Annotated in this window: 85 protein-coding genes, 1 tRNA gene, 1 other RNA gene and 2 pseudogenes (1 of these 89 cut by a window edge); 47 read left to right on the top strand and 42 right to left on the bottom strand. The window is 69.5% G+C overall.

Features of this window, described 5'->3' with window-relative positions; genetic code table 11:
• The 6 genes and pseudogenes from kasB to aceE all read right to left on the bottom strand — a co-directional run.
• Nucleotides 1-669: pseudogene (gene kasB, locus JF781_RS12090) on the bottom strand (3-oxoacyl-ACP synthase KasB); the annotation flags it as partial.
• Between the two features lie 137 nt (nucleotides 670-806).
• Entirely contained in the window at nucleotides 807-2,057 is a 1,251-nt protein-coding gene (gene kasA / locus JF781_RS12085) for a 3-oxoacyl-ACP synthase KasA (RefSeq protein ID WP_225329006.1), read from the bottom strand.
• Nucleotides 2,054-2,401, bottom strand: a complete 348-nt coding sequence (gene acpM / locus JF781_RS12080; RefSeq protein ID WP_008255908.1) for a meromycolate extension acyl carrier protein AcpM — start codon at nucleotides 2,399-2,401, stop codon at nucleotides 2,054-2,056. The genes kasA and acpM overlap by 4 nt, the downstream gene beginning before the upstream one ends.
• A 75-nt stretch (nucleotides 2,402-2,476) precedes the next feature.
• Entirely contained in the window at nucleotides 2,477-3,385 is a 909-nt protein-coding gene (locus JF781_RS12075) for an ACP S-malonyltransferase (RefSeq protein WP_225329007.1), read from the bottom strand.
• Between the two features lie 143 nt (nucleotides 3,386-3,528).
• Nucleotides 3,529-4,851, bottom strand: a complete 1,323-nt coding sequence (locus JF781_RS12070; protein ID WP_225329008.1) for a CdaR family transcriptional regulator — start codon at nucleotides 4,849-4,851, stop codon at nucleotides 3,529-3,531.
• 194 nt (nucleotides 4,852-5,045) lie between these two features.
• Nucleotides 5,046-7,835, bottom strand: a complete 2,790-nt coding sequence (gene aceE, locus JF781_RS12065) for a pyruvate dehydrogenase (acetyl-transferring), homodimeric type (RefSeq protein ID WP_225329009.1) — start codon at nucleotides 7,833-7,835, stop codon at nucleotides 5,046-5,048.
• A gap of 171 nt (nucleotides 7,836-8,006) precedes the next feature.
• Here aceE and JF781_RS12060 point away from each other — a divergent pair, with 171 nt between their 5' ends.
• The 4 genes from JF781_RS12060 to JF781_RS12045 all read left to right on the top strand — a co-directional run bounded on the left by JF781_RS12060 (nucleotide 8,007) and on the right by JF781_RS12045 (nucleotide 9,681).
• Nucleotides 8,007-8,594 carry a hypothetical protein gene (locus JF781_RS12060; RefSeq protein ID WP_225329035.1) on the top strand — a complete coding sequence of 196 codons (588 nt, stop codon included), beginning with the start codon at nucleotides 8,007-8,009 and terminating at the stop codon, nucleotides 8,592-8,594.
• 84 nt (nucleotides 8,595-8,678) lie between these two features.
• Nucleotides 8,679-9,101, top strand: coding sequence for a DUF3052 domain-containing protein (locus tag JF781_RS12055; RefSeq protein ID WP_225329010.1), 423 nt, complete (start codon nucleotides 8,679-8,681; stop codon nucleotides 9,099-9,101).
• Nucleotides 9,101-9,562: a peroxiredoxin gene (locus tag JF781_RS12050; protein ID WP_225329011.1), complete on the top strand. Its 462-nt coding sequence runs from the start codon at nucleotides 9,101-9,103 to the stop codon at nucleotides 9,560-9,562. The genes JF781_RS12055 and JF781_RS12050 overlap by 1 nt, the downstream gene beginning before the upstream one ends.
• Before the next feature lie 44 nt (nucleotides 9,563-9,606).
• Nucleotides 9,607-9,681 (top strand) — tRNA-Val (locus tag JF781_RS12045).
• A gap of 60 nt (nucleotides 9,682-9,741) precedes the next feature.
• Here the strand turns inward: JF781_RS12045 and JF781_RS12040 are convergent.
• The gene (locus JF781_RS12040) at nucleotides 9,742-10,464 is read right to left on the bottom strand and encodes an adenosylcobinamide amidohydrolase (protein WP_374109695.1); all 723 of its coding nucleotides are present in this window, start codon (nucleotides 10,462-10,464) and stop codon (nucleotides 9,742-9,744) included.
• A gap of 134 nt (nucleotides 10,465-10,598) precedes the next feature.
• On the opposite strand from JF781_RS12040, the gene JF781_RS12035 reads away from it, so the two are divergent.
• Nucleotides 10,599-11,228, top strand: a complete 630-nt coding sequence (locus JF781_RS12035) for a nitroreductase family protein (protein ID WP_225329013.1) — start codon at nucleotides 10,599-10,601, stop codon at nucleotides 11,226-11,228.
• Nucleotides 11,229-11,285: 57 nt separating this feature from the next.
• Nucleotides 11,286-12,413 carry an epoxide hydrolase family protein gene (locus JF781_RS12030; protein WP_225329014.1) on the top strand — a complete coding sequence of 376 codons (1,128 nt, stop codon included), beginning with the start codon at nucleotides 11,286-11,288 and terminating at the stop codon, nucleotides 12,411-12,413.
• A 106-nt stretch (nucleotides 12,414-12,519) separates the two neighbouring features.
• Here JF781_RS12030 and JF781_RS12025 read toward each other — a convergent pair whose 3' ends face one another.
• On the bottom strand, nucleotides 12,520-12,918 hold the full coding sequence (locus JF781_RS12025) for a VOC family protein (RefSeq protein ID WP_225329015.1): 399 nt from the start codon (nucleotides 12,916-12,918) through the stop codon (nucleotides 12,520-12,522).
• A 139-nt stretch (nucleotides 12,919-13,057) separates the two neighbouring features.
• Here JF781_RS12025 and JF781_RS12020 point away from each other — a divergent pair, with 139 nt between their 5' ends.
• Nucleotides 13,058-14,005 (top strand): cobalamin biosynthesis protein, encoded by a 948-nt coding sequence (locus tag JF781_RS12020; protein ID WP_225329016.1) that lies wholly within the window; start codon nucleotides 13,058-13,060, stop codon nucleotides 14,003-14,005.
• Here JF781_RS12020 and JF781_RS12015 read toward each other — a convergent pair.
• The 3 genes from JF781_RS12015 to JF781_RS12005 are packed head-to-tail and all read right to left on the bottom strand — an operon-like array spanning nucleotide 13,987 to nucleotide 15,975.
• Nucleotides 13,987-14,820: an SURF1 family protein gene (locus JF781_RS12015; RefSeq protein ID WP_225329017.1), complete on the bottom strand. Its 834-nt coding sequence runs from the start codon at nucleotides 14,818-14,820 to the stop codon at nucleotides 13,987-13,989. The genes JF781_RS12020 and JF781_RS12015 overlap by 19 nt on opposite strands.
• Nucleotides 14,820-15,317: a low molecular weight protein-tyrosine-phosphatase gene (locus JF781_RS12010; RefSeq protein WP_225329018.1), complete on the bottom strand. Its 498-nt coding sequence runs from the start codon at nucleotides 15,315-15,317 to the stop codon at nucleotides 14,820-14,822. The genes JF781_RS12015 and JF781_RS12010 overlap by 1 nt, the downstream gene beginning before the upstream one ends.
• On the bottom strand, nucleotides 15,310-15,975 hold the full coding sequence (locus JF781_RS12005; RefSeq protein WP_225329019.1) for an HAD-IA family hydrolase: 666 nt from the start codon (nucleotides 15,973-15,975) through the stop codon (nucleotides 15,310-15,312). The genes JF781_RS12010 and JF781_RS12005 overlap by 8 nt, the downstream gene beginning before the upstream one ends.
• Before the next feature lie 90 nt (nucleotides 15,976-16,065).
• On the opposite strand from JF781_RS12005, the gene cobC reads away from it, so the two are divergent.
• From cobC to JF781_RS11985, 4 genes are read left to right on the top strand one after another with little or no spacing between them, the layout of a single operon-like run.
• Complete coding sequence (gene cobC / locus JF781_RS12000) at nucleotides 16,066-17,094, top strand: Rv2231c family pyridoxal phosphate-dependent protein CobC (RefSeq protein WP_225329020.1); 1,029 nt, start codon at nucleotides 16,066-16,068, stop codon at nucleotides 17,092-17,094.
• Nucleotides 17,091-18,239 carry a Nif3-like dinuclear metal center hexameric protein gene (locus JF781_RS11995; RefSeq protein ID WP_225329021.1) on the top strand — a complete coding sequence of 383 codons (1,149 nt, stop codon included), beginning with the start codon at nucleotides 17,091-17,093 and terminating at the stop codon, nucleotides 18,237-18,239. Before cobC ends, JF781_RS11995 begins: the two co-directional genes overlap by 4 nt.
• Nucleotides 18,236-18,973, top strand: coding sequence for a zinc ribbon domain-containing protein (locus JF781_RS11990; RefSeq protein WP_225329022.1), 738 nt, complete (start codon nucleotides 18,236-18,238; stop codon nucleotides 18,971-18,973). The genes JF781_RS11995 and JF781_RS11990 overlap by 4 nt, the downstream gene beginning before the upstream one ends.
• Nucleotides 18,970-20,133 (top strand): bifunctional RNase H/acid phosphatase, encoded by a 1,164-nt coding sequence (locus JF781_RS11985; RefSeq protein ID WP_225329023.1) that lies wholly within the window; start codon nucleotides 18,970-18,972, stop codon nucleotides 20,131-20,133. Before JF781_RS11990 ends, JF781_RS11985 begins: the two co-directional genes overlap by 4 nt.
• Here JF781_RS11985 and JF781_RS11980 read toward each other — a convergent pair.
• From JF781_RS11980 to JF781_RS11970, 3 genes are all read right to left on the bottom strand, one after another.
• Complete coding sequence (locus JF781_RS11980; RefSeq protein ID WP_225329024.1) at nucleotides 20,122-20,526, bottom strand: VOC family protein; 405 nt, start codon at nucleotides 20,524-20,526, stop codon at nucleotides 20,122-20,124. The two genes, JF781_RS11985 and JF781_RS11980, sit on opposite strands and share 12 nt — an antisense overlap.
• Nucleotides 20,480-21,322 carry an AraC family transcriptional regulator gene (locus tag JF781_RS11975; protein WP_225329036.1) on the bottom strand — a complete coding sequence of 281 codons (843 nt, stop codon included), beginning with the start codon at nucleotides 21,320-21,322 and terminating at the stop codon, nucleotides 20,480-20,482. The genes JF781_RS11980 and JF781_RS11975 overlap by 47 nt, the downstream gene beginning before the upstream one ends.
• Before the next feature lie 84 nt (nucleotides 21,323-21,406).
• Nucleotides 21,407-21,982: a helix-turn-helix domain-containing protein gene (locus JF781_RS11970; RefSeq protein ID WP_225329025.1), complete on the bottom strand. Its 576-nt coding sequence runs from the start codon at nucleotides 21,980-21,982 to the stop codon at nucleotides 21,407-21,409.
• Nucleotides 21,983-22,028: 46 nt separating this feature from the next.
• Between JF781_RS11970 and JF781_RS11965 the strand changes: the two genes are divergently transcribed.
• On the top strand, nucleotides 22,029-22,658 hold the full coding sequence (locus JF781_RS11965; protein WP_225329026.1) for a bifunctional 2-polyprenyl-6-hydroxyphenol methylase/3-demethylubiquinol 3-O-methyltransferase UbiG: 630 nt from the start codon (nucleotides 22,029-22,031) through the stop codon (nucleotides 22,656-22,658).
• A gap of 3 nt (nucleotides 22,659-22,661) precedes the next feature.
• Here the strand turns inward: JF781_RS11965 and JF781_RS11960 are convergent, their stop codons facing one another.
• Nucleotides 22,662-23,372 (bottom strand): 2OG-Fe(II) oxygenase, encoded by a 711-nt coding sequence (locus JF781_RS11960; RefSeq protein WP_225329027.1) that lies wholly within the window; start codon nucleotides 23,370-23,372, stop codon nucleotides 22,662-22,664.
• Nucleotides 23,373-23,459: 87 nt separating this feature from the next.
• Between JF781_RS11960 and rnpB the strand changes: the two genes are divergently transcribed.
• An RNA gene (gene rnpB, locus JF781_RS11955) (RNase P RNA component class A) lies at nucleotides 23,460-23,861 on the top strand.
• 78 nt (nucleotides 23,862-23,939) lie between these two features.
• On the opposite strand, the gene JF781_RS11950 is transcribed toward rnpB, so the two are convergent.
• The 3 genes from JF781_RS11950 to JF781_RS11940 form a co-directional block, all read right to left on the bottom strand.
• Nucleotides 23,940-25,514 carry a CYTH and CHAD domain-containing protein gene (locus tag JF781_RS11950; protein WP_225329028.1) on the bottom strand — a complete coding sequence of 525 codons (1,575 nt, stop codon included), beginning with the start codon at nucleotides 25,512-25,514 and terminating at the stop codon, nucleotides 23,940-23,942.
• 92 nt (nucleotides 25,515-25,606) lie between these two features.
• The gene (locus JF781_RS11945) at nucleotides 25,607-25,861 is read right to left on the bottom strand and encodes a hypothetical protein (protein ID WP_225329029.1); all 255 of its coding nucleotides are present in this window, start codon (nucleotides 25,859-25,861) and stop codon (nucleotides 25,607-25,609) included.
• 98 nt (nucleotides 25,862-25,959) lie between these two features.
• Nucleotides 25,960-27,171 (bottom strand): FAD-dependent oxidoreductase, encoded by a 1,212-nt coding sequence (locus tag JF781_RS11940; protein WP_225329030.1) that lies wholly within the window; start codon nucleotides 27,169-27,171, stop codon nucleotides 25,960-25,962.
• Nucleotides 27,172-27,341: 170 nt separating this feature from the next.
• Between JF781_RS11940 and JF781_RS11935 the strand changes: the two genes are divergently transcribed.
• Nucleotides 27,342-27,677 carry a heme-binding protein gene (locus JF781_RS11935; protein WP_225329037.1) on the top strand — a complete coding sequence of 112 codons (336 nt, stop codon included), beginning with the start codon at nucleotides 27,342-27,344 and terminating at the stop codon, nucleotides 27,675-27,677.
• Nucleotides 27,678-27,687: 10 nt separating this feature from the next.
• Here the strand turns inward: JF781_RS11935 and JF781_RS11930 are convergent, their stop codons facing one another.
• Together JF781_RS11930 and panB are read right to left on the bottom strand one after the other, a co-directional pair.
• Nucleotides 27,688-28,896 (bottom strand): 1,4-beta-xylanase, encoded by a 1,209-nt coding sequence (locus JF781_RS11930; RefSeq protein ID WP_225329038.1) that lies wholly within the window; start codon nucleotides 28,894-28,896, stop codon nucleotides 27,688-27,690.
• Between the two features lie 184 nt (nucleotides 28,897-29,080).
• Nucleotides 29,081-29,926 carry a 3-methyl-2-oxobutanoate hydroxymethyltransferase gene (gene panB / locus JF781_RS11925; protein WP_225329031.1) on the bottom strand — a complete coding sequence of 282 codons (846 nt, stop codon included), beginning with the start codon at nucleotides 29,924-29,926 and terminating at the stop codon, nucleotides 29,081-29,083.
• Between the two features lie 189 nt (nucleotides 29,927-30,115).
• On the opposite strand from panB, the gene JF781_RS11920 reads away from it, so the two are divergent.
• The 6 genes from JF781_RS11920 (at nucleotide 30,116) to JF781_RS11895 (ending at nucleotide 39,355) form a co-directional block, all read left to right on the top strand.
• Nucleotides 30,116-31,672 (top strand): alpha/beta hydrolase, encoded by a 1,557-nt coding sequence (locus JF781_RS11920; protein WP_225329032.1) that lies wholly within the window; start codon nucleotides 30,116-30,118, stop codon nucleotides 31,670-31,672.
• Between the two features lie 137 nt (nucleotides 31,673-31,809).
• On the top strand, nucleotides 31,810-33,378 hold the full coding sequence (locus tag JF781_RS11915; RefSeq protein WP_225341171.1) for an alpha/beta hydrolase: 1,569 nt from the start codon (nucleotides 31,810-31,812) through the stop codon (nucleotides 33,376-33,378).
• A 92-nt stretch (nucleotides 33,379-33,470) separates the two neighbouring features.
• Nucleotides 33,471-34,811 carry a type I glutamate--ammonia ligase gene (glnA, locus tag JF781_RS11910; protein WP_225330047.1) on the top strand — a complete coding sequence of 447 codons (1,341 nt, stop codon included), beginning with the start codon at nucleotides 33,471-33,473 and terminating at the stop codon, nucleotides 34,809-34,811.
• Nucleotides 34,812-34,872: 61 nt separating this feature from the next.
• Entirely contained in the window at nucleotides 34,873-37,857 is a 2,985-nt protein-coding gene (locus tag JF781_RS11905) for a bifunctional [glutamine synthetase] adenylyltransferase/[glutamine synthetase]-adenylyl-L-tyrosine phosphorylase (RefSeq protein ID WP_225330046.1), read from the top strand.
• Nucleotides 37,854-38,498, top strand: coding sequence for a PaaI family thioesterase (locus tag JF781_RS11900; RefSeq protein ID WP_225330045.1), 645 nt, complete (start codon nucleotides 37,854-37,856; stop codon nucleotides 38,496-38,498). Before JF781_RS11905 ends, JF781_RS11900 begins: the two co-directional genes overlap by 4 nt.
• Nucleotides 38,495-39,355 carry a TIGR03619 family F420-dependent LLM class oxidoreductase gene (locus JF781_RS11895; RefSeq protein ID WP_225330044.1) on the top strand — a complete coding sequence of 287 codons (861 nt, stop codon included), beginning with the start codon at nucleotides 38,495-38,497 and terminating at the stop codon, nucleotides 39,353-39,355. The genes JF781_RS11900 and JF781_RS11895 overlap by 4 nt, the downstream gene beginning before the upstream one ends.
• A gap of 14 nt (nucleotides 39,356-39,369) precedes the next feature.
• Here the strand turns inward: JF781_RS11895 and JF781_RS11890 are convergent, their stop codons facing one another.
• Entirely contained in the window at nucleotides 39,370-39,813 is a 444-nt protein-coding gene (locus JF781_RS11890; RefSeq protein ID WP_225330049.1) for a MarR family winged helix-turn-helix transcriptional regulator, read from the bottom strand.
• A gap of 341 nt (nucleotides 39,814-40,154) precedes the next feature.
• Between JF781_RS11890 and JF781_RS11885 the strand changes: the two genes are divergently transcribed.
• Nucleotides 40,155-40,787: an NAD(P)-dependent oxidoreductase gene (locus JF781_RS11885; RefSeq protein ID WP_225330043.1), complete on the top strand. Its 633-nt coding sequence runs from the start codon at nucleotides 40,155-40,157 to the stop codon at nucleotides 40,785-40,787.
• A gap of 106 nt (nucleotides 40,788-40,893) precedes the next feature.
• Here the strand turns inward: JF781_RS11885 and glnA (JF781_RS11880) are convergent, their stop codons facing one another.
• Nucleotides 40,894-42,330, bottom strand: a complete 1,437-nt coding sequence (gene glnA, locus JF781_RS11880) for a type I glutamate--ammonia ligase (RefSeq protein ID WP_008256020.1) — start codon at nucleotides 42,328-42,330, stop codon at nucleotides 40,894-40,896.
• Nucleotides 42,331-42,573: 243 nt separating this feature from the next.
• Here glnA (JF781_RS11880) and JF781_RS11875 point away from each other — a divergent pair, with 243 nt between their 5' ends.
• Nucleotides 42,574-42,996, top strand: coding sequence for an RDD family protein (locus tag JF781_RS11875; RefSeq protein ID WP_225330042.1), 423 nt, complete (start codon nucleotides 42,574-42,576; stop codon nucleotides 42,994-42,996).
• Between the two features lie 12 nt (nucleotides 42,997-43,008).
• Here JF781_RS11875 and JF781_RS11870 read toward each other — a convergent pair whose 3' ends face one another.
• Genes JF781_RS11870 through sucB form a run of 5 tightly spaced genes read right to left on the bottom strand, consistent with a single transcriptional unit; the run spans nucleotide 43,009 to nucleotide 48,219 of the window.
• The gene (locus JF781_RS11870; protein ID WP_225330041.1) at nucleotides 43,009-43,761 is read right to left on the bottom strand and encodes a DUF4191 domain-containing protein; all 753 of its coding nucleotides are present in this window, start codon (nucleotides 43,759-43,761) and stop codon (nucleotides 43,009-43,011) included.
• A 38-nt stretch (nucleotides 43,762-43,799) separates the two neighbouring features.
• A complete protein-coding gene (lipA, locus tag JF781_RS11865; protein WP_225330040.1) occupies nucleotides 43,800-44,741 on the bottom strand; it encodes a lipoyl synthase in 942 nt (313 codons plus the stop codon).
• Nucleotides 44,738-45,439 carry a lipoyl(octanoyl) transferase LipB gene (lipB, locus tag JF781_RS11860; RefSeq protein WP_225330039.1) on the bottom strand — a complete coding sequence of 234 codons (702 nt, stop codon included), beginning with the start codon at nucleotides 45,437-45,439 and terminating at the stop codon, nucleotides 44,738-44,740. The genes lipA and lipB overlap by 4 nt, the downstream gene beginning before the upstream one ends.
• A 49-nt stretch (nucleotides 45,440-45,488) precedes the next feature.
• Nucleotides 45,489-46,406 carry a TIGR01777 family oxidoreductase gene (locus JF781_RS11855; RefSeq protein WP_225330038.1) on the bottom strand — a complete coding sequence of 306 codons (918 nt, stop codon included), beginning with the start codon at nucleotides 46,404-46,406 and terminating at the stop codon, nucleotides 45,489-45,491.
• Between the two features lie 13 nt (nucleotides 46,407-46,419).
• Nucleotides 46,420-48,219 (bottom strand): 2-oxoglutarate dehydrogenase, E2 component, dihydrolipoamide succinyltransferase, encoded by a 1,800-nt coding sequence (gene sucB, locus JF781_RS11850; protein ID WP_225330037.1) that lies wholly within the window; start codon nucleotides 48,217-48,219, stop codon nucleotides 46,420-46,422.
• A gap of 196 nt (nucleotides 48,220-48,415) precedes the next feature.
• On the opposite strand from sucB, the gene JF781_RS11845 reads away from it, so the two are divergent.
• Nucleotides 48,416-50,194, top strand: a complete 1,779-nt coding sequence (locus JF781_RS11845) for an SDR family oxidoreductase (protein ID WP_225330036.1) — start codon at nucleotides 48,416-48,418, stop codon at nucleotides 50,192-50,194.
• 5 nt (nucleotides 50,195-50,199) lie between these two features.
• Here the strand turns inward: JF781_RS11845 and JF781_RS11840 are convergent, their stop codons facing one another.
• Nucleotides 50,200-50,541 carry an aminopeptidase gene (locus JF781_RS11840; protein ID WP_225330035.1) on the bottom strand — a complete coding sequence of 114 codons (342 nt, stop codon included), beginning with the start codon at nucleotides 50,539-50,541 and terminating at the stop codon, nucleotides 50,200-50,202.
• 144 nt (nucleotides 50,542-50,685) lie between these two features.
• Here JF781_RS11840 and JF781_RS11835 point away from each other — a divergent pair, with 144 nt between their 5' ends.
• Nucleotides 50,686-51,135 carry an SRPBCC family protein gene (locus JF781_RS11835; RefSeq protein WP_225330034.1) on the top strand — a complete coding sequence of 150 codons (450 nt, stop codon included), beginning with the start codon at nucleotides 50,686-50,688 and terminating at the stop codon, nucleotides 51,133-51,135.
• Nucleotides 51,132-52,727: an NAD(P)/FAD-dependent oxidoreductase gene (locus tag JF781_RS11830; protein ID WP_225330033.1), complete on the top strand. Its 1,596-nt coding sequence runs from the start codon at nucleotides 51,132-51,134 to the stop codon at nucleotides 52,725-52,727. Before JF781_RS11835 ends, JF781_RS11830 begins: the two co-directional genes overlap by 4 nt.
• Before the next feature lie 13 nt (nucleotides 52,728-52,740).
• Here the strand turns inward: JF781_RS11830 and JF781_RS11825 are convergent, their stop codons facing one another.
• Entirely contained in the window at nucleotides 52,741-54,300 is a 1,560-nt protein-coding gene (locus tag JF781_RS11825; protein WP_225330032.1) for a leucyl aminopeptidase, read from the bottom strand.
• A 50-nt stretch (nucleotides 54,301-54,350) separates the two neighbouring features.
• Here JF781_RS11825 and gcvT point away from each other — a divergent pair, with 50 nt between their 5' ends.
• Complete coding sequence (gene gcvT, locus JF781_RS11820) at nucleotides 54,351-55,454, top strand: glycine cleavage system aminomethyltransferase GcvT (RefSeq protein ID WP_225330031.1); 1,104 nt, start codon at nucleotides 54,351-54,353, stop codon at nucleotides 55,452-55,454.
• 55 nt (nucleotides 55,455-55,509) lie between these two features.
• Complete coding sequence (locus JF781_RS11815) at nucleotides 55,510-56,616, top strand: branched-chain amino acid aminotransferase (RefSeq protein ID WP_225330030.1); 1,107 nt, start codon at nucleotides 55,510-55,512, stop codon at nucleotides 56,614-56,616.
• Nucleotides 56,617-56,691: 75 nt separating this feature from the next.
• Here the strand turns inward: JF781_RS11815 and JF781_RS11810 are convergent, their stop codons facing one another.
• Genes JF781_RS11810 through JF781_RS11795 form a run of 4 tightly spaced genes read right to left on the bottom strand, consistent with a single transcriptional unit; the run spans nucleotide 56,692 to nucleotide 59,698 of the window.
• Nucleotides 56,692-57,453 (bottom strand): adenosylcobinamide-GDP ribazoletransferase, encoded by a 762-nt coding sequence (locus JF781_RS11810; RefSeq protein ID WP_225341170.1) that lies wholly within the window; start codon nucleotides 57,451-57,453, stop codon nucleotides 56,692-56,694.
• A complete protein-coding gene (gene cobT / locus JF781_RS11805; RefSeq protein WP_225330285.1) occupies nucleotides 57,450-58,514 on the bottom strand; it encodes a nicotinate-nucleotide--dimethylbenzimidazole phosphoribosyltransferase in 1,065 nt (354 codons plus the stop codon). Before cobT ends, JF781_RS11810 begins: the two co-directional genes overlap by 4 nt.
• A complete protein-coding gene (locus JF781_RS11800; RefSeq protein WP_225330272.1) occupies nucleotides 58,511-59,047 on the bottom strand; it encodes a bifunctional adenosylcobinamide kinase/adenosylcobinamide-phosphate guanylyltransferase in 537 nt (178 codons plus the stop codon). The genes cobT and JF781_RS11800 overlap by 4 nt, the downstream gene beginning before the upstream one ends.
• Nucleotides 59,048-59,074: 27 nt before the next feature.
• On the bottom strand, nucleotides 59,075-59,698 hold the full coding sequence (locus JF781_RS11795; protein ID WP_225330286.1) for a DUF3043 domain-containing protein: 624 nt from the start codon (nucleotides 59,696-59,698) through the stop codon (nucleotides 59,075-59,077).
• Nucleotides 59,699-59,949: 251 nt separating this feature from the next.
• On the opposite strand from JF781_RS11795, the gene JF781_RS11790 reads away from it, so the two are divergent.
• Both JF781_RS11790 and JF781_RS11785 read left to right on the top strand, forming a co-directional pair.
• The gene (locus JF781_RS11790; protein ID WP_225330287.1) at nucleotides 59,950-61,026 is read left to right on the top strand and encodes a glycerate kinase; all 1,077 of its coding nucleotides are present in this window, start codon (nucleotides 59,950-59,952) and stop codon (nucleotides 61,024-61,026) included.
• Nucleotides 61,027-61,122: 96 nt separating this feature from the next.
• A complete protein-coding gene (locus JF781_RS11785) occupies nucleotides 61,123-61,479 on the top strand; it encodes an iron-sulfur cluster assembly accessory protein (protein WP_225330273.1) in 357 nt (118 codons plus the stop codon).
• Nucleotides 61,480-61,557: 78 nt separating this feature from the next.
• Here JF781_RS11785 and JF781_RS11780 read toward each other — a convergent pair whose 3' ends face one another.
• Nucleotides 61,558-62,250, bottom strand: a complete 693-nt coding sequence (locus JF781_RS11780) for a hypothetical protein (RefSeq protein WP_225330274.1) — start codon at nucleotides 62,248-62,250, stop codon at nucleotides 61,558-61,560.
• 183 nt (nucleotides 62,251-62,433) lie between these two features.
• Between JF781_RS11780 and JF781_RS11775 the strand changes: the two genes are divergently transcribed.
• Nucleotides 62,434-63,408, top strand: coding sequence for a carbohydrate kinase family protein (locus JF781_RS11775; protein WP_225330275.1), 975 nt, complete (start codon nucleotides 62,434-62,436; stop codon nucleotides 63,406-63,408).
• A gap of 141 nt (nucleotides 63,409-63,549) precedes the next feature.
• On the opposite strand, the gene asnB is transcribed toward JF781_RS11775, so the two are convergent.
• A complete protein-coding gene (gene asnB, locus JF781_RS11770; protein ID WP_225330276.1) occupies nucleotides 63,550-65,517 on the bottom strand; it encodes an asparagine synthase (glutamine-hydrolyzing) in 1,968 nt (655 codons plus the stop codon).
• Between the two features lie 145 nt (nucleotides 65,518-65,662).
• Here asnB and JF781_RS11765 point away from each other — a divergent pair, with 145 nt between their 5' ends.
• The 4 genes from JF781_RS11765 to JF781_RS11750 all read left to right on the top strand — a co-directional run bounded on the left by JF781_RS11765 (nucleotide 65,663) and on the right by JF781_RS11750 (nucleotide 68,953).
• On the top strand, nucleotides 65,663-66,757 hold the full coding sequence (locus JF781_RS11765; RefSeq protein ID WP_225330277.1) for a cytochrome c oxidase subunit II: 1,095 nt from the start codon (nucleotides 65,663-65,665) through the stop codon (nucleotides 66,755-66,757).
• Between the two features lie 13 nt (nucleotides 66,758-66,770).
• Entirely contained in the window at nucleotides 66,771-67,190 is a 420-nt protein-coding gene (locus tag JF781_RS11760; RefSeq protein ID WP_067172677.1) for a cytochrome c oxidase subunit 4, read from the top strand.
• 189 nt (nucleotides 67,191-67,379) lie between these two features.
• Nucleotides 67,380-68,309, top strand: coding sequence for an MmpS family transport accessory protein (locus JF781_RS11755; RefSeq protein WP_225330278.1), 930 nt, complete (start codon nucleotides 67,380-67,382; stop codon nucleotides 68,307-68,309).
• On the top strand, nucleotides 68,309-68,953 hold the full coding sequence (locus tag JF781_RS11750; protein WP_225330279.1) for a DUF2561 family protein: 645 nt from the start codon (nucleotides 68,309-68,311) through the stop codon (nucleotides 68,951-68,953). Before JF781_RS11755 ends, JF781_RS11750 begins: the two co-directional genes overlap by 1 nt.
• Before the next feature lie 290 nt (nucleotides 68,954-69,243).
• On the opposite strand, the gene JF781_RS11745 is transcribed toward JF781_RS11750, so the two are convergent.
• The 4 genes from JF781_RS11745 to JF781_RS11730 are packed head-to-tail and all read right to left on the bottom strand — an operon-like array spanning nucleotide 69,244 to nucleotide 73,653.
• Nucleotides 69,244-70,932, bottom strand: coding sequence for a cytochrome bc complex cytochrome b subunit (locus JF781_RS11745; RefSeq protein ID WP_225330280.1), 1,689 nt, complete (start codon nucleotides 70,930-70,932; stop codon nucleotides 69,244-69,246).
• A complete protein-coding gene (locus JF781_RS11740) occupies nucleotides 70,929-72,152 on the bottom strand; it encodes a ubiquinol-cytochrome c reductase iron-sulfur subunit (protein WP_225330281.1) in 1,224 nt (407 codons plus the stop codon). The genes JF781_RS11745 and JF781_RS11740 overlap by 4 nt, the downstream gene beginning before the upstream one ends.
• Entirely contained in the window at nucleotides 72,149-73,012 is an 864-nt protein-coding gene (locus JF781_RS11735) for a cytochrome c (RefSeq protein WP_225330282.1), read from the bottom strand. Before JF781_RS11735 ends, JF781_RS11740 begins: the two co-directional genes overlap by 4 nt.
• A 29-nt stretch (nucleotides 73,013-73,041) precedes the next feature.
• On the bottom strand, nucleotides 73,042-73,653 hold the full coding sequence (locus tag JF781_RS11730) for a heme-copper oxidase subunit III (RefSeq protein ID WP_225330283.1): 612 nt from the start codon (nucleotides 73,651-73,653) through the stop codon (nucleotides 73,042-73,044).
• 140 nt (nucleotides 73,654-73,793) lie between these two features.
• On the opposite strand from JF781_RS11730, the gene trpD reads away from it, so the two are divergent.
• The gene (trpD, locus tag JF781_RS11725; protein WP_225330284.1) at nucleotides 73,794-74,876 is read left to right on the top strand and encodes an anthranilate phosphoribosyltransferase; all 1,083 of its coding nucleotides are present in this window, start codon (nucleotides 73,794-73,796) and stop codon (nucleotides 74,874-74,876) included.
• Here the strand turns inward: trpD and JF781_RS11720 are convergent.
• A pseudogene (locus JF781_RS11720) lies at nucleotides 74,814-76,694 on the bottom strand (DEDD exonuclease domain-containing protein); the annotation flags it as partial. The gene trpD and the pseudogene JF781_RS11720 sit on opposite strands and share 63 nt — an antisense overlap.
• A 107-nt stretch (nucleotides 76,695-76,801) precedes the next feature.
• Between JF781_RS11720 and JF781_RS11715 the strand changes: the two are divergent.
• The 4 genes from JF781_RS11715 to pimB all read left to right on the top strand — a co-directional run bounded on the left by JF781_RS11715 (nucleotide 76,802) and on the right by pimB (nucleotide 80,447).
• On the top strand, nucleotides 76,802-77,056 hold the full coding sequence (locus tag JF781_RS11715; protein WP_225330657.1) for a hypothetical protein: 255 nt from the start codon (nucleotides 76,802-76,804) through the stop codon (nucleotides 77,054-77,056).
• Nucleotides 77,057-77,236: 180 nt separating this feature from the next.
• Entirely contained in the window at nucleotides 77,237-78,379 is a 1,143-nt protein-coding gene (ripC, locus tag JF781_RS11710; RefSeq protein WP_225341169.1) for a peptidoglycan hydrolase RipC, read from the top strand.
• A 43-nt stretch (nucleotides 78,380-78,422) separates the two neighbouring features.
• A complete protein-coding gene (locus JF781_RS11705; protein ID WP_225329798.1) occupies nucleotides 78,423-79,253 on the top strand; it encodes a DUF4157 domain-containing protein in 831 nt (276 codons plus the stop codon).
• Nucleotides 79,254-79,316: 63 nt separating this feature from the next.
• A complete protein-coding gene (pimB, locus tag JF781_RS11700) occupies nucleotides 79,317-80,447 on the top strand; it encodes a GDP-mannose-dependent alpha-(1-6)-phosphatidylinositol monomannoside mannosyltransferase (RefSeq protein ID WP_225329773.1) in 1,131 nt (376 codons plus the stop codon).
• Between the two features lie 8 nt (nucleotides 80,448-80,455).
• On the opposite strand, the gene JF781_RS11695 is transcribed toward pimB, so the two are convergent.
• Complete coding sequence (locus JF781_RS11695) at nucleotides 80,456-82,258, bottom strand: long-chain fatty acid--CoA ligase (RefSeq protein ID WP_225329774.1); 1,803 nt, start codon at nucleotides 82,256-82,258, stop codon at nucleotides 80,456-80,458.
• 177 nt (nucleotides 82,259-82,435) lie between these two features.
• On the opposite strand from JF781_RS11695, the gene JF781_RS11690 reads away from it, so the two are divergent.
• The 5 genes from JF781_RS11690 to JF781_RS11670 all read left to right on the top strand — a co-directional run bounded on the left by JF781_RS11690 (nucleotide 82,436) and on the right by JF781_RS11670 (nucleotide 85,836).
• Nucleotides 82,436-82,825 (top strand): polyketide cyclase / dehydrase and lipid transport, encoded by a 390-nt coding sequence (locus JF781_RS11690; RefSeq protein WP_225329799.1) that lies wholly within the window; start codon nucleotides 82,436-82,438, stop codon nucleotides 82,823-82,825.
• A 116-nt stretch (nucleotides 82,826-82,941) separates the two neighbouring features.
• The gene (locus JF781_RS11685; RefSeq protein WP_225329775.1) at nucleotides 82,942-83,379 is read left to right on the top strand and encodes an SRPBCC family protein; all 438 of its coding nucleotides are present in this window, start codon (nucleotides 82,942-82,944) and stop codon (nucleotides 83,377-83,379) included.
• Nucleotides 83,372-84,631, top strand: a complete 1,260-nt coding sequence (locus tag JF781_RS11680; RefSeq protein WP_225329800.1) for an ArsA family ATPase — start codon at nucleotides 83,372-83,374, stop codon at nucleotides 84,629-84,631. Before JF781_RS11685 ends, JF781_RS11680 begins: the two co-directional genes overlap by 8 nt.
• Nucleotides 84,628-85,020: a hypothetical protein gene (locus JF781_RS11675; protein ID WP_225329776.1), complete on the top strand. Its 393-nt coding sequence runs from the start codon at nucleotides 84,628-84,630 to the stop codon at nucleotides 85,018-85,020. The genes JF781_RS11680 and JF781_RS11675 overlap by 4 nt, the downstream gene beginning before the upstream one ends.
• Nucleotides 85,021-85,107: 87 nt before the next feature.
• Complete coding sequence (locus JF781_RS11670) at nucleotides 85,108-85,836, top strand: 1-acyl-sn-glycerol-3-phosphate acyltransferase (RefSeq protein ID WP_225329777.1); 729 nt, start codon at nucleotides 85,108-85,110, stop codon at nucleotides 85,834-85,836.
• On the opposite strand, the gene JF781_RS11665 is transcribed toward JF781_RS11670, so the two are convergent.
• Entirely contained in the window at nucleotides 85,833-87,125 is a 1,293-nt protein-coding gene (locus tag JF781_RS11665) for a glycosyltransferase 87 family protein (RefSeq protein WP_225329778.1), read from the bottom strand. The two genes, JF781_RS11670 and JF781_RS11665, sit on opposite strands and share 4 nt — an antisense overlap.
• A 93-nt stretch (nucleotides 87,126-87,218) precedes the next feature.
• Here JF781_RS11665 and JF781_RS11660 point away from each other — a divergent pair, with 93 nt between their 5' ends.
• The 3 genes from JF781_RS11660 to JF781_RS11650 all read left to right on the top strand — a co-directional run.
• Nucleotides 87,219-88,103: a hypothetical protein gene (locus JF781_RS11660; protein WP_225329779.1), complete on the top strand. Its 885-nt coding sequence runs from the start codon at nucleotides 87,219-87,221 to the stop codon at nucleotides 88,101-88,103.
• Between the two features lie 9 nt (nucleotides 88,104-88,112).
• Nucleotides 88,113-88,595: a polyadenylate-specific 3'-exoribonuclease AS gene (locus JF781_RS11655; RefSeq protein ID WP_225329780.1), complete on the top strand. Its 483-nt coding sequence runs from the start codon at nucleotides 88,113-88,115 to the stop codon at nucleotides 88,593-88,595.
• A gap of 79 nt (nucleotides 88,596-88,674) precedes the next feature.
• Nucleotides 88,675-89,154: the 5' end (the start) of a class II 3-deoxy-7-phosphoheptulonate synthase gene (locus JF781_RS11650; RefSeq protein WP_225329781.1), read on the top strand. Its footprint extends 909 nt past the window's final position; 480 of the gene's 1,389 nt are visible here — the first part of the coding sequence; its start codon is at nucleotides 88,675-88,677; its stop codon lies beyond the right edge, outside the window.

Below are 89,154 nucleotides of genomic sequence, written 5' to 3'. Positions count from 1 at the left end.
GGGGTCGTCGTTCTTGGTGGACATCACGATCCGCATCTGGGCGAACGCCGCGATCGGCACCGCTTCGATCCGGGTCTCGACGCCACCGCAGATCGCGATGTCGGCCTCCCCGAACACGATGTTGCGCCACGCCTGGGCGATGCCCTCGGAGCCGGACGCGCATGCCGAAATGGGCGTGAGAACCCCGGCTTTCGCGTGCCGTTCCAGGCCCACCGCCGCGGCCGCCCCGTTGGGCATGTACTTCTGCACGCCGAGCGGGGAGACGGCCTTCATGCCACGAGCGCGCATGTCGTCGTAGCTGAAGACCATCTCCTCCGACGAACCCAAACCGGTACCGATCGACACCAGCAGGCGGTCGCTGTCGACCTCGGGCGAGCCGGCGTTCTCCCAGACCCGCCGGCTCAAGATGGTCGACATCCGCTGCAGGTAGCCCGACCGGCGCAGCTCGACGCGGGTCAGCTGGCTATCGAACTCCTCTAACAGATGACCGCCGATGCGCACCGGCAGGTCAAACTCCTCGACGAACGGATCCTCGAGTTTGCGGATACCACTTTGGCTGTCCAGCAACAGCTTCCAGGTGGTCTCGGCGTCAGTCGCCAGTGCGGTCGTCATGGCAACGCCAGTGACGACCACGTTCGGGAGTGTCTTCCCGGTAACCAGCTCTGTCATGGGTCTTGCGAACGTTCCTTTCGTGCTTCGTGGTGATCGCTCTCCCGGCGAGGCCGGGGGAAGCGGGTCACCACCTTCCGTGGTGTCCGGCTCCTCCTCGGGCCCTTTGCGGCCCGCGTCGTCGCCGGACGCCAGCTTTAGTAACGCCCGAAGGCGAGCGCCACGTTGTGGCCACCGAAGCCGAACGAGTTGTTGATCGCGTAACGGAAATCGCCGTAGCGAGGTTCGCCCGCAACAACATCCAGGTCGATCTCGGGATCGGGGGTTTCGTAATTCAGGGTGGGCGGGATGACGCCATCGCGCAGGCTCAGCACCGTGAGCACCGACTCGAGAGCCCCGACCGCACCGATCGAGTGGCCGAGCGCCGACTTCGGCGCGTAGACGGCCGCCTGCTGGCAACCGGCGACCCGGATGGCGTTGGCCTCCGCGGTGTCACCGATCGGCGTGGCGGTCCCGTGGGCGTTGACGTGGTCAACGTCCTTGGGGGACAACCCCGCCAGCTCGAGCGACCGCGTCATCGCCCGACCCGCACGCACACCGTCGGCCGCGGGGGCCACCATGTGGAACGCGTCCGACGTGATGCCGGCGCCCATCAACCGGGCCAGCGGCTTGGCGCCGCGGGCCTTGGCGTGCTCCTCGGTCTCGATGAGCATCAGCGCCCCGGCCTCGCCGAACACGAAGCCGTCGCGGTCCTTGTCGAACGGCCGCGATGCGCGCTCGGGCTCATCGTTGCGAGTCGACATGGCCCGCATCATCGAAAACGCCGCGATCGGCAGCGCCTCGATGGGGCCCTCGACGCCACCGCACACGGCGACGTCGGCGTCACCCATGACGATCTGGCGCCATGCGTGGGCGATCGCCTCCGAGCCCGACGAACACGCCGAAACCGGGGTGATCACGCCGGCGCGGGCGCCGAGCTGCAGACCCACCACGGCGGCGGCGCCGTTGGGCATGATCATCTGCACGGCCAGCGGCGACACCTTGCGGGGGCCGCCCTCGTTCATCAGGTCGTAGCTCTCCACGATCCTTTCGGCGCCACCGAGGCCGGTGCCGACCACGACCGAGAACCGGTCGGGGTCGAGCTCCGGGTTGCCGGCGGTCTCCCACAGCTGGGTGCTGAGCATCTTGGCCAGCCGCTGGACGTACGACATCCGCCGCATGTCGAGCCTGCTCATCTGCTCGTCGATGGGCTCCTTGAGGTGTCCACCGATCTTTACGGGCAGGTCCCATTTGGTGATGTAGTCGTCTTCGAGGACGTGGATGCCGCTTTCGCCGGCCAACAAACCCTTCCACGTGCTCTCGACGTCCGGCGCGATCGACGTCGTCGCCGTGACGGCGGTTACCACAACGCTGGGGTAACCGCCGTTAGCAGTGGAAGGCTTACTCACTTGGTGTCCGCTTCCAGCCTTGCCTTGACGTTGGCGACCGCGTCGGGGTTCTCGGTCTCCAGCTTGGCGCGCAGCGCCTCGGCAGCTTCGGGGTTCTCTTCCTCGAGCTTCTGGATGTAGGAGACGACGTCACCGACGGTGCGCAGACCGGCGAGGTCCTCGTCCGGGATCTTGACGCCGTACTTGTCCTCCGTCTGCACGGCGATCTCGACCATCGACAGCGAGTCGATGTCCAGGTCGTCGACGAACGACTTCTCCGGGGTGACCTCGGAGGGCTCGATACCGGTTACCTCTTCGATGATCTCGGCGATACCGGCGATGATTTCTTCCTGGCTGACAGCCACAGCGTGCTTCCCTTCGTAATGTGTTGTGAGTTAGTCGAACTGACGTGTTATGTGGTTGTACTGGATGCGGCTGACTTACAGCTCAGCCAAAGCCTCCAGGTCTGCGGGCGACTTGACGGCACGAGCCGTAACTCCCCGAAGTTCTCGTTTGGCGATACCGGTGAGCGTGCCCGCAGGCGGGAACTCCACGGCCGCACCAACTTCCAGCTCGCGCAGCGTCGCGGTGCACAGGTCCCAGCGCACCGGCTGGGTCAGCTGGGCGACGAGCGCCTCCATCGCCGCGGCGGCCGAGGTGACGGGCTTGCCGTCGCGGTTCGACAGCAGCGTCGCGGTGGGCTCGGCCGTCTGGATGGCGGCCGCCGCGGCGGCGTAGCCGTCGAGCGCCGACGCCATGTACTTGGTGTGGAACGCGCCGGCCACACCCAGTGCGCGCACCCGGGCCTTGGCCGGGGGGTCTTCGGCGAGCTTCTCCAGCGCGGCCAGCGATCCGGCGGCGACGATCTGCCCGGCGGCGTTGCGGTTGGCGGGGAACAGGTCGAGCTGCTCGAGGCGGGCCAGGACCTCGGCCTCGTCACCGCCGAGCACCGCGGACATGCCGGTGGGCTCGACGGCGCACGCCTTGGCCATCTCGGCGCCCCGCGTGGCGGCCAGGGCGACGGCGTCGTCCGCGGCCATCACGCCGGCGATCGCGTAGGCGGCGATCTCACCGACGGAGTGGCCGGCCACGACCAGGTCCTGACCGGCGAGCAGGCCGCGCTTGGTCAGCTCCTGGTGGGCGAGCAGCGTGGCGGCGACGACCAGCGGCTGGGTGACCGCGGTGTCGGTGATCTCGTCGGTCGATGCGGTGGTGCCCAGGCGCACGAGGTCGAGGCCACTGGCCTTGGACCACAGCGCCAACTGGTCGGCGGCGCCGGCGAGCTCCAGCCATGGCGAGAGCATCCCCTCGGTCTGCGAACCCTGTCCGGGCGCAAGCAATGCAATCACGTGTTTAAGAGAACACTGTGGAAACGGTTTTGGCGGGTGTAACAGATTATGAACCTCGTCTTAGGTTTTTGTGTACACCCTACAAAACGGCTCCGTAAGCTACGGGTTTGATATCGTCCCGCGACCTGTCGCCTGGGTCACTATCACCCGGTTTGACCGGCGACAGCCCCTTTGAGCGGCAGCGGAACCGCGGGCATGGCGTTGTTGGTGGCGCTGGCGGGATTCGTCGGATAGTTGAGTTGGCCCACCGTCGCCGCCACTCGCAGCACATATGCATCACGCGGCTGCATGGGATCGCGGCCGGTGAAGTCGGTGATCCGCTTGAGTCGGTAGCGCACCGTGTTTGGATGAACGAACAACTTTCTGGCACAAGCTTCAATCGCGCCGCCACAATCTAAGTAAGCGTCAAGAGTCTCGATCAGCGTCGGACCGGCGTCGGCCAACGGCCCCATCACGTCGGTGTGCAGCGCCACGATCGCCGACGCGTCGCCCATCAAGGCCCGCTCCGGCAGGAGCTCACGGGCCGGCACGGGGCGCGGCGCCCCGCGCCAACCGCCGACCGCGTTCATCCCGGAGATGGCCTCGCTGGCGCTGTGATAGGCCGCCGTCAGCATGGGCGCCGTCGGCCCGACCACCACGGGGCCGTCGGCGAACGCGACCAGCAGATCGCCGAGAAACTTGTCGGTTGGCGACAATTGCCCGGACACGATGGCGACCAGCCAGGTGCCGTGCACGTCGGTGAGGGCCGCGCGGCCGTGTTGCGCGGCGATGTCGCGGACGCGCTGACTCGCGCGCTCACTGTCGCCCGGGCCGGTCGACCCGTCGCGTCCGGGGGCCGGGGTTCCGACCACCACCGTCGCCGGCGCCGTGGTGTCCCAGTTCAGCGCCGCCGCCCGGGACAGCAGCTCCGGGCCGGTGTCGCCGCGGACCACCGCGTCGACCACGCTGGCCTCCATCCGGCTGTCCCAGGTGCCGCGCGCCTCGGCCGCGTCGGCGTACGCGCCGGCCGCGGTGAACGCCAGGTCGCGGGTGTACTTCAGGATGCCCACGGTCAGCGCGGTCAGCTGCTCCTCGGAGCGGGCCAGCAGCGGGACCACCTCCTCGAAGATGTCCATGGTGACGCGGACCATGTCGACGCTGTGGCGCAACGCGATGCGGCGCTGCAGCTCCTGGGGCACCAGCTCGAAGGCCTGCGCGGTGTAGCTGACGTTGCTGTGCGGATCTTGCATCCACTCGACGAAGTTGACGACGGCCGTCTGCACCACCAGCGCCACGCTGGCCCGCTGGGACGCCTCCAGGTCGGCGAAGAACGGCAACCGATCCTGCATGGCGGCGACCGCCTCGGTGGCCAGCCGCCCGGAGTACTGCTTGAGCCTCCGCAGCACCGATTCGGGCACCGCATCCAGGTTTTCGAGCGGCGACCGGGGGTGCTTGGCGAACGGACCGGCAAAGGGGTTGTCACTCATCCCTAAAAGCTACGCGACTTTTCTGGAAGTTTCCGCCAAAGGCGGCGCGTGGCGCGTGCGGGGTGGGTCCCCTCGGGCGCCGAGCGTGACGCTGGTGTCACGCTCGACGCCCAACGTGACGCTGGCGTCACGCTCGGCGAGGAAGCCCAAGGGGTGAATGGCCCGGGGAACGGCCCGGCGGGCGACCGCCGCCCTTAGGCCACGCCCGGGTCGGACGTCTGCTCCGGGGCGGCCTGGACGTCGTCGATCCGATACTGGCGGGCGGCGGCGACCGGCACCGAGGGGTCGATCTCACCGTCGCGCGCCAGCGCCTCGAGCACGGCCACCACCTGCGACTCGGCGTCGGTGTTGAAGTAGCGCCGCGCCGCGGGCCGGGTGTCGGAGAAGCCGAACCCGTCGGTGCCCAGGGTGACGTAGGTGCCCGGCACCCACGGCCGGATCTGCTCGGGAACCGCACGCATCCAATCCGAGACGGCGACCACCGGGCCGACGGCGTTCGACAGGGCATGGGTGACGTACGGGACGCCGGCCGGCCGGTCCGGATGGCGCAGCCTCGCCCTGTCCATCGCGACGCCGTCGCGGTTCAACTCGCCCCAACTGGTCACCGACCACACGTCGGCGGCGACGTCCCATTCGGCTGCTAGCATCTTCGCGGCGTCCAGGGCGGCCGGCATCGACACCCCCGACGCCAGGATCTGTGCCTTGTTGGCGCGCTGCTCGGTGGCGGCGTGGTAGCGGTACAGGCCCCGCAGCACGCCCTCGGGATCGAAGTTTTCCGGCTCGGGCGGCTGCACGTACGGCTCGTTGTAGATGGTGATGTAGAAGAACACGTTCTCGGGGTCCTGCCCGAACATCCGGGCCAGCCCGCTTTCCACGATGTAGGCGATCTCGTAGGCGAACGCCGGATCGTAGGCGACCACCGCCGGATTGGTGCTCGCCAGCAGCAGCGAATGCCCGTCGGCGTGCTGCAGCCCCTCGCCGGTCAGCGTGGTGCGTCCCGCGGTGGCTCCCAACAAAAAGCCGCGCGTCATCTGGTCGGCGGCCGCCCACAGGCCGTCACCGGTGCGCTGGAACCCGAACATCGAATAGAAGATGTAGATCGGGATCATCGGCTCGTTGTGCGTCGCATACGACGTGCCGGCCGCGATGAACGACGCCACCGACCCGGCCTCGTTGATGCCCTCGTGCAGGATGTGGCCGACTTCGCTTTCCTTGTAGGCCAACATCAGATCGGCGTCCACGGCGGTGTACAGCTGGCCGTTGCGGTTGTAGATCTTCAGCGACGGGAACCACGAGTCCATGCCGAAGGTGCGGGCCTCGTCGGGAATGATCGGGACGATCCGCGGCCCAACCTCCTTGTCCCGCAACACTTCCTTGAAGGTGCGCACCGTCGCCATGGTGGTGGCGACCTCCTGGGTTCCCGATCCCTTCTTCAGCGCGGCGTAGATGTCGCGGCTGGGGAGCCGCAACGCCTTGGCCTTCGTCGGGCGCTCGGGAACGTAGCCGCCGAGCGTGCGCCGGCGGTCGATCATGTAGCGGATCTCCGGGGCGTCGGAGCCGGGGTGGAAGTAGGGCGGCAGGTACGGATCCTCTTCCAGCTGGGCGTCGTTGATCGGTATCCGCATGGCGTCGCGGAAGTCCTTGAGGTCTTGCAGCGCAAGCTTTTTCATCTGATGCGTGGCGTTGCGGCCCTGGAAGTGCGCGCCCAGCGAGTAGCCCTTGATGGTCTTGGCCAAGATCACCGTGGGCTGCCCCTTGTGGTCGACGGCGGCCCGGTAGGCGGCGTAGACCTTGCGGTAGTCGTGGCCGCCGCGCTTGAGATTCCAAATCTCGGAGTCGCTCATGTTCGCGACGAGCGCCTTGGTGCGCGGGTCGCGCCCGAAGAAGTGGTCGCGCACGTAGGCGCCGTCGTTGGCCTTATAGGTCTGGTAGTCGCCGTCGGGCGTGGTGTTCATCAGGTTCACCAGCGCGCCGTCGCGGTCGGCGTGCAGCAGGGCGTCCCACTCGCGTCCCCAGACCACCTTGATGACGTTCCAGCCGGCGCCGCGGAAGAACGACTCGAGTTCCTGAATGATCTTGCCGTTGCCGCGCACCGGGCCGTCGAGGCGCTGCAGGTTGCAGTTGATCACGAACGTCAGGTTGTCCAGGCCCTCGAGCGCGCCGACGTGCAGCAGGCCGCGGCTTTCCGGCTCGTCCATCTCGCCGTCGCCCAAAAAGCACCACACGTGCTGGTCGGAGGTGTCCTTTATGCCGCGGTCGTGCAGGTAGTGGTTGAACCGGGCCTGATAGATCGCGTTCATCGGGCCCAGACCCATCGACACCGTGGGGAATTCCCAGAAGTCGGGCATCAGCCGCGGGTGGGGGTAGGACGGCAGGCCGCCGCCGGGGTGGCTGTGCTCCTGGCGGAAGCCGTCGAGTTGGTCGGTCGTCAGCCGCCCCTCCAGGAACGCCCGCGCGTAGATCCCCGGGGACGCGTGGCCCTGGATGAACACCTGGTCCCCACCGCCGGGATGCGACTTGCCGCGGAAGAAGTGGTTGAAGCCGACCTCGTAGAGCGCCGCGGACGACGCGTAAGTCGAAATGTGGCCTCCCACACCGACTCCCGGGCGCTGGGCGCGGTGCACCATGATGGCGGCGTTCCAGCGGATCCACGCCCGGTAGCGCCGCTCGACGTCCTCGTCGCCGGGGAACCACGGCTCCAGTTCGGTCGGGATGGTGTTGACGTAGTCGGTGGACGTCAGCGAAGGAATGGCAACGCGCTGCTCGCCCGCCCGTTCCAGCAGCCGCAACATCAGGTAGCGCGCCCGCGACGGGCCGGAGCGCTCCAGCAGTTCATCGAAGGACTCCAACCACTCCGAGGTCTCTTCGGGATCGATGTCGGGGAGGTAGGAAGCCACCCCCTCGCGGATCACCCGGACGCGGTCGGGTTCGGTGGCGTTGTTGGGACTTGTGGCCAGGTCGTGGCGCACGAATTCGGTTGTCAACCCACTACTCCTGTAATTGGCGGGATGTGTGACGTGAGGGCGGGTCGCACCCTCTCCACCATCGTGCCGCACCGGTGTTTCGGGCGGGCAGCCGCCATCGAATACCCGATCGGGCACACCAACTCGGCGTGTATGGGGCGGGTGTACAAGCCACCCGGTAACGTCAGGCCCGTGCTCATCCGGTGGCGTGCCGTCCCCCCGAGGCAGGTGGGGGCTTTCCCCCGGCGTGGCGCTTTGGCCCTTGGCTGTGTCGCCGCCGCGCTGATGGGCATCGTGGGATGCACCTCCGTCACCAACGGAACGGCGACCCCGGACACCAAAGTGGCCCCGGCCTACCGCCAGTCGGTGTCCGCGTCGGTGTCGGCCTCGTCGGCCACGTCGAGCGTCCGGGAGTCCCAGCGCCAGCAGTCGCTGACCACCAAGGCGGTGCGCACCGCCTGCGCCTCGCTGATCACCACCAGCAAGAACGCGATCGACAAGACCAACGAATTCGTGCAGGCGTTCAATTCGGGCCGCGGCACCGGCCCCACCGAGGGCCCGGCGATCGACGCCCTCAACGACAGCGCCACCACGGTGGCCAACAGCTTCAGTGACGCGATGTCGCAGCAGATCAAGGACGCGTTCAACGCCTACATCGACGCCGCGCACTCGGTGGCCAACGCCATTGGCACACACGCGGGGACGTCGGAATTCAACAAACGCGTCGATCAGCTCAACGACACGAAAAAGAAGGCGATCAAACTCTGCTTGGCAACGTAATGAGGTGGCAGTGTGAACCGGGTTCGCGCTGTGCGACGATAATCCCGAATCGCACATCGCGAGGGAATTGAAGGAGGCTCCACGGTGGTCGCGGCGGATGACGCCCCGAGCTACGCTCGCAAACTGGGCATCCAACGGGACCAAGTTGTCCAGGAGTGGGGCTGGGACGAAGACACCGACGATGAGATCCGCGCGGCGGTCGAGGAGGCTTGCGGCAGCGAGCTGCTCGACGAGGACACCGACGAGGTAGTCGACGTCGTGCTGCTGTGGTGGCGCGACGGCGACGGCGACCTGGTGGACACGCTGATGGACGCGATCGGGCCGCTCGCCGAGGACGGCGTGATCTGGGTGCTGACCCCCAAGACGGGAAAGCCCGGGCACGTGCTGCCGGCCGAGATCGCCGAGGCGGCCCCGACCGCCGGTCTGATGCCGACCTCGTCGGTCAACCTGGGCGATTGGGCCGCCAGCCGGTTGGTGCAGCCCAAGTCCCGGGCCGGGAAGCGTTGATGTTGCCGGTCGGCACCGCCGCCCCGGACTTCACTCTGCGCGACCAGAACCAACAGCGCGTCACGCTGAGCTCCTACCGCGGCGCCAAGAACGTTCTGCTGGTGTTCTTCCCGCTGGCGTTCACCGGGATCTGCCAGGGCGAGCTGGACCAGCTGCGGGATCACCTGCCCGACTTCGAGAACGACGACAGCGCGACGCTGGCCATCTCGGTGGGTCCGCCGCCCACGCACCGGGTCTGGTCGCTGGACAGCGGCTTCACCTTCCCGGTGCTGTCGGATTTCTGGCCGCACGGCGCGGTCAGCCAGAGCTACGGCGTGTTCAACGACGACGCCGGCTACTCCAATCGCGGGACGTTCGTCATCGACCGGTCCGGGATCATTCGATTCGCCGAGATGAAGCAGCCCGGCGAGTCACGCGATCAGCGGCTGTGGACCGACGCCCTGGCGGCCTTGAGGGCCTGATTTTGGGGACTTGGCCGGCGGGCGGGTAGCCTGCCCGCAGCAACGGGCGCGTAGCTCAGTGGTAGAGCTCTGGTTTTACACACCAGCGGTCGGCGGTTCGATACCGTCCGCGCCCACCAATTTTGGCGGCTCGCGAGTGTAACCTGGCTGCGACTTTTGCCCCGGATTTCGCCGTGCCGTTACGCTCGCGAGCGGCCCTCGGGGTATTCGGGCCCCGATATCCAGGACCGGGCGCCGGCGAGCACCGCGGCGTGTACCGCTCGGGCGATCCGGGCGCCGAACACCGAGCGCGGCCCGCCGTAGATCTCCTCGGCCCCGTCCGTCGGGCAGTGCACGACGACCGCGTCCGACGCCGTTCCGGTGGCGCGCACCCCGGCCTCGTGTAACGCCTGCGTCTTGGCCTCCGTGGCGGTGGCCACGGCGTTGACCAGGGCCGCCCCGGACAGCCGGACCGGCACCGCGACCACGATGTTGATGGTCCCCACCCGGTAGCCGTCGCCGTCGGTGAGCGGCCGGTACTCGACGATCTCGTAGTCGGTGAACGCCGTCGTGCGCAGGCCGGCCGGCACCTCCCGGCGGAAGTGCCGATCGGGCGCGGCCGCCCATGCCGGGCTGGAGAGCCCGACGGTCGCGGTCGCGTGCACGCCGCCGTCGGCGGCGCGGTGGTGGCGGGTCACGTCGACCGCGGTGAGCAGCCCGCAGCCGGTGCCGACAAGCCCGACCGCGGCGCCGATCTCGGTCAGGTGGCGGTCCGGGTCCGTCCGGTCGTAATCCAGGGGGACCGTCGCGTTGACCAACCAGTCGCGGGCGCCGACGCCGCCGCCGAGCGGGCCCGACGAGATGCACAGCCGGGGCTCGCCGAATTCCCAGACGAGCAACGGGATCGGCCGAGAGTGCTCCACCCGCGCCGTCAGCCTGGGATCCATGCTCACATCCTCGCGTGCCGGTGCGCGCCCGGCGCACCGGGGCGCGCGGGCGACCGTCAGTGGCCCGGCCGTGTTGAATCATCGTCATGACCCAACAAGGACCCCTGAACATGCCTCTTGAAGAGGCGATGCGGACCCAGCGCGCGATCCGTCGCCTCAAGTCCGATCCCGTCGACGACTCGCTCGTGTTGCATCTGCTCGAACTGGCGATGAAGGCGCCGACCGGTTCCAACGCGCAGAACTGGGAGTTCATCGTCGTCAAGGACCGTGAGGTGGTCGCGAAGCTCGGTCGCTTGAATCGCACCGCCATGAAGGCCTTCGGTCCCATCTACCGGCGAACCCTGCAGCGCCGCGGGGACGACAAGATGCTGCGGGTATTGAAAGCTGTGCGATGGCAGGCGGACCACTTCGACGACATCCCCGTGGTCGTGGTGGCATGCCTGAAGGGTGTCGTTGCGCCCTGGCCCCCGATCGGTGCGAGTAGCGCCTACGGTTCCATCTACCCCGCGATTCAGAACCTGTTGCTGGCGGCTCGCGCCGCCGGGTTGGGTGCGGCGTTGATCACCATGCCGCTGTGGAGCACGCTATTGGCAAGGCGCGCCTTGGGTTTGCCGCGCAATGTGACTCCGTGCGCGGTGATTCCCTTGGGCTGGCCGATCGGCAAGTACGGTCCCACCACGCGTCGGCCGGTTGGAGAACTCGTTTCGCTGGACCGGTACGGCAACCGGGCGTTTCTGTAGCCGTCGCTGCTGTGTTCGGGCGAGGCCCCTGAACGGCCTGGCGGGCAAGGCGGCACTATGAAATGCGTGAAACCGTTCCGCATCGATGTTTCCGACGAGGTTCTCGACGATCTGCGCGCGCGGCTGGCCCGAACCCGTTGGCCCGAGGCCGAATGCGTCGACGACTGGAGCCAGGGCATGCCGCTGGCCTACACCCGCGAGCTGGCCGACTATTGGGCCAACGACTACGACTGGCGGGCGCGGGAGGCGGGGCTCAATCGCTTCGACCAGTTCATCACCGAGATCGACGGGCTCGACATCCATTTCATCCACCAGCGCTCGCCGCACGCCGACGCCTTCCCGTTGGTGATCACCCATGGCTGGCCGGGCTCGATCGTGGAGTTTCACAAGGTGATCGAGCCGCTGACCAACCCCGCGTCGGGACGCGCCGAGGACGCCTTCCACGTCGTCTGTCCGTCGCTGCCGGGGTACGGGTTCTCCGGGAAACCCACCGGCGCGGGGTGGGGCGTGGAGAAGATCGCCGAGGCGTGGGAAACGCTGATGCTGCGCCTCGGCTACGACCGCTACGGCGCCCAGGGCGGCGACTGGGGCGCCGCGGTCACCACCCAGATCGGCCGCAATCGGGGCCACTGCGCGGCCATTCACCTGAACATGCCGGTCGGTAGACCGACGAAGGAAGCGCTGTCGAATCCGACCGAGGAAGAGCAACGAGCGATGGCCGGGCTGGCCAATCACCGCAAATGGGGCACCGGGTATTCCAAGCAGCAGTCGACTCGGCCGCAAACGCTGGGCTACGGGCTGGCCGATTCGCCGGTGGGCCAGCTGGCGTGGATCGTCGAAAAGTTCTGGGACTGGGCGGATTGCGACGGGCACCCCGAGAACGCGGTGAGCCGCGACGAGCTGCTCGACAACGTGATGGTCTACTGGGTGACCAACACGGCCGCGTCCTCGGCCCGCCTGTACTGGGAGAGCTTCGCGGTCTGGGGCAGGGGCGATCGCGTCGAATTGCCCACGGGCGTCGCGGCTTTCCCCGGCGAACTGCTCAAGGCGCCGCGCAGCTGGTGCGAGCCGGTCTACAACATCACCCACTGGACCGACATGCCGCGCGGCGGGCATTTCGCGGCGTTCGAGGAACCGGACCTGTTCGTCGAGGATCTCCGCGCGTTCTTCGCGACGGTGCGCTGACTTGCCTTTCGCGAGTGTGCATTTCACGACGCGACACGCCGAGAGCGCGTCGTGAAATGCACACTCGGGCGGGCTTAGGTCCGGCGGGGCTTAGGGTCGGCGGGGCTTAGGTCCCGGACGGGGCGAAGAACTCCAGCGCGATGCCGTCGGGGTCGCGGAAACTCAGCCCCGAGCCGTAGGGCGCATCCACGATGCCGCCGTGGTCGATGCCCAGTTCGCCCAGCCGGGCGACCCAGCTCTCCAGCTCGGCGCGGCCGGCGCAGCCGAAGCCGACGTGGTCCAGGCCCACCCGCAGTTCGTCGAATCGTTCGTCGGGCGCCCGGCGAACGTGCTGATGAATGCCGAAGACCGTGTCGCCGTCAAGCATCCACACCAGATGCCGGAAGCCGGCGTCGGTGTGCTCGTCGAGAACCGGGTCGGCGCCGAACAGGTTGCGATACCACGGGCCGCTGACCTCGATATCACGCACCGTGACCGCGACGTGGTTGAGCGCTGGGAAAGCCATGGTGTCGACTCTAGCCCTCGACGGGCCGGCGGCTCCGGCGTTCCCGGGATCGCCTGTCCCACAGGCAAAGCGACACGACCCTCGCTTTCTCGCCGATGCCTCATGGGGCTCGTGAATTCCGGTGTGAGACGCTGCCGGGGTGTTTGCGACGCGCACCCGCCTGGCCGGCGTGCTGGTCGGCTACCTGGCCGACCGCGCGCTGGGCGACCCGCGCCGGGGCCATCCCGTCGCCGCGTTCGGCCGGGCCGCCGCCGCGTGGGAGAACCTGACCTACCGCGAGAGCAGGAGCGCCGGCGCCGTCCACGTGGGCGTGCTGATCGGGTCGCTGGGCCTGCTCGGCGCGGCGGCGCAACGGGCCGCGGGGCGCGGCGGCCGGCCGTGCTCGATCGCGATGACCGCCGCGGCCACCTGGGCCTGCCTAGGGGGAACGTCGTTGGCGCGCACCGGGCTGGCCATGTCGGAGCTGCTGGAGCGCGGCGACATCGAGGGCGCCCGCGCGCTGCTGCCGTCGCTGTGCGGGCGCGACCCCGCGTCGCTGGACGGTGCGGGCCTGACCCGGGCGTCGCTGGAATCGGTCGCCGAGAACACCTCCGACGCCCAGGTGGCGCCGCTGCTCTACGCGGCCGCCGGCGGCGTGCCCGCGGTGCTGGCGTACCGCGGCATCAACACCCTGGACTCCATGGTCGGCTACCGCTCGCCGCGCTACCTCCGATTCGGCTGGGCCGCAGCCAGATTGGACGACGTCGCCAACTACCTGGCCGCGCGGGTGACCGCGTCGCTGGCGGTGGCGTTGGCGCCGCTGGTCGGCGGCTCACCGTCGGGCGCGGCGCGGGTGTGGCGGCGCGACGCCGGCCGCCATCCCAGCCCCAACGCCGGTGTCGTCGAGGCGGCGTTCGCGGGGGCGCTGGGTGTGCGCCTGGGCGGGCCCACCCAATACCGCCACGAGCTGCAGATCCGGCCCACGCTCGGCGACGGCCGGGAGCCCACGGTGGCCGACCTGCGACGGGCGGTCACGCTGTCGTCGCTGGTGCAAGCGGGCGCCACGCTCGTGGCCGGGGTGCTGGCCGGTTACCGGCGGCGGCCGTAACGGTCGGCGAGTTTGTCCTCCACCGTCCGCGGCGCCTGTTCCGCCGGCTCCGCCTCCGATGAGGGGCCCTGCTGCTTTTCCTGGCGGCGGGCCCGGATCTCGGAATACGCGAAGTAGCCCAGCCCGATCGGGGCGAGGATCCCGAACGCGATCCACTGGATGCCGTAGGACAGGAACGGGCCGGCATCCAGCTGCGGCACACCGACCACCCCGAGCCCACCGGGCTGACCGTCGACCAACTGCAGATAGGGCCCGGCCAGCGGGACCTTGGTCAGCACCGCGACCTGACTGGTGTCGATCGAATACACCTGCTGCACACCGCCTCCCACGAACGGATCCTTGCCCGCGGCGGCGGGCTCTGAGTTGCGCAGCCGCGCCGTGATGGTCACCGTCTCGGCCGGCGGGCGGGGGATGGGCGGAACACGAGATCCCTCCAACGGGCGCACGTAACCGCGGTCGACCAGCACCGTGGGTCCGCCGTCGACGACGAAGGGCGCGAGCACCTCGAACGCCGGTTTGGAATCGATCACCCGCAACCGGGCCAGCACCTGGACGTTGGGCAGGTAATGGCCGGTCGCGGTGACCTGACGCCACTGCTGCCCGGGGGCCGCCGAGTTCTGCTGCGGCAGCAGGGATTTCACCGGGACGGGCGCGGTGTTCAGGGAGTGCTCGATCTGGTGGTTCTCCTGCGAGGTCCTGCTGTGCTTTCCCAGCTGCCACGGCGCGAGCACCGTGAAGCACAGATAGGCGAACGCGATGACCACCAGTGCCAGCACGATCCAGCCGGGGCGCAGCACGAACGCCAGCCTGCGCATCACCCCGACCCGTTCTGCGCGAGGCGTTCGTCGACCCAGTCATGCAGGCCGGGCAGCGCGGCCTCGATGACGGCGTAGACGCGTTCGAAGTCGCTTGCGTCGCCGTAGTAGGGGTCATCGACGTCGGGGGTGTGCGCGCCGGTGCGCGGATCGAAAGACCGCAGCATCTTGACGCGGTCCTCGTCGGCGCCCAGGTGCCGCAGCATCCGGGCGTGGTTGCGGTCCAGGGCCACCACGAGATCGGCCGCCAGGTGCTCGGCGTCGACCTGCGCGGCGTGGTGCTCGGTCGGGTAGCCGTGGGCACGCAGCACGCCGGCGGCCCGCTCGTCGGCGCACTCGCCGACGTGCCAGTTGCCGGTTCCGGCGCTGCTCACCCGCACCGCGTCCGCCAGACCCCGGCGGCGCAGTTGGTCGGCGAACATCTTCTCGGCCATCACCGATCGGCAGATGTTGCCGGTGCACACGAACGTGACGTGCAGCGGCTCGCGCTCAGACACCCAGGGCCCTCCGCAGCTCGTCGATGGTCGCGGCGTGCGTCACCCCGCTGAACGTGTCCGCCTTGCCGTAACCCCAGCCGACCACCACGGTGTCGATGCCGTGCGCGGCCGCGCCGTGCACGTCGTGGCTGCGGTCACCGACCATCAGCACCCGTTCGGGCAGCGGCTCCAGCTGCGAAAGCGCATGGGCGAGCACCTCGACCTTGGCTTTGCGGGAGCCGTCGGGGCTCGCCCCGGCGATGACTTCGAAATGCTGGTCGAGCCCGAAGTGGGCGAGGATGCGCCGCGCGGTGGGTTCCAGCTTCGAGGTGGCCACGGCCAGCCGGACGCCGGCGGCGCGCAGATCGACCAGCAGCGCCTCGATGCCGTCGAAGAGCGCGTTCATCGCCCACCCCCGGGCGCCGTACTCGGCGCGGAAGGCCGCGATCGCCTCCTCGGCGTCGTCGCCGAGCTCCATCGACCGGAAGGTGTCGTCCATCGGCGGGCCCACGATCTGGGCGACGAGGTCGCCGGGGGGCACCGGGGCGCCGATGTGGTTGAGCGCATGCAGGAAGCTGGCCACGATGCCCTCCGCGGAGTCAGTCAGCGTGCCGTCGAGATCGAAGATCACCAGCTGCGCCCCTGGGGCTTGGCGATCGGTGGACGTTGTGCCTGTCACCTCACCATTGTCCTCGATGGGCGCGGGCGGGTGCGACGGTGTTGCCGGTGTTCGTCCGGCCCGCCCGCGCGGCGCACTAGTGTTTCACGGATGGCGAGTCTGAACCTGAGCCCGCCTGCGGCGCGCTATCACGGTGATCAGGCCGTCGCGCCCGGGATGCTGGATTTCGCCGTCAACGTCCGTCACGGCCAACCGCCGGAATGGCTGCTGCGACGGCTGGCCGCGCGGCTGCCCGACCTGGCGCGCTACCCCAGCAGCGACGACGTCCACGCGGCGCAGGACGCGGCCGGCGCACGGCACGGCCGGGCCCGCGAGGAGGTGCTGCCGCTGGCCGGGGCGGCCGAGGGGTTCGCCCTGCTGGGCAACCTGCGCCCGACGCGGGCGGCGATCATCGCGCCGGCGTTCACCGAGCCGGCGGCCGCGCTGACCGCCGCCGGGGTTCCGGTGCACCACGTGGTGCTGCGGCCGCCCTTCGGCCTCGCGGGTGCGGCCGTCCCCGAGGACGCTGACCTGGTCGTCGTGGGCAATCCCACCAATCCCACCTCGGTGCTGCATCGCAGCGAGGAGCTACTCGCGTTGCGCCGGCCCGGCCGGATCCTGGTGGTCGACGAGGCCTTCGCCGACTCGATCCCAGGCGAGCCGGAGTCGCTCGCCGGTGACGCGGTGCCCGACGTGCTGGTGCTGCGCAGCCTGACCAAGACGTGGGCGCTGGCCGGACTGCGGGTGGGCTACGCGCTGGGGTCACCGGAGGTGTTGGCGCGCCTGACCGCAGCGCGGGCGCACTGGCCGGTGGGCACGCTGCAACTGACGGCCATCGCGGCGTGTTGCGGTCCGCAGGCCGTTGCCGACGCGGCGGCCGGGGCGGCGCGACTGGGCCAGCTGCGCGCCGAGATGGTGGCCGGGCTGGCGTCGGTGGGCGCCGAGGTGGTCGACGGCCGGGCCCCATTCGTGCTGTTTCGCGCGCAGGAGGCCGTTCGATTGCGAAATCGACTGCACGACAGGGGAATTGCCATCCGTCGCTGTGATACGTTCGTCGGCCTGGACGAGCGGTACCTGCGGGCCGCGGTGCGCCCGGAGTGGCCGCTGCTGGTGCAGGCGATTTCGGAGGTGTGCCGGTGAGCGTGACGCTGGCCGATGTCATCGCGGTGCTCGACGAGGCCTACCCGCCGCGGCTCGCCGAATCGTGGGATTCGGTCGGCCTGGTGTGCGGTGACCCCGGCGACGTGCTGGAGTCGGTGACCGTCGCGGTCGACGCGACGCCCGCGGTCGTCGACGAAGTCCCCGACGCGAGCCTGCTGCTGGCCCACCACCCGCTGCTGTTGCGGGGGGTGGACACCGTGGCGGCCAGCACGCCCAAGGGCGCGCTCGTGCACCGGCTGATCCGGACCGGGCGTTCGCTGTTCACCGCGCACACCAACGCCGACTCGGCTAGCCCGGGTGTGTCCGATGCGCTGGCCGCCGCCCTCGGGCTCCGTGTCGAGGCCCCGCTGGAGCCGGCGACCGGCGCGCCCGGCCTCGACAAGTGGGTCATCTACGTGCCCAAGGAGAACGCAGAAGCGGTGCAGGCGGCGGTGTTTGAGGCAGGGGCCGGTCACATCGGCGACTACTCGCATTGCAGCTGGAGCGTCACCGGTATCGGGCAGTTCCTGCCGCACGACGGCGCCGCGCCCGCCGTCGGCAGCGTCGGCAACGTCGAGCGGGTCCCCGAGGACCGGTTCGAGGTCGTCGCGCCCGCGCGGGCCCGGGGGCCGGTGCTGGCGGCCATGCGCACCGCCCATCCCTACGAGGAGCCCGCGTTCGACATCTTCGCGATGGTCCCGCCGCCCAGCGACGCCGGGCTGGGCCGCATCGGCACGCTGGCCCGCCCGGAACCGTTGCGCGACTTCGTCTCCCGCGTGCGCTCCGCGCTGCCGCGGACATCGTGGGGGGTGCGGGCGGCGGGTGATCCCGAGATGCCGGTGTCGCGGGTCGCCGTCTGCGGCGGCGCCGGCGATTCGCTGCTGGCCGCCGCGGCCGGCGCCGGGGTGCAGGCCTACGTCACCGCCGATCTGCGGCACCACCCGGCCGACGAGCATCGTCGCGCCTCCGATGTCGCCCTGATCGATGTGGCGCATTGGGCAAGTGAATTCCCATGGTGTGAACAGGCCGCCGGCCTGCTGCGGTCACGTTTCGGTGCGGAGCTTCCGGTGCGAGTGAGCTCGATTCGCACCGACCCTTGGAATGTCGAGCACGGTGATAACGAGTCCGGGGGAGAAGGGTCATGAAAGCCGAAGTAGCACAGCAACGTTCGCTGCTCGAGTTGTCGAAACTGGATGCCGAGCTGTCCCGTATCACGCACCGGGCCGCGCATCTGCCGGAGCAAGAGGCGTGCCGGCGGTTGCAGGAGGAATGCGATGCCGCCGGCGACCGGCAGGGCGCGGTGCGGATTGCCCTGGAAGACATCGACGCTCACGTCAAACGTCTCGAATCGGAGATCGATTCGGTGCGCCAGCGCGAGGATCGTGACCGGGCGCTGCTGCAGTCGGGGGCGACTGACGCCAAACAACTCGCGGACCTTCAGCACGAGCTCGAGACCTTGCAGCGTCGCCAGACCAGCCTGGAAGATTCCCTGCTGGAGGTGATGGAACGTCGCGAGGAGCTGCAGTCCCAGCTGGACGCCGAGCAGCGGGCCGTCGAGACTCTGGAGGCCGAAATCGCCGACGCGAAGCAGGCCCTCGACGCCGCGCTCACCGAAATCGCCGAAGCCCGCGAGCTTCATTCGTCGCGACGCGACTCGCTGAACGCCGCACTGGACCCCGCCCTGTCCGCCCTGTACGAACGGCAGCGCGCCGGGGGAGGGCCGGGCGCCGGGCAGCTGCTGGGCAAGCGGTGCGGGGCCTGCCGGATCGAGATCGACCGCGGCGAACTGTCCCGCATCTCGGCGGCCGCCGAGGACGATGTGGTGCGCTGCCCGGAATGCGGCGCGATCCTGCTGCGGGTCAAGGGGTTCGACCAGTGAAGGTTGTCATCGAAGCCGACGGCGGATCACGTGGCAACCCCGGGCCGGCCGGGTACGGCGCCGTGGTGTGGACCGAGGACCGCGCGAGCGTGCTGGCCGAGAACAAGCAGGCCATCGGCCGGGCAACCAACAACGTCGCCGAATACCGTGGCCTGATAGCCGGTTTGGACGACGCCCTGAAGCTCGGCGCCACCGAGGCCGCGGTGTACCTGGATTCCAAGCTGCTGGTGGAACAGATGTCCGGGCGGTGGAAGGTCAAGCACCCCGACCTGATCGAACTCAACGCCCAGGCCCGACGCCTGGCGGCGCGGTTCGACACGATCAGCTACTCGTGGATTCCGCGGGAGCGCAATTCGCACGCCGATCGGTTGGCCAACGAGGCGATGGACGCTGCGGCCGAGGCCAACGGTGCGGCGGCAAAGTCCGAGCCGGCCGGCACACCCGAGCCCCCCGGCGCCGACGCGGCGAAAACCGTTGCGGCACCGGCGCCGACGGCGGCACCGGCGCCGGCTCCGGCGGCGCCCGGCTGGACCGGCGCGCGCGGCACCCCCACCCGGCTGCTGTTGCTGCGCCACGGGCAGACGGAGCTGTCGGTGCAGCGCCGCTATTCGGGCCGCGGCAACCCGGCGCTCACCGAAGTGGGGCGGTGGCAGGCCGACGCGGCGGCGCGGTATCTGGCCCAGCGCGGCGGGATTTCGGCGGTCTTCGCCTCCCCGCTGCAACGGGCGTACGACACCGCGGCGGCGGCCGCCAAGGCCCTGGGACTTGATGTGACCGTCGACGACGACCTGATCGAGACCGATTTCGGGGCCTGGGAGGGGTTGACGTTCGGCGAGGCCGCGGAGCGCGACCCCGAACTGCACCGTCGTTGGCTGCGCGACACCAGCACCGCCCCGCCGGGCGGCGAGAGCTTCGACGCGGTGCTCGACCGGGTGTCGAGCATCCGTGACCGCATCCTCGCCGCACATCAAGGCACGACGGTGCTGGTGGTGTCCCACGTGACGCCGATCAAGATGTTGCTGCGGGAGGCGCTGGACGCCGGGCCAGGCATCTTGTACCGGCTGCACCTCGACCTGGCCTCGCTGAGCATCGCCGAATTCTATTCCGACGGAGCCTCTTCGGTGCGGTTGGTGAACCAGACGGCGTATCTAGCCGGCTGAGGGCGACGCGCCGCCGTAGTCGCCGAAGGACCACAGGTTGCCTTCGGGATCGCGGACGGTGAATTCGCGTGCGCCGTAGTCGGTTTCGGCGAGCGGCCGCACCACCTCGGCCTTATGCTGCAGCACCCGTTCGTAGAGCGCGTCGGGATCGGCGGTGACGACGTAGCCGCCGGCGGTGCCCGGTTCGCGGCACCACTGCGCGTCGGGCTTGTGGGTGCCCAGCATGATCCCTCCGCTGCCGTGCGGCCAGTTCAGTTGCGCGTGATCGATGGTCTCGCCCTGGCCGTAGCGGGCCGCGAGGACGAAGCCGAATGTCTCGACGTAGTAATCGATCAGCTTGGGTGCGTCATGGGCCTGCAATGTCAACCAGACGGTCGGATTCGAAGCGGTCATGGTCCCACTGTGCTCGAAACGAGTGGCCGCCGTCTTGAATGTTTCGGAACTCGTCGGCCAGCCACCGCCGCGGCGGCACACCGACGAACCGGGCGAATTCGCGGGTCAGGTGCGCCTGGTCGCTGTACCCGGTGGCGGCCGCGATCCCCGCGAGGCCGACGCGTCCGTACCGGCGCGCCGACGCCGCGATGCGCGCCGTCGCGTGCTGGAACCGCATCAGCATCGCCACCGTCTTGGGCGAGCGGCCGACCTCCTGGCCGAACAGCGTCGTCAGGTGCCGGGTGGTCACGCCGACCGTCTCCGCCACGGCGGCCACCGGTATCCGGCCCCGGCTGCGCTCCAGCAGGTGCCAGGCATACGCGACCTCGGGACGCACGGTCGCGCTCTCGCGGCGCCGCCGCGCCTCGATGAGGTAGCGGGCCACCACGGCGAACGCGTCCGGCCAGCCGTGCGCCTCGGTCACGCGATCATGCAATTCCAGGCCGCCGCGATCCAGCACGGCGGTCGCGTCGTAGTCGGTCACGGGAAGCTCGGCGCTCGGCACGCCGAACAGCGCGCGTGATGCGAGCGGATGCACCGCCAGCTGCACGCCGGCCTGGCCGCGGCGCTGCCGCACGTGGCTGGCCTGCAGGTGCAGGCCGCTCAGCAGCAGCGGGTTGGGGCGCGCGACGGCCAGTGCGTCGGCGGTGTCGCCGGCTTCCACCCCGTCGTCGAGGCTGACGATGAACGTCAACATCGAGGACGGCATGCCGCGGTGCACGGTCTCGGGAACATCGAAGGTCCGGTATCCGACCATGGACTTCACGCCCGGCGCGCTGTGCGGCGGTGCCACGTGGTATTCCGAGGCCCGGTCCATCGCTCCACGCTAACGCCGTACCGGTCAGCTGTGCAGGTGCAGCCGTTCGCCGTGCGGGCCGAAAATCACGATGGCCTCCACCGGCCCGTCCACCACGCCGAACCAGTGCGGCGTCCACGTCGAGAATTCGACGGCCTGGCCCGGGTCGATGGTGAAGTCGCGGTCGCCGAGGATGAGCCGCATCCGGCCGGAAAGCACGTACATCCAGTCCTGCCCCTCATGCACGGGCAGGTCGGCGGGCGGGTTGCGCCGCCGGGCGCTGACGCGAACCTTGAACGCGTGCAGGCCGCCGGCGGGACCCTGGCGGGTCAGCGGCCAGTAGGTGACGCCGTGGTGGGTGTGCGCCGCGCCGCGCACCCGCGGGTCCGGCGGTGACGAGGTCTGCAGCAGCTCGTCGGTGCTCACCGAGAGAGCCCGGGCCAGCCGCGGCAGATGATCCAGCGCCAGGCGGCGTTTGCCGGACTCGAGCCGGCTGAGCGTCGAGACGTCGATGCCCGCCTTCTCGCCGACCTCCTGCAGCGTCATGCCCCGCTGCACGCGCAGCTCCCGCAGCCTCCGCCGCACCAGGAGGTCGATGTCGGGGCTGGTTTTTGCCTGCATGGCAATTCAGCTTGGCAACTCCGGACGGAATGGGCAAGCTCGCGGTATGGACAGTTCTTGCAAACCCGATGACGCCCAGCAGTTCTGGGAAGAGCGCTACCGGTCACTCGAGCGGGTGTGGAGCGGACGGGTCAACCCCCGGCTCGCCGAGGTGGCCGCCGACCTGCCGCCGGGCCGAGCACTCGACCTCGGCTGCGGAGAGGGAGCCGACGCGCTGTGGCTCGCCGACCGCGGGTGGCAGGTGGTGGCCGTCGACGTCTCGGACACCGCGCTGCAACGCGCCCGCGCGGCCGCATCGGCGCGGAATATGGCCGCCCACATCGACTTTCAGCGGCACAACCTCAACGAGAGCTTCCCGCAAGGGATGTTCGACCTGATCTCTGCCCAGTATTTTCATTCGCCGGCCCGCCTCGACCGGGAAAACGTGTTACGGAACGCCGCCGGCCGCGTGAATCCCGGTGGCGTGCTGTTGATCGTCGACCACGGGGCGGTGCCGCCGTGGGCGCAGCACCACGATCACTCCTTCCTCGGCATCGAGGAGGTGATCGCCTCGTTACGGCTGGATTCGACCGCCTGGACTCGGTTACGGGCCGACTCCGTCGAGCGCGAGATGACCGTCAACGGGGAAACGGCCAGGGTGCCCGACCACGTGATCGCGTTGCGACGAGACGAATGATCCTCACGCCGCGTCGTGAAAGATCAGCCCCATGGCGTAGCGCTGCCCGGTGCGAACCACGGACACACCATGGCGCACCGGCGCCGCGGACCAGCCGCGGGCCGAGGGCACCGGCCGCTCCCGGGTGGTGAAGACGTAGCCGTGCCCCTGCGGCAATTGCGTTGCGGTGCCCCGGGATTGAGCCCGCAGTCGCTGCTCGACCAGCAAAAATTCACCGCCGGTGTAATCGGTGGCCGGGTCGCTGAGGTTGATCACCACCTGCAACGGGAATACCAAGTCCCCGTAGAGGTCCCGGTGCAGCGCATTCCAGTCGCCCGCACCGTATTTCAGCATCAGGGCCGTGGACCGGGTCTGGCCGGCGGCGTGGCAGGCCGCCAGCCAGTCGTCGAGGCGGTCCGGCCAGGGTGCGTCCCGGCCCAGCCTGCCCCACCAGTCGCGGGCGATCGGCAGCAGCCGGGGATACAGCGCCTGTTTGAGATCCTCGATCGGTTCGGGGTAGGGCGCGTGGAAATAGCGGTACTGCCCGGACCCATAGCGCTTGGGCGCCATGTCGATCGTGGAGCGGAACAGGGCGTCGTCGGCGTAGAGCTTGCGCAGCCGCGCCGCCTCGCTGGGCGTGACCAGTCGCGGTAGCAGCGCCCCGCCGTACTCGTCGACCGCGGCGGCGATAGCCTCCCAATCGCCTGAATCGACACGCCTTTTCCACCGGGACATCCGCGTCCTTCCGATTCGTGACCCGGCTCCACGGTAGACGGTTGCTGGCCCCGGCCCCGTGCAGCGGGTACCGTTTATCGTCGCGGACGAGTTGGCCGGGCGGCCGCGGGCCGTCGCAAGGCGGTTCGAGGAAAGTCCGGACTTCACAGAGCAGGGTGATTGCTAACGGCAATCCGAGGTGACTCGCGGGAAAGTGCCACAGAAAACAGACCGCCACCCTCGCGGTGGTAAGGGTGAAACGGTGCGGTAAGAGCGCACCAGCATCCCGGGTGACCGGGGTGGCTCGGCAAACCCCACCCGAAGCAAGGCCAAGAAGGCCGCACCGTTGGTGCGGCCGCGCAGGCGTTCGAGGGTTGCTCGCCCGAGCCTGCGGGTAGGCCGCTCGAGGCACCCGGTGACGGTGTGTCCAGATGGATGGTCGCCGCCGCACCGCCGTTGCTCACGCGCGGCGGTGGGGAACAGAATCCGGCTTACAGGCCAACTCGTCCGCCTTCAGCCTCCGCGAAACTGCAACCAGCGACCCGTTCGCCGAGTGGGGGCGTCGGTGGTTGCAGTCTCGCGACCGGGTTAGTGGCCCGCCTTGCGCACCGCTTTGGCGAGTTTGCGTAGGGTGCCGTCGAGTTCGCGGCGGCACCGCTGCGCCAAGTCGGCCTCCCGCTGATACAGCAGCCCGTAGGTGAAGGTGTCTTCGCCGGCGGCGTGGGCGATCTCCGCCTCCTGGCGCAGGTGTTCACGGCTGACCACGCTGTCTTGATGATCGCCGAGCAGCGACTGCACGGCCTTGGCCCGCTCGGACACCTTCGCCGCGCCGGTGGCGGCTGCGGTGTACCGAAGTCGCTTGGCGCGCTTGCGGATTCGGTGTATCGCTTCGTCGCGGTGGTGGTGGTCGCCGGGCTGCTCCCGCGCGGCCCGGGCGGCGGCCTTCGCGGCCTTGCGGACCTTCTTGTAGGCGGCGTCGATGGCCACCGGGGCCTGTTCCTCGGCCGCGGCGGCGACGGGGGTTTGGGCCGCAATCGTCTCCAGGGAGTCGAGCAACCGGAAGTAGCGCTGCGAGCGCATCGCGATCAACGACCGGCGCAGCCCGGTCTGGTAGCGACGCTGGGCGCCCCCGACCAGGCGTTCGCGCACCGGACCGCGCACCAATTCCGGTGCGAGCCCGTCCAAGTCACGCTCGTATCGCTCGGCGAGCACCTCGGCGTCGCGCGCCATGCCCAGGATCCCGGCGAGCTCACGCAACTCGTCCAGCACCCATCCCTCCTCGGGCAACCCGAACGAATCCTGGTAGTCGCGCAGCAGGCTGCGCAGCTTGCGGGTGGTCACCCGCATCTGGTGGATGGAGTCATAGGCGTCGGCGCGCACCGCGCGATCCCACACCAGCAGCTCGCGGACCTGCTCGGCGATGGCGCGCTGCAACGGATCCTCGGACGGCTGCGCGCCGTCGGGCGGTGGCGGGGTGCCGAGCACCCGCGCCAGCTTGGAGCCGTGCCCGGCCGGCGCGGCACCGGCGTCCAGCAGCCGGTTGCTCAACCGGTTCAGCAGCTCGGTGCCGGCCGCCCCGTGGGATTGACCGCCCGCTTCGAGCAGCTCCAATTCCCATTCCCGCCACTCCAGCTCGGTGGGCGGCGCACCGGTTTCATCGGCGGCTTCGGCGCTGTCATCGGAGCCCCGCGTCGACCAGGCGGTGACGTGGTCGTTGCTGAACTCGGCCAGCGCGACGCCCGCGGCGTCGTACAACACCTGGCTCTCGCGCTCGGTGGTGATGCGCGCGACCGGCTGCAGCGGCCGGTCGCGGACGATCGCCAGCACGACGTCCGCCAACTCGGTGGGCACGGCGTTGTTCCCGTCGGGGCCGGATGCGTCCAGCGGCGCGCGGACCTCGGTGCGCGCGTCGGGCCCGGCCGGCAGCTTGAGGTGCCACCCCGCGTCGGAGCCGCCGGTGCGGCGGCGCAGGGTGATCTTGTTGCGCGCGAGGTCATGTGCGGGCGTGTCGAAGTACGTCGCATCCAGGGTTTGCGTCGGCGACTTCTCGACGTGGGCGACCGCGGCGATCCCTTCGAACGACGGGGACACGGTGGACTCGACGACGTCGAACTTGCGCTCTACCTCCAGGTGACGCGAGGTCTGCGGCGTTTGTGCAGGCATCTTTCGCTCCGTTGACGGCGCGTCGCCGCGGCCTTGAACACGGTGGACGGTGGGGGATGAGACCCATAGCCTGCCACACCGCGGTGACGGCGCTATGGCGGCGGCGGAGGAGGGGGAGGAGCCGACGTGTCGTCCTCCGGCAGCGGCGCATAGGCCGCGGGCGGCGGGGCATAGCGGGCGATGTTGTCAGCGATGTTGGTGCAGCCACTCACCGAGACGCGTCGGCCCGCGCCCACGCACACGGTCGCCTCGACCCGATCGGCGGAGGGCACCGCGGTAAGGATTGCGGGGACGGACACCACGCCCGAGAACACCAGCAGTGCGGCAAGCCCGCGGCGGCGGTTCATCTGCACTCTCCTTCCGACCCCTCAGTGCATTGTGCCGTCACAGCGCGGCGGGCGGGCCGAGAATGTGAATATCGCTGGGGCGGCGGGGCCGGAAAGCGTTAGGCCGTGTGCACGTTCGGGGTGCGGACGTGTTCGGGGCGAAGGCCCCGCCCGAAGGCGATCGGCGGGATGGATCGCAGCGGGCCCCGACCCACGATCGCGGGGATCGGGATGGGTGACAGGTCACCACCGTTCAAATTGGGCGCGATCACCCGATCCTGGGCGAACACCTGAATAGCCTGGATGACCCGGGCGGGCAGCTCCCGCCGGCGCTGCACCTTGGCGAGGTCGGTGTCGCGCAGCCGTCCGTTGCGTAGTGGGGCGCTCAAGATGTTGGCCGCCGCCACCGCGTCGGCGACGGCGAGGTTGATCCCGACGCCGCCGATCGGCGACATGGCGTGGGCGGCGTCGCCGATGCACAGCAGGCCGGTGCGCCACCACGTCTCGAGCCGGTCCACCCGCACGTCGAGCTGACTGGTCTGGTCCCAGGAACGAAGGTCCTCGACGTGTTCGCGCAGCTGTGGCCGCGCCGCCACGATGCGCTCTTTGAACGCCTCCAGCGACCCGTCGCGGGGGTCGGACCCCTTCGGCATCAGATACGCGATCTGCCAATAGTCGCCCCGGTAGATCAACGCCATGGTGAAGCCCCGACGGGCCACCCCGTACAGCTCCTGCGGATCGCCGGGGCGCCAGTTGAGCCGAAACCACAACACGTCCATCGGCGAGTGCGCCGCGGCGGTCTGCAGCCCGGCCGCGGCCCGGACCGCGGATTTGCGCCCGTCCGCGCCGACGACCAGGTCGGCGCGGACCTCCAGGTCGGGCGTGCGCGCCCCGATCACGCGATCGCCGTCGAAGATCAGATCTTTGACTTCGGCGTTGCGGATCAGCGTGAATTCCGGGTAAGCAGAGGCCTTTTCGGCGAGGAAGTCGAGGAAGTCCCACTGCGGCATCAACGCGATATACGGCTGTTTGAAGCCCAACCGTTTGAGCACACCGAAGTTGCCGAAAGTGCGAATCGTCCCGTCGGTGTCGAACGCGACACGGTCGATTTTGGTGTGCGGCAGGCGCAGGAGCTCATCGACGAGCCCAAGCTCGTCCATGATCCGCAGGGTGCTCGGATGCACCGTGTCGCCGCGGAAGTCACGCAGGAAGTCATTGTGCTTCTCCAAGACGACAACCCGGACCCCGGCGCGGGCGAGCAGGAGCGCATGAACCAGGCCGGCGGGGCCCCCACCGGCAACACAAACCTGGGTCTGAAGGACTTCCGCCACGGCCCGACCCTACCGCGGGCCCGCATTTGTTTGCGGCCTGATTCGCGCGTGCGCGGCGCGCAAACCCCTTATGGTTTGCGATACGAATACCGCTCGCCTTGCGCGATGGTCGACGAAGGAGCGTTTGCATGGGGTCTTGTGTTCGCCCGGCAGCCCGGGTTGCCGGCGGAATGGCGGCCTGCGCGGCCAGTGTGGCAATGCTTTTCGCGACGGCCGGCTCGGCCGCGGCGGACGTGCCGATGGATGATCCGGAGCCGGCGCCCACGTCGCAACCCAATTGCACGGCCGCCGATCTGGCCCAGGTCTCGTCGGGCGTCGCCGCGGCCACGTCGGCGTACCTGTTCACGCACCCGGACGTCAACGACTACTTCACCAGCTTGAAGGGCCAACCGCGCAGCGACATGCGCGATCAGTTGAAGCAGTACATGGATGCCAACCCGCAGACCCACGCCGACCTCGAGGGCATCCGCCAGCCGTTGACCGACTTCCAGAATCGGTGCCGCTGACGCCTCCCCGTCAGCCGGCCGGCGGCGCCCGCAGATGCATCGCCAGGTCGCTCAACTCGAGGATCGTCTGAATCTCGGTGTCGCGGAACGGCCGTCCGTCGGGCCCCAGCAAGTCGTGAAACCATTCCTGCGGCATCGCCGGATCCGGGTTCGGGTGGTCCCAGGAGTCCCAGGGAAAGTACGTCTGCGTTTTCCCGGCGACGAATCCCCAGTTGAATGCGCCGACGCCGGCGCGCTTCGCGATCGGCAGGATGTTTTGCACCGTGCTACCCAGCGGCCGGGCCATGTACTCGGTGCACAGGATCGGGCGCCCCAGCGGGACGAGCTCGGCGATGCGCCCCTCGAACGCCGCCGGCTCGCCGTAGCAGTGGAAGGTGATCACGTCGGAGTTGTCGAGCTGGATCCCGGCGATGACGCTGCGGCGCGCCGGGTCGGCCCACTCGCCGTGCCAGACGCCGCTCGTCAGGGGCTGGCGGGGATCGACCGACCGCGCCCACTCGAACACCTGGGGGAGCAGGTTGGCGACCAGGTCGACCTTGTCTTTGCGTTCCACCGAGGCGTAGGTGTCCGCCGGGTTGTCCGGTTCGTTCCACAGGTCCCAGCCCAAAATGCGGTCGTCATTGCGGAATTGGGTCAGGACTCCGGTGACGTAGCCGCGCAGGGTGCGGACGTAGCCGCGGTCATCGAGGCGCGCGGCGCCCGGGCTCTGCACCCAGCCGGAGTTGTGGATGCCGGGCCGGGGCGCGGGCTGCGGGCCCGGCTTGGGGAAGGGATCCCAACACGAATCGAACAGGACGAACAGGGGTTTGATGCCGTGGCGGGCCGCGATGTCGACGAACCGCGCGAGACGGCCCTGGAACCCTCGGTGGTCCTGCGCCCAGAGCAGATCGTGCAAAAAGACCCGCACCGCGTTGAATCCATTGGTTTGGGCCCAACCCAATTCGGTGTCGATGCGCCGGGGATCGAAGGTATCGGCCTGGAACATCTCCAGCTGGTTGATGGCGTTGGACGTGATGTAGTTCGCGCCCACCGGCCAGGCTTGCGCCTGATACCAGCGGTTGGCCCGCTCGGGCGACCACCGGCTTGCCTGCGGCGAGGTGCGAGGCGGCTGCGCGGACGCGTGCGGTGTGCGGGCCAAAACGATGCCTCCTGCCACTAGCAGCGGGAACTTCAGCACCGTTCGACGGTGTACGAAGCCACCACGGTCCCCCCGGTCGATGTGGTCCACCTTTGCTCTTTAGAGTCCGGATCGTCTCCTAAGAGCAATCGTACATGCCTGCCACACAACGTTTTTCGGCGGTTTCGTTGTGACCGGGGTAACGTTGTCAACGAGGCGGGACCCTCAGATCGGCGGTCCGGGCGCGCACCGCGGCGTGCCGGCTATCGTGCGCTGACGCGCGGGGTCAGAAGCAGTGCTCGTCGGCGGGGAAAACCCCTGCGGCGACCTCGTCCGCATATTGCGTTGCGGCCCGGCGCAATTCCCCGCCGATGTCGGCGAACCGTTTGACGAAGCGGGCGGCCTTGCCGCTGCTCATGCCGGCCATGTCCTGCCACACCAGCACCTGCCCGTCGCAGTTCGGTCCGGCGCCGATCCCGATGGTCGGGATGGTCAGCTTGCCGGTGATCTGGGTGGCCAACTCGGCCGGCACCATCTCCATCACCACGGAGAACGCCCCGGCCTCGGCGACGGCGATCGCGTCCGCGACGGTCTGTTCGGCCGCGTCGCCACGGCCCTGGACCCGGAAGCCGCCCAGGCTGTTCACGCTCTGCGGGGTAAACCCGATGTGCGCCATCACCGGGATGCCCGCGGCGGTCAGGCAGGCGATCTGCTCGGCGACCCGTTCACCGCCCTCGAGCTTCACCGCGTGCGCGCCGCCCTCTTTCATGAACCGGGTGGCGGCGGCCAGCGCGGCGGCGGGCCCGGCCTCGTAGCTGCCGAACGGCAGGTCCGCGACGACCATGGCATGCGGGGCGCCGCGCACCACGCCGCGGACCAACGGAATCAGTTCGTCGATCGACACTGGCACGGTGGTGTCGTAGCCGTAGACGACGTTGGCCGCCGAGTCGCCGACCAGCAGGACCGGGATGCCGGCCTCGTCGAAAATGCGGGCGGTCGAATAGTCGTAGGCCGTGAGCATCGCCCACTTGTGCCCTTCGGCCTTCATCTTCTGCAGGTGGTGGGTGCGGATCTTGGTGAGCGGCTGCGCGGGCGCAGACGAGTTGGCACCGTAAACGTTGTGCTCAGACATCATTGTCCCTAGTGGGTGGTCGGGTCGATCCTCGTGGCCCAAAACGGGTCCCCGGGTTCGTCTGACGGTGTCATTCTGCCATTTCTTCGGCGCGGTTGAAACGGCGCGACACTGTGAGACAGGCCATGCTCCGCGCGCGGCGGTGCCGCTGATCAGGATCTCAGGTTTCCTCTGGCAGCATATGTTGGCATGGGTTCGTCTCGCCGCGGCACGAGCGCGCGCACGCTGCTGATGTGGACGTCGATCGCTGCCGTGGCGCTGCTTCTGGCGGGCTGCGAACGCGTGGTGGTGGGACGCGCCGTCATGTCCGAACCCAAGCTGGGCCAGGCGGTGGAGTGGACACCGTGCCGGGCCGCCAACCCGAAGGTCAAGCTCCCGGCCGGCGCGTTATGCGGCAAGCTCGCGGTGCCCGTCGACTACGACAACCTCGACGGCGACGACGCCACGCTGGCGATGATCCGTTTCCCCGCGACCGGGGACAAGATCGGCTCGTTGGTGATCAACCCCGGCGGGCCCGGGGAGTCCGGCATCGAAGCGGCGCTGGGCGTCGTCCAGTCGCTGCCCAAGCGGGTCCGCGAAAGGTTCGACCTGGTGGGCTTCGATCCCCGCGGGGTGGGCGCGTCGCGCCCGGCGGTCTGGTGCAACTCCGACGCCGACAACGACCGGCTGCGCACCGAGCCGAACGTCGACTACAGCCCGGCCGGTGTGGCCCACATCGAGGACGAGACCAAGCAGTTCGTCGGCCGCTGCGTCGACAAGATGGGCAAGGGCTTTCTGGCCAACATCGGGACGGTCAACGTCGCCAGGGACCTCGACGCCATCCGGGCCGCGCTGGGCGACGACAAGCTGACCTACCTCGGCTACTCCTACGGCACCCGGATCGGCTCGGCCTACGCCGAGGCCTACCCGAACAAGGTGCGGGCGATGATCCTCGACGGCGCGGTCGACCCCAACGCCGACCCCATCGAGGCCGATCTGCGGCAGGCCAAGGGATTCCAGGACGCGTTCAACAACTATGCCGCCGACTGCGCGAAACAACCGAACTGCCCGCTGGGCACCGACCCGGCCAAGGCCGTCGACGTCTACCACAGCCTGGTCGACCCGATGGTCGACCCCAACAACCCCATGGTCGGCCGGCCGGTCCCGACCAACGACCCGCGCGGATTGAGCTACAGCGACGCCATCGTGGGCACCATCATGGCGCTGTACTCACCGAACCTGTGGCATCACCTGACCGACGGCCTCTCCGAACTCGTCGACCATCACGGCGACACCCTGCTCGCCCTGGCCGACATGTACATGCGCCGCGACGCGCACGGCCACTACACCAACGCCACCGACGCGCGGGTGGCGGTCAACTGCGTGGACCAGCCGCCGATTACCGACCGGGCCAAGGTGATTGACGAAGACCGCCGCTCCCGGGAGATCGCACCGTTCATGAGCTACGGGCAGTTCACCGGCCACGCGCCGCTGGGCACCTGCGCGTTCTGGCCGGTACCGCCGACGAGCAAGCCGCACACCATCTCCGCGCCCGGCCTGGCGCCCACGGTGGTGGTGTCGACGACCCACGACCCGGCGACTCCCTACAAGGCCGGCGTCGACCTGGCCAACCAGCTGCGCAGCTCGCTGCTGACCTACGACGGAACCCAGCACACGGTCGTCTTCCAGGGCGACGGCTGCATCGACAACTACGTGACGGCCTATCTGGTCGGCGGCACGACGCCGCCGAGCGGCGCCAAGTGCTAGCGCCGAACGTGCACTCACGGCGGGATTTTCGTCGATTCGTCGCCGTGAGTGCACGCTCGGTGCGGGCTCAAGCCGGCTGAGAGCCGAGACCAAGGCGTAATCGTTTCGCGCTGCCACGGGTACCCGCGGCTGCAACGATGACAGCCATGTCGCGCCTGAGACCCGTGAGCTCGGCGCTGCTTTCGTTCGGCCTTGTGCTGGGTGGTTCGGCCGTCGCCGCGCTGCCGGTGGCCGGCGCCACGCCCGAGCCCGGCGCGGGGCAGACCCCGGCCCCGAACCCGCCGGCGGCCGCGGCGCCGCAGGGCTGGGGGAGCTGCGGCCAATTCGTCTCGGACACAAGCGATATCCCCGCCGCGCGGTGCACCACGGTGTCGGTCCCGATCGACTACAACAACCCGGGCGGCGCCCAGGCCAAGCTGGCGGTGATCCGCGTGCCCGCGACCGGGCAACGGATGGGATCGCTGCTGGTCAATCCCGGCGGTCCCGGCGGCTCGGCGGTCGACATGGTGGCCGCGATGGCGCCGGACCTGGAGAACTCGCCCGTCGGTCGCAACTTCGATCTGGTCGGCTTCGACCCGCGCGGCGTGGGCCACTCCACTCCTTCGCTGCGCTGCCGCACCGACGCCGAGTTCGACGCGTATCGGCGAGAGCCGATGGTCGACTACAGCCCGGCCGGCGTGGCGCACATCGAGCAGCTCTACCGGCAGCTGGCCCAGCAATGCGTGAACCGGATGGGCGCCGCGTTTTTGGCCAACGCGGGCACCGCGTCCGTCGCGCGGGACATGGACGCGGTGCGTCAGGCGCTGGGCGACGAACAGATCAACTACCTGGGATACAGCTACGGAACCGAGCTGGGCACCGCCTACCTGGAGAAGTTCAGCAACCACGTGCGGGCGATGGTGCTCGACGGCGCCATCGACCCGACCGTCGGCCCCATCGACGAGAACGTCAACCAAATGGCCGGATTCCAAACGGCTTTCAACGACTACGCCACCGACTGCGCCCGCTCGCCGGGCTGCCCGTTGGGCACCGACCCGTCCAAGTTCGTCGCCCGCTACCACGCCCTGGTTGACCCGCTGGCCACCAAGCCGGGCCGCACCGCGGACCCCCGTGGGCTGAGCTACGCCGACGCGACCACCGGCACCATCAACGCGCTCTACACGCCGACGCACTGGAAATACCTGACCAGCGGCCTGCTCGGCCTGGCGCGCGGGACCGACGCCGGCGACCTGCTGCTGCTTGCCGATGACTATCAGGGACGCGGCCGCGACGGGCACTACTCCAACGACCAGGATGCGTTCAACGCGATCCGGTGCGTCGACGCCCCGAATCCGACCGACCAGGCCAGCTGGGTGACCGCGGATCAGCGGATCCGCCAGGCGGCGCCCTTCCTGAGCTACGGGCCGTTCACCGGAAACGCTCCCCGCGATTTGTGCGCGCTGTGGCCCGTCCCGCCGACGTCGGCGCCCCACGCCGCACCGCCCATGGCGCCGGGCAAGGTCGTCGTCGTCTCCACCACGCACGACCCGGCGACCCCGTATCAGGCCGGGGTGAACCTGGCCCGCCAGCTGGGCGGCCCGCTGATCACCTACGACGGCACGCAGCACACGGCGGTGTTCAACGGCGACCAATGCGTGGACAACGCGGTGGTGCGTTACCTGGTCGCGGGCACCCCGCCGCCGGCCGGCTACAGCTGCCGGTCCTGACCAGCGAGCGACGGCCCCACCGCGGCCATCGCAACGGTTCTGAGCGGGCATCGGTAACGCAGATTTAACAGCCGTTGCATACTGTTCGAGTTATGGATCGCCAGAAGGAATTCGTGCTGCGCACGCTCGAGGAACGAGACATCCGCTTCGTTCGGCTGTGGTTCACCGATGTGCTCGGCTTCCTCAAGTCGGTCGCGATCGCCCCGGCCGAACTCGAAGGCGCCTTCGAGGAGGGCATCGGCTTCGACGGATCCTCGATCGAGGGCTTCTCGCGGGTCTCCGAATCCGACACCGTCGCCAACCCCGACCCGTCCACCTTCCAGGTGCTGCCGTGGGCCTCGCCCAGCGGCCACCACCACTCGGCGCGGATGTTCTGCGACATCACCATGCCGGACGGCTCGCCGTCCTGGGCGGACCCGCGGCACGTGCTGCGCCGTCAGCTGCAGAAGGCCAACGACCTGGGCTTCTCTTGCTACGTGCATCCCGAGATCGAATTCTTCCTGCTCAAGCCCGGCGCCGACGACGGGACGCCGCCGGTTCCGGTCGACAACGCCGGCTACTTCGATCAGGCGGTCCACGACTCCGCCTCGAACTTCCGCCGCCACGCGATCGAGGCGCTGGAGTTCATGGGCATCTCGGTGGAGTTCAGCCACCACGAGGGCGCGCCGGGCCAGCAGGAGATCGACCTGCGCTTCGCCGACGCCCTGTCGATGGCCGACAACGTGATGACGTTCCGTTACGTCATCAAGGAAGTGGCGATCGACAACGGCGCCCGTGCGTCGTTCATGCCCAAGCCGTTCGGGCAGCACCCCGGCTCCGCGATGCACACCCACATGAGCCTGTTCGAGGGCGACGTCAACGCGTTCCACAGCCCGGACGACCCGCTGCAGCTCTCCGATGTGGGCAAGTCCTTCATCGCCGGGATCCTCGAGCACGCCTCGGAGATCAGCGCCGTCACCAACCAATGGGTCAACTCCTACAAGCGTCTGGTGGGGGGCGGCGAGGCGCCGACCGCCGCGTCGTGGGGGGCGGCCAACCGCTCCGCGCTGGTGCGGGTGCCCATGTACACCCCGCACAAGACGTCGTCGCGGCGCGTCGAGGTCCGCAGCCCCGACTCGGCCTGCAACCCGTACCTGACGTTCGCCGTGCTGCTGGCCGCCGGGCTGCGCGGGGTGGAGAAGGGTTACGTGCTGGGGCCGCAGGCCGAGGACAACGTGTGGGACCTGACCCCCGCGGAGCGCCAGGCGATGGGTTACCGCGAGCTGCCCACCAGCCTGGACAGCGCGCTTCGCGCCATGGAGTCCTCCGAGCTGGTCGCGGAAACGTTGGGGGAGCACGTGTTTGACTTCTTCCTGCGCAACAAGCGCACCGAGTGGGCGAACTACCGCAGCCACGTCACCCCGTACGAACTGAATACCTACCTGTCGCTGTAGCGCGATTCCCGTTTCGGGATGCGCCGCCCGTGCCTGAAGATCGGCCGGTTGCGATACGGTCGTGGTCGTGACCAAACCCGCGACGCAGCGCCCCAGGCTGCCCAGCGTCGGCCGGCTCGGGTTGGTCGATCCGCAAGCGGCCGAACGCATAGCGCAGCTGGGCTGGCATGACCATGACGACCAGGCCCACGTCGACCTGCTCTGGTCGCTGTCGCGCGCCGCGGACCCCGACGCCGCCCTGCTCGCCCTGGTTCGGCTGGCCGAGAACCCCGACGCCGGGTGGAGCGAGCTCAACGCCGCCCTGCTCGCCGAACGCCCCCTGCGCGGGCGGCTGTTCGGTGTGCTCGGCGCGTCGCTGGCCCTCGGGGATCACCTGATCGCCCAGCCGCAGTCCTGGAAACTCTTGCGCGGCAACGTCACACTGCCCACCCACGACCAGCTGTCCGCGAACTTCACCGCGTGCGTCGAGGAGGCGCTGGCCGACCCCGGTTCGGCGATGGTGCGGCTGCGCACCCTGTACCGCGATCAGCTGCTGGTGCTGGCCGGCCTCGACCTGGCCGCCACGGTCGAGGACGAACCGGTGGTGCCGTTCACCGTCGTGGCCGCCCACCTGTCGGACCTGGCCGACGCCGCGCTGGCCGCCGCGTTGCGGGTGGCCGAGAGCACCGTGTGCGGCGACAAGTCGCCGCCGCGGCTGGCGGTCATCGCGATGGGCAAATGCGGTGCCCGCGAACTGAACTACGTCAGCGACGTCGACGTCATCTTCGTCGCCGAGCACGCCGACGCCCTCACCACCCGGGTGGCCGGCGAGATGATGCGGCTGGCCTCCGAGGCGTTCTTTCAGGTCGACGCCGGGCTGCGGCCGGAGGGCCGCAGCGGCGAGCTGGTCCGCACCGTCGAGTCGCACATCGCCTATTACCAGCGGTGGGCGAAAACCTGGGAATTCCAGGCGCTGCTGAAGGCGCGCGCGGCGGTGGGCGACGCGGAGCTGGGGCAGCGGTACCTGGCCGCGCTGATGCCGATGGTCTGGGTCGCCTGCGAGCGTGAGGACTTCGTGGTCGAAGTGCAGGCGATGCGGCGCCGCGTCGAACAGCTGGTGCCCGCCGACGTGCGCGGCCGCGAGATCAAGCTCGGCAGCGGCGGGTTGCGCGACGTCGAATTCGCCGTGCAGCTCCTGCAGTTGGTGCACGGGCGCAGCGACGAGTCGCTGCACGTGGCGTCGACGGTGGACGCGCTCGCCGCGCTGGGCCACGGCGGCTACATCGGACGCGAGGACGCGGCGAACCTCACCGCCTCCTACGAGTTCCTCCGGCTGCTCGAGCACCGACTGCAACTGCAGCGGCTCAAGCGGACCCACCTGCTGCCCGAGCCCGACGACGAGGAGGCGGTGCGCTGGCTGGCGCGGGCCGCCCACATCCGGCCCGACGGCCGCCACGACGCGGCGGGGGTGCTGCGCGAGGAGCTGCGGCACCAGAACCTGCGGGTGTCGCAGCTGCACGCCAAGCTGTTCTACCAACCGCTGCTGGAATCGATCGGCCCGGCCGGCCTGGAGATCGCGCACGGCATGACCTCCGAGGCCGCCGAGCGCCAGCTGGCCGCCCTGGGATACGAGGGCCCGCAGTCCGCGCTGAAGCACATGTCGGCGCTGGTCAACCTCAGCGGCCGGCGGGGCCGGGTGCAGTCGGTGCTGCTGCCCAGGCTGTTGAACTGGATGTCGTACACGCCCGACCCCGACGGCGGGCTGCTGGCCTACCGGCGACTGTCCGAGGCGCTGTCCGGGGAGAGCTGGTATCTGGCCACGCTGCGCGATCAGCCTGCCGTCGCGCGGCGCCTCATGCACGTGCTGGGCACCTCGGCGTACGTGCCGGACCTGTTGATGCGCGCGCCCCGGGTCATCCAGGACTACGGCGACGGGGCGACCGGGCCGCGACTGCTGGAGACCGACCCGGCCTCGGTGGCCCGCGCGCTGGTCGCCTCGGCCAGCCGCTACTCCGACCCGGTGCGGGCGATCGCGGGCGCGCGGACCCTGCGGCGTCGCGAGCTGGCCCGGGTGGCGTCGGCGGACCTGCTCGGCATGCTCGAGGTCGTCGACGTGTGCAAGGCGCTGACGTCGGTGTGGGTGGCGGTGCTGCAGGCCGCGCTGGACGCGATGATCCGGACCAACCTTCCCGAAAACGGCAAGGCGCCGGCGGCCATCGCCGTCATCGGCATGGGCAGGCTGGGCGGCGCCGAACTGGGCTACGGGTCCGACGCCGACGTGATGTTCGTGTGCGAATCCGCGCCCGGTGTCGAGGATTCCGTGGCCGTGCGCTGGGCGACGACGGTCGCCGAACAGGTCCGGACCCTGCTGGGGACCCCCAGCGTCGACCCGCCGCTGGAGGTCGACGCCAACCTGCGGCCCGAGGGCCGCAACGGCCCGCTGGTGCGCACCCTGGCCTCCTACGCCGCCTACTACGGGCAGTGGGCGCAGCCGTGGGAGGTCCAGGCGCTGCTGCGCGCGCACGCGGTCGCCGGCGACGAGGAGCTGGGGCAGCGGTTCCTGCTGATGGCCGACAAGACGCGCTATCCACCCAACGAGATGTCGCCGGAGGCGATGCGCGAGATCCGCCGCATCAAGGCCCGCGTCGACGCCGAGCGGCTGCCGCGCGGCGCCGACCCCAACACGCACACCAAGCTGGGCCGCGGGGGACTGGCCGACATCGAATGGACCGTGCAGCTGCTGCAGCTGCGGCACGCCCACGAGATCCCCGCGCTGCACACCACGTCGACGCTGGAGTGCCTGGATGCGATCGCCGCGGCCGAGCTGGTTCCCGCCGACGAGGTGGAGCTGCTGCGGCAGGCCTGGCTGACCGCCACCCGGGCCCGCAACGCGCTGGTGCTCGTCCGCGGTAAGCCCACCGACCAGCTGCCGGGCCACGGACGCCAGCTGAACGCGGTCGCCGTGGCCGCCGGCTGGCCGACCGACGAGGGCGGCGAGTTCTTGGACAACTATTTACGGGTGACGCGGCGCGCAAAAGCCGTCGTGCGCAAGGTGTTTGGAAGTTGAGTCAGGAGGCCGGCGCGTTGGACGCCACATTCGAGGTGCTCAGCGCGACGGAAGCCGATCGCGTGACCGCGCTGTATGCCCCGTTGGCCGATGCGGTCCGCGAGCTCGTCGACGCGACCATCCGGACCGAGGTCGGCGACGACGTCGTCGCCGACGCGCGCTCGGCGATCGAAGCCGTCACCGCGTCGTTGCGGCAACGCACCCGCGCGATGGGCGTGAGCTACCGCGTCAACGGCCGCCCGCTGCCGTTGGGCAACGCCGCGATCGGGGTGTGCAACCCCATCGCCCCGCCGATCGTGGTGAACCACGAGGGCGACGGGCGCTGCTGGAGCGAGTTCGTCCTGGGCTCGGCCTACGAGGGACCGCCGAAACTGGTGCACGGCGGCGTCAGCGCCCTGGTGCTCGACCACATGCTCGGCGAGGCGGCCAGCGAGGGCTTGTCCAAGGCGCGGTTCACCGGGACCATCACCGTCAAGTATCTGCGCGGCACCCCGCTGGGCCCGCTTCGTTGCGATGCGTGGGTCGACGGCAAGCAGGGCCGCAAAGTCTTTGCGCGCGGCACCATTTCGGATGCCGCCGGCGTCACCGTCGAGGCCGATGGCGTCTTCATCGAGCCGGCCTGGGCGCAGGAGGCGCAGTGAAGTTCTACATCAGCAGCGCCTTCCTGAACACCCGCGAGATCATCGAGCTCGCCAAGGCGGCCGACGAACTCGGCTACGACGGGATCGGCATCCCCGACCACGTCGTCAATTTGGAGACCCTGGACACGCCGTACCCGTACACCAAGGACGGCCAGCGGCGCTGGCAGCCCTTCACCGACTGGCCGGACCCCTGGGTGCTCGTCGGTGCGCTCGCCCAGGTCACCACGCGGCTGCGGTTCGTCAACACCGTCTACATCCCCGCGATGCGCAACCCGTATTCGGCGGCCAAAGCCATTGGTACCGCGGCGGTTCTGGCGTCGGGCCGGGTGGAGCTGGGTATCGGCGTGGGCTGGTGCCGCGAGGAATTCGCGCTGATGGGTGAGCGATTCGAGGCCCGCGGCAAGCGCACCGATGAAATCATCGAGCTGATGCGGGCGCTGTGGTCGCCGGGCTGGACGGAGTTCGAGGGCGAGTTCTATTCCGCGCCGCGCCTCGAGATGCAGCCCACCCCGCCGCCCATCCCCGTGTATGTCGGCGGACTGTCCGATATCGCGCTGCGCCGCGCCGCCCGCAACGACGGCTGGATCGGGGACTTGATCAACACCGAGCGGGCCCTCGACGCCATCGGCCGGCTGCGGGAGATGCGGGCCGAAAACGGTTTGTCCACGGACGATTTCACCGTTCTCACCCCGCTCACCGACGCGTTCACGACCGCCGACTATCAGCGCGCGGAGGCCGGCGGCATCACCGGCATTATCACGATGCCGTGGATGTTCTATGCCGGGCCCGACGCCGGCCTGGACGACAAGATCGACGGCATGCAACGCTTCCGCAAGGATCTGTCGCTCGACGGGTAGGAGACACGGCGGCTTTACCGCGCGTAGGGGTCGGTGATTTCGCGGAGCTGATCCAAGATCTGTTGCAGCAGTGTGAAGTTGCGGGTACCCAGGTAGGCCTTCCACTCCGCGTGGATCTTGTCGAGTGTCGCCGTGACTACCTCGATCGCGCGCCGGCCACGTCGCTCGATCACGATCAATCGGGCGCGGCCATCCGCGGGGTCGGGGACCCGGCGGACATAGCCCAAACGTTCGAGTTGATCGACCAGCACGCCCGCGCTCTGCTTGCTCATTTGCGCCTGTTCGGCGAGGTCTGTGAGGCGCGAACCGTCCGGGGCGATGCGTTGAAACACGCGGCACTGGGCCAGGGTCCAGTCGTCGAATCCGGCATCCTGGAGCGCCCGGAAAATCCGGTCTTCGGTGTACCGGTACGGGATGAACAACGACACCCCTAGGTCAATCCGCTGCTCGTCGTTCATGCCGCCCTCGGCTCCATCGCCCACGTGGTCCAACGAAATTCACACCTTACGTCCACCGCTACTGCGTCCCGGCACCCCGCGTCCGGTGGGTGACTTCGCACCCGCTGCTGATGCACGCACGGCCTCCGACCAACCATCAGGGTAGTAAACATCAATGACCATCATAGACGTCAGTGGGGGCCAACACTGTTATGAACACTTGACATTAGTCAGAAACACGGACCATGATAGTCAATGTTCCTGACGATATAGCGGCGATGGACGGGTGGTCCGCGATGCGGACCCCGCTCACCATCACGCCCGTTCATCCGTTTCACCCGTTCTAGAGAAAGCGAAATATTGTGAAGTTTCTTGTCCTTGGAGCAACCGGCCGCACTGGCCGCCTCTTCGTCAAAAAGGCGCTCGACCAGGGTCACCAGGTCACCGCCCTCGTTCGGCGGGCCGACGCCACCGTTGACCCGCGCGCCCACATCGTCGGCGGCGACGTCACCGACGCCGCCGACATCGCCACGGCAGCCCGAGGGCACCACGCGGTCATCAGCGCACTCGGAGTCAAAAACGTCCGCAAAACGCCGACGCTGATCACGGACACTGTCCGCGCCGTCATCGCGTCCGCCAAAACATCGGGTGTTGACAGGTTTGTGATCGTGTCGGCATTCGGAGTCGGCGACTCCCTCGCCAAGGCATCGTTTCTCGCCGGCCTGATATTTCGCACGGCGCTGCGCAAGAAGTACGAAGACAAAGCGGCGTCCGAAGTGCTCTTGAAAGCCAGCGGCCTGAAATGGACCCTCGAATATCCCGGGGCCTTGAACGACGGGGTCGGCGGCCGCTACACCGCGATGGCGCTCGACGACGTCACGACGTTGCCGATTCTCCCCTCAACCTCTCGGGGAAACGTCGCCGACTTTCTCCTCCACGCCGCCGTGGATGACACGTTCATCCGTCAGGTCGTCGTCGTCACCGACGCCAAATAGGGAAAGTCCAGCGGGCGCCCAAGGGGCAGGTTCCGGCGGCTGAACGCGAAACCACCCGCGAGGCGAGCGCCGCGCGGGTGGTTTCGTCAAGCCGACTCAGACGTCCTTAAACGTCGTAGTACAGCGCGAATTCGTAGGGGTGCGGCCGGATCTGGACCGGCAGGATCTCGTTCTCGCGCTTGAAGTTGATCCACGTCTCGATGAGGTCGGGCGTGAAAACGCCGCCCTCGGTGAGGTATTCGTGATCTTCCTCCAGCCGGTCGATCACCGCGGACAGCTGCGTGGGCGCCTGCGGGATGTTGGCGGCCTCTTCGGGCGGCAGCTCGTAGAGGTCCTTGTCGACCGGCGCCTGCGGCTCGATCTTGTTCTTGATGCCGTCCAGGCCGGCCATCAGCATGGCCGAGAACGCCAGGTACGGGTTGCCCGACGAGTCGGGGCAACGGAACTCGAGCCGCTTGGCCTTCGGGTTGGTGCCGGTGATCGGGATCCGGACACAGGCCGAGCGGTTGCGCTGGCTGTAGACCAGGTTGATCGGGGCCTCGTAGCCGGGCACCAGACGCTTGTAGGAGTTCACCGTGGGGTTGGTGAACGCCAGCAGCGACGGCGCGTGGTGCAGCAGGCCGCCGATGTAGTGGCGGGCGGTGTCCGACAGGCCGGCGTACCCGGTCTCGTCGTACATCAGCGGGCTGCCGTCCTTCCACAGCGACTGGTGGGTGTGCATGCCGGAGCCGTTGTCACCGAACAGCGGCTTGGGCATGAACGTGACGGTCTTGCCGTGCTGCCAGGCCGTGTTCTTGACGATGTACTTGTAGAGCATCATGTCGTCGGCCGCGTGCAGCAGCGTGTTGAACTTGTAGTTGATCTCGGCCTGGCCGCCGGTGCCCACCTCGTGGTGGCCCTTTTCCAGGCTGAAGCCGGCCGTGATCAGGTTGGACAGCATCTTGTCGCGCAGGTCGACGTAGTGGTCGACGGGGGCGACGGGGAAGTAGCCACCCTTGGGGCGGACCTTGTAGCCGCGGTTGGGGCTGCCGTCGAGCTCGTTGGGCGAGCCGGTGTTCCACCACCCCGAGATCGCGTCGATCTCGTAGAACGAGCCGTTGGTGCGCGAATCGAAGCTCACCGAGTCGAAGATGTAGAACTCGGCCTCGGCGCCGAAGTACGCGGTGTCGGCGACGCCGGTGCTGATCAGGTAGTTCTCGGCCTTACGGGCGATGTTGCGCGGGTCGCGCGAGTACGGCTCGAGGGTGAAGGGGTCGTGCACGAAGAAGTTCAGGTTCAGCGTCTTGGCTTCGCGGAACAGGTCGATCTGCGCCGTCGCCGGGTCGGGCAGGAGCAGCATGTCGGATTCGTGAATGGACTGGAATCCGCGAATCGACGAGCCGTCGAATGCCAAGCCGTCCTCAAAAACGCTCTCGTCGAAAAACGAAATCGGAATGGTGAAGTGCTGCATGATGCCGGGCAAATCACAGAACCGCACGTCGACAAACTCGACGTTCTCGTCCTTCGCGAGTTTGAAGACGTCGTCGGGCGTCTTTTCCGTCACAGAGTGCTCCTTTACTTGGTGAGATCCGCGGCCTGACGCTAGGGAGCAGATGTTGCCCGTCAGTCAACCCGATGTTGCGCGCACGTTACGTGACCATGCCACACGCAAAAAGTGGCCGCTTTGGCGGCGGTTCTATTGTGGGGCCATGGATCGCAAGATCGTATCTTTTCTGGTGACGGAGCGCACCGTCCGCCCGCCGTATCGGACCTGGCCGTCGATTTATTCGGACCCCGGTCCGCGGCGATGATGCCGGAATCGCGATCCGCATACCCCGGTGAAAAGCTGGGATTGCCCCAGAGCGGGCCGGGCTCGCTGGCGCGGATGGGGCGACGGCTGGGCGCGCTGACGATCGACTGGCTGATCGCTTTGGGTCTGGCGGCGCTGGCCATGCGGTTCGGGTGGTTCCCCGAGGCGGCCCTGGCCACCGCCGAGCTGGTCATCTGGTTTGTGCTGGGCGTGGTCTCGGTGCGACTGTTCGGCTTCACGCCCGGCCAGCTGGCGCTGGGTCTGCAGGTGGTGGCGGTGGACGGGCGCGGGATGGTCGGCGTCGGCCGCGCGGTGGTGCGCGGCCTCCTCGTCGGCACGGTGGTCCCGGCGTTGTTCACCGACTGGGACGGCCGCGGGCTGCAGGACCGGCTGACCGCGACGGCCGTGGTACGGCGCTGAGTCCGATGGCGGCTATTTGCGGCGCACCGTGCGCTGCACGCCGCGCATCTTGCCGGCGTTGGGCAGCGGCCCCTTCGGCATCACCGCGGCCCCGGCCCGCGTCCCCAACGCGGCCAAGCGGGACTCCAACGTGTCCATCTGCTTGGCGGTGATGTTGGCCGGCAAACGGGTGAGGTGGCGCTCCAGCTTGGCCAGGGGCACCTCGTCCTCGCCGTTGCCGACGATGATGTCGTAGATCGGCACCTCCCCGATCAGGCGGGCGGTGCGCTTCTTCTCCTGCGCCAGCAGCGGGCGCACGCGGGTCGCCGACCCCTCGCCGACCAGGATCACGCCGGGCCGGCCGATGACCCGGTGCACGGCGTCGAAGTGTCCGGTCGCGGCGACGCCCGGCGTCACCCGCCACTTGCCGCGCAGGTTGTCCAATGCCCATGCCGCCGCCCCGGTTTGGCCCTCGGCCTTGCGGTAGACGGACTTCTGGGCGCGGCGCCCGAAGACGATGAACGCGACCAGCCCGCCCAGCACCACGCCGAGCGGGATCAAGGTGATCATCGTCAGCCCGCCGGCCCAGAGCCCGACGCCCACCGAGGCGCCCACGATCAGCACGAAGGCGCCGATCATGTACGGCAGCAGGCGCTTGTCCTCCTGGCGCTGCAGATTGAACGCCTGCCACAACTGGGTGCGGCGCTCCCGCGCGGCGGCCTTGCGGGCAGCCTGCGCCTGCGCTCGGGCGGCCTTGTTCTCAGCGGCAGTGCGGGATTTAGCCATAGTCAAAGGATACGTAGGGCCGCGCCAGGCAAATTCGGCTACCGTGCCGCCGCGTCCGAGGCGCGGGCCCCGGCGGCTTGCTGATAGAGCCGGCCCGCGCGATACGACGAGCGCACCAGCGGTCCGGCCAGCACCCCGGAGAAGCCGAGTTGCTCGGCGTGCTGCGCGAACTCGACGAACTCCTCCGGCTTCACCCAGCGCGCGACGGGGTGGTGACGCGCCGAGGGCCGCAGGTACTGGGTGATGGTGATGATGTCGCAGCCCGCGTGACGCAGGTCGGCCAGCGCGGTGCGCACCTCGTCGGGGGTTTCACCCAGGCCGAGGATGAGGTTGCTCTTGGTGACCAGCCCGAAGTCACGCGCCGCGGTGAGCACGTCGAGGCTGCGCTGGTAGGTGAACGCGGGCCGGATGCGCTTGAAGATGCGCGGCACCGTTTCGACGTTGTGCGCCAACACTTCCGGGTGTGACTCGAACACCTCGGCAAGCCGGCCGGGTTCGCCGTTGAAGTCGGGGATCAACAGCTCGACCCCGGTCGACGGATTGAGTTCCTTGATGGCGCGCACCGTCTCGGCGTAGAGCCACGCGCCGCCGTCGGGCAGGTCATCGCGGGCCACCCCGGTGACCGTGGCGTAGCGCAGCCCCATCGTGCGCACGCTGTCGGCCACCCGCCGCGGCTCGTCGCGGTCCAGCTCGGCCGGCTTCCCGGTATCGATCTGGCAGAAGTCGCAGCGACGGGTGCACTGGTCACCGCCGATCAGGAAGGTCGCCTCGCGGTCCTCCCAGCATTCGAAGATGTTGGGACACCCGGCCTCTTCGCAGACCGTGTGCAGGCCCTCGCGCCGGACCAGGCTCTTGAGCTGGGTGTATTCCGGGCCCATCTTCGCCCGCACCCTGATCCACGGCGGCTTGCGCTCGATCGGGGTTTCGGCGTTGCGCACTTCCAGGCGCAGCAGTTTGCGTCCCTCGGGTGCGACAGTCACATCGCTGATGCTACGCGCGCGGCGCCGTCGTGCTCGCGCACCGGCAGCACCCCGTCCAGGGCGTCGCAGACGGCGTCGGCGACGCTCGTGCGGATGTCGTCGACGCTCACCGGGCGGCGCAGCTCGGCGGACAACGACGTCACCCCGGCGTCGCTGATGCCGCACGGCACGATGGGGCTGAAGGCGCCCAGGTCGCAGTCGCAGTTGAGCGCGAACCCGTGCAGGGTGGTGGCGCGCGACACCCGCACGCCGATCGCGGCGACCTTGCGGTCGGGCCGACCGTCAGCGCCGGGCACCCACACCCCGGACCGGCCCTGCACGCGGACCGTGTCCAGGCCCAGGTCGGCGCACACCTTGATCAACGCTTCCTCGAGCCGCCGCACGTAGTTGACCACGTCGAGCGGTTCGGCCAGGCCGATGATCGGATACCCGACCAACTGGCCGGGTCCGTGCCAGGTGATCTTGCCGCCGCGGTCGGTGTCGACGACGGGGGTGCCATCCGTGGGCCGCTCGTGCGGCTCGGTGCGCCGTCCGGCGGTGTAGACGGCCGGGTGCTCGAGCAACAGCAGGGTGTCGCTGCCGCCCGCCACCCGGGCGTCGGCCAGGTCGCGCTGCTGCTGCCAGGCCACGCGGTAGTCGACGGTTCCGAGCTGGCGGACGTCGATGAGGGACCGGCTGGACCGGATGGAATCGATCACATTCGCGACGGTACTCGGCCCGCGCGCCCCGAGGTGACGCGCGGTGGCACTAGTCGTGGTCGCGCCGGGCGGTCGCGTAGCCGAGCGCCTCGCCAATGGTGTTGTGGTGGAACGCAAAACCGGCGCGCTCTAGCGCCGACGGGATGGCCCGCTGCCCCGTCAACAGGCCTTCGTCGGCGAACTCTCCCAGCGCGGCCCGGACGGCGAAACCGGGCAGCATCAACGGCGTCGGACGGTTGACCGCCCGGCCGAACGCGGTGGTGAATTCGGCGTTGGTGACCGGCGCGGGCCCGGTCATGTTCACCGGCCCGGACAGCGCGGTGTTCGAAATCGCGAACAGCAGCGCTCGCACTTCGTCTTCCAGCGTGATCCACGACATGTATTGCCGCCCGCTGCCCAGCCGGGCCCCCAGCCCCGTCCGGAACAACGGCCGCAACCGCCCCAGCGCGCCACCGGCGGGGGAGAACACCAGCCCGGTGCGCGCCAGTACCACCCGGGCGCCGCCGTATTGCGCCGGCAGCGTGGCGGCCTCCCAGTCTTCGCACAGCCGGGCCAGGAAACCGCTTCCGGCACGGTCGTTTTCGTCGACCACGCGGTCCTTGGTGTTTCCATAGAAGCCCACCGCGCTGGCGTTGATCAGGGTTGCCACCCCGGCGTCGGCGACGGCGTGCGCCAGGACCTCGGTCGGGCCGATGCGGCTGTCCCGCAGGCTTTGCTTGAAGGCGCCCGACCATCGGCGTTTGCCGATGTTGACGCCACACAGGTTGACGACGGCGTCGACGCCGCTCAGCGTGTCGGGATCGAGGTCGCCGCTCTCGGGGTTCCAGTGCACCTCGTCGCCGTTCGCCGGTGCGCGGCGCACGATGCGCAGCACCCGGTGGTCGGCGGCGCGCAGGGCCGCGGCGAGGGCGGAGCCGATCAGGCCGGACGAACCCGCGATCGCAACGACGGACTTCTGACCAGCCACCTTCGCCGTCCCCTCAGAGTCCGAGGTCGGCCTCGAACGCTCCCTCTTCGAGCCGGTGCTTGATGGTGGTCAGGAACCGCCCGGCGTCCGCGCCGTCGATGAGTCGGTGGTCATAGGTCAGCGGCAGGTAGCAGATCGAGCGGACCCCGATCGATTCGTTGCCGAACTCGTCGACGATCACTCGGGGGCGCTTGACGATGGCGCCGGTGCCCAGCATGGCGGCCTGCGGCGGAACCAGGATCGGGGTGTCGAACAGCGCGCCCTGGCTGCCGATGTTGGTGATCGTGAAGGTGCCCCCGGAGAGCTCGTCGGGCTTCAGATTGCCCGACCGGGCGCGCGCGGCGATGTCGGCGATCGCCCTGGCCAGCCCGGCCAGCGACAGGTCGCCCGCGTTGTGCACGACTGGGGAGAGCAGCCCCTGCTCGGTGTCGACCGCGAAGCCGAGGTGCTCGGCGTCGTAGTAGGTGATCTCCTTGGTTTCCTCGTTGTAGCTCGCGTTCACGTTCGGGTGGATCTTGAGCGCGTCGATCACCGCGCGGGCGATGAACGGCAAGAAGGTCAGGTTCACGCCTTCGCGTTCGGCGAACGCCGCCTTGGCCCTGGCCCGCAACCCGACCAGCCTGGTCATGTCGACCTCGTGGGTCTGGGTGAGTTGCGCTGTGGCCTGCAGGGATTCGCGCGTCTTGTTGGCCGTGATCTGGCGGATCCGGCTGGCCTTCTGGGTGGTGCCCCGCAGGTGCGCCAGCGCCGGCGCCGGCGCGGGAGCGGCCTTGCGGGCCTCGCCAGGAGCGGGGGCCGCGGGGGCCGGCGCCGCCGCGGGCTCCCGGTCGGCCTGCTGCTTGCGCTCGGCGGCGGCCAGCACGTCTTGCTTGCGGATGCGACCGCCCACCCCGGTGCCGGTGACCGACGTCAGGTCGATGTTGTTCTCGGCGGCCAGTTTTCGCACCAGCGGCGTGACATAGGGCGTGCCGTCGGTGCTGGAGTCCGGCGCCTGCGCCGGCGGCTGGGCCTGTGCCGGTTGGGCTTTCGGCTCGGGCTGAGCTTTCGGTTGCGGCGCGGGTGCCGGCGCGGCTTGCGGCTTCGGCTGCGCCTGGGGCTGGGGGGCGGGCTCGGGCTTCGGTTCGGCTTTGGGCGCGGGCGGCGGCTGCGGCGCGGCGGGGGCCGCCGGGACGGCGGCGTCGGAACCGGTGCCGATGCGGGCCAGCTCGCCGCCGACGGGCACGGTGGCGTCTTCCTCGGCGGTGATGCTGATCAGCACACCGGCCACCGGTGAGGGGATCTCGGTGTCCACCTTGTCGGTGGACACCTCGACGAGCGCGTCGTCGACCTGGACCGAATCGCCGACCTTCTTGAGCCAGCGGGTCACGGTGCCCTCGGCCACCGACTCACCGAGTTCGGGCATCAACACCGGGGTCGCGTCGCCGGCACCGGAGCTCTGCTGGGCCGGCTGGGGCTCCAGCTGGGCCTGAGCCTGGGGCTGCGGCTCGGGCTCGGGTTGCGCCTCGGGCTGGGCGGGGGGCGCCGATTGCGCCTGCGGCTCCGGCTGGCTCGGGGCCTGGGACCCGCCGCTCTCAGAACCGTCGCCGATCACGGCCAGCTCGCCGCCCACCTCGACGGTGTCGTCTTCCTGGGCGACGATCTTGGTCAGCACACCCGCGGCCGGCGACGGGATCTCGGTGTCCACCTTGTCGGTCGACACCTCGACGAGCGGCTCGTCGAGTTCAACCGTGTCGCCTTCCTGCTTGAGCCAGCGGGTGACCGTCCCCTCGGTGACGCTCTCACCGAGTGCCGGCATCTGGACGGAGAAGGCCATCTTTTTTGACTCCTCGATCGCTCGTGGGTCGGGGCGGGTCGTTCAGCTCGCGTGTGGAAGGCGAAGTCGCAATCCAAAACTATCCTGTCACTGCGGCTTCGTCGGCACACATCCAGGGCAGACACCGCGCGCTGGCCGGGTGACCCCGATCACGCTTGCTACGGTGTGGCCACTGCAGCCAGAGCGGGGAGGTCCGATGCCGCCATCACAACAACGACCCCAGCATTTCGTCGACAGCGCGGACGGCGCGCGCATCGCCGTCTACGAAGAGGGCAACCCCGAGGGCCCGACGGTGGTACTGGTGCACGGCTTTCCCGACTCGCACGTGCTGTGGGACGGCGTGGTGCCGCTGCTGGCCGAACGGTTCCGGATCATCCGCTACGACAACCGCGGCGTCGGGCTGTCCTCGGCGCCCAAGCCCGTGTCGGCCTACAGCATGGACCGCTTCGCCGACGACTTCGCCGCGGTGACCGGCGAGCTGAGCCCGGGCGGGCCCGTGCACGTGCTGGCCCACGACTGGGGCTCGGTGGGGGTGTGGCACTACCTCAAGCGCCCCGGCGCCGACGACCGGGTCGCCACGTTCACGTCGGTCTCCGGACCCGCCCAGGACCAGCTGGTCGACTACATCTTCACCGGCCTGCGGGCGCCCTGGCGCCCCCGCACCTTCGTCCGGGCGATCAGCCAGGCGCTGCGGTTCACGTACATGCTGCTGTTCTCGATCCCGGTGCTGGCCCCGTTGTTCCTGCGGCTGACGCTGTCGATCCCGGCGCTGCGGCGCAACGCGGTCGACAACATTCCCGTCGAGCAGATCCATCATTCCGACAAGCTCGCGCGAGACGCCGCCCAGTCGGTGAAAACGTATCCCGCCAACTACTTTCGCTCGTTCTCCGGCCGCAAGGAGGGCGTCGCCGTCATCGACGTGCCGGTGCAGCTGATCGTCAACACCAAGGACAAGTACGTGCGGCCGTACGGATACGACCACACCCCGCGCTTCGTGCCGCGGCTGTGGCGCCGCGACATCCGCGCCGGTCACTTCTCCCCGATGTCGCACCCGCAGGTGATGGCGGCGGCGGTGCACGACTTCGCCGACCTGACCGAGGGCAAGCAGCCCAGCCGCGCGCTGCTGCGCGCGCAGGTGGGGCGCCCCCGCGGAGCGTTCGGTGACACCCTCGTGTCGGTCACCGGCGCCGGCAGCGGGATCGGGCGCGAGACCGCGTTCGCGTTCGCGCGGGAAGGCGCCGAGCTGGTCATCAGCGATATCGACGAAGCCGCCGTCAAGGCCACCGCCGCCGAGATCGCCACCCGGGGCGGGGTCGCGCACGCCTACGTGCTCGACGTGTCCGACGCCCACGCGGTGGAGGCGTTCGCCGAGCGGGTCAGCGCCGCGCACGGCGTTCCCGACATCGTCGTCAACAACGCCGGCGTCGGGCAGGCGGGCGGATTCCTCGACACCCCGGCCGAGCAGTTCGACCGGGTGCTCGACGTCAACCTCGGCGGGGTGGTGAACGGCTGCCGCTCCTTCGGGCGGCGACTGGTGGAGCGCGGCACCGGCGGCTACATCGTCAACGTGTCGTCGATGGCCGCCTACGCGCCGCTGCAGTCGCTGAGCGCCTACTGCACGTCGAAGGCGGCCAGCTACATGTTTTCGGACTGCCTGCGCGCCGAACTCGACGCCGCCGGCGTCGGCCTGACCACGATCTGCCCCGGCGTCATCGACACGAACATCATCAAGACCACCCGGTTCGACGCGCCCGCCGGAAAGCTGGCCGAGGCCGTCGACGGGCGGCGCGGGCAGCTGGGCAAGATGTTCGCGCTGCGGCGCTACGGCCCCGACAAGGTCGCCGACGCGATCCTGTCGTCGGTCAAGAAGAAGAAGCCGATCCGCCCTGTCGCGCCGGAAGCCTATGCGCTGTACGGGCTTTCGCGTGTGGCGCCGCAGGGCTTGCGTAACGCCGCGCGGATGCGGGTGATCTGAAACGACTACGGGCCCGCGGTCGTCCCGCGGCGTCCGGTCAACAACGTCGCGCCGATCGCGATGACCCCGAGCACCGCCAGCGGTATGGACCACGCCCGGCGGCCACCCACCGACGACTGGCACTGCGCGACAAAGTCGGTGTGCGGGACGATCTGGTTGAGGATCGGGATGTTAGCCCCATTGCTGTTGTTCGCGCTGCGGGCCGCGGACAGATCGGTCACCACGGCGTTCCCGCACCCCACCGAATGGCCGTTGCTGTCGGACACCGACACCGGCGCCAACAGCCCGATGATTCCGGCCAACAACAGCACGGCGCCCACACCGATGATCAACCGTCGCACCGTCATAGTTCGCCTTTCGCCATTCCTGCCGGGGATTACGACCGCTAGGGAGATTAACCCCGGCGCACCGCCGGTAAACCCGGCGTCGGCGGATACAGCGCCCGGTTCGTGGGTATCCCGCCGCGGTAGCCGAGAGGGAAAGGACGTGTGGTGATCACTCCAACGCGAGAGGTGCCCGTCCCGCGCGAACGGGTGTGGGAGGTGCTTGCGCAAGGCTGGACCTACACCCAATGGGTGGTGGGCAACAGTCGCATGCGGGCCGTGGATCCCAACTGGCCGGAGGCCGGCTCCTCGATCAGGCATTCAATTGGAATCTGGCCCTTGGTGATCAACGACGCGACGATCGTGGAGGAGAGCGAACCGCCGCACAAGCTGGTGCTCTGTGCGCGCCTGGGGCCGATGGGTGCCGCGCGGATCACGATGCTGCTGCACGAGACGGCGCAGGGGTGCCGGGTCGAAATGATCGAGGTGCCCGTCGAAGGCCCGATGGCGCTCGTTCCCGATTCGGTCGCGTTGGCCGCGGCCTACCCGCGTAACAAGGAGTGCCTGTCGCGCCTGGCGGCATTGGCGGAACGTCTGGAGCCGAGCCAGGTGAAGTGATCGTGCGGGACACCGCCGACGCGGTCGTCATCGGGGCCGGGCACCACGGGCTGGTCGCCGCCTCGATGCTGGCCGACGCGGGGTGGGACGTGCTGGTGCTGGAGGCCCAGCCGGAACCCGGCGGCGCGGTGCGCAGCGCCGAGCTGACGCCGGGCTACATCACCGACCTGTTCAGCTCGTACTACCCGATGACGGTGGCCTCGCCCGCGATGGCCGCGCTGCAGCTCGAGGACCACGGCCTGCGGTGGTCACACGCGCCGGCGGTGGTGGGCCATCCCCGCAGCGGCGCCGACGACGACCCGCCCATCATCTACCGCGACCCGGCGCGCACCGCCGCGGAATTCGCACGCCGCGAGCCCGCCGACGGCGAAAACTGGTGGCGTGTCGTGAAGTTGTGGGAGCGCATCAAGTCCCCACTGCTCGACGCCATGCTGGCGCCCTTCCCGCCCGTGCGGCCGCTGCTGCGGCTGCTGACCGAACTCGGCACGTCGGAAGCGATCCGGTTGGCGCGCCTGCTGGTGCAGCCCGCCAACACGATGGTGAGCGAGCTGTTCGCCGGCGAGGCGCCGCGAGTCTTGTTGCTGGGCAACGCCATGCACGCCGACGTGCCGCCCGACGCGCCCATCAGCGGCGCCATGGGATTCCTGATGACCATGCTCGCCCAGGATTGCGGCTGGCCCGTGCCCGTCGGGGGTTCCGGCGAGCTGACGGCCGCCCTGGTCAACCGTGCCCGCTCCGCGGGCGCGCGAATCGAGTGCAACGAGAACGTATCTCGCATCGAGGTGCGGGGCGGGCGGGCGGTCGGGGTGACGACGGCCGGGGGGCGCACCGTGCGGGCGCGCCGGGCGGTCGTGGCCGACGTGACGGCACCGCGACTGTTCTGCGACATGCTGCCCGCTGACGCGGTGCCGCCCAAGGTGCGGCGCGACCTTGAGCACTTCGTGTGGGATCCGCCGGTGGTCAAGGTGAACTACGCGCTGCGCGAACCGGTTCCGTGGCGGGCGCAACGGCTGCGCGGGGTGGGCACCGTCCACCTGGGGGCCGACGGCGACGGGCTGGTGCGCTGGATGGCCGACCTGAACACCAAGACGGTGCCCGAGCATCCGTTCATGTTGTTGGGGCAGACCACCACCGCCGACCCGACCCGGTCGCCGGCGGGCACCGAAAGCGTATGGGCCTACACGCATTTGCCGCGCAATGTCGCCGACGACGCGTCGGCCGAGCGGCTCGCCGCATCGGTGGACCGGGTCATCGAGGAGCATGCGCCCGGCTTCGGCGCGGCGGTGATCGACCGGTTCGTGCAACGCCCGTCGGACCTGGAGGCCAGCGACGCCAACCTGCATTTGGGCGCGCTCAACGGCGGCACCGCGCAGCTGCAGCAGATGCTGATCTTTCGTCCCGTCGCCGGGATGGGCCGGGCCGAAACCCCGGTCCAGGGGCTGTATCTGGGCAGCGCCTCGGCGACCCCGGGTGGTTCCGTGCACGGCGCCTGCGGGCGCAACGCGGCCAACGCCGCGCTGGCCGCCGACGGGGTCACCGGCTGGCCGCGCCGCACGATGCGGCGGGCCGTCTTCTCGTTGCTGACGAAGTAGCCTCAGCCGTTCGCTAGCCGTTTTCGCAGATGTCTTCGAGCACCGCGAACATGGTGCGGACCGGCACGCCGGTGGCGCCCTTGGGCGAATACCCCCACGGGCCGCCGGTGTTGTAGGCCGGGCCGGCCACGTCGATGTGCGCCCAGCCCACACCGTCGGCGACGAACTCGCGCAGGAACACCCCGGCGACCAGCATGCCGGCGAAGCGTTGCCCGCTGATGTTCGACAGGTCGGCGACCGTGGACTTCAGGTCTTCCTTGAGTTCGTCGGGCAGCGGCATCGGCCAACCGTTTTCGCCCACGCGCTGCGAGATCGCGGCGACCCGGTCGCGGAACTCGTCGCTGCCCATCACGCCCGGGATCCGGCTGCCCAGCGCCACCGTCTGCGCGCCGGTCAGCGTCGACGTCTCGATCAGGTAGTCCGGGTTGTCCTCGCATGCGCGCACGATGGCGTCGGCCAAGATCAGCCGGCCCTCGGCGTCGGTGTTCTGCACCTCGACGGTGATGCCGCCGTACTGCGTCAGCACGTCACCCGGGCGCTGCGCCGTCGCCGACGGCATGTTCTCGGCCATCGGGACGGTCGCGATCACGTCGATGGGCAGCTGCAGCTGCGCGGCCAGCGTGACGGTCGCGATGACCGCGGCGGCCCCGCCCATATCCGAGGTCATGTGGTGCATCCCGGCCGCCGGCTTGATCGAGATGCCGCCCGTGTCGAACGTCACGCCCTTGCCCACCAGGGCGACTCGCTTCGCCTGCTTGGATCTCTTGGCCAGCTTCGAACCTCGGTGGGTCAGCCGCACCAGCCGCGGCGGCCGAGACGAACCCTGGCCGACGCCGATGATCCCGCCGTAGCCGCCGTTGCGTAGCGCCTTGTCGTCGAGCACCTCGACCTCGAGGCCGGCCGATTCCCCCAAAGCCCTTGCGCGCTTGGCGAATTCGTCAGGAAACAGGTGACTCGGCGGGGTGTTGACGAAGTCGCGGGCGGTGGCGACCGCGGTCGCGACCGCGGCACCGTGCGCGGCGTCCCTCTTGGCGTCCTTGGCCCCTTTAGTTTCCGAGGCGAGCACCGTGATCTTGCCCAGCCCTTTGTCTTTGGGAGCGGTCTTGGGGCTGCGGAAGTCGGTGAACCGGTAGCTGCCCAGGATCAGGCCCTCGACGGCGGCCGAGGCGACGCCCTCGCCGGGCAGCTCGCCCAACGTGGTGATGACGGCCGCGGTGGTGCCGAGTGACCGCGCGGCCACACCGGCGGCGCGGCGGATCGTGTCGGCCGGCCACTCGGGCCGCGGCTTGCCCAGACCGATCGTCAGCACGCTGGACACCGGCAGCGATCCCACCACCAGCCGGTGCACCTGGTCGGCGCCACCGGTGGCCTCCAGCGCGCGCAGCCCGGACTCGATCTCGGCGACCGCATCCGAGGACAGGAACGGCCCGGCCTCGGTTACGGCCGCGCCCGGCTTGTCATCGTCGCCGGTCGAGACGACGGGCACGATCAGCACGGTCGACGCGGCGGCGCGCCGGGGCAGCGAGGAGGCGACAGTGACAACGGGGGAGGCGTAACCGGGTTCTGTGCTCATCCGCATCACCCTAACGGGCCGCCCGTCGCGGCCCCTTAGGGTGAAGAGTCGTGAGCAACGAAGCCGACCTTCTGCACGGACCGTTAGAAGACCGTCACCGCGACCTGGGTGCCAGCTTCGCCGAATTCAGCGGCTGGCTGATGCCGGTGTCGTATGCGGGCACGGTCAGCGAGCACAACGCGACGCGCAACGCGGTCGGCCTCTTCGACGTCAGCCACCTGGGCAAGGCGTCGGTGCGCGGGCCGGGCGCCGCGCGGTTCGTCAACGCCGCGCTCACCAACGACGTCAACCGGATCGGGCCCGGCAAGGCTCAATACACCCTGTGCTGCACCGAATCCGGCGGAGTCGTCGACGATTTGATTGCCTACTACGTCGACGACGACGAGATCTTTCTGGTGCCCAACGCCGCCAACACCGCCGCCGTGGTCGAGGCGCTGCAGGCGGCCGCGCCACCCGAACTGACCATCACCAACCTGCATCGCTCCTATGCGGTGCTGGCGGTGCAGGGGCCGCGATCGGCCGACGTGCTCGGCGAGCTGGGCCTGCCCACCGACATGGATTACATGGCCTACGCCGACACCGAGTTTTCAGGCGTGCCGGTGCGGGTCTGCCGCACCGGCTACACCGGCGAGCACGGCTACGAGCTGCTGCCGCCGTGGGAGTCCGCCGGGGTGGTGTTCGACGCCCTGGCCGCCGCGGTCCGCGCCGCCGGCGGCGAGCCGGCCGGCCTGGGCGCCCGCGACACGCTGCGCACCGAGATGGGCTACCCGTTGCACGGGCACGAACTGTCGCTGGACATTTCCCCGCTGCAGGCCCGCTGCGGCTGGGCGATCGGCTGGAAGAAGGACGCGTTCTTCGGCCGCGACGCCCTGCGGGCCGAGAAGGAGGCCGGGCCGCGGCGGCTGCTGCGCGGGCTGCGGATGGTCGGCCGTGGCGTGCTGCGCGCCGGGCAGACGGTGCTGGCCGGCGACACCCCCGTCGGGGTGACCACCTCGGGCACCTTCTCCCCGTCGCTGCAGGCCGGCATCGCGCTCGCGCTCATCGACACCGACGCCGGGGTCGAGGACGGCCAGGAGATCACCGTCGACGTCCGCGGCCGTCCCGCCGCCTGCGAGGTGGTGCGCCCGCCGTTCGTCGCGGTGAAAACCCGCTAGCCGCGCCGCCTGCGCGGGCGAAATCCGATTCGGCAGGCGGATATACAATCAGCGGATGACCAGTGGCTCCCTCGAGTTCACGGTTTCGCGCTCGACACGTCCGGCGACCGACACCGAACGCGAAACCATCCTGGCCGAGCCGGGTTTCGGCAAATACTTCACCGACCACATGGTGTCGATCGAGTACGACGACGGCCGGGGCTGGCACGACGCGCGTGTCGTCCCCTACGGCCCGATCGAGTTGGACCCGTCGTCGATCGTGCTGCACTACGCGCAGGAAATATTCGAGGGCCTCAAGGCGTATCGCTGGGCGGACGGCTCGATCGTCTCGTTTCGCGCCGAGGCCAACGCCGCCCGCCTGCAGTCGTCGGCGCGGCGGCTGGCGATTCCCGAACTGCCCCAAGAGCTGTTCATGGAATCGCTGCGCCAGCTCATCGCCGTCGACAACGCCTGGGTCCCGGCCGCCGGCGGGGAAGAGGCGCTGTATCTGCGGCCGTTCGTCATCGCCACCGAGCCCGGGCTGGGTGTGCGGCCGTCCCGGCAATACCGCTACCTGCTGATCGCCTCGCCGGCGGGTGCCTACTTCAAGGGCGGCATCAGCCCCGTCACGGTCTGGGTGTCGACCGAGTACGTGCGGGCCAGCCCCGGCGGCACCGGCGCGGCCAAGTTCGGCGGTAACTACGCCGCCTCGCTGTCCGCCCAGGCCGAGGCCGCGGCCAACGACTGCGACCAGGTGGTGTGGCTGGACGCCGTCGAGCGGCGCTTCGTCGAAGAGATGGGCGGGATGAACATCTTCTTCGTGTTCGGCAGCGGCGGGTCGGCGCGGCTGGTCACCCCGGAGCTGTCCGGCTCGCTGCTGCCCGGGATCACGCGGAACTCGTTGCTGCAGTTGGCCATTGACGCCGGATTCTCCGTCGAGGAACGCAAGATCGATATCGACGAGTGGCAGAAGAAGGCGGGCGCCGGCGAGATCACCGAGGTGTTCGCCTGCGGCACCGCCGCGGTCATCACACCCGTCGCGCACGTGAAGTACGGCGACGCCGAGTTCACCATCGCCGACGGCCAGCCCGGTGAGGTGACGATGGCGTTGCGCGACACGCTGACCGGGATTCAGCGGGGCACCTTCGCCGACACCCACGGCTGGATGGCCCGGCTCGGGTAGGCGGCCCTGCCGCCAACGTGACTGCACAGTCACGGTCGGCGCCGAACGTGACCGCACAGTCACGTTCGCGGCGCGCTACAACCGGACCAGGCCCGCCAGCGCCACCGCGCACACCGTCGTCGTCAACTCGATCGCGGCGCCCAGCACGTCGCCGGTGATGCCGCCGAAGCGGCGCGCGCAGTGCCGCACCAGCACCGCGCCGCAGCCCAGGCCCAGCAGCACGGCGACCGGCCCCTGCCACGGCCGCGGCCCGGCCGCCAGCGAAATCGCAAGCAGCACCGCGACCCAGGCCGTCACCACCACCGTCGGCTGACTCCCGGCGACCGCGGCGCCCAGCGCGCTGCCCTCGGCCGCCGGCATCGAGCGGTGACCGGCCAGCACTGCGGCGACCCGCCCGGCGGCCACCGCCACGACAATCGCGACGGCGCCGTGCACCGCGTCGCGCGCTCCCAGCGCCGAGAACGCCAGCCCCTGCAGCAGCACCACCACGACGACGGCGGCCACCCCGAACGGCCCGGTCGATCCCTCGCGCATCACGGCCAGCGCGCGCTGCGGCGGCCCGTAGCAGCCCAGGCCGTCGGCGGTGTCGGCGACGCCGTCGATGTGCAGGCCGCGGGTGAGCAGCAGCAGTGCCGCGACCGCGAGCAGTCCGGGCAGCGGGCTGGACCGCCCGAAGGCCAGCTCCCCACCCCAGGTGACGGCGGCGGCCAGCGCCCCCAGGGCCGCGCCCACCACCGGCAGCGCCGTCATGGCGCCGCGGCCCATCGGCGCGGCCCGGGCACCGGGGACGGGCAGCACCGTCCCGAACGCGAAAGCCGTTGCCAGCGAACGGATCACGGCGGGGGAGGGGGCGGCTCGGGGCGGTTGGACACGCCGGCCTCGGTGAACGTCGCCATCGATGACAGGGCGGCCACCGCGGCACGCAGGACCGGCAGCGCCAGCGCGGCGCCGGTTCCCTCGCCCAGCCGCATGCGCAGGTCGAGGATCGGGTCCAAATCCAGTGCCGTCAGCGCCAACGCGTGACCCGGCTCGGTGGACCGGTGACCGGCCTGCCACCACATGCGAGCGCCGGGAGCCAGGTGCTCGGCCACCAGCGCCGCCGCCGTCACCGCCATGCCGTCGAGCAGCAGCGGCGTGCGCCGGACGGCGGCCTGTGCGCAGAAGCCCGCCATCGCGGCCAGATCCGCGCCGCCCGCGCAGCGCAGCAGCGCGACCGGATCCGGCAGCACCTGGCGCGCGCGGAACAGGGCGTCACGCACCGCGGCGGTCTTGCGTCCCCACCCCGCGTCGTCGATCCCCGTGCCGAAGCCCACCACCACGACGGGCTCGGCGTTGGTCAACGCGGCCACCAAAACCGTTGCGGCCGTGGTGTTTCCGATGCCCATGTCGCCGGCGATCAGCAGGTCCGCTCCCGCGTCGACCTCCTCGTCGGCGATGGCCGCGCCGGCCGCGAGCGCCCGCGCGGTCTCGTCGTCGCTCAACGCGTCCTGCACGGTGATGTCGCCGCTGCCGCGGCGCACCTTGTGGGCGCCGATTTGCGGGCTCAGCGGGTCGGCGTCGACCGCCAGATCCGCGACACGCACGCTGGCCCCGGCGATGCCGGTCAGCGCATTGATCGCGGCCCCGCCGGCATCGATGTTGGCGACCATCTGGGCGGTCACCTCCGGCGGGTACGCCGACACCCCCGACCGGGCGACACCGTGGTCACCGGCGAACACCACCACCCGGGCGCGCTCGAATTGCCTTGGCGGGCATTGCCCCTGGCACGACGCGATCCACACCGACAGGTCCTCGAGGCGGCCCAGCGCGCCGCGGGGCTTGGTGAGGGTGTCCTGGCGGGCGCGGGCGGCGGCGGCGACGCCCGCGTCGGGCGGCGACACGGGGGCGAATTCCATCAGGCCCCCGACGGCTTGATCGGCACCGGCTGCCCGGCCACCACCAGCACCACCCGATCGCACACCCGGGCCAGGCACTGGTTGAGGCTGCCGAGCTCGTCGGCGAATCGGCGCCCGGACGCGGTGGCCGGCACGACGGTCAGCCCGACTTCGGGGCTGACCAGCACCAGGGTCGAGGCGAAGGCGCCGACCGCGCACAGCACGTCATCCACCGACGCCGCCACCGAGCCGCCCTCCCATGCGTTGTCGCGGTCCATCGCGGCGGTCAGCCAGGTGCCGAGGTCGTCGACCAGGGTGGGCGTGTGCGGGCATTCGCGCAATTGCGTTGCGATGTCCTGGGTTTCGATCGTCGACCAATGCGCGGGGCGGCGGGCGCGGTGCCGGGCGATCCGCTGTGCCCAGGCCGTGTCGTCGTCACCGGCGGGCCCCGGGGCCAGGTAATGAACCGGCCGGCCGGGCGGCAATCCCGCGGCGATGGCCTCCTCCGCCCACCGTGATTTGCCCGACCTGATCCCGCCGAGCACCAGGGTGCGCACCGGCGTCAGCCGGCCTTCAGGCGAGGGTCAGTCGACACTGGCGCCATGCTTGACTTGCGGCCGCGGCGCCCGCAGCCGGCGCATCTGGGAGGCGCGGCCGGCGGCGTAAAGGCCCAGCTTCCAACGGCTTTCGGTGTTGTTGGGGAACTTCGTGTCGACCAGCTTGCTGACTTTGCGGCCCAGGATCAGGCCGTCGACGCTCATCACCGCCATCAGCGCCAGCATCGCCGGAGACACCCAGAGCTGCAGCTGGGGGACGCCGAACATGGCGAACATCAAGAACAGGGTCGACGGCATGAACAGGCCCAACAGGTTGCGCCGGGAATCCACCACATCACGCACGTAGCGCCGGATCGGGCCCTGGTCGCGCGGCAGCAGGTAGCCCTCTTCGCCGGCCATCATGCGATTGCGGCGCTCCGACATGCGCGCGCGGTTCGCGGTCTTGTCGGCGCGGCGCTCCTCGCGGCTGAGCTTGGGACCGGCCAGCGATTTGCGCCGGGCCCGCGCCTCCGCTGAGGTCATGGGTGCGGGCGCGACGGGGCCCTTCTTCGCGTTGCGCCGGGCCTCGTTGCGTTTGGGCGTGGGGCGCCCCTTGGGCCCGGTCCGGCGGGGTGTGTCATCCGCGGCGCCAGCAACGTCGGAGGCGGCCAACGCGGCGACGCTGTCGTCGAGGTCGGTGTCCTGGCCCTTCTTGCGGCCCAAAAGCTTCACAGGGGCCAGGTTACTTCGCGGACGCCGCGCGCCGGAATTCGCCTGGAATGCCTTGCTATTAGACCTGCGTTAGTGCCTCACTTGGCCCTAGTCTTACACGTGATGAACGGCTGCCTTTGATGGACGACGGGTCGATGGCCTCGGATGATGCTGCCCCCGGCCTGGCCCCCGGCCGTCTTCAGCTACCCGCGATGCAAGTCCTGGTGGCCCCGGACTGTTACGCCGACAGCATGTCGGCCCTGGAAGCCTCCGCCGCCATCGCGACCGGCTGGACCCGGTCGCGTCCGGGCGACCGGTTCATCGTCGCGCCGCAGTCCGACGGCGGGCCGGGCTTCGTCGAGGTGCTGGCCAGCAGGCTGGGGGAGATGCGCCGGCTGCGGGTATCGGGGCCGCTAAAAGCCATGGTGGAGGCCGAATGGGTCTTCGACCCCGGGTCGGCGACCGCCTACCTGGAGTGCGCCCAGGCCTGCGGCCTGACGCTGATCGGCGGGCGGCCCACCCCGGAGACCGCCATGGCCGCCCACAGCAAAGGCGTGGGCCAACTGATCGCCGAGGCGCTGCGGGTGGGGGCGACGCGGATCGTCGTCGGATTGGGCGGCAGCGCGTGCACCGACGGCGGCCAGGGCATGATCGCCGAGCTGGGCGGCCTGGACACCGCGCGCCGCCAGCTGGGCAACGTGGAGCTGATCGCCGCGTCCGACACCGAGTACCCCCTGCTGGGCCCGTGGGGAGCGGCGCGGGTGTTCGGGCCGCAGAAGGGCGCCGACACGGCCACCGTCGCGGCGCTGGAAGTTCGGCTGCAGGCGTGGGCGCTCATCTTGGAAGCGGTGGCCGGACGCGACGTGAGCGCCGAGCCGGGCGCGGGGGCCGCCGGCGGCATCGGCGCCGGGCTGCTCGCCCTGGGCGGGCGGTGTGAGTCCGGGGCCGCCATCATCGCCGAACACACCCGGCTGTCCGACGACCTCGACACGGCGGAGTTGATCGTCACCGGCGAGGGCCGCTTCGACGAGCAGTCCCTGCACGGGAAGGTGGTGGGCTTTCTGGCCGACGCGGCCCGGCCGCGGGGGATCCCGGTGGTGGTGCTGGCCGGCCAGGTCGATCTGGACAACGCGACGGTGCGCTCGTCGGGCATCATGGCCGCGTTGTCCATCGCCGAACACGCCGGATCGGTGCGACTGGCGCAGGCCGACGCGGCCAATCAGCTCATGGGTCTGGCCTCCGTTGTGGCGGCGCGACTCGGGAATAGCGGTCCTGCAAGGTACCGTTGATGGTGTGGACTTTCCGGCAGTCCGGGCCGCTCGGCGCAAGTCGGCGGTGCCGGGCATGATCGGTCCCACTCAACAATGAGGCATGTAGGAGAAGCAATGACGGTGCAAAACGAGGCGAACGCCAAGACCCACGGCGTGATCTTGACTGAGGCCGCCGCCACCAAGGCCAAGTCGCTGCTGGACCAGGAGGGTCGCGACGACCTGGCGCTGCGCATCGCGGTCCAGCCGGGTGGGTGCGCTGGGCTGCGCTACAACCTCTTCTTCGACGACCGGTCGCTGGATGGCGACCTGATCGCGGAGTTCGGTGGTGTGACCCTGACGGTGGACCGGATGAGCGCGCCCTACGTCGACGGCGCGTCCATCGACTTCGTGGACACCATCGAAAAGCAGGGGTTCACCATCGACAACCCCAACGCCGGCGGGTCCTGCGCCTGCGGCGACTCGTTCAACTGACCTCACCGCGAGACTGCAACTGGCGACGCATTCCTCGAGTAGGGTCGTCGGCAGTTGCAGTCTCGCGGCGAGCGAAACTCAGTACGAGCCCCCGGTGCGCAGCACGTACGAGCACACCATGATCTGGCCGCGCTGGAAAAGCAGCTGCGCGATGCCCTGCACCGGCCCGCGCATCGGGCCGCCGCTCACCGGCGAGACCCGCATGGTGAACAACGCCTGAGCCTGGTACTGCGACAGGTACACGATCTTGTCGATCGAGGTGATCTCCACCTCGGAGAACTGCTTGCGGAACGCGTCGCTGCTGAGCTTGGCCAGCGCCTGATCGGATCGCTTGTCCTGGACGGCGTCGTAGAGGCCGCACAGCGCGTTGCGGGCGATCTCGTTGACGTCGCGGTGCTCGAGCGCGTCCAGGTACCCCTGGATCGCCGTCTTCGCCGTGGCCTCGGAGAACGTGGTGCCGGTGTTGGCCCCGTTGGTGCGCACCCCGTACACGATGGCCAGGGTCAGTACCGCAACGAGCGCGATGGCCAGCGCCACGCCGACGATCAGCCGCCGCTTGGAGCGTGGCGGCGGGTACGGCGCCGGCCCGGTTGGCGGCCCGGCATAATTGGCCGACGGGGGTCCTGCCTGCGGAGCCGGGGTGAAGCCCGGGCCGGCGGCGTTGGGGTCATCGGGGAACTCGAGTGGCTGGGAATCGCCGGGGCGCTCATGTCCGCTCGGTCCGCCGCTGCCGCCGCCGACAGGGTGGTTCGGCGAGTGCGGGCCTGCCATCGTGGTTCTCCTACGGTGGTAGACGGGACTGCAAGCGGGTTGCGGCCCAAGCATTGTGATCCCGGCGACTTGAGTGAGTTCCCTAGGGAGGCTAGCGCAGACCTCGCGGCGACCGTGCACGCGACGACGGTCCTGGGCGCGTGAGTAAGCTAGATAACCTTACTAACGAAGGGTGGAGATTTCGTGACGATCGCGGTGACAGGTTCGATTGCGACCGACAATCTGATGCGGTTCCCCGGCCGGTTTTCCGAGCACCTGCTGGCCGAGCACCTCCAGAAGGTGTCCCTGAGCTTCCTGGTCGACGACTTGGTGATTCACCGCGGCGGCGTGGCGGGCAACATCGCCTTCGCCATCGGTGTGCTGGGCGGCGACGTGGCGCTGGTCGGCGCGGCCGGTGACGATTTCGGCGAGTACCGCGACTGGCTGCAGAGCCACGGCGTCAACTGCGACCACGTGCTGATCTCGAAGACCGCGCACACCGCGCGCTTCGTGTGCACCACCGACGAGGACATGGCCCAGATCGCGTCGTTCTATCCCGGCGCCATGTCCGAGGCCCGCAACATCAAGCTCGCCGACGTCGCGTCGTCCGTGGGCAAACCCGACCTGGTGATCATCGGCGCCAACGACCCGGACGCGATGGTGGTGCACACCGAGGAGTGCCGCAAGCTCGGCCTGCCGTTCGCCGCCGACCCGTCCCAGCAGCTGCCCCGCCTGTCCGGCGAAGAGATCGACAAGCTGATCGACGGCGCCGCCTACCTGTTCACCAACGACTACGAGTGGGAGCTGCTGCTCTCCAAGACCGGCTGGTCAGAGGCCGACGTCCAGAAGAAGGTGGACCTGCGGGTGACGACGCTCGGCGCCAAGGGCGTCGACATCGTCGAGCGCGACGGGACCACCACCCACGTCGGCGTGGTCCCCGAGACCAGCCAGACCGACCCCACCGGCGTCGGCGACGCGTTCCGGGCCGGCTTCCTCACCGGGCGTAGCGCCGGGCTGAACCTCGAACGGTCGGCGCAGCTGGGCTCGCTGGTGGCCGTGCTGGTGCTGGAGTCGACCGGAACCCAGGAGTGGGCGTGGGACCGCGAGGCCGCCAAGACGCGGTTGGCCGACGCCTACGGCGACGAGGCGGCCGCCGAGATCGCCGGAGTGCTGGGCTGACGCCATTTCTCGCCCGGGCCGCCTTGAGTGTGAACTCACGGCGTCGCGTGTGAGCTGACGGCGGCGACACGCCGACAAGCCGCGCCCAGGGTTCACGATGAAAGCCCAGGATTCACACTCGAACCCCGGGCCGGGCCGGCCCTAGAGCTGGACCGGATACAGCGGCTCGCTGATCTGCGGCACCACGCTGTGCTCGACGAAGATCGCGTGCCAGAGCATGAAGATCAGCAGCGTCCACAGCCTGCGGCTGTGATCGCCGGCGCCGCTGCGGTGCTCGTCGAGCATCCGGCGCACGGCGTCCAGGTCGACAAACTCGACCACCGAACTGGCCTGCGACGACGCCACCAACTCGTAGGCCCACTCGAGCAGCTCGCCCGCGCGCAGCCAGTGCCGGATCGGCACCGGGAACCCCAGCTTGGGCCGATGCAGCACGTGCGCGGGGACGATCGGCTCCAGCGCGCGGCGCAGCGCGTACTTGGTGGTCGTGCGGGTGATCTTGGCCTCCACGGGCAACCGGGACGCCACGGCGAACACCTCGGGATCCAGGAACGGCACCCGAAGCTCCAGCGAGTTGGCCATGGTCATCTTGTCGGCCTTCACCAGGATGTCGCCGCGCAGCCAGGTGAACAGGTCGATGTGCTGCATGCGGGCCACCGGGTCCCAGCCCGCCGATTCGGCGTACAGCGGCGCGGTCACGTCGGTGTGGGTCCACTCCGGGCGGAAGCCGGCCAGCACGTCGCGCAGCTGCGCGTCGGAGAAGCTGCGGGCGTTGCCGTAGTAACGCTCCTCGAGCGTCAGCGAGCCGCGGTGCAGCAGGCTCTTGCCCCGCATGCCCTCCGGCAGCGGCCGCGACACCTTGCCCATCGACCGCCGCAGCGGCCTGGGCAGATAGTCGAAGGGCTTCAGCGACAACGGCTCCCGGTAGATCGTGTAGCCGCCGAACAACTCGTCGGCGCCCTCGCCGGACAACACCACCTTGACGTGCTTGCGGGCCTCGCGGGCCACGAAGAACAGCGGCACCAGCGCCGGGTCGGCGACCGGCTCGTCGAGGTACCAGACGATCTCGGGCAGGGCGGCGACGAACTCGTCCGGCGTGACCACCTTGGCGATGTGGCGCGCGCCGATCGCCTCCGCCGAGGCCACCGCGACGTCGATCTCGGAGAATCCCTCCCGCTCGAAGCCGGTGGTGAAGGTGATCAGCCGCGGGTTGTGCCGGATGGCCAGCGCCGCGATGGCCGTGGAGTCGATCCCCCCGGAGAGGAATGACCCGACGGTGACGTCGGCGCGCATGTGCTTGGCCACCGAGTCCTCGAGCACCGCGGTGATCTCGTCGTACCGGGCCCGCTCGCTGCCGCGGACGATCGGGGTGGCGGCGAACCGCGGCGCGAAGTACCGGGTGACCTCCGGTTGCAGGCGGTCGGGACGAATCCTCGCGTAGCAGCCCGATTCCAGCCGGCGCACCCCGCGGTGCAACGTCTCGGGCTCGGGCACGTACTGCAAGACGGTGTAGTGCTGCACCGCCCGGTCATCGATGCCCGTGTCGAAGCCGACCAACCCGGCCAGATCCAGCAGACACTTTTTCTCGCTGGCCACGGCGGTGCCGCCGGCGCCGGTCGCCATGAACAGTGGCTTGATGCCGAAAGGGTCCCGGGCGCAAAACAATTCGCGGGTGGTGGTGTCCCACAGCGCGAAGGCGAACATGCCGCGTAACCGGGTCAAGACATCGGTGCCCCAGTAGTGGTAGCCGGCGACGACGGCCTCGCCGTCGCCGTCGGTGGCGAAGACGGCGCCATGCTGGGTGGCCAGTTCGTCGCGCAGCTCCAGGTAGTTGTAGATCTCGCCGTTGAACACCAGCACGTAGCGGTCGGGCGCCTCCGGCGGCCCCCAGCGCAGCGGCTGGTGCGAATGCGCGATGTCGATGATGGACAGCCGGTTGAAGCCGAACACGACCGAGCCGTCGGTGTCCGGGTCCACCCAGGTGCCCGGCTCGTCGGGCCCGCGGTGGCGCATCGAATGCGACGCGCGCGCGATCGCATCGTCGGCGCGGGCCGCGGCCGCCTCCTTGTCCCCGTCCTCGGGGGCGGCAACGAACGCCAGCAGACCACACACGGCGCCCCAGTATGCCGCACTTCGCGACCGCTCGTGGACGTCGGACCCGGCACGTCGCGTGACTGGCGGGCCGGGGTTTCGTCGCCCGGCTCAGGCGCGTGGTCTACGCTGCGTAGTATTCGATATCCGAGCAGGAGGCGCCAACGTGACCCCTCGCGAGCAGGACCGTTCGCAACCTTTGTCGCAGGGTAGGTTTCAGCGCCGTCCTGGAGGCTCTGCCACGGGTCTTTCCCGCCGTCTGCGGCCGCTGGCGCTGGCCGTGACGCTGGGTGTGCTCGCGATGTTCCTGAGCGGATGCAGCAGCTGGGCCGACGCGCTGGCCCTGGGCTGGCCGAGGGGCATCACGCCGCAGGCGCACCTGAACCGGGAGCTGTGGATCGGCGCGGTGATCGCCTCGCTGGTCGTCGGCGTCATCGTCTACGGCCTGATCTTCTGGTCCTCGGCGTTCCATCGCAAAAAGGCGACCGACACCGAGCTGCCCCGCCAATTCGGCTACAACATGCCCTTGGAGCTGGCGCTCACGGTGACGCCGTTCCTCATCATCTCGGTGCTGTTCTACTTCACCGTCGTGGTGCAGGAAAAGATGCTGCACATCGCCAAGGATCCCGAAGTGGTGATCGACGTCACGGCCTTCCAGTGGAACTGGAAGTTCGGGTATCAGCGCGTCGCGTTCAAAGACGGCACGCTGACCTACGACGGTGCGGACCCGGCCCGGAAGAAGGCGATGGTGTCCAAGCCGGAAGGCAAGGACGCACACGGCGAAGAGCTGGTCGGCCCCGTCCGCGGCCTCAACACCTCGGACCGTACCTACCTGAACTTCGACAAGGTCGAGACGCTGGGAACCAGCGACGAGATCCCGGTGCTGGTGCTGCCGACCGGCAAGCGCATCGAATTCGATCTGGCGTCCGCCGACGTCGTCCACACCTTCTGGGTTCCGGAGTTCTTGTTCAAACGCGACGTCATCCCGAACGCCGACGCGAACAACTCCGTGCACGTCTTCCAGGTCGAAGAGATCAACACCCCGGGGGCGTTCGTGGGCCACTGCGCCGAGTTCTGTGGCACCTATCACTCGATGATGAACTTCGAGGTTCGCGTGGTGTCGCCCAACGACTTCAAGGCCTATCTACAGCAGCGGATGGACGGCAAGAGCAACGCCGCGGCGCTGCAGGCGATCGGACAACCTCCGGCCGCGGTTACCACGCACCCGTTCGACAGCCGCCGTGGCCAGCTGAGCCAGTAGGTTAGGAAACCAAATGCATATCGAAGCCAGGCTATTCGAGTTCATCGCCGGGTTCTTCTTTGTGGTTGCGGTGCTCTACGGGGTTTTGACCGCGCTGTTCGCCACCGGAGGGGAGGAGTGGGCGGGCACCACCGCGCTGGCGCTGACCGGCGGCCTGGCGCTGATCGTGGCCACCTTCTTCCGGTTCGTGGCGCGGCGGCTCGACACCCGGCCCGAGGACTACGAAGGCGCCGAGATCAGCGACGGAGCAGGGGAATTGGGCTTCTTCAGCCCGCACAGCTGGTGGCCGATCCTGATCGCGCTGTCGGGCTCGGTGGTGGCGGTGGGCATTGGGCTGTGGCTGCCGTGGCTGATCTTCGCCGGGGTGATGTTCGTCCTGACGTCGGTGGCCGGACTGGTCTTCGAGTACTACCTGGGTCCTGAGAAGCACTGATTCGCGGCATAAAGGTCACAATCCGATCACGTGATCGCTTGCGCTGTTCGCCACGGCGGCTCTGCCCGTTTTCGGTTCGGTAGTGTTTCGCCCAGGCAATGAGAAGTTTCCCAGCGCGCCCGGCAACGAGGTGACCGCGGAGTTTTACGCGCAGGTGATGCAGTCGAACAGGGTAGGCAAAGGGCAGAAATGAGCGGGTCGAAACCCCCGGGATGGGAACCTGACGAACCCGATCCTGTCGACCCGATCAGCCACCACCCCGACGCCGGTGACGAGCCCGCTGACGCCGGGGAGCCCGGCGCGGACCACGACGTCGAGGGCGCGGCAGAACCCTTCGAGGACAGCGCCGAACTGCCCGCCGCCGACCAGACCGACGCATATTCGCGTGCTTACTCGGCTCCGGAGTCCGAGCACTTCACCAGCGGCCCCTACCTGCCCGCCGATCTGGGGCTCTACGACTACGAGGACTACGAAGAAGCCGAGGACGACGACGAACGCAGCACCGCGCGCTGGCCATGGGTGGTGGGGATCGCCGCGATCGTGGCCGCGATCGCACTCGTCGTGTCGGTGTCGTTGTTGTTCGCCCGCACCGACACCACCAAGCTGGCCAACCCGAACACCACCACCGCCCCGTCCACGCCGCCGATGCAGGACGAGATCACGACCACCAAACCGCCCCCGCCGCCGCCCCCACCCACGACCGAACCGCCACCGCCCCCGACAGCAACGGAGACCCAGACTGTGACGGTGACGCCTTCTCCGGCACCGGCGCCCCCGCCCGCACCCGCCCCGGCGCCGCCGGCGACCTCCACGGCGGCAGCGCCTCCGCCGCCCACGACACCCACCGGGCCGCGGCAAGTCACCTACTCGGTGACCGGCACCAAGGCCCCGGGCGACATCATCTCGGTGACCTACGTCGACGCGTCCGGGCGGCGGCGCACCCAGCACAACGTGTACATCCCCTGGTCGATGACCGTCACCCCGATCTCGCAATCGGACGTGGGCTCGGTGGAGGCCTCCAGCCTGTTCCGGGTCAGCAGGCTCAACTGCTCGATCACGACCAGCGACGGAACCGTGCTGTCGTCGAACAGCAACGACTCGCCGCAGACGAGCTGCTGATGGTCAGCAAGTATTCGGCGTATCGCCGCGGGATGGGCGACGACACCATCGCGCCCGAGGTGATCGACCGCATCCTGCTCGGCGCCTGCGCCGCCGTCTACCTGGTGTTGCTGGGCGTCAGCGTGGCGGCGGCCGTCGCACTCACCGACCTGGGCAGGGGCTTTCACAAATCGGCCAGCAGCCCCCACACGACCTGGGTGTTGTACGCGGTCATCATCGTTTCCGCGCTGATCATCGCGGGCGCGATCCCAATACTGTTGCGGGCCCGGCGGATGTCTCAGTCCGAGCCGGCCGCCCGGGCCATGACCGCGCCGAACCGGCCGCCGGTGCGCCTGATGTCTCAGGCGCCGCGCACGTCGGCCGAGCGGGCGCGGCAGGCCACGGTGCAGGCGACGCCGCAGAAAACGGACGCGGAGTGGTCAGGCGAGACGGTCGACCGAGTCTGGTTGCGCGGCACGGTCATACTGACCGGCACCATGGGTGCGGCGCTGATCGCGGTCGCGACGGCGACCTACCTGATGGCGGTCGGCCACGACGGCGCGTCCTGGGTGTCGTATGTGTTCGCCGGCGCCATCACCGCCGCGATGCCGGCGGTCGAGTGGCTGCATATCCGGCAGCTGCGCCGCGTGATCGCCGAGCGCTGACGCGTATCGCCGCCTAGCGCAGAGGGTTTCGTCGGCATCGGGCTTCGCACGCTCCTAAGCGATATCTCGCGGGGGAGCGCAGGCGCGGCGGGTCCGCGCGCGGCCACTCAACTCGACGACTCGATACCGCCGCCGACACGTAGATCATCGGCACATAAAGCAATGCGACGACACGCCGTGCGTCGTCGCAATGCCTGATGTCTCGCGCGCTTGTGGCCGATTGCGGGGTGCTGGATTGCCCGGCTCCCGCGTCGGCCACAGGGGCCGATGGGGAGCCGGGCTTGGCCGCGCTAGTGCTTGCCGGACTCGCCGTTCGTCGAACCCGCGATGCTGTCCTGGTGTTCGCGCAGTGCCGTCAGGGCGCGCTGCTCAGAGCTGTGCGCCGCCTCCCGCAATGCCGCGTCCTCGGACGCCGGGTCGGCGAACATGAAGCTGCCGCTGCCCGGCGAACCGGCCGAGCCCAGCTTGTTCATCTTCTTGGGCAGCGCCGCGCCCTGGTATTCGAGCGGCAGCGGGTGGCCGTGGTCGTCGACCGGGCCGAGTGGCTGATGCAGCTCGATGTAGGCGCCGTGCGGCAACCGCTTGATGATGCCGGTCTCGATGCCGTGCTCGAGCACCGCGCGGTCGCTGCGCTGCAGGCCGATGCACCACCGGTAGGTGACGAAGTAGACGATCGGCGGAACGATCACCATGCCGATGCGGCCGATCCACGTCGTCGCGTTCAGCGAGATGTCGAACTTGAACGCGATGATGTCGTTCATCGCACTCAGCGTGAGCACCATGTAGAACGCGATCGCCATCGCGCCGATCGACGTGCGCACCGGCACGTCGCGCGGACGCTGCAACAGGTTGTGGTGCGCGTAGTCACCGCTGAACCGCTTCTCCAGGAACGGGTAGATGATCAGCAGGACGAAAACCCCGCCCATGATCAGCGCCACCCACACCACCGCCGGAATGGTGTGGTGCCAGAAGTAGAACTCCCACGGCGGCCAGATACGGGCCAAGCCTTCGGTCCACATCATGTAGAAGTCCGGCTGCGAGCCCGCCGAGACGTGAGATGGCTTGTAGGGCCCCAGGTTCCAGATCGGGTTGATCTGCAGCAGACCACCCAGCAGCCCCAGCACGCCGACAATCGCGGCGAAGAACGCGCCGGACTTGACCGCGAACACGGGCATCACGCGCACGCCGACCACGTTGTGCTCGGTGCGGCCCGGCCCGGGGAACTGGGTGTGCTTCTGGAACCACACCATGGCCAGGTGCAGCCCGATCAGCGCGAGGATGATGCCGGGCAGCAGCAGGATGTGCAGGGCGTACATGCGGGGGATGATGTAACCCGCTGTGGCGCATTCGTTTCCGAGGCCGCCGCAGGGGAAGTCGCCGCCGAACAGGGCCCAGTGCAGCCAGGTGCCGATCACCGGCATGCCCAGCGTGATCGAGGACAGGGCGGCGCGCAACCCGATGCCCGACAACAGGTCGTCGGGCAGCGAGTAGCCGAAGTAGCCCTCGAACATGGCCAGGATCAGCAGCAGCGAACCGATGACCCAGTTGGCCTCACGCGGCCGGCGGAACGCGCCGGTGAAAAAGATGCGGGCCAGGTGCACCATGATCGACGCCGAGAAGATCAGCGCGGCCCAGTGGTGGACCTGACGGACGAACAAGCCGCCGCGCACCTCGAAGGAGATGTCGAGCGTCGACGCGAAAGCCTTCGACATGTCCACACCGCGCAGCGGCTGGTACGCGCCGTTGTAGGTGACCTCGCCCATGGACGGGTCGAAGAACAACGTCAGGTACACCCCGGTGAGCAGCAACACGATGAAGCTGTACATCGCGATCTCGCCCAGCAGGAACGACCAGTGGGTGGGGAACACCTTGTTGAGCTGTCTGCGTACGGCCGCCGAGGGGTGGTAGCGCGTGTCGATGTCCTCGCCTTGACGGGCCAGGACGTCGCCGATCTTCGGGGGACTCAGTTTGGGACTCATGTTGTCGTCCTCTCCCAGAATGCCGGTCCGACGGGCTCGATGAAGTCACCGTTGGCGACCAAATACCCGTTGGTGTCGATGGTGATCGGCAGTTGCGCCAATGCCCGCGCCGCCGGCCCGAAGATCGGCTTGGCGAAGTGCAGCGCGTCGAACTGCGACTGGTGGCAGGGGCACAAGATGCGGTAGGACTGCTCCTCGTACAGCGACGCGGGGCAACCCAGATGCGAGCAGACCTTCGTGTAGGCGAACAGCTCACCGAAGTTGAAGCTTTCCTGGCCCTGCCGCTTGACCACGCGGTGCATGTCGGTGGGGCGAACTCGGATGAGCATCACGGGGTTTCGCACACCCTGGTTGATCGCGCGCAGCTTCTCCTGCGACTCCGGGGTGGTGCCGTCACCGTCGGACTCCCGCCACGGGAAGACGGTTTCCATGCCGCCGGCGTCGATGTCCTCGGGCCGCATCTTGACGAACGGCGACCCGGCGAAGCTGCCGGTGGCGCGCGCCAGGTAGATGGTCTCGCCGCGGTAGCGCGGGGTCCAGTCGGAGGTGAACAGCACCGCCTTCTTGCCGTTGGCGGTCTGCACCACCGGCTTCCACGGGTTCTTGATCAGGCCGCCGGCAAACGCCACCAGGGTGGACAGGCCGAACGCCCCCAGGCCCACGCCCAGCGACAGCCCGACCAGCTTGCGCCGCCCGATGGTGGAGCCGCCGTAGGCGTCGGCCAGGTTGGCCACCACCGTCTTGCGGTCGACGTCGCGCGAGGCGCCGTCGTGCCGGTCCTGAATCGAAATCTCTTCGGGGATAAAGCGTTTCTGGTACAGGATGGTGCCGATCCCGATCGACAGGATCGACATCCCGAAGGTCAGGCCGTACAGCGGAGTGGTCAGCGTGTAGAGCCAGCTGCCCGGGTCCTCCTTGGGCTTGTACTCCCACGGCCAGAAGAGGAAGATCAGCAGCAGCGCCAGCCCGAACCCGCCGCCCAGCAAAAGCCAGAGGGCGACGCCGCGCTCGGCGCGCTTCTCGGCTTTGGTGCCCTCGACCGGCCAACGGTTTTCCTTGAACACCGTTTCGACGCCGTCGAGCCTGCCGCCCAGCGCCACCAGTTCCTGCTGCGACATCGCGGCCAGCGCCGCGTCGTCGGGCTCCTTCGCGCCGGCGCCCTGCGGGCTCCCGCCGGTGTCGGAGCCGCGAACGTTTCCCTGCTTAGCGGTGTCGCTCATGCGCGTGCCCCAATCCACAGTGCCAGCCCGATCGCGGCGACCATCCCGATGATCCAGGCGGCCATGCCCTCGGGTGCGGGCCCGAATCCGCCCAGGCCGTAGCCGCCGGGCTGACGCTCTTCGGTCACCGCCTTGATGTAGCCGATGATGTCCTTCTTGGCCTCGAAAGACAGCTGGCGGTCGGAGAACTTCGGCATGTTCTGCGGACCGGTCCGCATGGCCGCCAGGATCTGCTGCTCGTTGGCGGGCTCCAGGTCCGGCGCGTACTTGCCGGACGACAGCGCCCCGCCCTTGCCGGTGAAGTTGTGGCACGACGAGCAGTTGAGCCGGAACAGGTCACCGCCGCGGCCGAGGTCCTCGCCGCGCAGCGAGTGCATCGCCAGGCTGCCGTCGGGGTTGCGCACGGTCGTGGGGCCGCCGCCGTTGGCCTGCACGTAGGCGCCCAGCGCGTCGATCTGCCCCTCGTCGAAGATCGGCTCCTTGCGGGGCGCCTGCGCCTCGCCGGTCATCGCCGGCATCCGGCCGGTCGACACCTGGAAGTAGACGGCTTCCTCGCCGACGCCGATCAAGCTGGGGCCGCGGTCGGGCACGCCCTGCAGGTTGGCGCCGTGGCAGGACACGCACGACGTGTCGAAGAGCTGCTTGCCGGTCCGCAGCAGCGCCGAGTTCGATTCGTCGGCGACGGCCACCTGCGGACGGGGGGTCAGGACGGCGGCCAGACCACCGGCGACGGTCAGCGCGATGAGCAGCAGCAACCCGCCCGACAAGCGGCGGCGCAGCCGCCGTCGCGAGCGGTCACGCTGCGCTTGTTGCGGCTGACCGCTCCGCGAACCGGATCGGGTAGACCCCAGCTTCTTCAACCGAGCACTCCTGTTCGTCCAGCGCCTGCTCATCGGATGAAATAGATCACGGTGAACAGCGCGATCCACACGATGTCGACGAAATGCCAGTAGTACGAGACGACGATGCTGGCCGTAGCCTGCGCCGGGGTGAACTTGCTCATCGCGGTGCGGGCCAGCAAGAAGATGAAGGCGATGAGACCGCCGGTCACGTGGAGACCGTGGAACCCGGTGGCCAGGTAGAACACGCTGCCGTAGGCGCTGCCGGGGATCGTGGTCCCGTGACCCATCAGGTGGTAGTACTCGTAGCCCTGCCCGAGGACGAAGAAGAGGCCCATCAGGAAGGTGATCACGTACCAGCGGCGCAGGCCGAACACGTCGCCGCGTTCGGCCGCGAACACCCCCATCTGGCAGGTGAACGACGACGCGATCAGCACCAAGGTCACCGGGACGGCCTGGTACAGGTTCAGCTCGGTCGGTGGCGGCGGCCACTTTCCGCCCGATTGGGCACGCGCGGTGAAGTACATCGCGAACAGGCCGGCAAAGAACATCAGCTCGCTGGAAAGCCAGACGATGGTGCCGACACTGACCATGTTGGGTCGATTCAGCGAATGAACGCGCGACGTGATGGCAGTACCTGAGGTCCCGACAGCGCTGGTCACATCCGCAAGTATGACGCTTTGTAGTTGTTGATCTCCACCCGGGGCGCAATTTGATGTCTGGCGCGTCGCGCGCGCGTGTGTGCGGGGCCTCTCGGGGCCGACGGTTGGGGCTGGTGTGGTCAGCGTGGGACCATCGGCGCGTGGCTTTGTCATCTGAGGTTTCGCCGTCCGGCGCGTCCGCGACCTCGTGGCCGCGCGTCCTGGCTCGGCTGACGGGCGGTCAGGACCTGACGCGCGGGCAGGCCGCCTGGGCCATGGACCAGATCATGACCGGCGAGGCGAGCGCCGCCCAGATCGCGGCCTTCGCGGTCGCGATGCAGGTGAAGGTGCCCACCTCGGCGGAGGTGATCGAGCTGGCCGAGGTCATGCTCGACCACGCGCTGCCGATGCCCGAGGGCGGGATGCCCGAGGACACCGTCGACATCGTCGGAACCGGTGGCGACGGCGTCAACACCGTGAACCTGTCCACGATGGCGGCGATCGTGACGGCCGCCGCGGGCGTGCCGGTGGTCAAACACGGCAACCGGGCGGCGTCGTCGTTGTCCGGGGGCGCCGACACGCTCGAGGCGCTCGACATTCGCATCGACCTCGGTCCCGAGGACGTGGCCCGCAGCCTCGCCGAGGTCGGCATCGGGTTCTGCTTCGCGCCGTTGTTCCATCCGTCGTACCGGCACACCTCCGCGGTGCGCCGGGAGATAGGCGTGCCGACGGTGTTCAATCTCCTTGGGCCGCTTACCAATCCGGCCCGGCCGCGCGCCGGTTTGATCGGCTGTGCGTTCGCCGAGTTGGCCGAGGTGATGGCGGGGGTGTTCGCGGCCCGCCGGTCCAGTGTCCTGGTGGTGCACGGCGACGACGGGCTCGACGAGCTGACGACCACGACGACCAGCACGATCTGGCGGGTGCAGGCCGGGACCGTGGACAGGCTGACGTTCGACCCGGCCGGCTTCGGGTTCCCCCGGGCCGACCTCGACGACCTGTTGGGCGGCGACGCGCAGGCCAACGCGGCGGAGGTGCGGGCGGTGCTGGCCGGTGGCAAGGGCCCGGTGCGCGACGCCGTCGTGCTCAACGCCGCCGGCGCGATCGTGGCCCACGCCGGGTTATCCAGTCGCGCCGAATGGTTGCCGGCGTGGGAGGACGGGTTGGCCCGCGCCGCCAAGGCCATCGATTCCGGCGCGGCCGAACAGCTGCTCGCGCGATGGGTGCGGTTCGGCCAGCAGGTCTGAATTGCGCAGGGCCTGCTCGGCCGCGAGCCGCGCCGAGCGCGCCGCCTCCGCCCAGGCCGCCCAGGCGCCGGCGGATCGCAGCGGCGACGCCCACCCCGCGCCGTCGCCGGTTCCCTCGACCCGAACGATGCGCACGCCGGGGCCGTCGAGCCAGCGCGCGATCAGCGCGGTCTCCTCGACCAGCGCGCCGCCGAGCGGGGCCGGCGCGGGCAGAATCGCTTGTGCGCCAGCGGTAATCGCGTCGACGACGGGCATCGGTGGCACCCCCCGCCGGGCGTTGCCGGCGGCGGCGAGCTGGCCGTGGCGGATGACGGCGAGGTGGTAGCCGCCCTGGCCGTCGGGCGCGGCGGCGACCAGCTCGGGCAGCGCGGCCAGGGCGCGCAACCGCTGACCGCGCCACAGCGTCGCGACCGCGGCGGCGGTGCGGTCGCGCAGCCGCGCGGCGCTCTCGAAGTGACGCCGCTCGGCGAGGGCGGCGACGTGGCGCACGGCGGCGGTCAGCGCGGTGTTGTCCGCGCCGTCGACCAACGCCGCCATGCGCGCGACGGCCGCGGCGTACTGCGTGGCGGTCACGTCGCGGGCGGCCGGGCACGGCGACACCTCCGCCTCGGCGCACAGCGGCCCGTGTAATGCCGAGCGGCCCAACCGGTTCGTGCAGGTTCGCAGCCCGGTGAAGCGGGCCAGCAGGGCGGCGGTGTCGGCGGCGTCGGCGCGGGCCCGAAACGGGCCGACGGCGCGGTCGTGGCGCGGTGCGCGCACCACCGCCAGGCGGGGGAAGGCCTCATCGGTCAGCGCCACCCACCACCAGCGCTGCGGGAACCGGGATCGGCGGTTGTAGGGCGGGGCATGCGCGGCCAGCAGCCGCAACTCGCGCACGCCGGCCTCCAGCGCGTGGGCGCACTCGACGTGGTCGACCGCGCCGGCCAGCGCGACCATCTCCTTCATGCGGCCGCGCGGATCGGCGCCGGTGAAGTACTGACCGACCCGCCGCCGCAGGTCGACGGCGGTGCCGATGTAGAGCACTCCCCAGCTACGCGGGGGCCCCGCGCCCGCCGGTCCGCGAAACAGGTACACCCCCGGCCGGTGCGGAAGCCCCTCGGCGAGAACCCGTTTGCGCCGCTGCGCCGGTGTCACGTCGGGCAGATACGCGCGCAGGTCGGCGTAGGTGTGCACGCCCTGGTTGCCCACCCGCTCGATGAGGGCGTGCAACACGTCGACGGTGGCGCGGGCGTCGTCGAGGGCGCGGTGGGTGGGCTGGGTGGTGACGGCGAACAGCCGCGCCAGGGAGGCCAGCCGCAGGCTGGGGGCCTCCTCGCGGCTGAGGACCCGGCGGGCCAGCCGGACGGTGCACAGCACCTGCGGTCGCGGCCAGGCGATGTCGCACCGCTGGGCGGCGGCGCGCAGGAAGCCGATGTCGAAGCCGGCGTTGTGCGCGACCAGCACCGCGTTGCGGGAGAACTCCAGAAACATCGGCAGCACGGCGTCGATGGTCGGCGCGTCGGACACCATCGCCGTGGTGATGCCGGTCAGCTGCACGATCTGGGGCGGGATGCTGCGCTGCGGATCGATCAAGGTGGCGAACTCGCCGAGCACCACGCCGCCGCGCACCTTGACCGCCCCGATCTCGGTGATGGCGTCCGGCACCGTCCCGGCCGTGCTTTTGGTGCGTCCGCCGGTGGTCTCGAGGTCCACCACGACGAAGGTGGTGTCGCGCAACGAGAGCTCGTCGGGCGTGAAGGGCGACCCCACGTCGGCGAAGCTCAGCTGAGTCGCGCCACGTGCAGCCACGGGGGTGACGTTAAGCACGACGACCGACATCCGCGGCGATCCACGCCGCGGCCGCGGGGAGATGTCGGTGCCCGCGGTTAGCGTTCGGGCTGACCGGCGTGATGTTCGTCGGAGCAAGACCGAGAGGACGGATCCCGATGGCACCGAGTAATGGACCCACCAACGTCGCGTTGCCGCCGCCAGAGCCGGGCGCGCCGGTGGTGATCGACTGTGACGACTGCGCGGTGCGCGGACCCGGATGCCGCGACTGTGTGGTCAGCGTGATACTCGGGGTCCCGGATACTTTATTGCAGGACGAACAAGCGGCATTGGAAGTTCTCGCCGAGGTCGGCCTGGCGCCGCGGCTTCGCCTCGTTCCGATTCGTCGGGACCGCGGATCTGGTGTAGCCTAAATTCCTTGTCCGCCAAAGGCCCTCGGGTCAGGCGGACTGGATCACATGAAAATGACAGAATTCTTTCTAATTTCTTAACCGCCCGCTTTGGACAAACGCCGATATCGTTTCGTAACCTGTTTGAGACCTAAACCCGCTCGACGACCTGGATTCGTCGATGGCCGTTTAAGGAAGCAAATCTTGAGGCTTGACTCTAGGTGTCTGGTTGCGCGTGTCCTGACACGTTCGGCCCTAGGGACGCTAGCTGGCTTCGCGATTCTGTGCGGTATGGTGACCGCCCCCTCATGGGCGGACCCGGCCCAAGACGCCATGGCAAAACTCAACGAGCTGTCCCGCCAGGCCGAACAGACCACCGAGGCGATGCACAGCGCCCAGCTCGACCTGAACGACAAGCTGGCCGCCCAGCGCGCGGCCGACAAGAAGCACAACGACGACCAGGCCGCCGTCGACGCGGCGAAGACCCATCTGGCGTCGTACCAGAACTCCGTCAACAACCTGGCCGCCGCGGCCTACATGGGTGGCCGCGTCGACGGCATGCAGGCCATCCTGACCGCCGGCTCGCCGCAGGGGCTGATCGACAAGCTCGCGGTGCAGCGGGTGATGGCCACGCAGATGGCCAACCAGATGAAGAGCTACCGGATCGCCGGCGAGCAGGCCGCCAAGGCCGAGCGGGAGTCCGCGAAATCCGCCGCCGACGCCAAGAGCGCCGCCGAGCAGGCCGCCGCGGTGCGAGCGAGCTTGCAGTCCAAGCAAAGTCAGCTGCAGGTGCAGATCGCGGTGGTCAAGTCGCAATACATGTCCTTGACCGCCGACCAGCGCACCGCGCTCGCCAATCCCGCACCGGCCGTCCCCGCGGCGGCGCCGGCCCCCGGCGCCCCGGCGCCGGAAGCGGCACCCCCGGGCGTCGGGCAGGCGCCCGGCGAGGCTCCGCCTCCCGGCGGCATGCCCGGTCTGGCTGCCGGTGGGGTCGGCGGCGGTGACCGCGCCACCGTCGTGCAGGCCGCGCTGACCCAGGTGGGTTCGTCCTACGTATGGGGCGGCGCCGCGCCCGGCGGGTTCGACTGCTCCGGGCTGGTGATGTGGGCGTTCCAGCAAGCCGGCATCTCGTTGCCGCACTCCAGCCAGGCGATGGCCCACGGCGGCCAGCCGGTGTCGCTGTCGGACCTGCAGCCCGGCGACGTGCTCACCTTCTACTCCGACGCCTCGCACGCCGGCCTCTACATCGGTGACGGCATGATGATCCATTCCTCCACCTACGGTGTGCCGGTACAGGTCGTGCCGATGAACTCCTCGGGCCCGATCTACGACGCCCGCCGTTACTAGACATCCCGCGCTGCGGCGGCGGCTTCCGATACTGCTGGCCTGGATCTTCGTCGTCGAGCTGATCGTGGCCGCGGCCGTGCCGTTCGGCGCCGAACGCAACAGCCGGATCCGGCCCCCACAGCTGATCACGCCGGCGCGCAGCCAGGTCAGTGCCACGACGAAGTCGATCGTCGTCGGCGACCGCACCGTCCGGCTGCTGGGGCTCGGCGGCCCGTCGAGCGAGCGCTTGTTGTCGCGCGTGGCCTCCGACATGGGCAACGCGATCACCGCCGTGGAGGCGTTCTGGGGCGTCGACTGGGCGCGCGAAATCTCGGTGGTCGCCGCGGGCACGGACGAGGAATTTCGCGCCGCCGCCGGCGGGGGACCGCCCGCCCAGTGGGCCGACATCGCCGCCGCCACCGTCTCCGACCGGGTCGATCCCGTTCGCCGGGTCGCCCTCGGCCAGCGGATCGTGTTCGCGCCGGGCGCCGCCCACATGAGTGCGGCGTCCCTGCGAATCGTGTTGGCCCACGAGCTTTTTCACTACGCCGCACGGGCGGACACCGTCGCCGACGCACCCCGCTGGCTCACCGAAGGCGTCGCCGATTTCGTCGGCCGGCCCCCGACGCCGGTACCGACCGAGGGGATGCTGCCGATGACGCTGCCGTCGGACAGCGAGCTGGATGTGCCGGGGGCGCCGCGCTCGTTGGCCTATGACCGCGCCTGGTTGTTCGCCCGGTTCGTGGCCGAGGCCTATGGGGCGCTGAAGCTGCACGATCTCTACCTGGCGACCTGCGGCATCCGGCGCGCCGACATGGCGACCGCCGCCCACGAGGTGCTGGACACCAGCGAGGCGGGCCTGCTCACCGCCTGGCGCCAGTGGCTGACGCACTAGCGCGCGCCGCCGGGCTGAGGCCGTGTGCGCGGGCCGCAGCGCCGCCACGCTAGCCTGTCGCAGGTGAGTCGGGTCCTGCTGGTAACCAACGACTTTCCGCCCCGCCGGGGCGGCATCCAGTCATACCTCGGGGAGTTCGTCGGTCGACTCGTCGAGGCCGGGTCGCATTCGGTGACGGTGTACGCGCCGCAGTGGAAGGGCGCCGAGGCATACGACGAGGCGGCCGGGTACCGCGTGGTGCGCCATCCGGGCACCCTGATGCTGCCCGGCCCGGCGGTCGACGCCCGGATGCGGCGGCTGATCGCCGACCACGGGATCGAAACCGTCTGGTTCGGGGCGGCCGCGCCGTTGGCGCTGCTGGCCCGGCGAGCTCGTGGGGCCGGGGCGAATCGGGTGCTGGCCAGCACGCACGGTCACGAGGTCGGCTGGTCGATGCTGCCGGTCGCGCGGTCCGTGCTGCGCCGCATCGGCGACGACACCGACATCGTCACGTTCGTCAGCCGCTACACGCGGTCGCGGTTCGCGCCGGCCTTCGGGCCGAAAGCGTCGCTGGAATACCTGCCCTCCGGGGTGGCCACCGACAAGTTTCGGCCCGATCCGGCGGCCCGTGCCGAGTTGCGTCAGCGCTACCAGCTGGGCGAGCGGCCCACCGTGGTGTGCGTGTCCCGGCTGGTGCCGCGCAAGGGCCAGGACATGCTCATCAAGGCCCTGTCCTCGATCCGGCGACGCGTCGACGGGGCCGCCCTGGTCATCGTCGGCGGCGGACCCTACCTGGAATCGCTGCAGACGCTGGCCCGCGACTGCGGGGTGGCCGACGAGGTGATCTTCACCGGCGGCGTACCGGCCGCCGAGCTGCCCGCGCATCACGCGCTGGCCGACGTGTTCGCGATGCCCTGCCGCACCCGCGGCGCGGGGTTGGACGTCGAGGGGCTGGGCATCGTGTTCCTGGAGGCCTCGGCGAGCGGCGTGCCCGTTGTCGCCGGAAAGTCCGGGGGAGCCCCGGAAACCGTGCGGCACAACGAAACCGGGCTCGTCGTCGACGGTTGCTCGGTGACCGAAATCGCCGACGCCGTCGCCGGTTTGCTGACGGATCGGGACCGGGCCGCCGCGATGGGGGCGGCCGGACGCGAATGGGTGACGGCCCAGTGGCGCTGGGACACCCTGGCGGCACGGCTGGGCGAGCTGCTCGGATAGCGGCGCGGTCAGTCCGCTTGGTAGATGGCCTCGATGTCGGAGGCGAACTTCTCGGCCACCACGTTGCGCTTGACCTTCATCGTCGGAGTCAGCTCACCGGTGTCCTCGGTGAAATCGACGGGCAGGATGCGGAACTTGCGGATGGCTTCGGCGTGTGACACCGCCAGATTGGCGTCCTTGATGGCCGCGTCCACCTCGGCGACGAGGTCGGGATCGGTGGCCAGATCGGCCACCGACGTGCCGGATCCCTTCTGGTTGCGCTGTTTCCAGCCGTCGAACGCCTCGGGATCGATGGTGATCAGCGCGCCGATGAACGGCTTGGCGTCGCCGACCACCATCGCCTGACTGATCAGCGGATGCGACCGCAGCCGGTCCTCGAGTACGGCGGGGGCGACGTTCTTGCCGCCCGCGGTGACGATGATCTCCTTCTTGCGCCCGGTGATCTTCAAAAAGCCGTCGTCGTCGAGCACGCCCAGATCGCCGGTCTTGAACCAGCCGTCGGTGAACGCGTCGGCGGTGGCCTGCTCGTTGCGCCAGTAGCCGCTGAACACCACGCCGCCGCGCACCAGCAGCTCGCCGTCATCGGCGATGCGCATGCTGTTGCCGGGCAACAACGTTCCGACGGTGCCGATCTTGACGTTGCCGACCTGGTTGACCGTGATCGCGGAGCTGGTCTCGGTCAGCCCGTAGCCCTCGTGGATGGTCAGACCCACCCCGCGGTAGAAGTGCCCCAGTCGCGACCCCAGCGGCGCGCCGCCCGACACGGACGCGTGGCAGTCGCCGCCCAGCGCCCCGCGCAGCTTGCGATACACCAGCCGGTCGAACAACGCATGCTTGGCGCGCAGCACCGGCCCCCGCCGTCCGCGGTCGGAGGCCTCGCTCCAGTCGACGGCGGTTTGCACGGCCATGGCGAAGATCCGCCCCTTGCCGTCGTTGGCGGCGTTTTGCTCGGCCGTGTTGTACACCTTCTCGAACACCCGCGGAACCGACACCACCACGGTCGGTTTGAACACCGCGAACATCGGCAGCAGGTTCTTGATGTCGCTGGTGAATCCGACGGTCACCTTGTTGGCGAACGCGGACAAGGTCAGCGAGCGCGCGAGCACGTGCGCCAGCGGCAAGAAGATCAGCAGCCGCTGGCCCTCATCCAGCAGCGTCGGCAGGCTCTCCTTGGCGCCGCGGGTCTCATACAGCAGGTTGGAGTGCGTCAGCTGGCAGCCCTTGGGCCGCCCGGTGGTGCCCGAGGTATAGATGAGCGTCGCGGGATCCGCGGCCCGCAGGGCCTCCTGGCGCGCGGTCAGCTCGGCCGGTTCCACCGACTCGCCGGCCTCGACGAGCTGGTCGAGCGCCTTGGGGCCCGAACCGTCGATGTGCAGGACCCGGCGCAGGGCGGGCAGTTCGGCGGTCAGCTCGGTGACCATCGCCGCGTGTTCGTCGGTCTCGGCGAACGCCAGCACCGCCTCGGAGTCCTGCAGCACCCAGCGCACCTGCTCGGCCGAGGACGTCTCGTAGATCGGCACCGTGACCCCGCCGACCGCCAGGATCGCCAGGTCGAGGATCGCCCACTCGTAGCGGGTGGCCGAGAAGATCGACACGCGGTCGCCGGCCTGCACCCCCAGGCCAATCAAACCCAGTGCGGCAGAGCGGATCTGATCGGCCGCCTCGGCGCAGGTGACGTCGGTCCACTCGCCGTCGACCTGACGTTGGTAGATGACAAAGTCCGGATCGTCGCGCTCGTGTTCGAACACCATCGCCGCGATGTTGTCGTCATCGTCGACCGGAAAGCGGGCGGGGACGCTGTACTCACGCACTCTTATGACCTCAATTGACCTCGTGACGTTTCCCGGCAGCCGGGTTGCTGTCGCCCAGCCTAATCCGAGCAACGAGCCAGCATGGTCACGGTCGGTGCGGCCGGGACCGCGATTGCCTGCCGCGACGCCCGGCCGCCCTCGGCGGGCCGCCGCGGCCCGGTGTGTGAAGCTGTGGGCATGAACAGCATCCAGATCGCGGATGAGACGTTTGTCGCCGCCGACGGCGCACGGGTGGGCGCCGCGGTCGCAGATCGGGCGAGTTGGCGCCGCTGGTGGCCCGACCTGCGGCTGCAGGTCGTCGAGGATCGCGGCGACAAGGGCATCCGGTGGTCGGTCACCGGCGCGTTGACGGGGACCATGGAGGTCTGGCTGGAACCGTCGCTGGACGGGGTCGTGCTGCACTACTTTCTGCACGCCGAGCCCAGCGGGGTGGCGGCCTGGCAGCTGGCCAAGCTGAACCTGGCGAAAATGACCCACCGCCGCCGAGTGGCGGGCAAAAAAATGGCCTTTGAGGTCAAGACGACACTGGAACGGTCACGTCCGGTCGGAGTTTCTCCGGTAGTTTAGCCGGGTCAGGTCCGCGCAGAGAGTACCGTTTCGGACCGAGACCCACGGGGGTCCCCGCACGGCAGGTTCGGAGCGGCCGGGGCAGATCGGCTTGCGGGAGAGAGGGCAGCAACCAGGTGGCGGAGAAGACGACACAAACCATCTACATCGAAGCCGACCCGGGCACCGTGATGAAGGTGATCGCGGATATCGACTCCTACCCGCAGTGGATCTCGGAGTACAAGGAAGCCGAGGTCCAGGAGAAGGACGCCGACGGCTACCCGAAGGTGGCGCGGATCGTCATGGACGCCACCGTCCTCAAAGACACCATGGTCATGTCCTATCAATGGCCCAAAGATCGCCAATCGGTCAGCTGGACGCTGGTGTCGAGCTCGCTGCTGCGTTCCCTTGAGGGCTCATATCGGTTGGCGCCCAAGGGATCTGGCACCGAAGTGACGTACGAACTCTCCGTTGACCTGGCCATGCCGATGATCGGCCTGCTCAAGCGCAAGGCCGAGCGGCGTTTGACCGACACCGCGTTGAAGGATCTGAAGAAACGAGTCGAGGCTGAGTGAGACGGCTGAGCCCGCCCCGGCCCGCATCAGCCTCTTCGTTGGCAAAGGCGGGGTAGGCAAATCCACCCTGGCGTGCGCCACCGCGGTCAGTTCTGCGAGCGCGGGACAGCGGGTGCTGGTGGTGTCCACCGACCAGGCGCACTCCCTGGGTGATGTGCTGGGCACCCCCGTCCCGCCCAGCCAAGACGAACTCGTGCGGGTGCTCGCCGATGACGCGGAGGCCGGCGGCGGGTTCCTCGATGCGCTGGCGTTGGACACCCTCGGCCTGCTGGAGGTCCGCTGGCGTGACGTCGTCGCCACCTTGGACCGGCGGTTCCCCGACTCCGAATTGAGCACCATTGCGCCCGAAGAGCTTTCGGCGCTGCCCGGTGTTCAGGAGGTGCTCGGCCTGTACGCCGTCGGCGAGCTGGCCGGCTCGGGGCGATGGGACCGCGTGGTGGTCGATTGCGCATCCACCGCGGACGCGCTGCGGATGTTGACGCTGCCCGCCACCTTCGGGCTGTACGTCGAGCGGGCGTGGCCGCGGCATCGCCGGCTGTCCGTCACGGCCGACGACGCCCGGTCGGCGGCGGTGGTCGAGCTGCTCGAGCGCATCAGCTCTAGCGTGGAGGCGCTCGGCGCGCTGCTCACCGACGGCGAGCTGGTCAGCGCGCACCTGGTGTTGACCCCCGAGCGGGTGGTGGCCGCGGAGGCGGCGCGGACGCTGGGGTCGCTGGCCTTGATGGGCGTGCGCGTCGAAGAGCTGATCGTGAACCAGGTTCTGCTGCAAGACGACTCGTACGAGTACCGCAACCTGCCCGAGCACCCGGCCTTCTACTGGTACACCGAACGCATCGCCGAGCAGCAGGGTGTGCTCGACGAACTCGACGCCACCATCGGCGAGGTGGCCCTCGTGATGACCCCACACCTGTCCGGGGAGCCGATCGGCGCCAAGGCGCTGGGCGCGCTGCTCGACGCCGCCCGCCGCCGGGGGGGCACCGCGCCGCCGGGCCCGTTGCGGCCCACCGTCGACCTCGAATCCGGGACGGGACTTGGGTCCGTCTACCGGTTGCGGCTAGCGTTGCCGCAACTCGATCCGTCGGCGCTGACCCTGGGGCGCGTCGATGACGACCTGATCATCAGCGCCGGCGGATTGCGGCGCAGGGTGAAGTTGGCGTCCGTGCTCAGGCGCTGCACGGTGCTCGACGCACGCGTGCGCGGTGGTGAGTTGACGGTGCGTTTTCGACCAGATCCGGAGGTGTGGCCTAAGTGAGTGGGGCTCATCCCGAAATCGGTCCGGAGCTACGCAGGCTCGCCCAGTCGATCCTGGACGGAATCGACCCCGCCGTGCGCGCGGCGGCGGCGCTGACGGCGGGCGCCGGACCCGGCACCGGCAAGTGCCAGCAGGTGTGGTGCCCGGTGTGCGCGCTGGCCGCGTTGGCGACCGGCGACCAGCACCCCTTGCTCACCGCGATCGCCGACCACAGCGTCGCCTTGCTTCAGGTGATCCGCGACATCGTCAGTGATGCCAGTGACATCGACCGGGCGTCCACACCGACACCGGAGCCCCCGCCCGACGGTCCGCCCGGCGGCGCGACCGACACCGGCGACACCGCCCCGCGGACCCGTTATCAGCCCATCCCGGTCACGCTCGACGAGTGAGGAGCCTGCGTCGCAGGTGGTCCCTTCGTGTGGGGATAGGTACAGTTGGCGCAGAACATCAGCGGGGCGTAGCCGAGAGGGAGGGCCATGTGGTACTGGCTGTTCAAGTACGTGCTGCTCGGCCCGTTGCTGACTCTGCTGGGCCGGCCGAAAGTTGAAGGCTTAGAACACGTTCCGAGTTCCGGACCAGTGATACTGGCAAGTAATCACCTGGCCGTGATGGACAGTTTCTATCTTCCGCTGGTGGTGCGGCGCCGAATCACCTTCCTGGCGAAGTCGGAATACTTCACCGGCACCGGGTTGAAGGGATGGTTCCAACGGTGGTTCTTCACCGCCGTCGGGCAGGTGCCGATCGACCGGACCGATGCCGACAGCGCCCGCGCCGCGCTGACCACCGCGCAACAGGTGCTGGGCCAGGGCAAGCTGCTGGGCATGTATCCCGAAGGCACCCGGTCCCCGGACGGCCGGCTGTACAAGGGCAAGACCGGGCTGGCGCGGCTGGCCCTGCAGACCGGGGTCCCGGTGATCCCGGTCGCGATGATCGGCACCAACGTCGTCAACCCGCCCGGGACCAACATATTGCGGTTCGGCCGGGTCACCGTTCGCTTCGGCGAGCCGATGGACTTCTCGCGCTTCGACGGGCTGGCCGGCAACCGCTTCATCGAGCGGGCCGTCACCGACGAAGTGATCTACGAGCTGATGGGGCTGTCCGGCCAGGAGTACGTCGACATTTACGCGGCCAGCCTGAAAAAGGGCGGCGGCGGTGACGCGGCCGACGGCGAGGCCGAGCGGATTCCCGAAACCGCTGCCGGTTAGCCGACGGCGGTAGCCGGCGCCAGCGGCTGCGGGGTGCTCTCCCGCGAAACCCCGCGGGCGGTGACGGTGCAGCCGGCCGCCACGATGACCGCCAGCGCCCACCACACATAGGACATCCCGGCGAGTTGGCGCCACCAGACCGCGCTCGCCTCGTGATGCTTGGGCAGCAGGTCGATCGGCGTCCACCTCATCAGCGCCACCCCGACGGCGCTGACGACCATCAGCAGCGCGTTGCGGCGCCGCCAGCCCAAGATCGCCGTCACCAGCACCGCGGGCAGCACCCACACCCAGTGGTGTGACCACGACACCGGCGACACCACCAGCCCGAACAACGCGACGCAGACCAGCGCGAGCGTAGGCTCGCCGGCGCGCAGCACCCGCCGCATCGCCCACACCGTCAGCGCCAGCACCAGCAGCGACGCGGCCACCCACAGCAGGAAGCGTTCCTGTTGTCCCAGCCCCAGTCGGGCCAGGGCGCCGGCGATGTTCTGGTCGGTGTTCAGCGACGCGGAACCGATCCGGTCGGTGTGGTGCACGGTGTGCGTCCAGTACTCCCACGAGTCGGTCCAGGCCAGGGCGAAACCCAGCAGCGTCGCCCCCACGAACGACGCCAGCGCGGTCAGCGTCGCGCGGTAATCGCGGCGCAGCAGGAAATACAGGAGGAACACCGCCGGCGTCAGCTTCAGCGCCATGCCCAGCCCCAACAGCAGACCGCGCGGCCACGGCGTGCGGTGCGGCACGCAGTCGGCGATCACCAGCGTCATCAGCACGACGTTGATCTGACCGAAGGCGAAGTTCGAGTTGATCGGTTCCAGCCAGATCGTCGCGGCCGCGGCGGCGACGACGGCCAGCCACCACCGGCGCAGCCAGGCCGGGCCGGGCAGCACGGTGGAGTCGCTCCACACGTCGAGCCGGGTCAGCACGATCACGGTCGACACGACCAGCAGCACCAACGTCAGGGCGGTGATCGCGACGCTGGCGGTCGGCATGTGCAGCCAGGCGAACGGGCAGAACACGATGGCCGCCAGGGGTGGATAGGTAAACGGCAGATCCACGATCGGTGTGTGGAACAACACGTCGCCGCGATACAGCGGGCGGCCGTCCATCCAGGCCTGGGCCCCCATCTGATAGACGTCGATGTCGATGCGATACGGGGTGTGCCCGAACAGCTGCCACGCCGCGTAACCCAGCCCCGCCGCGGCCGCCAGCCAAGCCAGGCCCCACACCAGCGCCCACCGGGGGCCACGCTTACCTGCAAAGCCCGCCCCGGGCGCCTGCCGTGTACTCATGTCGCACCACAGCGTAATGGGTGCGCGCGCCCGGACATGCCTGGTGCAGCGCGGCTCCCACGACCCCGGCGCGCGAAGGCGTAGGTTTCAAGAGTGCTCCACTCGTTCGTCGACGAGCTGTCCCGATGGTTCGAACATGACATTCACGACCGGGGCCACCTGCCACTGCTGTGCTGCCTGGTGGCCTTCATCCTGACGTTTTTCGTCACGCGGACGTTCGTGCGTTTGATCCGTCATCGCGTCGAGAACGGCCGGCCCACCAAGTGGTGGCATCCGCGCAACGTTCACGTCGGGGGAGTGCACATCCACCACGTCACGTTCGGGGTGGTCCTTACGCTGCTCTCCGGGCTGACGCTGGTCACCCTGTCCATCGACGGGCACGAGCCCCAGTTCATGGCGGCCGCCACGTTCTTCGGGATCGGGGCCGCCCTGGTCCTCGACGAGTACGCGCTGATCCTGCACCTGTCTGACGTCTACTGGTCCGAGGACGGCCGCACATCGGTCGATGCGGTCTTCGCCGCCGTGGCGGTGGCCGGGCTGTTGATGATGGGCCTGCACCCGCTGATGTTCTTCCTGCCGATCTGGCACGACGCCAACTCGTGGCCGCTGCGGGCCGCGGTGGGCGGTGCCATGGCGTTGACGCTGCCGCTGGCCGTCGTGGTGGTGCTCAAGGGCAAGGTTTGGACCGGCCTGCTGGGCATGTTCCTGGTCATCTTGCTGGTGATCGGGGCGATCCGGCTGTCGCGCCCGCACGCGCCGTGGGCCCGCTGGCGGTACTCCACGCAGCCGGACAAGATGCGCCGCGCGTTGCAGCGCGAAAGGCGGCTGCGCCGCCCGGTGGTGCGGGCCAAGCTGTATTTGCAGTGCGCCATCGCCGGCACGCCCCGGTTTCCGGACCCACACGCGGTGGACGCCAGGTTGGACGACGAGATTCATCCCGCGCCGGCTCCCACCGGTCCCATCCTGATCGGCAGATAATCTCCCTAGGTGCGGTACTTCTACGACACCGAATTCATCGAGGACGGCCGCACCATCGAGCTCGTCTCGATCGGGGTGGCCGCCGAGGACGGCCGCGAGTACTACGCAGTGTCCACCGAATTCGATCCCGAGCGAGCCGGGCCGTGGGTGCGTGCCAACGTGCTGCCCAAGCTGCCGCCCCCGGCGTCGCAGTTGTGGCGCTCACGCAGGCGGATCCGCGAGGACCTGGAGGAGTTCTTCGGTGTCAGCGGCGGCGAGCCGATCGAACTGTGGGCGTGGGTGGCGGCCTACGACCACGTCGCCCTGTGCCAGTTGTGGGGCCCGATGCCCGATCTGCCGCGCGCCATCCCCCGTTTCACCCGGGAGCTGCGGCAGCTGTGGGAAGACCGCGGCAGCCCGCGGATGCCGCCGCGGTCGCCCGATGCGCACGACGCGCTGGTCGACGCCCGCGATCAGCTCCGCCGCTACCGGTTGATCACCGCGGGCGACTGAGACGGCCGAGCCCGGATCGACGGCGTTCACGCTGATCAACCGTGACCAGGGGCGCCCGCGCCGCGGTTACGATGGACCGATGAACTGGACCGTCGACATACCGATCGACCAGCTGCCGCCGCTGCCGCCGCTGCCGAGCGATCTGCGGGCGCGGTTGGACGCCGCCCTGGCCAAGCCGGCAGCCCAGCAGCCCAGCTGGCCCGCCGATCAGGCGTCGGCGATGCGCACGGTCCTCGAGAGCGTGCCGCCGGTGACGGTGCCGTCGGAAATCGTCCGCCTCCAGGAGCAGTTGGCCCAGGTGGCCAGGGGTGAGGCGTTCCTGCTGCAGGGCGGTGACTGCGCGGAGACGTTCACCGAGAACACCGAACCCCACATCCGGGGCAACGTGCGCACCCTGCTGCAGATGGCGGTGGTGCTGACCTACGGCTCGAGCATGCCGGTGGTCAAGGTGGCCCGCATCGCCGGGCAGTACGCCAAGCCGCGATCGGCCGACGTCGACGCGCTGGGGTTGAAGTCCTACCGCGGCGACATGATCAACGGCTTCGCCCCGGACGCCGCT

The sequence above is a fragment of the Mycobacterium sp. WUMAC-067 genome (assembly GCF_020217485.1).
Lineage (GTDB): Bacteria > Actinomycetota > Actinomycetes > Mycobacteriales > Mycobacteriaceae > Mycobacterium.
This window is presented reverse-complemented; position numbering and strand designations above follow the sequence as displayed.

Coding starts and splice junctions, on each gene's coding strand:
- JF781_RS12070 (WP_225329008.1), bottom strand. CDS start 4,851: ATGAGTGACAACCCCTTTGCCGGTCCGTTCGCCAAGCACCCCCGGTCG.
- JF781_RS12050 (WP_225329011.1), top strand. CDS start 9,101: ATGTTGCCGGTCGGCACCGCCGCCCCGGACTTCACTCTGCGCGACCAG.
- JF781_RS12035 (WP_225329013.1), top strand. CDS start 10,599: ATGCCTCTTGAAGAGGCGATGCGGACCCAGCGCGCGATCCGTCGCCTC.
- JF781_RS12030 (WP_225329014.1), top strand. CDS start 11,286: ATGAAATGCGTGAAACCGTTCCGCATCGATGTTTCCGACGAGGTTCTC.
- JF781_RS12025 (WP_225329015.1), bottom strand. CDS start 12,918: ATGGCTTTCCCAGCGCTCAACCACGTCGCGGTCACGGTGCGTGATATC.
- JF781_RS12015 (WP_225329017.1), bottom strand. CDS start 14,820: ATGCGCAGGCTGGCGTTCGTGCTGCGCCCCGGCTGGATCGTGCTGGCA.
- cobC (WP_225329020.1), top strand. CDS start 16,066: ATGGCGAGTCTGAACCTGAGCCCGCCTGCGGCGCGCTATCACGGTGAT.
- JF781_RS11990 (WP_225329022.1), top strand. CDS start 18,236: ATGAAAGCCGAAGTAGCACAGCAACGTTCGCTGCTCGAGTTGTCGAAA.
- JF781_RS11980 (WP_225329024.1), bottom strand. CDS start 20,526: ATGACCGCTTCGAATCCGACCGTCTGGTTGACATTGCAGGCCCATGAC.
- JF781_RS11975 (WP_225329036.1), bottom strand. CDS start 21,322: ATGGTCGGATACCGGACCTTCGATGTTCCCGAGACCGTGCACCGCGGC.
- JF781_RS11970 (WP_225329025.1), bottom strand. CDS start 21,982: ATGCAGGCAAAAACCAGCCCCGACATCGACCTCCTGGTGCGGCGGAGG.
- JF781_RS11965 (WP_225329026.1), top strand. CDS start 22,029: ATGGACAGTTCTTGCAAACCCGATGACGCCCAGCAGTTCTGGGAAGAG.
- JF781_RS11960 (WP_225329027.1), bottom strand. CDS start 23,372: ATGTCCCGGTGGAAAAGGCGTGTCGATTCAGGCGATTGGGAGGCTATC.
- JF781_RS11950 (WP_225329028.1), bottom strand. CDS start 25,514: ATGCCTGCACAAACGCCGCAGACCTCGCGTCACCTGGAGGTAGAGCGC.
- JF781_RS11945 (WP_225329029.1), bottom strand. CDS start 25,861: ATGAACCGCCGCCGCGGGCTTGCCGCACTGCTGGTGTTCTCGGGCGTG.
- JF781_RS11935 (WP_225329037.1), top strand. CDS start 27,342: ATGGCGGCCTGCGCGGCCAGTGTGGCAATGCTTTTCGCGACGGCCGGC.
- panB (WP_225329031.1), bottom strand. CDS start 29,926: ATGTCTGAGCACAACGTTTACGGTGCCAACTCGTCTGCGCCCGCGCAG.
- JF781_RS11920 (WP_225329032.1), top strand. CDS start 30,116: ATGGGTTCGTCTCGCCGCGGCACGAGCGCGCGCACGCTGCTGATGTGG.
- JF781_RS11915 (WP_225341171.1), top strand. CDS start 31,810: ATGACAGCCATGTCGCGCCTGAGACCCGTGAGCTCGGCGCTGCTTTCG.
- glnA (WP_225330047.1), top strand. CDS start 33,471: ATGGATCGCCAGAAGGAATTCGTGCTGCGCACGCTCGAGGAACGAGAC.
- JF781_RS11890 (WP_225330049.1), bottom strand. CDS start 39,813: ATGAACGACGAGCAGCGGATTGACCTAGGGGTGTCGTTGTTCATCCCG.
- JF781_RS11875 (WP_225330042.1), top strand. CDS start 42,574: ATGATGCCGGAATCGCGATCCGCATACCCCGGTGAAAAGCTGGGATTG.
- JF781_RS11870 (WP_225330041.1), bottom strand. CDS start 43,761: ATGGCTAAATCCCGCACTGCCGCTGAGAACAAGGCCGCCCGAGCGCAG.
- sucB (WP_225330037.1), bottom strand. CDS start 48,219: ATGGCCTTCTCCGTCCAGATGCCGGCACTCGGTGAGAGCGTCACCGAG.
- JF781_RS11845 (WP_225330036.1), top strand. CDS start 48,416: ATGCCGCCATCACAACAACGACCCCAGCATTTCGTCGACAGCGCGGAC.
- JF781_RS11840 (WP_225330035.1), bottom strand. CDS start 50,541: ATGACGGTGCGACGGTTGATCATCGGTGTGGGCGCCGTGCTGTTGTTG.
- JF781_RS11825 (WP_225330032.1), bottom strand. CDS start 54,300: ATGAGCACAGAACCCGGTTACGCCTCCCCCGTTGTCACTGTCGCCTCC.
- JF781_RS11815 (WP_225330030.1), top strand. CDS start 55,510: ATGACCAGTGGCTCCCTCGAGTTCACGGTTTCGCGCTCGACACGTCCG.
- JF781_RS11790 (WP_225330287.1), top strand. CDS start 59,950: ATGCAAGTCCTGGTGGCCCCGGACTGTTACGCCGACAGCATGTCGGCC.
- JF781_RS11785 (WP_225330273.1), top strand. CDS start 61,123: ATGACGGTGCAAAACGAGGCGAACGCCAAGACCCACGGCGTGATCTTG.
- JF781_RS11780 (WP_225330274.1), bottom strand. CDS start 62,250: ATGGCAGGCCCGCACTCGCCGAACCACCCTGTCGGCGGCGGCAGCGGC.
- JF781_RS11760 (WP_067172677.1), top strand. CDS start 66,771: ATGCATATCGAAGCCAGGCTATTCGAGTTCATCGCCGGGTTCTTCTTT.
- JF781_RS11755 (WP_225330278.1), top strand. CDS start 67,380: ATGAGCGGGTCGAAACCCCCGGGATGGGAACCTGACGAACCCGATCCT.
- JF781_RS11750 (WP_225330279.1), top strand. CDS start 68,309: ATGGTCAGCAAGTATTCGGCGTATCGCCGCGGGATGGGCGACGACACC.
- JF781_RS11745 (WP_225330280.1), bottom strand. CDS start 70,932: ATGAGTCCCAAACTGAGTCCCCCGAAGATCGGCGACGTCCTGGCCCGT.
- JF781_RS11740 (WP_225330281.1), bottom strand. CDS start 72,152: ATGAGCGACACCGCTAAGCAGGGAAACGTTCGCGGCTCCGACACCGGC.
- JF781_RS11715 (WP_225330657.1), top strand. CDS start 76,802: ATGGCACCGAGTAATGGACCCACCAACGTCGCGTTGCCGCCGCCAGAG.
- JF781_RS11690 (WP_225329799.1), top strand. CDS start 82,436: ATGAACAGCATCCAGATCGCGGATGAGACGTTTGTCGCCGCCGACGGC.
- JF781_RS11670 (WP_225329777.1), top strand. CDS start 85,108: ATGTGGTACTGGCTGTTCAAGTACGTGCTGCTCGGCCCGTTGCTGACT.
- JF781_RS11665 (WP_225329778.1), bottom strand. CDS start 87,125: ATGAGTACACGGCAGGCGCCCGGGGCGGGCTTTGCAGGTAAGCGTGGC.